Below are 111,655 nucleotides of genomic sequence, written 5' to 3'. Positions count from 1 at the left end.
AAACAGCAGAGAAATTAAGGAAAATGGGCATTGAGAACATTGGTGGATTAGCTGAGCACTCTGTTCTTGAATTAAAGGGTGTTCTTGGAATCAATGGAGAGCGGCTGAAAAACAGGGCGAATGGAATCGATGACCGTCCTGTCGATCCTGATGCGGTTCATGAATTTAAAAGTATCGGGACATCTACAACCCTTCCTGAGGATACAACCGATGATACAGAGGTACAAAGCGTCATACGCAGGCTTTCGAATAAAGTGGAAGCACGGATGAAGAATAAAAAGGTTCTTGCAAGGAATGTACAGGTGATGATCCGCTACCATGACCGGAAAACAGTGACACGCAGTCGGCAATTGCAGGAATTCATCCATTCATCAGAAGATCTCTTTCAAGTGGCGATGCAGTTGTTCGATGATCACTGGAATCAGCAGCCTGTTCGTCTCCTGGGTGTTACTGCAAGCGATCTTGCGGAGAAATCAGAAGTTAGTCAGCAATTAGATCTATTTAATTTTGAACAATATGCCAGTAAAGAAAACTTGTATAAAACGATTGATGATCTAACGGAAAAATACGGAAAAAACCTTTTTCGAGACCTTAGTAATCCGACCAATCCTCAGGTGAATACAAGCTTTCAAAAGGATTTTCTCGACGATTTTAAAAAATGATTCCCAGGCATAGCCTTCTTTCTCTTTTCCATACTAAAAGAGAAGGGAGGCGTTTTTAAATGGGTAGAGATCGACAAGAGAAAAAATTGAAAAAATCCGGAAGAGTGGAGTCCGACCGTGATCAGCGCCTAAGTTATCCAGGTGCGACCGCGATGGAGGGGCCAGAAGCAGCTCGTAAACGCAGATAATCAAGGAGGCGGATTTTTATGGGTAGACGCATGGGACCGAAACAACAGGAACAACCGAATTTGCCTCTTGGGCCTAAACAAGCATACGGAGAACCGGCTCAAGGTTCTCATAAAGTGAAAAACAGACAACATTCACGTCAGAAGCAAAAATCTTCTCACGATATGTAAGATAGAAAAGGCAGCCATTTCAGCTGCCTTTTTTATTTATGATAACATCCAATAATCCCCACAGATTGATACTCATATTATCTAGGTTCCTGGACAAAATAATGGTTGAGGAGGTTGAGAATGATGCCAGAACGAATTGTCGCCGTTAGAAAAAACGGGCAAGGAAGCATTGTTGAAATGCAGCTGTCGTCAGGACAAGTGATCGATTATAAGCGAGCACATGAAATGGCGCGCAGTGGTGAACTGGAACACGTGAACCTCATTCGAGGTAAAGATGGAGAAGACCATCTGCGCAGTGAACCGGATGGCATTCAATCCAACAACTTGGACAACCTTCCATCTTTTTAAGAGAGAACCCAGGCAAAGCCTTGCGCTTGCCTGGGTTTTCTTTTGTTTTATTAAAGCTCCCTATTCTTGAAGGCTCAGTTTCGAGATGTTGGTGTGATTCTAGGGGCTTCGGGAAAAGGTTCGTCTTGCTCCATCGTCCAGACACTCGCGTCATAAGCAGAACAGCAACGGAATGAAAAACACATTCCGTTGCTGTTCTGCTTATGCCAGTCATGTCTACCAGGACGATTCCGCATTTGAACACTTTCCATGGGGCGGGCGGTGAGCCTCCTCAGGCTACGCCTTCCGGGGTCTCACCTGTCCCACACGTCCCATAAGAGTCTCACCGTTTCCCTCCCCCCCTTTACCTTATAAATGTCTCGAAACAACTCGAGATTAGAAACCTTATTTAAATGTAAAGGGGTAATGCGCTCTGGATCAGCCTTTTCGTACTTTGGAGGTGTTCTAATTATCCACTTCCCTCAACCATACAAGCTGATTTTTTAAGTAGTAGTTTCGAGTATCTTCTTTGGTAAGTGGGCGGAGGCTCATCGCGCTCCCGCGGAAAGCGAGTTATTCCCCGTAGCCCCATCCACTCAACAAACGTCTCGAAACTGAATCTTCCACAATCCTGCCATTATCTTCAATAGAAATAGTAAGCGTGATGATAAATAATGAAATATATACATATAAATATTTCAAAAAGTTATTGACTTCTTTTTTTATTGAGGTACACTAAAAATGAAATAAATGATGTATTTCATTACAAAACTTTTATTGGAGATGATGAAATGACTATCTTCGCAAACCGAGTCAATAAAACGTATCAGAGCGGAGAAGTGAAAGTTGAGGCACTGCGCCAGGCTTCATTAGAGGTACCAGATAAGAAAATCGTGACGATTCTCGGACCTTCAGGGTCAGGGAAATCAACATTATTAAATGTGATTGGGGGAATCGACCGTTACGATTCAGGATCAATCCAAGTAGGAGACACGGCCCTCGATCAACTGAAGGATCGCCAGCTCACGGATTACCGCCGGAAGTTCGTTGGCTTCATTTTTCAACAGTACAATTTAATACCGACACTGACCGTTGAAGAAAATGTGGAGGTCGGACGGGAATTGAGTCAGCAACCGCTTGATATGAAAGATATCTTAGAAAAGGTAGGGATGTGGGATAAGAAAGATAAATTCCCTTCTCAACTGAGCGGGGGTGAACAACAGCGTGTCGCAATCGCGAGAGCACTGATTAAGAACCCGCAGATTTTACTCTGTGATGAACCGACAGGAGCTCTGGATGAAGAAACGGGAAAAAATATTTTGAAGTTGTTGAAATTCGTTAATGAGCAGTATGGAACGACAGTTTTGATCATCACTCATAACCAGGGGATTGGCGAGATGGCTCATTCGGTTATCCGAATGAAAAGCGGTGAAATTGTGGATTCCTATGAAAACGAAAATCCTGTCCCTCCAGAGAAGGTGACCTGGTCATGATTTTAAAGAAATCTGTGTACCGCACTTTAAAGGAAAAGAAATTCCAATATGCCGGGGTGGCTGTTCTTCTTTTACTAGCAGTTATGCTTTATGTGTCCTTATCCATGGCCATCACGACTCTGGAATCAAGAAATGAAACATTTACGGAAGACTACAGACAGGAAAGCTTTCATTTTGTAGCTGGAGGGGATGTGACTGATGAACAGCTTTCTTTATGGGAAGATGAGTACAATGTCGTTTTAGAAAAACGGAATTATGCAGATTTTGAGATCGATGATTCGACATTACGTACATTCACGACTACTGACACAGTTAACATTCCTTACATCGCTGAAGGGAAAGCACCGTCGAACGATCAAGAACTGGCTATTTCCAAAGTGTTTGCTGAGAAACATCAATATCAGCTGGGTGATGTCATAACACTGGGTGATCGTGAGTTTGAAATTACAGGATTCGTTTACTTGCCTGATTACATTTATATGGTCGAACAAATGACGGATTTGTTAGCGGATGCTGAGAAATTCGGAGTCGCCGTCGTTTCCGGTTCCGATTTTTCAGAGGTGAATGGACAGACACAGATCTTAGGGTGGACAGATGATGGAGCTGTGCCCGAGGGGCTTAGGGAAGCGGTGAGTGCAGAAACGTCTCTTTTGCAATTTGTTCATTCAGAAGATAATCCACGCATTGGGTTTGTGGAAACAGAAATCCAAGGCGCTAAGAGCATGACGACAACATTGCCATTGTTCATTCTTGCTCTCTCTATTGCCATGGTGCTGATGCTCATGAAGCGACGGATGGAAATGCAGAGAAAAGAAATCGGCACGCTTATGGCCCTTGGGTATCGTAAGAAAGAATTGGTCCGTCATTATTTAGGTTATGCCTGGGTGATCGGATTAGCAGGCACAGTCGGTGGTTTAGCTGCAGGTGCTGGCCTGTCTGTACCGCTTTCGAACTTGTATGCGAACTATTTTAACTTACCTTCTCTATCCATGTTTGACTGGAATCCTTTCGTTCTTGTAATAGGATTTGTCCTTCCTTTATTGCTTTTGATCTTACTCACGACCTTCGTTATTAATCGGACATTGCGTACAGAACCGCTGACGCTTCTTAGACCGAAGGAGATGTCCAGTGGGAAAAAATCCTGGCTGGAAAAACTTCCGCTTTTGCAAAAAGGAGGTTTTATCCGCAGGTTCCGGTTGAGGTTACTGGTGAGAAATAAAGCGAGAAGTTTGTATATCTTTATTGGAGTGATGTTTTCAACCGTTTTATTATTGTTCGGGTTCATTACTTTTAATAGCATGGACCAGCTTGTAGAAACGACGTATAAGGATATTTTGAAATACGACTATGCGGTCCATTATCAATCATTAATGACGGAAGAAACGGATGAAGAACAAAGTCCTTTTACAATGAACGAACTTGGTGTTGTTGATGAAGATGTGAAAATCACGGCATACGGAATGGAAAAAGAGAATCGATATATTCAGTTAAGTGCTGACGGGGAAAGTCTTGAATCGCAAATATCTGAAGGAGCGATTATCAGTGCTCCTTTAGCTGCTGTACTTGGTGTGGGGGAAGGAGATGACATCAACCTCGAGAACTCATTGAACTCAGAGACGATGAGGGTGGAAGTCGCTGCCGTTGCTGACCTTTATATTGGGAATAACTTGTACCTTCCGCGTGTTGAATTGAATGACTTTCTAGGTTTCCCCGATGAAGGATATACAGGTACATGGCAGAAACAATCTCCAGAAAACAGAGGAAATATTTATATGGTAGAAGATAAACAGAAGGCTATAGACAGTTTTGAATCGACAACAGGAGCAACCAGAGCGTCTGTTGCCGGCATGGCTGTATTTGCTGTATTGATTGGTGTAATTGTTCTTACTTTGCTCACCAATTTAATCGTTGAGGAAAACTCACCTTCCATATCGTTGTTTAAAGTGATGGGCTATCATGACAAAGAAGTATCCAAACTTGTTTTAAGTGTGTACACTCCTATCGTTTTAATAGCCTATTTTGTGTCCATACCTCTGGCGAGTTTGAGTTTGGAGCAAACGATGAATACATTAGTTCAAGAGACTGGTTTTCTTATGCCGACAGATGTAACATGGTGGATGGTCGTGACAGGCTTCATTGTGATCATGCTTACGTATTGGCTCTCTCTTGGGCTATCGAAACGAAAGTTGAAGGATGTATCTTTACAGGAATCATTGAAAAAGCAACAAGACTAGAGAAAAAGGACAGCGGCCCGGCCCGCTGTCCTTTTTCGCGCGCAAGAAAGCCGAGACGCGCATAGAAAAAAGCGAGCGTAATGCTCGCTTGTTTTCTAACCAAAGAATTTCTTTAGCACCGCAAGACCAAGTTGGGATCCTGGATAACGGAAGTTTTGATCGAAACGGGTCGTTTGTTTTGTGATGCTTTTCTCGTGCGTAAAGGTATCAAAGCTTCGTCTGCCATGATAGCTGCCCATACCGCTCTCGCCAACGCCTCCAAATGGGAGGTGTGGATTGATGATATGGTAAAGGGTATCGTTGATGCATCCACCGCCGAATGAGATGGAGTTAAGGATGCGCTGCTGTTCGACTTCGTTTTCCCCGAAATAATAGAGGGCAAGTGGCTTAGGACGACTGTTGATTTTCTCAATCGCTTCATCAAGGTCATGGTAAGTCAGGACAGGAAGCACAGGTCCGAAGATCTCATCTTTCATAACCTGATCCTCCCAGGACACCTGGTCGAGAATGGTAGGCGCGATTTTGTGTTTGGATTCATCCAAAGAACCGCCAACCACGACCGTTCCCGAATCAAGGTAAGAAGACACGCGTTCGAAGTGCGTTTGGTTCACGATTTTGGTGTACTCTTCATTGTTCAAAGGATCCTCTCCGTAAAACTGGTGGATGTACTTTTTCATGGCACGGATTAAGTCTGCTTTCACCTCATGGTGCACATAAAGGTAATCAGGTGCAATACAAGTTTGACCTGCATTAGTGAATTTACCCCATACAATCCGTTTCGCTGCAAGGTCGATGTTCGCATCTTTGTGAACAATCGTCGGGCTCTTTCCTCCAAGTTCCAGTGTGACCGGGATGAGCTGTTTGCTCGCTTTCTCCATAACGATTTTACCGACAGGGACGCTCCCGGTGAAGAAGATATAGTCTAATGGTTGTTCAAGCAGCCCCTGGGTCACCTCTTTATCGCCTTCGATTACGGCAATATAGTGAGGAGGAAAGTACTGTTCAATCATTTTTTTCAACACCCATGAAACGGTAGGTGTTAGTTCGGATGGTTTGATGATGACCGTATTGCCTGCTGCAATTGCGCCGATTACCGGAGCAAGGGCTAGCTGGACAGGATAGTTCCAAGGGGCAATGACCAATACCGTGCCATAGGGTTCTTTTCGAATGAAGTTTTTTGAGCCTGTATGGGTAAGTGGGGTCTTCACTTTAGTCGGCTGCATCCATGTTTTCAACTGTTTCACATGATGATCGATCTCACTTTTCAAAAAGGCGATTTCAGATGCGTACGCTTCATATTCCGATTTGTTCATATCGAATTTCAATGCATTGAGAATCGGTTTCTCAAAGGTCGTCAACATCTTCTTCATTTTTAACAGCTGTTCTTTTCGGAAAGCATAGCTTTTTGTATGTCCTTCCTGGAACCATGATTTTTGTTGCTTGACCGTTGTGTACATACAGCTCCTCCTTCGTTAAGTACGTTTAATGGGATGTTGATAAAAATCGTATGCAATCGTGGTGTTTGGGAATAAATTCCGTGCTTCTTCCAGGAGCTCCTCCACGGAATCTCCCTGGTACCTTGAAGAGACGTGATTAAGAATCAGTTCCCCAACATTTGCGTTCTTTGCAAGGGTAGCGGCTTGTTTGACGGTGGAATGAAAATAATCATAAGCCATCTTTTCCTCATCTCCAGCAAATGTGGCTTCGTGGACGAGAACATCGCTATCTCTCAAGACCTCTTCAAGATGCGGAAGGTAGCGTGTGTCTCCCAATATGGCGACTTTACGTCCCTTTTTAGGCGGCCCGATGACATCTTTGCGTGTGATGATTCTTCCATCTTCCAGGACCGTCCGTGGTTGATTCTTGATTTTTTGATAAACAGGTCCTGGTTTGACCCCCAGCGCCTTCAGCTTTTCCGGCTGAAGTTCACCTAGCTGATCTTTTTCTTTAAGGATATATCCATAGCTTTCAAGTCCATGTTCAAGTTTGACGGCTTCAACGACAAACTGTTCGTCTTCGAAGAGTTCTCCTTCTTCCACTTCTTCAATGTAAAGGGGGTAGCGAAGGTGCGTTCCGCTCAATTCGAGACTGATATCAATGTAATCTTTTAACCCGCGCGGCCCGTAAACGGTTACAGGTGTTTCACCACCTTGGAATGAACGGCTGCTCAATAAGCCTGGCAGTCCGTAAATGTGATCCCCGTGAAGGTGAGTGATAAAAATCACTTCAATTCGTCGCGGTCGTATGTTTGTATTCAATATTTGCTGTTGTGTGCCTTCTCCACAGTCAAAAACCCAAGTCGTTCCTCGCTCTTCAAGAAGGCGGAGGACAAGGGAGGAGACATTTCTTTCTTTTGATGGGACACCAGATCCCGTACCTAAAAAAAATAGTTCCATTGCCAACACTCTCCTACACTTATCATGATACCACCAGAAGGGGGAGAACACACTTGAAAAGCCATAAAAAAAACTGCCGGATGTTTTTCCGGCAGTCCACAATTGTTCACCAAGCACGAGTGTATTGTCTAGGTCCTTCTAAGGAGTAGCCAAGTTCATCTGCTGCTTCTTTTGGCCAGTAAGGATTTCTCAGGAGCGCGCGCGCCAGGAAAACCAAGTCGGCCCGGTCATTTTGCAAGATTTCTTCTGCCTGGTTGCCACTTGTAATCAGACCAACGGCACCCGTGTCGATGCCGGCTCCCTTTTTGATTTGTTCAGCATACGTGACCTGGTATCCGGGGTAGGGATCAATTGCTGCAGGCACGACACCACCTGAGCTTACGTCGATGAGGTCCACACCCTGAGACTTCATCTCACGGGCAAAATAGATAAAGTCGTCCATCGTGTTTCCATCTTCATGGTATTCTTCTCCAGAGACTCTGACAAACAGAGGTCCCTCCCATTCTTGTTTAACGGCTTCAATCACTTCACGCAGGAAACGATACCGGCTTTCACGGGTGCCTCCATATTCATCGTTCCGCTTGTTCGTAAGAGGGGAGAGGAATTGATTGATTAAATACCCGTGGGCTCCGTGAAGTTCAATTACATCAAATCCCGCTTTTTTAGACCGGCGAGCTCCCTTACGGAAAGCTTCCACTGTACGTTTAATGTCTTCTTTTGTCATTTCTATCGGGACCTTCATGGATGAACTGAAAGCTTCAGCACTAGGGGCGAAAATTTCATCCCTTAAGTTGGCCTTTCTTCCGGCGTGAGCCAGTTGAATACCCGCTTTAGCTCCGTGACGGTGAATGCCTTCATTGATTTTTTGTAAACCTTCGATATGTTCGTCGCTCCAGATGCCAAGGTCTTCATGGGAAATACGGCCTTCAGGTAGAACGGCAGTGGCTTCTGTAATGATTAACCCAACTTGTCCAGCCGCACGGCTTTCGTAATGGGCAAGATGAAAAGGCTGAGCGTAACCGTCCTGGTTGTCTGACGAATACATACACATGGGAGACATGACGATCCGGTTTTTTAACGTGACGTTCTTTACTGTATAGGGTTCAAATAATTTATGTTTCAACGATGGTCCTCCTCCGAGTTACGGAAAAATTGTTTCAATTCTTTGATCGAATACCGGTTGCCACGCCATTCGATTCCCCCACGAATCCATGTCAGGATGAGTGCTCTTGCAAGCATGAAAACAAACAGGATTGCAAAGATCGGCAGGCCGAATATCATCCACCATGGATAGTTTGTGAAAGAACGGGTGGTTAAACCATATAAACAAAATAACAAAAGGATGTTGATTGCGCTAATGATTTGAACGGCGGGACTCCCGATAAAGACGAAAATAAAGGGAAGTACCTGGGAAAACAGGACACCGAAAAGGGCAAACAAGGAGAGGGAAATAGAATAATTCAATCCAGCAAATGCATTCTTTTCGAAACCCTTAAGTGCAGACTTGAAATCAGGATACCATTCGACTGAGAGAAGGTGCTTGGCCGTTACAAGCTTTTGTCTGAAGCCAGCTGCCTTAATCTTCTGTCCTATGGCAAGGTCATCATCAGGTCGGAAACGCACCACCTCATGGGTCCCGATTTTTTGATAACATGATTTGGTCATCATTTGGAAAGCTCCGATCCCCATTCCACCTTTAGGTTTCTTCTGGTTCGCCGTCCATGGTCGTTTTAAATAACCGAAACCGAACAAAAAGTAGGAAATCAAGCCGCGTAACGCAAAAGAGCGGGCTTTTAGATCCGGTGCTGCTGTGAGGTGATCCAGTTTTTCTGCTTTCATGAATGTTATTGCTCTAGCGAGGGTCTGCTCTTGAAATTGAATGTCTGCGTCTGTAAAAAGCAAATAAGCGCCAGTGGCAAGCTCGGCGCCTGTTTTTAGAGCGTGATTTTTCCCAAGCCATCCTTCTGGGAGGTGGCGGATATGAACGGCTCGGACATCAGGGTACAACGCAGATGCTTCATCGATGAGCGCACCTGTTTGATCACAGGAGCGGTCGTTCACAGCTATAATTTCGAACATGACCCCTTCCTGTTTTGTCAGTGTATGGATCGTCTTGTGAATTGAATCTTCTTCGTCTTTAGCCGCAATAATTACAGAAATAAGCTCTGTCGTTTGAGAAGGATGGGTATGTTCGAGTTTTGGAATTTTTCTCATTCCTATAAGGAAGTCCATCAGCAGAAACATCCATACAAAAAGGAACCCAGCAAACACCCAGAACATATTAACGGTTTCTCCGTTTTCGATAAAAGTCACGATATTCGATGGCCTGATGAGGGACATCAGTGAAAATTCCATTTACACCCAGGCTGTAACACTTCTTCATCATGGAAGGGCGGTTGACCGTATAGATGCGGAGTTCGAGATTTTCTTTGTGGCAGCGTTTGACGAGCCTCTTATCCAAAAGACGGTGTTTTACATGGAGTGCGTCACACCCCTCGGACTTGGCATACTGAGGGAGGTTACGCATCTTCGTCGATGTCAGGAATGCGGTCTGAACCGATGGGTTGATTTCTTTCATGCGTGTGAGGGAGTCAACATTGAAGCTGGAAATAACGGTCCGCTCAAGAACGTGATAACGTTTCAGGGATTCATAGACAATCCGTTCAATGTTTTTATAGGCAATGACGTTCGTTTTCAGTTCGACATTTAAGAACATAGGCTGGTCACGAAACCAGCGAAGAAACTCGTCCAGTGTTACAATATAAGTGTCAGAAAATTTAGGAGAAAACCAGCTTCCTGCATCAAGCAGGCGCAGCTGAGCATATGTATAGTCTTGTACGAACCCTGTTCCGTTGGTAGTACGTCTCAGGTTCTCATCATGGATGAGGACGGGGATTTGGTCTTTTGTAAGCTGCACATCGGTCTCGATGCCGTCAGCTCCGGCTGCACGCGCCAACTCAAACGCGGGCATCGTATTTTCCGGAGCCAGCTTACTTGCTCCTCTATGAGCGTAGATATGGGTTTTCATCGTGACGTTCACCTCTTCCAGGTAGCTTATGAGTTTGATTGTGTTTGATAATTCAGGAAAAGTCAATAAGGAGTGAGACCCCATGACCGTTTGGCAGACGAAAGAGCAGTTGACGGATCTACTATGTTCCCTTGTAGAGTACCCTAGTATAACGAACAGCAATGAGGAAATCGCAATCATCGAATACTTATATTATATTTTAGAAGATCGCGATTATTATAAAAAACGGCCCAGCCACCTCAACTTGCACCCGCTGGACGATGGGCGTCAATTACTGACAGCCTTAGTGAAAAAAGACGAATCCAAGGAAACGCTCGTCTTGATTTCCCATGTGGATGTCGTGGGAATCGAAGATTATGGATCCTATCAGAACCTTGCTTTTTATCCACGTGAGCTCACACAGGAGCTACATAAGAATATCGAAGACCTGCCGAAAGAAGCTGCCCGTGATCTGGAGTCAGGGAATTGGCTGTTCGGACGTGGAACGATGGATATGAAGGCAGGACTTACCGTTCATTTATCCCTTTTGGAAAAAGCGATGGCTGGAGAGTTTGACGGGAATCTGCTTCTCGTCGCTGTTCCTGATGAAGAAGTGAATTCGGAAGGAATGCTGGCTGCTCTTCCTGCTCTTGCAGACATTCGTGATAAAGAGGGCCTCGTCTATAAAGCCGCTTTGAACGGCGAGCCGATGTTCAGCAAATATCCTGGTGATCCTGCTTATTACTTGTACACGGGTTCTATCGGAAAGACGCTGCCTGGCTTTTTGTGCTATGGAAAAGAAACACATGCTGGTGAACCATTTGGAGGTTTGAACGCCAACCTGATGGTCAGTTACCTGGCGCAGGAAATGGAGCTGAATGAAGCCTTTATTGAAAAGGTCGGCGGAGAGCGGACCCCGCCTCCACTCAGTCTGATGCAGCGCGATTTGAAATTTGAGTATTCGGTGCAGACACCTCAGGCAGCGGTCGCGATGTACAATGTCCTGTATATGAAGCAGTCCATTGCTGAACTGAATGAAAAGCTTCTGCAGGCAGCCCAGCGAGCGAAGGCGAAAATCATCAATCATTACCATCATCAGGCCTCCTTTTATTTGGAAGGTACCCAGACATCTGCTTTCCATCCGGATATCACGATCCTGACCTATGATCAGTTATACAAGGAAGCGGTCGCACGTTACGGAAAAATGGAAGTGGACCGCCGTCAAAACCGGTTAGTCAATTTGAGAGACCAGGGTGATCGTGATTTTTCAACCACACTGGTCCAGAGTCTGGCATCCTTATGTAAAGATATCAGTCCGATGATCGTCCTTTTTTACAGTCCACCCTTTTATCCAGCTGTGTCCTCGAATGATGATCCTTTCATTCAGCATGGGGCCAAGGTTGCTATTGATTATGCGAAGGAAAAGTTTGAAGAAGATCTTGAAGTGGTGGAGTATTTTACAGGGTTGAGCGATTTGAGTTTTATCGGTCCGACATCTTCCACCTCATCCCTGTCAGATTTGACGAAGCAGATGCCGATTCGCGGAAATGGTTTTGAATGGCCGTCAGAAGTGATGGAATCGATCACAATGCCGATCATCAACATCGGACCATTAGGTAGAGATCCCCATCAGTGGACCGAACGACTGGAATTATCATACAGCTTTGAAAAACTGCCACAGATTTTGACACAGGTCATTCATGAGTTCTTTAAGAAGGGCCGGGGATGAAAGGATCGATGAGCAAATTTTTCTAAAGGGTCGGTGGTAGAGTGGGGGTTATTTTTGTGACAGGGTTATCTGGTGTTGGTAAAACCAGTGTCCTGCAAAGGCTGCATCATGAAGGGTACTACGTGGTGGATACTGATAACCATGGTTTCACAAAAAAAGTCGCTTCAGGAGAAGGGGAGGAAATCGTGTGGGATGAAGAAAAAATCTCCCATCTTATCGAAACAAGAAGGCACATTCACTTAATCCTTTCCGGGTGTTATTCGAATCAAGGGACGTTCTATAAATCTTTTGATTATGTCGTTCTTCTTGAAGCGCCTTTAAATGTCATGCTTGATCGTGTGAATAAAAGAAAGACAAATCCTTACGGAAACCATCCAGATGAGAGAAAGGCAATCATAGAAAGTTATACTCATGTGCTGCCAAAACTGCGAGCAGGTGCAGATGTGGTGATTGATACTTCATATGTAGGGATTAATGAAACGGCCGATCGTCTTAAAAGTTTAATGATCCTGGCTCATCAGGTCAGGATATAGGTAATAAAAAAGCGTCCGGAAATCATATCCGGACGCTTTTTTTATGATGGATTACCCATTGTATTCGAATCCTGCTCCAGGACCGATTGGTGCACCGGTCAGCATCCAAATCAACAGCATCAATGTCCATATGGCAAAGAATGCAATGGAATAAGGAAGCATGGTAGAAATCAATGTACCAATACCGACCTTCTTATCATACTTCTGTGCAAACGCAATGACGATTGCGAAATACGGCATCAATGGGGAAATGATGTTCGTTGTTGAGTCGGCGATCCGGTAAGCGAGTGTCGTAAGCTCCGGAGAGTAACCGAGCTGCATCATCAACGGTACGAATACGGGAGCCATAATCGCCCATTTTGCTGACGAGCTTCCGATAAACAGGTTGATGAAACCAGCTACGAACATGAAAGCAATGATGAGACCGATGCCTGTGAAACCGATCGAATCCAAGAACTCGGCACCGCTGACAGCAATGACTTTTCCTAGATTCGTATGGTTGAAGTAGGCAACGAATTGACCAGCCGTGAAGGCAAGGACAATGTAAATTCCCATGCTTGCCATCGTGTCGGACATTTGATTGGCTACGTCTTTATCATTCTTAATTTCGTTAGTGATCTTCCCGTATACATAACCAGGAACGAAGAACATAATCAGAATAACCGGCACTAAGCTATGGAAAAATGGAGATGCTAAGAAATCATCAGGGTTACGCAGTGGCCCCCAGGATGGTACGACGAGCAGGGAAAGCAACCCGATGGTCACGATAAACGCGATCAGAGCGCCGATCATCCCTTTTTTCTCGAGTGGAGAAAGGTAATTGACTTCTTCTTTCACGCCACCTTTGTATTCTCCTAGACGCGGTTCGACAATCTTGTCTGTCACTAGTGTACCTACAATTGTGAGAACGAAAACAGATACAATCATGAAGTAATAGTTCATCGTATAAAGGATGGTATCCGCATACGCAGGATCAATTGTCGCTGCTGCTTGAATCGTCAAATCACCAAGCAATGGGTCCAACGACGTAAGGAGCAAGTTGGCACTGAAACCAGCCGAAACACCGGCAAATGCTGCGGCAAGACCCGCGAGTGGGTGACGGCCAAGACCAGCAAATAGAACGGCTCCGAGTGGTGTCAAAACAACATAACCCGCATCAGCAGCCATACTGGACATGATACCACCGAAGACTAGCGCTGCTGTCATCAATGAACGTGGTACGGATGTAACGAGTCCACGAAGCATCGCACTGATCAGCCCTGAGCGTTCAGCTATTCCGATACCAAGCATCGTAACAAGAACGGTACCGAGCGGCGCGAAGCCTACGAAGTTTTCTACCATGCTTTCGAACATGTATTGAATGCCGTCACTGGAAAGCAAGTTGACGACTTGTAACGTTTCGCCAGTCGCTGGGTCTTCAACTTCCACGTTCAACGTGGAGAAGATCCAGGAAGCGGCGACAACCATGAGTGCAAATATTGCGAACAATGTGACAGGGTGAGGCAATTTGTTCCCGACACGCTCAATCCAGTCGAGTATGCGCATTGTCAACCCTTTCTTTTCTTGTTGTTCCATGATCTTCCTCCTTATTGACCTTTACATTTCTTTAAAATTTACAATGACGCGTTAAAGTATAATGAAAAGTAATTTTTATTTGAAGTCTTTTGGAAAAAGTCCCACTAGAAAAAGAATTATGAATAATGAGACGTTCGTAATCTTTGTCATATAGGAGGAAAAGATCTGACAATCATGCTACAATGTAGAAAAGTGAATGATCATTCAGTATGGAGGAAGTGTTATGAAGACATTGAAGGATACCATTACACAATTCACATTGCCGACCCCTTATGCGGTCGGGGATGTTCACGTTTATTTGGTGAAAGGTGACCGGCTGTCCCTGGTTGATGCAGGTGTGAAGACGGAAGAGTGCTGGAAAGCCTTAGTTAATCAGTTAAAGGAAGCGGGCTACCAGCCGGAAGATATTGAACAGGTGATTTTGACTCACCATCACCCGGATCATATGGGGCTTGTGGAACGCTTACCGGACGTGAATACCATCGCCGGCCACACGAAATTGAAGCCATGGCTTGAGCGTGACGAAGCCTACTTCTCTCATTATGAGGAATTTTTCAAAGGCATGTACAAGGAATCTGGAGTGCCTGAGCGCTTTTTTCCATTGTTAAAAGGATTGAGGAAAACGTTGAAGTGGACGTCAGAAGGAAAGCTTACACATGAATTGATCGAAGGTGACCGGGTGCCTGGTCATGAAGAATGGGTGACGATTGAAACGCCCGGTCACGCCCAGAGCCATTTGTCCTTTTATAGAGAAGGCGACGGGGCGTTGATCGGTGGAGACCACCTGCTGTCCCATATTTCTTCGAACCCTTTACTTGAGCCACCTCACAACAAAGGAGAGGCGCGCCCAAGACCTTTGCTTGATTATCGCCATTCTATGGAAAAGTTGTTGCAGTGGGAAATCAGTACAGTTTATCCAGGGCACGGGAAAATTTTCAATCATGCTCACGAGCTGATTCCCGAACGTTTGAAAAAACAGGAACAGCGGGCAGAGAAGGTGCTTCTGATGTTTAGCGAGGGCCCATTACGTGCATATGACGTATGCAAGCGTCTCTTTCCGAAACACATCGAGAATCAATTCGGTTTGACGATGTCTGAAACAATCGGACAACTGGACTACTTAGAGAGCGTAGGAAAGCTTAAGATTTCTTACGTAGACGGAGAGAAATTCTATCAAGCAAATAGGTGATTTGGATGAATGAACGAGTAAAAGGAAAGAAAGTATTGATCACGGGAGCCTCAAGCGGAATTGGCGAATTTCTCGCGATACACGTCGCGCAGGAAGGCGGCACGCCGATTCTTGTGGCACGGACCGCCCACAAATTGGAAATCATCGCCGAGAAGATTGAAGAGGCCTTTGGTGTCAAATGTCCATGGTACCCTGCGGATTTATCAAATGATGCAGAATGGAAAGATACGATTGACCGGATTTGCTATGAACATGGATCCATTGATGGGCTGATCAACAATGCGGGAATCGCCGTGTTCGATCATGTAGCAGAGTCGAATTGGCAGGATATTGAGCGTATGCTCTCGGTTAATGTGAAGTCCTTGTTCCGTGCCACGCATCAGCTGCTCCCTCATTTGGTCCAGCATGGAGAGGGACACATCATCAACATAGCATCACAGGCAGGCAAAATTGCCACACCTAAATCAGCGGTCTATGCAGCGACTAAACATGCAGTCTTAGGGTTTACGAATGCTTTAAGGATGGAAGTTGAGCCATTAGGTCTCTATGTTACTTCCGTTAATCTAGGACCTGTGAGGACCAATTTCTTTCAACAAGCGGACCCGAGCGGAAAGTATGAGAAGTCGGTCGATAAGATTATGCTTGATCCGAACCGTGTAGCAAGGACTGTCGTCCACCATTTATTCACGAAACAGCGGGAAATCAATATGCCTTCCTGGATGGACTCCGGAAGCAAAGTCTACTCCCTCGCACCAGTCGCGATGGAAAAACTCATGCAAAAACAGTTCAACAAAAAATAACGGCCCCCAACCAAAAACCTCTTCCCACTCAGGGAAGAGGTTTTTGGTTGAGTGATGTGGGAAAATCTGTATGACCTGGCACACCAATATATGTAAAACCTGTTCAGACAGGAAATGGTAGAAGGAATTGCCACTTGCAAATGCGAACATATATTCGCATAATGAGGATATACTAGGTAAAGGAGGTGGAGGCGACATGGGGCATCCGAGCATCGATTATGGGAGGTATCCGGACAGGGGGATTTTGTGTGTGGATATGAAGAGTTTCTATGCGAGCTGTGCGGCCATTGACCGCGGGCTTGATCCGCTCACAGTCCCGCTTGCTGTAGTTGCGGATACGAACCGGAAGGGGAGTGTCGTATTGGCAGCGACCCCGGCAATGAAAAAGAAATATGGGATCCGCACAGGTAGCCGCCTGTTCGAAATTCCTTCCGCACCGGAAATTGTCATCGTCTCCGCGCAAATGAGAAAATACTTGGAAGTGTCTACTCAAGTGACGAACCTTTTTCACAAATTCGTCCCGAAAGAAAAGATCCATACGTACAGCGTCGATGAAAGCTTTTTAGAGGTAGGAGATAATAAAGGGAAATTCGGTGTCCCCGAAGAAACGGCTCAAATGATCGTCGATGAATTAAAAGAAACGTTCCACCTGGATGCAGCGATCGGCATTGGCCCAAACATGTTGCTTTCTAAACTCTGTCTCGATCTTGAAGCAAAAAAGAAAGGCATCGCCCGCTGGACGTTTGATGACTTTCAAGAGAAGTTATGGCCGGTCGCTCCCTTGTCGGAAATGTGGGGCATTGGCCCGCGGCTTGAGCATCGGTTGAATCGTATGGGCATCTGGTCTGTCGGGCAATTGGCGAAGTTTCCGCTCGATCGTCTGGAAAAAACGTTTGGTGTGATGGGAAACCAGCTGTACTACCACGCGAATGGTATCGACTTGTCCGACCCCGGAGCTCCGATTATTCACGGTCAGGTGAGCTATGGGAAAAGTCAGATTCTCCTTCGCGATTACCAGGATCCTGAAGAAGTAAAGTACGTCATCCTCGAGATGTGTGAAGAAGTCGCTCGACGTGCAAGGAAAAAAGGCCATGCAGGGAGAACGGTTTCTCTTGGGATCGGCTATAGCAAAAGTGAAGGGGCGGGTGGCTTTCATCGCTCTGTATCTATTGAACATCCGACGAGCATTACGATGGATATTTATCACGCCTGTCTCACCCTGTTCCAACGCTTTTATAATGGCGGAGTCGTCCGCCGCATCTCCGTGACTCTTGGAAACATTACAGAAGATGCCAATGTCCAACTGGACTTGTTTGATGACGGCCGCGATAAAAAAAGGGACCTCGGCTATGCGATGGATGAGATTCGCGAGCGTTACGGACAGGATATGCTTCTCCGGGCAGTGTCCTGGACAAATGCAGGAACCGCCCGCCACCGCAGTCGTCTGGTCGGTGGACACTATGCAGAATAAACATAACCGTTGCCTCTGAAGCTGAGTTTTCTTACAATAGAAGAAACAGGAGGGATGAACGATGAAACTACGCATCACAGAAGAGGCGAAGCAGCAGCTAGAACACATTCAGGATCCCGAGCGTCCACTCATCCGTCTTTTTTATGACACCGAAGGATGTGGATGCGGCGTGAATGGACTGCCGACCATTCGTTTGGAAAAAGAAGAACGCCCTACAGATCTCAAAGTAGAAAATGATGATTATTCCGTCATTATCGATGATCAGCAAGCCACTTTTTTCAAAAAAGAAATGAAGCTTGATTTCATGAGAGGCACGTTCCGCCTTTCCAGCCCGGATGGCATCCTGAATCCGATCATCCCGATCAAAGACGTGAAAGAAGGGGCGACCGTATGAGTAAGAAAAAGCCGCAACCCGGTTCTCTTGGCGACCAGCTTAATGCTGATGTTTTATCAAAGCTGAAATCCAAAAAGACAGAGCTGAAACAGCAGGCCGACGAACGTGAAGAACAGGAAAAGCAGCGCCGCATCGAAGAGCGTAAGCGAGCAGAAGCAAACAAAAGCTTTGAGGAACTGTTAAATGAAAGTGATCTCAACTGGAAATCCTTCAAAAAATAAGCACTCCGCTATGGAGTGCTTATTTTTTGAAGGATTTTTTGAGTTAAGTCGTTATTTGTTTCGCATCGGAAGTTATTCCTTTTGGTTAGGAAGCTATCAATAATATTCTTTCGGAAAAATTGAAACATTCGGACCATATCAATCGTATAGAAAAGCAGGAGGGAACAAAATGATCGATTTTTTCCTTGTATTCTTCATTGGAACGATAGGTGTAACGATCGCTGCCATCGGGTGTGTTCTTGCGATTGTGCGTAACATTCGATCAACCGGCGAGGAGGAGCGGATTCAACATTTGGAGAAAGAAGTGGAAGCATTAAAGGAGAGTGAACGAGGTGAGGTGTAAGGCATGCGGACGCAGTTGGTCATTTGGAAGAGCACTGCTTTCATCGATGAAAGTCAGCGGCAAGAAAGAATGTCCGCATTGCGGAGAGGAACATTATTCTACGAAACGGTCCTATCATCGTTCAGGGATATTAGCGGTTTCGGCATTTTTTGTGTTTATGTTATTAGTAGAAACGTTCCAAATGCGACTGACGTCAGCCTTGTTTTTCGCTGTCTTCCTTTTATTAATCGTCCTATTTGTCCAACCGCTTATGATCCACTTATCGGATGAGGAAGTCTTGCATAAGGAGTGAGGGTCTGTTGAAAGATTTGTTTTCTCTACTTATGGACAAAAAACAAAGAAAATCAAGCGCTATTCAAAAGAGTTCATTAAAATCCAGGACCATAAAAAAATGGGCATGAAAATATCTGATAAACGAAGGAACCAAAAACTCTATGGTTTGCCACTCATTCGGGTCATGTTGGAAGAATACGAGGAGAAAGGTCGATTTTTAACCTTGAAGCAATCATTTCAACGCTGCATACGACAAATCAGTCTCGCAGCGAGAGGTTTCAGAGGGTGATGTTTTGAATTATAAATATAGCAACACAGAATTATGGAGAAAAAAAGCGCGGGGTTCGTTGGTTAACATTTTCACAGGGGTATTACCGGTAGGACTTTCTCTGTATTTAAACGGCCGTGTCGATTCATTTATCGTTTTCGCATCAGGTATAATCTTTCTATTAGGTACGTGGCAAATGATCCACTATTACAAAATGCCTGAGCGAGATTATGTGCGCTTGGAAGATGATATCCTCGAGATCCGGGTGGGCATTGCAGATCCGAATACTCGTCTGGCAGATGAAGACATTGAGCGTATCCAGCAAATGGATGATGTCATTTCCATAAAATCAGACAAAGGTGAGGAAGAGAATATTTACTTAGAAAACTTATCCGATCAGGATGCAGAATCTCTTTTAGATGAACTTAAACATCAATACGGAAACCGCATGCACACCAGCGACCAGCCGGCATGATCTACCGTCATTTGAAGGAGGGACTAGGACTAACCTTATTGCTAAAAGAAGAGAGGAAGAGAAAAGTGAGCCAAACGACAGAACATAACAGTAAAGCATGGGACAAGAAAGTGGAAGACGGGGTACGTTACACCCAAAGCGAAACCCCTGAAACAATCGAAAAAGCTCGTTGCGGCGAGTGGTCCATCGGTGTGACCGCAGATCGTCAGGTGCCAAGAGATTGGTTTCCTGAATCGATAAAAGGCATAAAGATTCTCTGCCTCGCATCCGGAGGTGGCCAGCAAGGACCGGTCCTCGCTGCCGCAGGTGCTGATGTCACGGTTTTTGATTTGTCAGAGAAACAATTGCAACAAGACGTGGAGGTAGCTCAACGGGAAGGGCTCGATTTGAAAACCGTTAAAGGTGATATGACAGATTTATCAGCATTTGCTGATGAAACCTTCGACCTCATTGTTCACCCTGTGGCCAACGTATTCATCGAAAATGTTCGCCCTGTCTGGAAGGAAGCGGCACGTGTTTTGAAGGATAAAGGAACACTCATTTCAGGCTTTATGAATCCCGTCCTCTACTTGTTTGATGCAGAAAAAGAGGATGAAGGAAAGTTGGAAGTGGCACACAAGATTCCTTACTCCGCCCTTGAAGAGGAAGAAGTGAGGGAAGGCGAAACGCTTGAGTTCGGACACACACTGGAAGATCAGCTTCAGGGACAGACAGATGCAGGGTTTGTCATTGCAGGAATCTATGAAGATGATTTCGGTGGAGGAAGAACCATCGATCATCACATTAAAACAATGCTCGCGACAAGAGCTGTTAAATTAAAGATATAAGGAGCGGTTTATGGTTTCAACAATTATTACAGTGCTGTTTTCCTGTATAATCGTTGTCGTTGTACTTCGCACTGCCTATCGTATGTTTGTGAAAAAACAGTACCCGGATAACTCCTACACACCGTTCGATTATGTGAGCGGACAAACAGAAACACCTTTTCAAGAAGAAGAAAGAGAAGAGGAAGAAGAAAATGACAGAACAGGGCAGCGTTATGACTAACGCCTGCCCTGTTTTTTTAGACTTGAGTTATTAACGAATATGGCAGGCTTCTTGAAGACTCAGTTTCAAGTTAAAGGGGTTTCGTTGCTAAGTTAGGCGTCAGGGGTGTCTAGGAAGCAACTTGCTTTCCTGTGGGGGAGCGCCGGGCTTCCTCGGACTATGTCCTGAGGGATCTCGCCTATTTCCTTTCTCCCACGGGAGTCTCACAGCTTCCCAACCACCCCTTTGCCAAGCAGAAGTTCTCTTCACAAATCCTGACCTATAGTCATAAAGCGTTTATAACAAGCTTTTTCATTCATAATAGCGATAATATACATAATGCTCTACTTTCCTTACAAGATAAAAGCGTCCTTTTCCGGGCGTGGTTTCGAGATACTCATATAGCAAAGGGGCGGAGGGGAATGGCGAGACTCCCGCGGAAAGCGAGTCATTCCACGCAGCCCCCACCCACTCAACAAAAGTCTCGAAACTGAGTCTTCAAGAAAAGGGAGCTTTTTTAACATAAGAAACTTATTGAAAGAAGGAGTTTCTAGCATTTGGTGGAATACATATATCGATAGGAGGACGTATCATGAACCATTCACTAATCCGAGTAGGAACCATTTACTTACCCGTCCAGGAAGTTGATAGATCCGCAGTCTGGTATAAAGAAAAGCTTAGAGCATCCATCCATTATCAGGATGAGCAGAAAGCAATCATCAGCTTAGCGGACATCAGTATTTTCTTGGTAAAGTCATCACCGGAACAAACATCCAACTTTGTAGATGAGGATGGTAGCGATCGGTTTGCTATCACGTTTGAAGTGGATGGAAAAGAAGCTTTGAGGTCTTTACAGAAGGAATTAAAAGACAAAGGCGTCGAAGTGGGAGAAATCGAAGACAGGGGTCACCCTGGTTTGAATTTTGTATTTGAGGATGTAAACGGAAATCGTTTGGATGTCTGGAGTGAGTTAAGTCCTGATTATGGAGGATGATACTTGTTGGCTTGTGACAGGTAGGTGAATCCCCTTAAAATTTATAGATATCGTTGTTTTACAGGAGTGATCGTAATGATCCAGGCATTCGTTTTATTTCTACTAGCAGGAGTAGCTGAAATCGGAGGAGGGTATTTGATTTGGCTCGCCATCCGTGAAGGGAAGCCACTTTCCTGGGGGATTGCCGGAGGATTCACCCTTGCCTTGTACGGGGTGATCGCTACGTTTCAAAGCTTCCCATCCTTTGGTCGTGTATACGCCGCCTATGGCGGGGTGTTCATCATTCTTTCTGTGTTGTGGGGTTGGGGCGTGGACCGTAAGACCCCTGATTTTTATGACTGGATTGGTGCGGGGATCTGCCTTATAGGCGTATGTGTCATGTTATTTGCGCCAAGACAATAGGAGATGAGAACAGAATGTAGATTACCAAGGCTCATGAAGCAGAAAGTGGGCCGTAACGAATAGAATGAAGAAGTTAAACAAGCATTACAATACATGGGTTATCGTCCGAAAAGCTTCCTTGCAGCGTATGAAGAATATCAATACGCAGAGAGAAGTGCAGGGATATTGAAGGAAGCCCAGCCCTTACAACAATCTCTGCCAGTGGTTGTCATTAGCGCTAATCATCCTTCTGAACATTGGCGGGAGTATCAGCAGTTATTAGTAGAATTGACCCTGTGCACAGAGCGTGTTTTCGCTGATACCGGCCACTCTGTTCATTTAGAGAACCCGGGCCTCATCGTTGGTAAGTTCTTAAACTAATCCAACAAACTTCACGAAATAATCAGTTGCATAGTTAAGGGCGGTCTTCGAATCGTTCTTCTGGCTTCTGGAAGAACGTATGCTTGGTTTGGGAGGCGAACTCGATTTCTTCCATCGTCCGGCAATACACGGATTCGATATCTCCACTCAATTCCTTAGCATCCTTTTTCATCAAATCCAGTACGTGTACACTCTTGAACCAATCTCCTGTCTCCGCTTCTGCATGGACCCAATCCTCCCACACAATCTCAAGCCTAGGACTGTAAATTTTAGGACCGTTCTGCTTTCGTTTGCATGGGCTCACGGTCATTTCATGCACATGACCTGGAGGTGTTTCGTTGATATCATTGAACAGCTGCGGCCAATAATCCTTGCGCGAGCCGGTGTGTGCATGAGCGGAGCACCATTGGACGATTTGATCTAAGCGTGACCGAACACCATAAAGAAGCTCATAAAGAGATCTTCCGAGGAGAATGCGTTCATCCACGGCCGAAAAGTGGTGAACGGTTCCACCCACAAGGTTTATCTTTTGCTGGATGGGGGTCACATAAGGGAAAAGGATATGGTTCATGGAAAGCACATCTTGAAGCTTGAACATCACTTTATCCATAACGGTCGCCATATACAGGTGATTTCTTATGACCCGATTTTCGATATAATGCTGTTCATTGACGATCAGCGCTTTGGTCAGTTCTTCGCTGTTTCCATTTTTCCAATAGCGTTCCCAAACAGGCTTCATGAATTTGGAAACATTCAACGCATCTAATAGGTGGTAGAGAGGGCGGCCATGCTTCAAACTGGCATCATACAACAATAGTTGTGGATAGGCATCCTGAAAAATGAGCCAATTTCCACGTTCTAAGAAGACGAAAAAGTCTGTTCCTTCCTTTCCTGTTAAAAGCTTTGGCAGGTATTCACCCTTCAGGTCAGTCATGTTCCAGCCGGCGTTTCTAGATACGAGATGGGCGAGCAACGCCCAATGGATCTCGGGATGCTTTTGAAAAAAATGAAGGTACGCCATCGTACGTGTGACGTTATTCCGATTTTTCTCCTGAGTGATTCTTCTTATTTCCCTCACCAGCGTTTCTTCCTCCGTCGTCAATGAAGACGGTGTTGACTTCAATGCGGCCTTCAGGTCTTTTTTCAGCATGCGCCACTTGGATGAAAACATTTCCTTCTCACCTCCTACTCTGAATATATTTCTGAAACGATTGCAACATGATTAACTTAGTATTTGACCTCTATCCTTCTCTATGTAAAAAAAGGAAGGAATTTCAAAACAGGTAGCGAATTTTAAGAGAAGGAGGAGCGAGATGGGATTCAGAGAGGGATGAAAATGGTCGGTTCTTAACCTGGTTGGACAGTCATTCGGATGAAGGGGTCTGTTAAAAAATCCATTTAGGAGGGAATCATATGGAGCAACGTGTGATGTGGAATCATATGGAGTCGGCTGGGGCGGAACATTTAACTTTGAGAACGTTCACCAACCACATGGAGGTACGAGGAACAGTATTGCTTGTTGATCAGGGAGTGCCGCACCATCTTATTTATGAGTTGAAGCTCGGACTGGATTGGAAGACCAAAAAGGTGAAGGTTTATCAAAATCAGGAGACGGAACCTTTTGTTGTCCAGGCGGAAAATCAGGATAAATGGTGGATCAATGGAAAATACGATGAGAACCTGGATGGTGCGACGAATGTCGATTTGACCATTACCCCTTTTTCGAACACCTTGCCGATCAATCGTGTGACTTGGCATGTAGGAGAACGACGCACGTTCAAAATGGTTTTTATCGATGTATTAAGGAAAGAAGTATGTCCACTGCTCCAGGTATACACGTATCTAGGAGACAACGATGGCTATAGGATTTTTCAATACCGCTGTAGAGATTATGAGACCGCTCTAGTCATTGATGAACATGGTTGGGTCGTTGAATATCCTGGTGCCTTTGAACGCAGAGCACTGCTGACGACTGGAGGCCGGAGGATAGAAAAACAACCGCAGCCTTTACTAGCCAATGCACCATCAGTATCGGAAGGGATTTATTAAAAATCGTAAGGGTGTTCTTGTTTTTTAAAAAAATAAAACATGCCAACGGAAGCGTAATGAAGAGGAATTCTTCATTACGTTTTTTTCTGTGTGAAGTGATCCATGATAAAAGTTCAGGAAAATCGACTTGCACACAAAAAACGCCCAGTTTTCATAGGATAGGTTGATGACTTCTAAAAAGGAGGTTGGATGGATTGTATCGGAATCAATATGGATATACGTTTAACCCTTATGGGTATGATGGTTACTTTCGCGTCCAAAGTGACCAATCAATCGTGAAGGATATTGAAAAAGCGATTAACGGGGAGTACAGTGCGATTGCCTGCTATAATAAATTGGCTGATTTAGCTCCTACACAGCAGGCAAGACAGCAGATTTATGAGATTCGTCAGGATGAAATCCGTCACTACGAGGCTTTCACTAATATTTATAAGCAACTGACCGGAAAACAACCCTCCCCGAAAATCGACGCCCCTTGCTCGGAACAGTACAGGGAAGGGATAGATGCAGCGTTTATTGATGAACAAAAGACGGTGGACTTCTATCATGAAATAGAACGGAAAGCGCAGGATCTTTCCATCAAAGAAACGTTCCGCCAGGCGGCGGCTGATGAGCAGAACCATTCGGTATGGTTTCTTTATTTTCTTTCGTTTCCCAAAAAGGATCGTGCCCAGATCAGACAGCAGGATTATGGAGCAACAGGTGCTCTGAATGCTTCTTCGTTAACATTCCAAGACATGTTGACTTATGCCATCCAGGATGAATACCTTGCCCAGGCCCGGTATGATGCTATCAGGAGGGAGTTTGGAGATATCCAGACATTCGTCCGTATCCAGGAAGCGGAGAAACGGCACATCACTGCCCTGAATACACTTTTTACAAGGTATCAATTTCCTATACCCTCCGATAATGCCAGTCAATATGTAATCATTCCTGACAGTGTCAAAGCGGCATATGCTGCTGGTGTGCAGGGGGAAATCGAAAACATCTCGATGTATGAGAAGTTCTTATTGTATGATTTGCCAGAGGATGCGAGAACTGTTTTTACACAGTTAAGGAATGCATCATTGAATCACCTCGCGGCCTTCCGTAGAGGTCTTGCACGTTTTGAAAATTCATAAGAGCTGCATGACAGCTCTCTTTACATAAGTCTTTGAACCCATCAGAAGTTGAAGGAAACACATGCCTGTGGAATGCGGGAAAATCATCTGTTTGTGTACACGAATCGAAATCGACTATTGATGTAGAACAGTATTACAATTAGAATAATATGTAAGCGCTTAATAATAAAGTTAAAGGGAGAGGGTATCCGATGCATGTTCCATTGATATTGACAGAGTTTCTAGACAGAGCGGTACAGTTATATGGAGAGAAACCGGCAATCATTGATGATGATTGGACTTTGACTTACCGGGAATTGAACGCTCGCGTCAACCAGTTATCAAGAGGGCTTGAATCCTTGGGAGTAAAGAAAGGGGACAAGGTTGCTTATCTAGCTCCGAATTCGACGGAGATGCTGGAAGGGTTCTATGGTGTCTTTCAACTGGGGGCGGTGATGACTCCGTTAAATACAAGATTGAAACCGGCAGATTATCGGTTCATTTTAGAGCACAGTGAAAGTAAAGTGCTTCTTGTGGATCATACTCTCCTTCCGCTGGTACAAGAGGTTGTACAGGATCTTCCTTCTATAGAAAAAGTGATAGTTCATGGGGATTCTTCCAGTGAAGGGTATGAGTCGTGGCTGTCCCAGTTTTCATCCGATCGTTTTGAACGAGAGCATGTAGAAGAGACAGACATCGCCTCCTTACTCTATACGAGCGGAACGACGGGAAATCCTAAGGGAGTATTGTTAAGTCATCGCTCCAACTATCTCCATGCCTTATCATCCATGCATCACCTAAGGGTTACGGATCAGGATACTCTCCTTCATGTCCTGCCTATGTTCCATGTGAACGGCTGGGGATCTCCTTTTTATTATACGGCGAATGGTGCAACACAAGTGATGCTTCGAAAAACAGACCCTGAACTGATCCTGGATAAAGTAGAGGAGCACCAAGTTTCCGTGCTACATATGGCGCCAACTGTGTTAAACATGGTGATTGGCGCTTACGAAGAGAAGCGGCCATCCATTGATCAGGAAGTAAGAGTCGTGATCGCTGGTTCTGCTCCGCCGCCGGCGTTTGTACGTAAAGTGGAGGAAGATTTGAAATGGAAATTCATTCAGGTGTATGGCATGACGGAAATCTCACCGCTCATTACTACATCGGAACTTCGGTCGATGGACATTGATCGGCCAGCGGAAGAACGTTACCGGTTGAAAGCAAAGGCTGGTTACAGCATGATCGGCAGCCAGGTGAAGGTCGTAGATGAGTTGGGAGATGAAGTTCCGAGCGATGGAATATCCATTGGGGAAATCGTAACAAAATCAAACAACGTGATGGAAGGGTATTATAAAAACGTGGAAGCGACAAATGAGACGATAAGGGATGGATGGCTTCATACGGGAGATATGGCAGTGGTTGATGAGGGAGGGAATATTGAAATCGTCGATCGTAAAAAAGATGTGATCATAAGCGGAGGAGAAAACATATCTTCCATCGAAGTGGAGGCGGCCTTATATGAACACCCTTCCATACTTGAAGCTGCTGTTGTAGCTGTGCCAGATGAAAAGTGGGGCGAGGTACCCCGTGCGGTAGTTGTGGTGAAAGAGGGGGAAATCCTCTCTGAAGAAGAAGTGATTCTATTTTGCCGGGAGAAGTTGGCGCATTTTAAAGCACCCAAAAACGTTTCGTTTATTGAAGAATTACCAAAGACTGCATCTGGAAAGATCCAGAAAGTCATCATTCGCAAGAAGTTTTGGAAAGACCAGAATCGAATGATCAATTAAAGAATGATTCATTAGCCTAAAGCTGCTGCTTTAGGCTTTTCTTGTTATGAACAGCTTCTGTTGTTAGCATAATCGAATTCAGCAGATGGTGGGCTCGGCATAAGCCCTTTTTCTGGAAAAGAGCCTCGTTCTCTGCTTAAATATTCATTGGTAACAAGACGAGGTTTACTTGTTGACATACATACCACGCAGGGTATAAAATGATCGTAGTTCAAGACAAAGGAGGAACATCATGTCATTCGTGTTGATCGTAGCGTTAATCGTAGGGACGGGGCTCTTCATTCTTCATAGATACTTGCCGGCTTCCCATGTTAAAAAGATGGATATGTCCGAAGTAACGTCTGAAGATGGCATGGTCGTTCCCGTTGATACGAGAGATTATCAAACGTCATCTCAGGATAAATTGGCGCACGCTGTTTGTCTTCCACTGGCTTATTTAGAAAGACATCATCAAGATATACCACAGCGACCGATTTTGCTCATTTGTTCAGATGAAGTTGAAAAGAATTTGGCAGCAAGACTACTGAAGAGAAAAGGGTATGAAGTGATTGGTTATACCATTCCAACTCAGCACCAGGAGTGCCGAGCGATGCCGTGTATGATTGAAAAATAAGAGGTGAAACAAATGGAAGCTATTCTCCCATGGGTAATCGGATTGTTACTCGGTTGGTTCATCATTAAAAAGCTGTTACCAGCCCAAGGTGTTCAAAATATAACTGTCCAGGAAGCAAAAGAGCGCTTGAAAGAAAAAAATGTGCAATGGGTCGATGTCCGGACACCCGCAGAATACCGGACAAATCATAAAAAACCGTTTAAAAATATACCTCTCTCCGATCTTTCAAAACGAACAGGGGAGTTGGACCGTAATAAGGAAGTCGTTTTAATCTGCCAAAGCGGAATGAGAAGTGCGAACGCAGCGAGAGTATTGAAAAAGAAAGGTTTCGAAAACATCACCAATGTACGAGGCGGGATGAGTGCTTGGGGCTGAGAAACACCCTCTAAAAAGACCAGGGGAAAGCTGGTCTTTTTTTTATTTTTCTGAAACGTTTTCTTGAGGCTTATCGTACATGCAGGTAATGGGGTGATGATATGTTTTGGCTTTATATTATACTCGGTACTGTTGCCGGTATTGGCGTTTTTCTGTTTTTTAACTGGTTGATGGGGTATCGTAAAGGCCATATACAAATGGATTTTGATGAACGTTATATGAATCATCAAGCGTATATTGAAGCAATTAGTGAAGAATTAAGGGATAGAGGATATAAAGACGTCCATTATAAGGGGGACCATGTTTTTCTTGTGGACGGAAAAGCTTATGTATTCTTTGAAAGGAATGTTCCTATGGGAGGCGTTCCTTTACAGCGGACGATACTGAAACCTCAAAAATAATGAGGATTGACCAGCTCCTGTAAGGGGCTGGCTTTTTCCGTTTTTTAGCTTGGATAAGAGAGCTTTTTTACCCGCAAACTAATCAAAAAAGAAAGGGGGCTTCCCTTGAAAAAAATCATCCTGTATCTTTCACTTTTTCTCATTGTTTTTCACTTGAGTGTTGTAAGCGTTTACGCAAAAAACCATACCAGAAATTATTATGAACAGCAGGGGACGGCGATTTGGGATGTTCCGATTTCATCAAAGTATATCGCCATTACTTTTGATGATGGTCCAAGTTCTGAGTACACGCCTGAAATTCTGAATATTTTACGGGAGTACAACGCAAAAGCCACCTTTTTTGTAGTTGGATCAAGAGCTCAGGAGAATCCCTCGATCATCAAGTCGATGGTGAAAAGTGGTCACGAGCTTGCTAACCACAGCTTTCATCACCCTGACTTTACAGGGATCACTAAAGAAGAGCTGATTCATGAAATGGACAATACAGCAGAAGTTCTTGAGAGTTTGACAGGAGCTCCTCCGAGGTTGTTTCGTCCACCAGGAGGTGTGTATAACGACATTATTGTCAATACAGCCAATGAGGAAGGGTATATGGTTGTTATGTGGTCCTGGCATCAAGATACGAGAGACTGGAAAAGGCCTGGTGTCCACAATATCGTAAAAACCGTATTAAACAACACGAGGAATGGAGACATTGTTCTTTTTCATGATTTTGGTGGCGATCGTTCGCAGACGATTGAAGCATTAAAGCAGATTCTCCCTAAATTGAAAAAGGAAGGGTATCAATTCGTAACTGTCTCAGAATTACTTCAAAAACATTCCAAATACAATCTCCTCCATGGAGTCAACGGAGTAGAATGATCCCTTGATCTAAAAGATGGGGATCTTTTTTGTTTTTTTTAATAAAAAACACGATGGGGCTACCTTTCAAGGCAACTTAAGAAAATTCCATTCATACCCTATGTTAAGAAACCTGACATTTATAGTTGTGTAAATATTGCGACTTTGATACAATGCTTAATAACATAAAATGTTATAAAATCTAACATAAGGGGAGTTAAGAGAATGGATGCAACTTTTTTAATGAACAATCTTTGGATCATCGTCTGTACGATCCTCGTTTTATTGATGCAGGGAGGATTTATACTACTGGAAGCCGGGTCGACACGAATGAAAAACGCGGGTCATATTGCAGGGAAGACGGTTTTTACTATAGGTATCGTTTCTGTGGTATTCTGGGCATTAGGATATGGCCTGATTTATGGTGAGGGAAATGGATTTATTGGCTTCTCTAATTTCTTTTACGGTGATGCAACGACGATGGGAGAAGGTCTTGCGGGATCCACAGACTTTTTATTCCAGCTGGCGTTTGCAGCCATTGCGATGACGATTGCTTTCGGTGGATTTGCTGAAAGAGCAAAACTTGTCGCCTACGTAATTTTCGCTATTTTATTTTCTATTCTCGTTTATCCGGTGATTGCTCACTGGATTTGGGGCGGCGGCTGGTTAGGTGAACACGGGAAGCAGGATTTCGCCGGTTCAACGGTTGTCCACTTGACAGGTGCTATGGCAGCTTTAGCGGCAACGATTATTTTGAAACCCCGAATCGGGAAATACAACAAAGATGGTTCTTCCAATGAAATTGCCGGCCATAACCAAGTGTTTACAGCATTAGGTGTCCTCCTCTTGTGGGTCGGCTGGTTCGGATTTAATGCAGGAAGTACATTCGGCGTAGCAGATGCATTCTTTGGTTATGTCGCTCTTAACACCCAATTGGCAGCAGGTGCTGGAGCCATCGGTGCGATGCTGATGGTTTGGGCCGTCACAGGAAAAGCAGATGTACCGACAACCCTGAATGGTGCTCTTGCCGGTCTTGTAGCAATTACAGCTTCGTGTGCTTTCGTTGAACCTTGGGCAGCGGTATTAATTGGATTGATCGGTGGAGGAATCGTATTCTTCAGCATGCGTTTCTTTGATAAAAGGAAAATTGATGACCCGATCTTCGCTCTCTCTGTTCATGGTGTCGTCGGTGTATGGGGAACGCTTTCGAACGGTCTGTTTGCAACACCAGAGCTTGCTTCTGTAGGTCGCCCCGGCCTGTTTTACGGTGGTGGATTCGAGCAACTTTGGGTACAGACGCTCGGAGTTGTAAGTAGTGGGTTGTATGCGTTTCTCGTTTCTTTCATCATTCTGAAAATCATGGATAAGGCGATGGGTGGACTTCGTGTATCTGAAGAGGAAGAAATCATGGGGCTCGATTTAAGTGAGCACGGCGGTTATGGTTATCCAGAGAATTTAACGCCTCCTCAAAAGACGAAATCAGGAGCATAAAGACGTAATGAAAAAGGATGGAATGGATGTTTAAGACATATGAAGAAATCAGAGAATGGCGGGAAGAGATGATTGAATCTGTAAGCGGTGATCATTTGCAGTTGAATGCTTTTCACGACCAATTGATTCATCATACTTTCCATCTGGCAAAAGAAAAGGTTGAACGTGAGCAGGGGCCTCCTCCTGCTCCTTTTGCATTTTTTTTGATGGGAAGTGCCGGAAGATATGAGCAGTCGTTATGGAGTGATCAGGATCACGGAATTATTTTTGATGGGGATGAGAAGCACCAGGACTATTATTTATTGCTGGGGAAAGAAATCAGAGAAGGGATGGCTGTCGTCGGCTATGAGAGGTGCGAGGGGAACGTGATGGCTTCCAATCCATTGTGGTGTCAATCCATGGAATTGTTCACGGTGCAGATTACAGAGTGGTTGAAAGAGGCTGAGTGGCAGGCACTGCGCCATTTCCTTATTTTCTTTGACTCTAGAGTGTTGGTGGGGGAACGAGATCTGCTGTTTCAAGTCAAAAAGGCATCTTTTGCGGTGATCGATGAAGAACCGGCGCTTTTGACTAGGTTGCTGGATAATGTCAATTACGTAAAAAAGGGTGTAGGAGTTTTCGGGCAGCTGCTACCGGATTACAGTGGTGAGAAAAAGGGGCATTTCAATCTGAAACAGACGGTCTATTTTCCTTACATTAATGCTTTAAGAATTCTTTCGCTTTTTCATCATGTTACTAGTTCTTCAACATTATCAAGATTTGAAGCGCTGCGTTCTCTTTATCCCACACTTTCTGACTATGAGAATGATTTCCGGCAATTCCTGCAGCAAAGATTGAAACTGAAAAAAGATGCGGGGGATTATCAACATGTCCACGTGATCAAAGTAGAACAGTTATTGAAAGAGGAAAAACAGCAATTGAAAAAGCAGGTCAAACGGGCTCAAAAACTCCATCAAATGGCGAAAACCATTATTAAAGAGGGTCAAAGATGAACCCTTTTGTACAGTTTGTTAAAGATTTGTCCGGTAAAATCGGCGGTGGATTTTCTTCATTGAATCAGAATGATCCGTCGAATATGGCTTATTTAAGGAACCTTGAGAGAGAGATGAAGAACGCAAACACTCTCGACCTTCCTTTTGATGATTTGAGTATTACGGTTTTCGATTTGGAAACGACCGGCTTTTATCCTTACAATGGTGATCAGATTTTGTCTATAGGGGCCGTGAAAGTTAAGGGGGATCAAATAATCGACAGCCAAACGTTTTACTCTCTGGTCGGAACTGATGCTGCGCCATCTAAGGAGATTGAAGAGTTGACGGGGATTACAAGCAGCATGATCGAAGACGCCCCACCACTTCGCGACGCTTTGAAGAGTTTCTATCAGTATGTGAAAGCGGATTTGCTTGTCGCTCATCATGCGAATCATGAAAAGCAATTCATGAATCATGCGACATGGATCGCTTTGAGAAAAAGGTTTCAGCATAGAATTGTCGACACAGCCTTTTTAACAAAGGTTCTTCCTAACCAGCAAGGGCTGACGACGTTAGATGAATGTTGTGAGCATTATGGGATTGATATAAAAAAACGACACCATGCGCTTTATGATAGTTTGGCAACCGCTGAATTATGGGTGGCTTGTATCAAACAATTAAAGGAAGAAGGATATACCAACTTGAATGAGATCTACACACGAATTGCTACAATGGAATGAGGAGACTGTTCCAAAAGGGACGTATGCATTTTGGTAGTCGAAACCAGTGGTACATCTGTGGTTAGCCATGTGTTGCACCGATGGTATTCATAGGATAGAAGAGAAGCGGAGCCCCTCTGGAGCTTCGTTTTCCTTTTTAGAAAAAGGAGAAACGGATACGGAAGTAGAATGACTACGATAGGGAAGCAGAAGGGAAAAGAGGAATGAAGATGAACGCAACTATAAAAGATGTAGCTAAGCAGGCGAACGTCTCCATCGCGACCGTTTCAAGAATCCTGAATCAGTCCTCCAAAGGCTACTCAGAGGAAACACGTCAGCAAGTGATGAAGGCTGTGGATGAACTAGGGTATCGACCAAACGCGCTTGCAAGAGGATTGATTAATAAGAAGACACAAACCATCGGAGTATTATTCCCGGAAATATCAGGGATGGTCACTTCCGAACTCCTGCATGGGATTGAAGAAGTGGCTCATCATCTTGGGCAGAGTGTGATTGTCTGCAACACGGCATCTCAAGGTGAAAAGACGTTGAAGTACCTCAACCTCCTTGATGAAAAGCGTGTGGAAGGAATGATATTCGCAAGCGAAGTCCTGACCGATGAGTACTACGAAGCTTTAAAGAAAATGAATGTTCCTACAGTGCTTGTTTCGACAAAGTCTGCGAAGTATTCTCTTCCTTACGTAAAAGTAGATGATCATGATGCTTCTTATGCAGCAACTTCCTATTTAATAAGAAAAGGGCATAAAGATATCGGGATGATCAGCGGTATGGAAGAGGATCCTATTGCGGGAAGCCCCCGTATCAGAGGGTTCAAAGCAGCTCTTGAAGATCATGGTCTTCGGAGTGATGCCGTAATTGATGCGCGTGGGTTTTCTTTTGAACATGGCAAAGTAGCTTTTCCTGAACTTATGCTTGAGCACCCGCTCTTGACAGCTCTTTTCGCAGCGAGTGATGAAATGGCGGTGGGGGCCCTTTCGTCCGCTTATGAGTGGAAACTTCGAGTCCCGGATGATCTTTCTATTATTGGTTATGACAATAGTAAAATAGCTGAAATGTCCATCCCTCCACTCACGACCATCGCCCAGCCGCTTAGAGAAATGGGAGAAAAAGCTGTGGAAATGTTGTCCGGAATGATGAAGTCAGGGACGAACCCTCAGAGCATCATCATGCCCCATCAAATAATCGAGCGACATACCGTTCGCGACCTTACTTAGGTCGCGGTTTTATTTTGGTGAGGTTAAACGTTTACTCGAAAACAGAACTTGCTAGGATCTTCTGATACAGTACTATTGTTTTAATTTTCAGAATTTAGTAGACAAGGTTTTTGTAACCGCTTACAATAAGTTTAGAGTAAACGTTTTCCTTGATTTCCAAAATTATAATAAAGGAGAATCCTCATGGCCAAATCCAAACAAGTGAAGAAGGGTCAATCTAACCTGCGCGTACCTGTTGCCGTTTTGTCAGCCATTGCTGTTTCGACATTCCTTACCACCTCCGTTTCTGCTCAGGATAGTTCATTTACTAGACAAGGTGCAGGCCCGATGTATTTTTCTACCTATGAACATCAGCATGATAAAAATACATACATGCCGGAAGACAGATTCAAAGCGAATATCGACTGGATGGCGGAAAACTTTAAATCCTATGGATACGACATGATTGCTACTGATGGATGGATTGAAGGCGCAACATTACTGAATAAGAATGGGTATGTCGTTTCTCATAACGATAACTGGATGTCCCGACCGTTGAATATGGAAACAGGAGAATTCGAAAACAAGGGATTGCTGCTTAACGGTGACTTTGAGCTTGGGAATGCAGAAGGATGGACCATTGAGACAGAGGCTTTTTCCGGGGTGGACGCGAATGATGCTTATGACGGACAAAAATTATATGTCTATCATCCAGATCCTTTTACAGCAAGAGTTTCACAGACAGTAGAAGGATTAGAAAATGGAAGTTACACAGTAGAGGCCCGGGTGAAGTTTCCTAATGATACGGACAATTATACCAATGGGACGAGCCGAGCTTTCATGAAGCTGAACGGTTTTAATGGGGACATGGAGAACGTATTACGTTTGGATGAAGGTTTGACCAATGAATACGATGAGCCCCGTTATGGTCTATTTACAATGGACGCAGATGTCGTGGACGGAAAGCTCACCATCGCCTTCGACATTGATGCATCCGGTGAGCACAGTTCGTTTCAGCTTGATGATGTGAAACTCTATAAATCAGGACAGAAAGACGAAGAAAGCTCTTTTCAATATCCTGCAGAAAAATATCCGAATGGCCATACGTGGAAGTTTTGGGGAGATTACATTAAACAGCGGGGCATGGACTTCGGCATTTATTATAACCCTTTGTGGGTGAGTCCGGAAGTCGTGGGAAATCCGGATCAATACATTGTCAAAGGCACGGAAAATAATCCGGACGGGCCTACCTATGTCGCTGAATTGATCGACCAGGGAGATCCGGATGACCCGACAGATGGGGACCGGTTCAATGGAGGACAGGGGAATGCGCGCGCGTTGTACTGGGTGAATGTAGAGCATCCAGATGCGGAGAAATATATCAAAGGATATATCGATTTCTTCAAGGAGCAGGGAGCGGACTTTCTGCGCGTCGATTTCCTCTCCTGGTATGAGGATGGAACAGACCCGAATATCGGTCGTGTTGGTAAAGCTCATGGAAGAGAACATTATGAAACCCAGTTAAAGTGGATGTCAGAAGCGGCGAAGGAAAATGAAATGTTCTTAAGCCTTGTCATGCCGCATTTGTACAATCATGGAGAACTTGAGCTTCAATATGGGGATATGATCCGCATCAATGAAGACTCATTCGGGGGTGGCTGGGATCATATTAGTGCCCGAAGACAGACATGGCAGGAAGGATGGTCTCAGTGGGCCAATTCTTTCCAGGGTTTTACCGGTTTTTCGGACATCAGCGGTCGATCCAGCATGATTTTGGATGGTGACTTTCTTAAGTTGAATACCTTCATCGGGGACCATTCAGAGCATGAAAAGAAGTCGACCCTCTCCCTCTATACCATGGCAGGATCACCGATCGCCATCGCAGACCAATTTGATACGATTGGTGACAACTATGAGTTTTACCAAAACTCGGAGTTGATTGAATTCAACAGACGAGGGTTCGCAGGCAAACCCATTTATTATACGGGAGATCATTATAGTCAAGATGGAAGCCGGGATAGTGAGAGGTGGGTCGGGCAGTTTCCGGACGGTTCATGGGCTGTCGCCTTGTTTAACAGAAGTGATGAAACACGTTCATATCAATTCGACTTTTATAAAGAAATAGGAGTGGAACGGGGGTTCGTCCGTGATGTCTGGAAACAGAAAGATTTAGGTATGCAGTCGGGTCATGCGGTGACGCTTGAACCACACGATAGTGTCGTTCTGAAAGTGACGCCTGAGAATACGGAGAAGGTATTTCAAGCAGAAACAGCCTCTTATTCGAAAGGAATCGTATTTTCGAAGGCGGAGGACAGTCATGAAGGGTTCGGTTATTTACAGGATGTAGGTCCGAACGATGAGCAGGTCACCTATGCGATCGATGCCAATGAAACCGGAGATTACATGATAGATTTGAAATATTTTGCCACTGGAGAGACAGAGGCCTTCGTTCAAGTGAGAAACGAAGAGGAGGGAAGTATGATCGATCGTGAATCGGTCATGCTCTCTCAAGCAGACGGGCATTGGGCGGACCAAACCGTGAAGATCAAATTAAATAAGGGGACGAATATCGTTCAAGTAGGGGCAGAGCAAGGGAACTTCAGTCTGGATTCTGTTTCCATCAGGAAAGCTGTTCCTCACAATGGGGTTGAAAAGCTGGATCTCTCTCAATGGACCAGAGGCAACATATCGAACACGCACCTGGAAGATGATCAAATGGTCTTCAAAGGGAACGAGGCCTATGTCTCAGAATCATGGCACTATCAAGCTGTGGAGAAAGGCTTTTATACGGTGAGCGCGGATGTGGATATTGAAGGGGACGCAGAAGGGATATGGTATGTCCGAGATGGGGAAAAGGTTCACAAGCGGACATTTAATCCGAATACAAAAAAAGTCACCATTCAAAATGTCGTTTCAAAAGGAGACAATGTTTTGAAAATAGGAGCTTCAATTGACGGGGCAGAGGGAAGTACTGTCCGCCTTTCAAACGTCAGATTGGAGAAAAGTGATAACCATAATGAACATTTTCGCATTCTGAAAAGGAACAAGGTGAAGCTCGAAGTGGAAAAAGAGGAAAAAACGGAAGGGATATCCTTACTGCATTTGGAAGATGTGGACACACCAAGAAAAATACATGCGGCTGACGGAAAATACGAACCTGTCGCAAAAGAAAGTGATTTGTGGAACACACCGGCGGCTTATTATTATGATAAAGAAAATAGACAACTGTGGGTAAACGTTCCGGAAGATGAAACGGAAAAAATTCAAATAAAGCTCGAATAAAAAAATCCAGAGGAAGATTCCTCTGGATTTTTTTCATTCGTTCGCTCCAGGTCCCTGCTTCGGTCGATTCTTGTTGGTGCGGTGTCCGACTTCTTCTTCAATCGGCAGACTTTCTTTCGGAGTTTTATTGTTCGTTTTCGCTGCGTTCATCTGTGACGTTCTTTTTCCCATCAACATCTACCTCCTCTTATGTACATAGTTTGTATATAATGAATAGAGGTGAAACGAGGAAATTTTTTCATCTGTGAAACCTTCCATCAGAAGTAACCGTAGGATAGATAGGGAGGAACCGCAAATGAGACAATGGTTGAAAAGTAAGCAGGAAGTGTTGAAACGACGAAGACAAAACACGGAAAGATCAAGTGTTTTTGACGTACTGTTTGAGCTGGTGCTCTGGTTACCTGAACTGATCATTCTCCCAATTCGAATGGTTATTTGGTTAATAAAAGGGATTGGAAGGCTAATCGGTCTTATTTCCGACCTCACTTAATAGAGCACTGTTAAAGATTGGTGGTCCATATCAGTGATTAAAGAGTATGACAGGATCTTTGTAGTATCCGGTTTAAGGCTTTTATGGAGTGGATAGGACCTGACGAGCATAGCTAAAGTCCATACGCCGCTGATCGAGGGGCCTGCGCACTTAAGATAGGAGTTTGGCCAATGTGATTAACGTGATTGATCATATAAACAGAAAAAATGAAAAAGGGGGAAGAGTATGCGTACAATTACATTAGCGAATGGAAATACGGTGGAAGTGGACTGTCTTAGTTGCGCTTTGACAAGCGGTAAAGTGGAACCGGAAGGTGGAGTCATTGCAGAAACAGAGCATTTCCATGCACACCAGGATGTCGCTTATCCGATTAGAGGGTTAGTTATTGTAGCTTCCAAAAGGCATATTAAGGGCCTTGATGAATTGACAGAAGAGGAACAACACGATTATATCACGTTCATCACGAAGATCAGAAAGGCACAAAGAGAAGTGTTAGGAATTGAGCATGTCTATTACTTTTACAACGAAGACACGACCCACCATTTTCATTTATGGATGGTGCCCCGATACGACTGGATGTATGAATTTGGACGTTCGGTGGAATCGGTCCGTCCTGTTTTGCTTCATGCGAGGAATAACGGCGGGGATCATGCAAAAGTGTTGGAAGGCATTCGCTTGTTAACGAAGGTGCTGAATGAGTAGGGTCATTTTCCTATTCTTTTGTGGTCTTCTTTTTTTAAACATACCGGCTCAAGCGTCCAGCCCATTTGTCATAAGCGAAGAGGGGGCAGCCGGTTATTATTATCAAGTTACCAAAAATGAGGATACATACACATGGTTGATTGAAGGGGATAACAGAATATTGACCATCATAGAAACAGAAGGAAATGAAAAAGACTTAGAGTCCTTCCGATTTGGTGTGGAAAATGTGCACAGCCATTTGTCTACCCTCTGGATGACGGGAGTATTTCTTGTCATAACCACCACTCTAACCTTTTATTTATTCAAAAAACAAAGGCATATGGTTAAGGAGTCGTTACCTGTCATCCTCCCTGCATTGTGTATTCCTATTTACATCTTGGTTTCGGCTTCCATCGAATTGAATCATGCATGGCATAAAACGGAGACATACTTTCAATTGCTTTTGACTTAGGAGGATGTCGGTATGTACAGGATCTCAATGGTGTTCTTGGCTTTTGTGATCTGTTTTGGGATCAGTGCAAGCCTGAATGTGTTATTGAAGACAACGAAAAAAAGAGATTGGGTGATATCAGCCCTGTTGAGTACCGCGTTAGCCTTGTTTATAGGCGGGTTTTTGGGAGGTTGAGGTAGATTTGGAATGGAGAATTGGGGATGGATCACGTCTGTGAAACTTAACGATCCTGCGATTTATTATTGGGGGGCTTGTATTAATTTTGAGCGGTTATGGTTTATGGACAGAGCATTTCCGGCTCCTGCCTATCATGCTGTTGATGTTAGGTTTTTTGTTGTTTGTTACAGGGATGGGTGAAATCGAAAAGGGCAATGGAGCTTATGCGATTCTTCCTTTCCTGACAGATACAGGGGTCTTTGTCTTTTTTTATACATAAAGGAAAGTCCCTCTGAAGAACAGAAGGACTTTTGTGCCAGGATGAAAGCTTTCGCAATCATTCATTTATTATTTCAGAAATGATCTCATAGGAGCGCAGACGTGCGTCGTGGTCGTAAATTTGTGAAATGACCATCATTTCATCAGCTTCGGTTTCCGCCTGGAAATTCTTCAATTGTTCTCTCACCGTCTCTTTACTTCCGATAATGGAAGCACCAAGTTGCTGTCTTAAGGCAGCTTTTTCCTGGGCTGTCCATACTTCGTCCATGTCATCAACCGGGGGCTGGAGCAAATGATTCGTATTTCGTACGAGATTCAGGAATTGTTGCTGCAGGGAAGTTGCCAACCTTTCTGCTTCTTCATCTGTATCTGCAGCGATCACATTGACGCCTACCATGACGTAGGGTTCATCAAGAGTTTTCGAAGGCTGGAAACTGGAACGGTACAAATTTAAAGCACCGCGTGTATTGTTCGGTGAAAAATGACTGGCAAAAGAGAAAGGCAGTCCAAGCTGTCCGGCAAGTTGTGCGCTGAAACCACTAGAACCGAGCAGCCAAACCGGAATGTCGAGTCCCTCTCCAGGAATCGCCCGGATATGGTGATCTCCGGCGAAATAGCCTCTTAACTCATCTAGCATCGCAGGAAACTCATTAGGATCAGAATCCAAATTTCTTCTTAGAGCCCGGGCTGTCATTCCGTCTGTTCCTGGAGCACGTCCGAGACCTAAATCCACACGTCCGGGAAACAGAGTTTCCAGTGTGCCGAATTGTTCTGCGACGACAAGCGGCGCGTGATTCGGAAGCATTACTCCGCCTGAGCCAACCCGGATGGAGTCCGTATTGTGCAGCACATGACTGATGGCAACAGAAGTTGCGGAACTTGCGATAAATAGCATGTTATGGTGTTCGGCCATCCAGTATCTTGTGAATCCCCATTTTTCAACATGTTGGGCAAGGTCAACCGTGTTTCGGAAAGAATCCGCCGGCGTCCCGCCTTCAATCACCGGGGCAAGGTCGAGGACCGAGAATTTCGTATTTGCTAATCCTTTTACAGACATAGGATAACCTCTTTTCTATTTCACTTATAATATATGGGCAAGAATGCCCCTTTCCTTCTTTAACAACATTTATCATATCAGCTGTATTTCGTGTCTCAAAATAATTTGTTTGCAACTTATTCCATATTCAGACGACTATTGTGAAAAGGAGGGAAACGATGAGGCTGTTGGTTATGCTCTGTTGTTTACTTTTCCCATATTTCTATTTATCAACAACGGCTTCTGCCACATCATGGGCCTATCCTTTTGTCGTCTATGATGGTTTCATTTATGTTGTTGAAGAAGAATCGGCAGAAGTGAAAGTGGAAGAGAGGATCGGCGAAGTGACCGCTTATTCGGATATGCAACAGTATGAAGGGAATTTCTCCAATGTTTTTGAAAAAGGGACGGACTATTATAAATTAGCCGGCCATCCCACAACAGAAATGATTGCTGTTGAGGAACGAAAGGGTGTTTATAGAATAGCAGAGAGGGAATCTGCTTACACTTACCGAAGTGAAAAGAAGGAAGCATCAGGTTCTTTCCTGGACAAAGGAGAGCCTGTGGAACAGGAGGATCTCGCACTCGGAACATATCTATTTGTGTGCTTCCTGATCTTCGTCGCTGGAACGATTTATCTGTTTCAACGGAAAGGGACGTGAGTGTGATGTCATTGTCCGTGTGCCTAATGGTGAACGGTTACCGATGTGAAAAGGTAAGTCGCTGATCTTTATCATGATTGCATGTTTTTAATGATATAATGAGTACAGAAAAACTTTTTAGAAACGGAACATCCATAGACAAGCTCCTCAACTTTTTCCTAGGAGGCTTTAGATGGACAATATTAAAGAGACGTTTCTTGAAGTCGTCCTCTCCATTCTCCCCATCACGATTGTCATCACTATCCTTCAATTCACTTTAGTCTGGCTCCCGTTGGACATGTTCTTACAATTCATCATCGGCGCAGGGATGGTCGGAGCCGGCTTGGTGTTGTTTTTGCTCGGGGTCAATATTGGGTTGTTGCCTATAGGGGAAATGATCGGTTCAGCCTTGTCTAAAACAAAAAGAGTCTGGCTGATCATTTTTTTCGGATTTCTGCTAGGTCTTGTCGTGACCATAGCAGAACCTGATGTCCGTGTACTTTCCTCTCAGGTAGATCAGGTCTCTGGTGGACAGATTCCGATGGACATTCTTATCCTTTCCGTAGCGATCGGGGTAGGAGTGTTTGTCGCTCTTGCCATGTTTCGAATCATCTTCAGTATCAACATGGTTTACTTACTTGCAGGAGGGTATGGCCTCGTCTTTCTCCTGGCGGCCTTTACACCAAGTGTTTTCGTCCCGATATCCTTTGATGCAGGTGGAGTCACCACGGGGCCTTTGACCGTACCATTCATTCTTTCACTCGGGGTCGGTGTGGCTTCGGTTATGCGTGGCAAAACTTCATCGGGTGATGGATTTGGACTTGTCGCTTTGGCATCGATCGGCCCGATTTTATCGGTTCTCCTTTTAGGGGTGATTTATGGGTGAACATTAAAATTTTCGATGGTTTCTGGCACGTCCTGTTTGATGTCGCTACAGCACTCATTCCACTATTCTTCTTATTTCTTCTCTTTCAACTTGTCTTTCTAAAACTTCCATGGAAAAAATTACAGGACATCCTTGTTGGTTTCTTTTTGACTTATGCAGGTCTGTCCTTGTTTTTGCAAGGGGTTCATATCGGTTTTATGCCCGTTGGAAGCATGATGGGAGAGAAACTTGGAACGATAGAACACACGTGGCTGCTTGTACCCATCGGTTTTGTTCTCGGCTTTGTGGCCATTTATGCAGAGCCTGCGGTCAGCGTGTTGACCCATCAGGTTGAAAAAGTCTCTGGAGGTTATATCCCTCATAAATTATTGCTCTATACCCTTTCATTCGGTGTCGGCATTTCCATCGCTCTATCCATGGTGCGTATTTTAATCGGAATCCCTATTTGGTATTTTGTGGTCCCTGGTTACCTGTTCGCTTTGATCATCGTTCGGTTTTCCAATAAAACGTTCACATCGGTCGCTTTTGATTCTGGTGGAGTAGCCACAGGTCCGATGACCGCCACTTTTATTCTGAGTCTATTCGTAGGCATCGCTTCTGTCACCGAAGGTCGCGATCCGCTCTTAGATGGGTTTGGAATGGTTGCTCTCGTAGCCTTGGCACCCATTATTTCAGTTCTTACACTAGGTGTGATCTACAGGAGAAAGGAGCAGGAACAGTATGACAAAGAAAACATACGGACAAAAGCTCATAGTAACGATCGTTAAAAAAGAAAAAGCCAAAAAAGTCGTACATGCCTCGACTCTTGCAGGTGCTCAGGGAGGGACGACTCTTTTTGGGAAAGGTTTCAGAATGGATGAAAAGAAGCGTTTTCTTGGCATACCTGTAGAAAGGGAGCGGGAAGTCATTTTAACTCTTGTCTCTCATTCTATTTATGATTCGGTCATGGATGCCATCATCCATGCAGCAAAACTGAACCGTCCGAGGCAGGGCATAGGATTTGTCATCGACACGAAAAATATTAGCGGCATCAATCATATGATTGGACTAGGACTTGAATCAGAACAAAATGCAAGTGAGGATGTGATGCAGGTGGAGAAGCAGAAACTTTCCTATGATCTCATTGTGACAATCGTCAATAAAGGAGATGCAGAAAAAGTCGTGGATGCATCTAAAGAAGCAGGAGCAGAGGGCGGTACCATCATCACAGGACGTGGAACAGGTATACATGAAAAGGCGAAGCTCTTTAATATATTAATCGAACCTGAAAAAGAAGTTGTGCTGACATTAATCGTGAAGGAAAAGTGTGATGGAGTCCTGCATGCGATTGAACGAGGAGCAAGACTCGATGAGCCGGGCAGAGGGATTGCTTTTGTGCTGGATGTCGAAAGGACGGTTGGGATCAATCATCTATTGAATCAACAGTGGAATGAAGAAATGAAAGAATGAAAGCAGCCCGCCCGGATGTCAAAGATCAAAGAATTCTTCCATATCTTTTTATTGTGGGCGTTAAAAAGGTCCCAGGAAACTTTTGTGACTTTTCAACATCCTCACAAAATAAACGTCACTTGGAAGGTAAGCCTTTTTCTTAATAGAAGGATTGATAGAGTTCGTTCCATAAAGGGGAGAGAGAACTTGAGGAAGTTTCTCGTTTGTATGTTTGGTGTGTTTGTCCTTCTTACCGGTTGCAGCTCAGAAAAAGATGAGCTGATGGATGAGATAGTGTCAGGGGTTGAAGGTCGTTATAGTGTGCTGGCATTTAATAGTGAAAAGGATTCTTTGGAAGCCTTCCAAAGCGAAATCAACCAAATGTTCAGCGATCCGGAAGTCTGGGAGAGCAGACTCTATTCTTTCAACGTTCTAAAGGAAGTACCGGAGGAACCTTATGATTATAAAAAACTTTTGAACATTGAGGAGCTGCCACAATTTATCGTATTAGATACCGAAGAGATTGTTTTCAGAACCCCCCATATTGAGGATTTGGAAAGGTTTCTGCTGGGTGAAGATCCATATTCCTCTCATGAGCATTGAAAAACGGAAGCTGAAGAGCTTCCGTTTTTTGTGCTTTTTAAAAAGGTTTCGTATGTTTAGGGTCGGCTGATTTTTTGGCAGCTCCCTGGTCATAATATATTTCTTCATAAGCTTTTTTGTCTTCATTGGCCATATTGACATGAGGCTGAGCTTTTCTTTTTCGGGCGAAGTAGAGGGAGAGAGCGATCAATACGATCGGAATTAATAGCAAGAGCCATAACATATTTCTTTCCTCCTCGATGTTTTTGGCTTATAGTACTCTATTCCCTTTTCATCCGCTTTCATGCTGTTATGACAAGAAATGCGTCTAAGGAACTGTTCCATGTAATAAACGAAATAAATCCTTCATATGAAATATAAGGAAACCGGTTTACTAAAAAACTAGGTTTAATTGTGAAAAAATTTAAAAAAACCATTGAAAACGGATACATTTGTCGATATAATCAAGCTAACCTACTAAATCAATTGATTTTTTTTAAACATTAACGAAACCGGTTTCGTTAGTGTAGGGGGAAGAGAAATTAGACAGGAATACGAAAGGAATGGTGAAAGTGAAAAAGAATTTATTCGTCGTTATGTTGTTAGTCTTATCGATGTTCCTTTATGCGTGTAGCAGTGGCGAGGAAGACTCGGCTTCAGGTGATGGTGAAGGCAAAGTCACCCTTGATTTCTGGGTTTTCGGTGCTACCAACTATGAAGATTTAGCGAAAGAATATGAAAAAGAGAATCCAAATGTCAAAATCAATATCAAAAACTCTGAGCTTGGCGATCACCACGATAGCTTGTTCACATCGATTTCAGCTGGAACAGGGGCTCCGGATTTGACGATGATCGAAGTCGATCAGTTGGACCGTTACCGCGAAGCGCAGGATCGCTTTGTTAACTTATACGACTTAGGTGCGGATGAGATCCAGGATCAATACTTAGATTGGAAATGGAAGATGGCTGAAAATGGAGAAGGAGATTTCTTGTTCGGCTTACCGACAGACATAGGTCCGAAAGCGATGTACTTCCACACAGAAGTATTTGAAGAAGCTGGACTACCGACAGATCCTGATAAAGTCAGTGAAATGATTTCCACTCCTGAACAATTTGCAGATGCAGCGACCACCGTTTTGGATAAAACAGGAAAACCAATGGTCGACAGTATGGAAATGGCATTCCGTGCAAACATGGATGCACTTGAAGTCAGCTACTTCAACCGTGATGGTGAACTATTGATCGGTGAAGCAGATAACGGAGTAAAAGAAGCGTATGACTATGCGGTTGAACTACATGATAAAGGTGTCGTAGGTTCATTCGAAATGTGGACACCGGAGTGGGCGAATGCCTTGAACCAAGGTGGATTTGCTGTAGAAATGGCACCGGCCTGGTTGAAAGGTTACATGACTGAAAACGCACCAGAAGGCGCAGGTAAATGGAGAGTTACGACACTTCCAACAGACTTCGCCGGAAACTGGGGAGGTTCTTATGTAGCGATTCCTTCTGAAACGAAACATAGTGAAGAAGCTTACAAATTCGCTAAATGGATGCTTTCTCCTGAGAACCAATTAGAATCCTTCGTAGAAAGTGGATTGTTCCCATCTGCTCCAGAAGTTTATGAAATGGAAGAATTCGTGAACAACTCTGATGAGTATTTCGGTGGACAGAACACAGCTGCTTACTTCGCAGAAGCGGCAAAAGATATTCCTGAAGTCTACAAAGGACCGAAATATGTAACCGTGAACAATGAAGTATTGACGGCTCTAAGAAACGTACAGGAAGGTGCAGACCCTGAAAAAGAATGGGAAGCAGCTGTCGAACGTATTGAAGGTTTAGTGAGTCGCTAAAGGTTTTAAGGGCTGGATGGCTTCCATCCGGCCCTCCTACATAAAGGAGGGAATAGAGTGGAGAACGTACAAAAACGTCAGCATGCCTCAAAAGTGAAATCCACTACCCAAATGTCTGAAAAGAAAAAAGATATGCTGTCTGGATATTTATATATTGCACCCTTTTTCATCATTTTTGGAATCATCGGTCTCTATCCAGCTATTTTCAGTATCGTATTGGCCTTTCAGGATTGGAATGGTCTCGGGGAGATGGACTTTGTTGGATTGAGGAATTTTGTGGTCGTCCTTCAGGATCCATTGTTTTGGAAATCTCTTTATAACACTGTCATCATCGGTTTAATGGGAACAGCTCCACAATTGATCGTAGGAATTATTTTGGCCTACTTCCTGAACATGGCCGTCATCCGTTTCACGAACTTTTTCCGTGTGACAATCTTTATGCCGTACATCACTTCCATGGTAGCCGTGGCTTTAGTGTTCGGTGTGTTTTTCAGTAGTAGTGAGACAGCTCTGGCTAACTATGTGATCGGTCTATTCGGAGTAGATCCTGTCAGCTGGAAAACGTCCGAGTGGGGAGCGAAAATCGCGATTTCCTTGATGGTTTTCTGGCGATGGGTCGGCTATAACACCATCATCTATCTAGCAGGTTTGCAAAGTATCCCGAAAGACTTGTATGAAGCAGCAACCATCGACGGTGCCGGCAAGGTTCAGCAGTTCTTTCATATTACCATTCCGATGCTGAAACCATTCATCATCCTGACGGTTTTCATGTCTACCGTAGGTGCCTTGCAATTGTTCGCGGAACCAGCGGTATTCCTGGGGTCTTCTGCTTTCAACCGTGATGAAGCCATGACGGTCGTTATGTATCTATATCGTGATGCCTTCAACTTAGGTTCATTCGGTACAGCATCAGCAACAGCTGTATTGTTACTCATTATCATTGTCGGTGCAGCAGCCTTGAATACGTGGTTGACTTCTGGTGTCGGTCGTAAGCAGAAAAGGAGGGCGTTTAAGAAATGAGAAAATCTAAAGGTTTGAAAAAAGGGACGCTTCCCGTTTACATCGTCTTATGGATCGCCTCCATCTTATCCATTTTTCCGTTCTATTGGATGTTCGTCATGGCGACCAGGCCGAGTGCCGCTTACAACTCCATTCCACCGACACTCCTGCCGGGTGACCAACTAGTCCAAAACTTCATGAAAGTCCTGGATACGATTCCATTCTTTCAGGCCATGTGGAATACGATCCTTTTATGTACCACGGTCACCATCGCGGTATTATTGATCAGTTCTCTGGCCGGGTTCGCCTTTGCAAAATTCGAGTTCCCAGGAAAAAACTTTTTCTTCATCCTGATTCTATTGACTATGGTTATCCCTCCTCAGTTGGGATTGATTCCACAGTTCTATCTGGTTTCTCAATTAGGATGGTTGGATACGTTGCTTGGGGCAGGCGTGCTGTTCTTACTGAATCCATTGGGCATCTTCTTAATGCGCCAATACATCAGCGAGTCTGTACCTGATGAGTTGATGGAAGCGGCGAAACTGGATGGTTGCTCGAACTTCAGAATTTTCCGTAGCATTGTTCTTCCGATCATCAAGCCGGCGTTTGCAACATTAGGAATCATCGTATTCACGCTTGTATGGGGAGAATTTTTATGGCAGTTTACCGTATTGCGTGACCCAGCATCCTATACATTGCAAGTAGCGCTTGCTTCATTGAACAACGCGTTCCGTGTTGACTTCGGCATGCTGCTTTCAGGTGTCTTCTGGGCAACCGTTCCATTGATCATCATTTTCCTGATTTTCAATCGCTGGTTCATTTCAAGTATTACAGAAGGGTCGATCAAGTAAATCTTATGCCAACCTCTATGAATTGTTGATACAATAGATGGTAATCACAGAGCGGCTAGCTTTTTAAGGAGAGAACAAGATATGGATTTAACAATACGTGACATAGCAAAAATGGCAGGTGTTTCTCCAGCCACTGTTTCTAAAATCATCAACAATTATGGAGGCATCAGTGAATCGACGCGGAAGAAAGTCTATAAAATTATCGAAGATACAAAATATCAACCTACATTTTCAGCCAAGTCTCTGGCTACGAAAAAATCGAATCTGATCGGTTTGATTTATGCCGGTAAGATTAATGTCGATTTTACCCACCCCTTTTTCAATGAAGTCGTCAATTCATTTAAAAGAGCCGTAGGGGCATTAGGGTATGACTTGCTGCTCTTCTCAAATGAGAAATTTTATAAAGGGGAAAGCAAGTACCTGGAAAGGTGTAAGCATTTCCATGTCGATGGATGCCTGGTCATCGCTGGTGATGAAATTGAAGAGGCCGTTCATGACATTGCGAAAAGTGAGATTCCCTGCATTGGGATTGACTTGAAGCTCGAGGGTCCGAGGTCCAGCTACATTATGACAGACAACGCAAAAATCGGTGCGAAAGTCGTGGAGTATCTTTATTTGAACAAAGTCCGCAAGATCGCGTACATCGGAGGGAAGCAGGATTCCCTCGTGTCAAGTATCCGGAACATCGGCTTTATTGATGCCATGAACCAATTCGGACTTCCAATCCATAAAGACTGGATCTATTACGGCGACTTTTTCGAAGAAAGTGGATATGAAGGAATGAAGGAAATTCTGAAAGGAGACCAGCTTCCGGACGCGGTGTTCGCAGCTTCCGATATGATGGCCCTAGGCGCATTGAAAGCCATCAAGGAAGAAGGATTGTCGGTTCCCGAAGATATCCAATTGGTCGGTTGCGATGATATCGAGGCCTGCCGTTACAGTGATCCACCACTGACGACTGTAAAGCAAGATAAACAAAAACTAGGAAAACTAGCGGCGTACATGCTGGAAGATTTGATCAAGGATGATCACGACATCCAGGATGTCAAAGTGGACCCGGAGCTGGTACCACGTGCATCTACGAAAGAACGCTAGACTCCTAAAGATTAACTGGAGGTAAAGGCAATGACAACGATTCAATTTCCTGACAAATTAAAATGGGGAGCAGCGACAGCTTCCTACCAGATTGAAGGAGCCGCAAAGGAAGGAGGACGCACACCATCCATTTGGGATGTGTTCTCCCATACCCCCGGCAATGTGAAGAACGGCGATCATGGCGATCACGCCTGCAACAGCTACCATATGTATAAAGAAGATGTCCAGCACTTGAAGGATCTAGGTGTCGACATGTATCGCTTTTCAATTTCATGGTCCCGTGTCATTCCTGAAGGGACAGGAGAACTGAACCCGGAAGGTGTCGAGTATTATCGAAACCTGATTCAGGAACTGATTGATAACGGAATTGAGCCGATGATTACACTTTATCACTGGGATCTTCCTCAAGTACTTCAGGAAAAAGGTGGCTGGGAAAACCGTGAAACGACTGAGGCATTCCTGGCTTATGCAAACGCGATGTTCCAGGAGTTCGGCGGTCAGGTGAAAAAGTGGCTGACGATCAACGAACCTTGGTGTGCATCCTTCTTATCAAACTATGAAGGTGTCCACGCTCCAGGAAAAACGAGTTTGCAAGCGGCTGTTGATGTTTCCCATCACTTGTTGCTCGCTCACGGGAAAGCGGTCCAATCGTTCCGCACGCTCGTTCCGGATGGAGAAATCGGATATGCCCCCAACATGGGTTGGCTTGAGCCATACAGCCCGAAACAAGATGATGTAGATGCGTGTAAACGCGGGATGATGTGGCAGAAGGAATGGTTTATGGATCCCGTGTTCAAAGGTACATATCCAGAAACTCTGGTGAATTTGTTTGCTGAGCACAATGCAAACTTGAACATGGAAGAGGGCGACCTTGAAATCATCTCCCAGCCAATCGATATGATGGGGATTAATTATTATTCAGGAAGTCTTGGCCGCTACAAGGAAGACGGCGGATTGTTCCAAGTCGAAGAAATCGCACTCGATGAACGCCGCACAGATATCGGCTGGCCGATTTATGGGGAAGGCTTTTACAAGACCCTTACAGATCTTCATCAGACATACGGGGATGTCCCTATTTACATCACGGAAAATGGCGCCTGCTATAACCATGAGGTAGCAGAAGATGGAAAAGTACACGACAAAGAACGTGTGGATTACCTTAAACAACACCTGACTGCTCTAAACCGCGCAATAGAAGCTGGCGTACCAATCGTCGGGTATATCGTGTGGTCACTTCTTGATAATTTCGAATGGGCAGAAGGTTATGAGAAAAGATTCGGAATCATTCATGTGAATTTCGAGACGTTCGAACGCACAAGAAAAGATAGTTACTATTGGTACAAGAACACGGTGGAAAATCACAGCTTTGAAAGATAAAATTTTTTGATCGATATGGAAACCGGTTTCGTAATCAACAGTTTAATAAGGAGGGAGTATTCCCTCCTTCCATTACTGGATGAAATCAGCCGCTACACTCTCCAACCGACAGTCTCGAAATTGGAACCTATCGTTGAATGATTAAGGTGTTCAGTCAAGAAAATCATCATAGAGGATAATCACACCTAGTTTTTAAATATCAAAGGAGGAGACAGATTGAAGAAAACCTTTTATTGTTTTATGGTGCTGTTTATCGTTTTAGGAAGTTTCACGTCTGTGCAGGCTGAAAAGTCAGACAGCAAAAAGGCTACTGGACAAGGATGGTATGAAACGGGACTGTTCGATGGATTAAACAACAAGAAAAATGAAAACGCCTCCATGAGTTATGAAGAGTATTCTGTTGTATTAAGTCATTGGTTTGGTGTGGATGAGGAAGAAGCTGTTCAAAAAACAAAAGAAGCAGCTGGCTCCGATATCAACCTTCGTTCTGCCATAAAGCAGGAGGAAGCGAAGAACGTTTTAACTGAATTTCTTCCTTATCAACTGGAAGAAAAACTGGGTGACTGGAACGATTCCAGTAAGCCGGTGAAACGTAAAGACGTCTTTCAATTAGTGAGTGGATTCGTAGATGCTTACTATCATGAAGAAGGAGAATACACAGGTCAGGACATCAAAGGCAATGGATGGATCAATGCCTCCGGTGTAACGATCTCAGATTCTACTTTCGGTGGTGATTTGATCATTGCCAACGGTGAGAATATCCTTCTGGAAAATGTAACCGTTTCCGGTACGGTTTATATTAACGAAAAGATTCAAAATGAAGTGTCTACAGTGGATACTGACTTGAACAAAGTTATCGTATACGATGCTGCAGACCAGGCTTCGGATTGGTCGCTAGTGTGGAACGATGAATTTTTAGCAAAAGAAATCGATTCAGACAAGTGGACGTATGACATCGGTAACTGGATTGTTGATGAAAATGGAGAGGGTGTCGCTGCTGGATGGGGTAACAATGAGAAAGAATATTATACCGATTCCAGTGAAAACTCCTATACCGAAGATGGCCACTTAGTCATCAAAGCGAAGAAGGAAGAAGAACCGGTTACAGATGAGTTTGGAAGCTATGATTATACATCTGCTAAACTGAAAACCAAAGGTCTCTTCAGTAAGAAGTACGGAAAATTCGAAGCGAAAATGAAACTTCCTGAAGGTCAAGGTTTCTGGCCGGCATTTTGGATGATGCCGGAGGATGATGTGTATGGACCGTGGCCGACTTCCGGAGAAATCGACATTATGGAAGCCGCTGGGGGCGACACGAGTAACATCGGAGGAACGATTCACTATGGTGAAGAATGGCCGAATAATACGTACACAGGTAAAGAGTATCACTTCCCTGAAGGAGAAGACTTTACCGACTATCATACGTATTCCGTCGAATGGGAACCAGGAGAGATTCGCTGGTACGTAGATGGAGAACTTTACCAAACCTTGAATGATTGGTTCAGTAAAGGGACAAATCAAGGGGAACAGTATGCGTACCCTGCACCATTTGATCAGGAATTCTACATGATCCTGAACCTTGCCGTCGGTGGATGGTACGGCGGTGATCCAGATGAAACGACAGAATTCCCAGGCAAAATGGAAGTCGACTATGTGCGAGTGTATGAATTGACAGGAAGAGATTACAGAGAACCGGTCGAACCTGTCGTGGAGGAGGAGACACTGCCGGAAGATGCCAAGCAGCCATTAGAAGATGGGAACTTCATTTATGATCAGAATTACGAAAAAGAGATAACTGTGGTAGATTCCCCAGAAAAAACGCTCGATCCAACTTATTGGAATTTCCTTAAGCTTCCTGATTTCCAAGGGCAAGGAAATCTGACCATTGAAGATGTAGATGGAGAAAATTTTGCGAAAACGGAAATTATAAATCCGGGAAATGCGCTGTGGTCTTTGCAGCAAATTCAAAAGCTTCCGGTTCTAAAAGGACACACGTACAAGGTGTCGTTTGATGCAAAATCCAATACGACCCGGAACATCATGACAAAAGTATCCGGTGGAGCCGAAAGAGGTTATGCGAATTACTCTGGTGAAAAAACGGTGGAATTGACCGAGAACCTTCAGTCTTATGACTACACATTTACGTTCAAACAGGATACAGATTTAGCCGCGCGTCTGGAATTCAATCTGGGTGGTAATGGTATAGCACCTGTATGGATTGGCAATGTGCGTGTGGAGGATATTACCGATCAAGTCGGAGAGGACACTTCGAAGCCGGCTCTCGGTGATGGCAATCTCATTTATAACGGTACTTTCGACCAGGGGGATATGACGCGTCTCAACTATTGGGAACTGTCCTCGCAAAATGGTGCGGATGCGAGTGTCGTTGTACCGGAGTCGACGCGAAAAGCTGAAATTACCGTTCAAGATTCCGGACAACAAACCGAAGACATCCTATTTACTCAAGGCGGCATTCCGCTTGCTGAGAATCAAGAATACGAATTGACCTTCGATGCGAAGGCATCAGAAGCAAGAAGCCTTCAACTAGAAGTGGTCAGTGAAGATGGTTCTGTCCAATACTTCAGTGAAGAAGCGGTTTCTTTGACGAAAGAAATGTCGAGTCATACGTTGGAATTCCAACTGCCTCAGGAGTTATCTGGTGAAGTCGGCCAGCTGAGATTTCTTTTAGGGGGAGAAGACGGGGATGTAACGTTAGATAACGTTCGTATGATTCAAACGTCAGTAACCGTTGCTCCGATCAATTTCCAAAATGGTGATTTTTCACAAGGAATGGAATCGTGGTCCAATTATATTCACTTTGATGCGAGTGCGAATATTGACGTTGTGGATGAAGAACTCAAAGTAGCGATTGAAAATGCGGGCAATGAAACATGGAGTGTTTTAGCCGAGCAGCCTGGTCTTGTTCTTAGCAAAGGGGGGACCTACACCTTATCTTTTGATGCTAGATCAACCATAGCTAGAGAAATCGAGGTGACGATCGAGAACGCGGCTTATACACGCTTCCTCAGTCAAAAGGTCTCTTTAACTGAAGACATGGAGCGTTATGAGTTTGAGTTTGAGATGGGTAAAGATGATGTCGCATCTTTGAAATTCTTAATGGGACAATTTGCAGATTCCCATGATATCTATATCGATAATGTAAATTTGGAAGCTAAATAATGGGGTAGACACGCTCTTTCTATAAGAGCGTGTCTATTTTTTTATAAAAAAATTGCCCAGACCAACACATTCCGCTTTACATAGGCTAATGAGAGGTAAAGGAAGGGGCGATCGGTTTGGATCGAGTCTATCATCATGGTCACGGCACCTATATCCCTGGGTATGGGTACCATCATGGCCACGGCACGTACATTCCCGGTTACGGATATCACCATGGTCAAGGGACATATTCTCCAGGTTACGGCTATGAACACGGGCACAGCACCTACTCGCCCGGCTATGGATATCATCAAGGACATGGGAGTTACAACCCGTGGTACGGAGGTTATCACCATAGTCATGGTGGCTTTCACTACTAAATGTATAGGAAAAAGGAACTTTCCATGCCGGGGAGTTCCTTTTTTATGAGCGCATGCATAAGATGCTTGTACATAGACTTTTGTGGAGGTCGATCTTATGAAGAAGATGTATCCTTTCTTAATCCTTTTAGGAATTTTTGCTTTGATCGGTTATATGGAGTCTCCCCGAATGAAACCAGAGGAGCCCTCCCATTATCCGATCAGTACGGAAGAAAGTGAAACAGAAGCTGTGGCACAGGGGGAACATGGTACCACTATGAATCTGGAGTTGGAACTCGTCTATGAGGGGACGAAGGTGGTGGATGGAACGAAAGTGGAAGCTTATCGAGAGTACGAAGTTTACAAAGATCGAGATGGAAAGGTCGTCAATAGAATACCAACTACGCACTATAATTATTTAAAATACGAGAATCAATGATAACACCTGCTCAGGGTGTTTTTTGTAGAGCTGCAAAACATGGGCAGGAGAATTATATAAAAAATGATCCAATCCCCTTTTCTTTTCGTATGCTTTGTGAAACGTGAAGAATCTCCTTTAAAAAGATATACTAAAGAGACCATGGCATAAAAAGGGGAATTTGAATGAGCAAACCGACGGACGATGAGCTTTACGAACAAATCCGTAATCAAGATAAAGCTGCTCTCGAAACCCTCTACAACCGATATGAGAAATTATTATATTCTTTTGCTTATCGAATGATGAAGGATCAGCAGGCCGCAGAAGAAGTGATGCAGGATGTTTTCATCAAGTTGTGGAGAGGCAAAGGAGCAGGTCATTATGTGAAGGAACGCGGCAAGTTCTCAAGCTGGCTGTTGACCATCACGAGAAATGCTTCCATCGACTTGATCAGAAAAAAGAAAGTCCAGGAAGTGGAATGGGATCAAAGAGATTCTGTGCATGAAGAAATGCCCGGTGTCGAGGAAGTCGTCACAGATAAAGAGGAACGCGATCAGTTGCGGAATGCCATCGACACATTACCGGACGAACAACAACGTATGATCTGCCTTTTTTATTTCCAGGGATTATCACAACGGGAAATCGCTGAGAAATGTGACATTCCCCTTGGTACAGTCAAAGGACGGGTCCGGCTCGCATTGAAAAAATTGCGCGAGCATTTGGATGAGAAAGGGGGGGACCACCGATGAATGACAAACAATGCGAGAATGTCCTTGATTATTTGAATGACCAGTTAACAGAAAGAGAGAAAAAAGAATTCGAACAGCATTTACGGGAGTGTCCCGACTGTCAGGAAGAAGTGCAGGAATTGGAGAACCTGATGGGAGACCTCCCTGCCTATATGAAAGAAGCGGCACCTCCCGCCGGTATGCGAGAACGTGTTTTGGATGGTGTCTTCAAGGATGAAGAAGAACAAACCTATGAAACAGAAGAAAGACAGCCCACCATGATTTCGCCTGAAAAGCTGAACAAGTGGAAGGTTTGGGCTGGTGCATTGGCCGCAGGTCTCCTCCTGTCTGTAGGTGGAAATATTTTTGCAGGACTGCAGCTTCAAGAGCTTTCTACACAAAATGAAGATCTTGAGTCGAACCTTTCCGATCTCCAAGTCGCTCTATCTGAACTCGAGGATCGTGAAAGTGAGAATGGAGATACGGTGACACCAACCGAGCGGACGCAGCTTGCCTCGACAGGTGAAGCAGGATCCGGAGTCGCGACCCTTGTTGATCGCAGCATCGGTTCTGAACTGCTTGTCCAAGTGGAAGAGTTGAGTCAACTTGAAGGGGACCAGGTCTATCAAGTGTGGCTGATTGAAGGGGAAAATCCTGAACCGGCCGGTGCTTTTACAACAGATGGGGAAGGTAACGGTGCGGTTACTTTCCGGATTGATGAAGAAAATCAGAAATCCTGGGATGCGATCGCCATCACCAAAGAACCACAACCGAATAACCAGCTTCCTGAAGGTGAAGTTGTTTTACAGGCGGAACTATAGGAAGGCATGGAAGGGGGCTCATGGAGCCGCCCTTCTTTAATTTCTAGAAAATTTCTTTATTTCGACAGCTCCGTTCGACAAGGATTGCCTCGCTCCCGGGAGTATAATGTTGCCATATTCATTAAGGGAGTAATGGAGGAAAGAAAATGGGGATTAGAAAACTTGTGTTCATACTTGCGATGTTGTTACTGGGATCATGTTTGATGGTAAAGCCGGCGGAGGCTGCTGAGAAGGAAGCCATTATTATTAACAAAAGTAATAATCAACTGGCTTTTTATGAAGGTGGAACCCTTCAGAAAGTGTTTCCTGTAGCAACAGGAAGAACGAGAGCTATGACGCCGGAAGGTAAGTTTTCTCTTGTCAATAAAGTGAAAAACAGGCCATGGTATAAAGAAGGCATCCCAGGTGGTGACCCCAGGAACCCTCTAGGTGCAAGATGGCTTGGCATAAAAGTCCCGGGTGACTGGGGGCATACCTCTGGAAATATGTACGGCATCCATGGAACGAATGCACCATCTTCCATCGGAACCTACGCCTCCAGTGGTTGTATTCGCATGTATAACGAAGATGTCATCTGGTTGTTTGAACGTGCGGATAAAAATATCCCTGTTTATATCACAAATTCCTCTTCCTCATTCACGGCATTAGCACAAAAATATGGAGTGGGAGTCAATAAAGCAGTTGCAGGCTACGAATTCTTTGATGAAACGTTAAGGTATGGAAGCAGAGGCGCTTCCGTGGTCATTCTTCAGAAGAAGCTCGGGATAACGGCTGATGGAAGTTTTGGTCCGCAGACCTTAAAAGCTGTGAAGAAGTTTCAAGCTTCAAAAGGGTTGGAAGCTGATGGAATCGTGGGGCCAAAGACAAGGAAAGCATTATTCAGTAAATAGGGGAAGAAGAACGTTTTATAATGTATGATCCACGATTTTTAGGAGCTAAACATTCCTTGGAGTATTTAGCTTCTTTCTTTATGTTGGAAAAAAAGTCCAGTGAATTGTAACTTTTTACATAATAGAAGCGTCCTATAAGCAAGAGAAGGATCATTTCATTACCCAATTATGAACAGAAGTAAAGGGGAGGATGAATGTGATAACGACAGATCGAACAGTGATGAAAGAGATACAGAAGAAAGATTTTGAAGAAGTCAAAGAGCTTTACTTAAGTCCAGTAGTCAGGAAGTACCTCGGAGGCCCGCGTGATGAGGCAAGCCTTCCTGCGCTTTTTGATGGCATCCAGAACTCAGATGGAAACTCTTTGTATTTAGTAGTCCGGGAGAAAGGCACTCGACATTTTATCGGTTTCGTTTCCCTTGATCCTCATCATGATGGAGAGAATATCGAGCTTTCCTATCAATTTCTGCCCCGTTGGTGGGGGAAAGGGTACGGCTCAGAAATTGTGAAAGAAGTCGCAGCTTATGCTTTTCATGAGCTCAACCTCCAAAAACTCACGGCAGAAACACAGATGGCCAATATTTTTTCCTGCAGGCTCTTAGAAAAAGCAGGGATGAAATTAGATAAGACGATTACTCGATTTGGTGAAACGCAATGCATTTATACTTTAATTCCAAGCGAACAGCGTTGAAAGTCCAGGGGGATGACTATTCATGTTAAGGGGGAGTCTAGTGAAAACGTATGTATATCGGGGCATCATTCGTATGTTCAATTCCAAAACGGTTGGCAGGTTTATACATAAATTAAGCCGTTCTTCCTTAAGCAGGCGGTTGATTCCTCTTTACGTGAAACTATTTGAAATTCCTACGGGAGAATTGAATAAACCATTGAAGGATTTCACCTCATTGGAGGAGTTTTTTATCAGAGAATTGAAAGAAGGCGCACGGCCCGTGAAGGGTTTGGAAGAGGAAATTGTAAGTCCTGTGGACGCCAGCGTGGAGCAGTTCGGTGAAGTACAGGATAAGATGATTCAAGTGAAAGGAATCTCTTATTCTATCCAAGACTTGCTGCGGAATCAGGAAATGATTACACGCTACAGGAATGGGTTGTTTCTGGTTTTGTATCTCAGCCCGAGCGACTATCACCGGATTCATTCTCCAGCTCAGGCCGTTGTTGAAAAACAGTTTGACCTTGGTGGGAAGTCTTCCCCTGTAAACAAATGGGGATTAACCATGGGTGAATCACCAATATCAACCAATTATCGTATCATTACAGAATTGAAGCTGGAGGAAGGGATGTACATGGCACTCATTAAAGTAGGTGCCATGTGGGTCAATACCATTGAATGGACCCACCCTCACTCCAGGCTGAGAAAAGGAGAAGAAGTCGGCTTTTTCAGTTTCGGTTCAACCGTGGTGCTTTTGTTTGAAAATGGAAAAGTGAAGTTTCAGCCGGATTTGAAAACACAACGTTCCGTCAAGGCTGGAGAACCATTGGCTGTAAAATCAAAAGGATAGGAAAGGCTTGTTTATTCTTCGCCTTGACCTTGATTGCTGAGTTCCAGCTTTAGTTTTTCCAACTCCACCTTTTTTTCCTCCAGTTCGAGTTTCTTCTTTTTTAAGTCGAAGTGGATGACAAAGCCTAAAAATAGGAAGGTTAAGCCAACAATGATGATAATAAATAAAAACAGGTCCATACCTATCCCCCTTGGATACAAAAGTTTTATCACGCGATTGTCCTCTAAACCTGCAAGGACACTACTCTCACTTGTTCTTTAAAGTTGGATGAAACGTATCTATCGATCACGATGATTCTTTATTTTACGCTGGGTGATTATTCTACAGAACTGGTGCGGTTGATGTTGGAAGAGCATTTATTAGAGAGTCAGGAAAGAGGAGACTGACACTTCACTTTAACATCGCCTGCTTGTAGAGCCAATAGAAAGGAAGAATGTTCCCACAAGAGAATGAAGTTTCTATATTAGTATGAAAGAAAAGACGGAGAGGAAAAGGCTTATGAAGGAGATCCTCATCAACTATATGAAAAAATATAGTGATCTGAGTGAAGCGGAATTGGATAAGATCGCTTCTGATGTCGTTATCGCTCCATTCAATAAAGGGACGGTGTTGTTGCAACAGGGTGAGATTCCTGAACAGTGTTTCTTTATTTTAAAAGGTTGTATCCGGAAGTTTGCTGTGAACGAATCAGGAAAAGAATCGACCGTAGATTTTTATACCGAAGAACAGAGTGTAACCATCTTCAATAAGCATGGATCAGATCAATCTTCCAAATATTCATTGGAATGCCTCGAAGATTGTGTCCTGGTCGTAGGTGATTTATCTGAAGAGCAGGTGGTGTACGACACCAATCCAGGTCTTGAAACGATGATTCTCAAAATGGTGGAGGGCGACATGGCTGAAATCCATGATCATTTTGCGGCATTCATTTCATCCACTCCAGAAGAGCGGTATCAATCCATTCTTGAAAACAGACCGGAATTGTTACAAAGGGTACCACAGCATCAGCTGGCCAGCTACCTGGGAATAACGCCTGAATCCCTGAGCCGCATCAAGAAGCGGTTAGGAAGCTCCCAAATATGAAGATCTGGAAGTGTGTAGATTCTGGATTCCTTTGATGAACAGCCAGATCCCGAATCCTAACTCGCCAATCATCATGGGAAGGCTTAAAATGATCTCCATGGTAGCTGTTATAGTTTCATATTGAGGAAGTCCATTGTACATGGAATGGATCAAAGTATAGCTTCCTCCCGCTATGATTAACAAAATACTCATCCATTTAGGAATAAAAGGAGCTTTTAGAGCCACAAAGCCCACTATGATCAAGTGAAATCCGAATACGATCAGTCCTATTGACCAGAATTTTTCAAAAAGAAGAAGGTTGGTCATCACGTGTTCCCCTGTACCTGAGTTGTCTAGAATAAACCGGCTTACAATCAACAGATGGAAGACAGCCGTGGCAAGGATGATCGTGTAGGAGAGACGGAGAACTCCTGCCAGTAATGCGTAAAGGGAATGAATAGGTTTCAAGACTTTATAAAGCGCCCAGGCTACGATGAGGTCTGTAAGAATAATAACGACCCAGCCGGCGATTTCCATATGAAATAAGGATAGTGAAGACCGCAGGAGGTCATGCGTTTTTGCTGCATCTTCGTAGATGACCAATGAGCTGTGCGCGTATCCATAGGAGAAGAAAGCAGCAATGGTCATCAGCATCAAATTTACTCCCGCTATTATTGCCGGTTTTGGTTGGAAATCTTCCTTTCTATTAGCTGTTTTCATTATAAACCTCCTTGTCTGTTTGATTTTATTTTATTCCAAGCTGCGAAACTCCACATTGACTTAAGTCAATACATTCAACAGAGTAGGCAGATATTGCCCTTCTGAATATTGATGATCATCTCAGTGGGAATGTTTGATACTCAGTCTTTTTATAAAATATTTATTGGTTTATGATGTATTGAATAGGTTCAATGGAGGATTCTGGCATCCGATGTAGAATGAGTTCGAATGGTGCAAAAGTAAAGGAAAGGGAGGTGAATGAATGGAACCGAAAATGATTGAACTGGAGGAAAAGAGAATGGTCGGTAAATCAATGCGGATGACCCTGGATGAAGACGCTACCCAGGAGCTTTGGAAAAGTTTTATGCCTCACCGGAAATCCATTTCGAATCATGTGGATGAAAAGCTTTACAACCTGAAAGTGTTTGATCAAGGATTTGATCCAAAACGATTTCACCCTTCCACCCCTTTCATAAAATGGGCGGCTGTGGAGGTTTTGTCACGAAATCATAAAGAAGTCGAAGGGATGGAAACCCTTGTTTTAAAGGGAGGGTTGTATGCCGTATTTTTGCATCAAGGTCCTGCCAATCGTTTCAATCAAACGTTACAGTACATATTTGAAGAGTGGCTGCCAGCTTCTGCCTATGAGTTGGATGACAGGGCGCATTTCGAACGCTTCACCATTGACTATCATCCAGCTGATCCTGAAGCTGTGGAGGAAGTATGGATTCCTGTTAAAGCGGTGCACGAATAAGTATGGAAGCATTGCTCTGCAATGATGATTAAATGAAGTGTCCTTTTGTGGATTTCGGTCATTTCAGTTGAAGTCTTCCTCTAAGGAGGCATGCATATGTAAGGATGAGGAGTCGTAGTATGGAATTTGTTACAGTGAAAGTTCTCTATATTGCTTTATTCATTCTAGTGATCCATACCATAGAAACCCTGGCTTATGCGGTGCGATTATCAGGGGCCAGGGTGGGATTGATCGCTTCCGCATTATCTCTGTTCAATTTGATGGTCATCGTTTCAAGGATGGCCAATATGATGCAGCAGCCGTTTACGGGAAGTTTGATTGACACAGCCCCTTCGGCAAATCCTCTTCCATTTGTTGAAAGTCAATATCGAGCCATCCTGGGAGCATCCACTGTAGGAACAATCATAGGCATGATTCTACTGCCAACCTTTGTGGCCTTGTTCTCTCGCTCCATCATTCGTTTATCAGAAAAGGGAGGATCGATTCCTTCTTTGTTTCGGATGATGTTTTCCATCGAATACATAAAGAGAGGGCTGCATCAAATCCATCTCCCAAAAAGGAGCTATTTGAAGGGCTTTTCTTTAGAACAGATCCCGAAGCGGTTGTTCTTCATCAATATGCTGGTCACATCGATTTATACTGTGGGTGTATTATCTGCCTTATATGCAGCTCTATTGGTACCGGAGAGAGCATCTACAGTGATCATGGCTTCCGGGTTGATTAACGGAATCGCGACCATTCTATTAGTCGTTTTCGTCGATCCTAAAATCTCTGTTATGGCAGACGATGTCATCAATAAAAAAGGAGATTACCGCAAACTGAAAAATGTATCGCTTATGATGATCACATCCAGATTGTTCGGAACGCTGCTGGCCCAACTCGTTTTCATTCCCGGTGCAAAATATATCGCCTGGTTTACAAAGTTCATTGTTTAACCGTAAAGGGGGAGTTTAGTGAGAGATATAAAGAAAATTCATATCATAGGTTCCGTTGCGAGCGGGAAAACGACACTCGCCAGAAAACTATCTAACGAATGGGAGCTTCCCTATTATGAGCTGGATAATGTGGTTTGGGAAAGGCATCAGACTGGAGATATACGGAGGACAGAGGAGGAGCGGGCTGAATATTTGAAACAGGTGGCTTGCTCGGAGGGGTGGATTGTGGAAGGCGTTCATAATGAATGGTGGGTGGAAGATAGCTTCCGTCATGCGGATGTTATCATTTTCCTTGATACCAACTATTCCGTCCGAACGTACCGCATCATTAAACGGTTCATTTTACAAAAATTACGGTTGGAGAAGGCCCATTATACCCCTACCTTTAGAATTTTTCTCAAAATGTTTAAATGGAATAAGTATTTTGAAGAGAATGGGAAGCCGCATTTTTTTCAAGAGTATCAGGAGTTCCAGGATAAGGTGATCAAGGTGAATACAGTCAGAGAGTTAAGAGATCATCTTTACTCCCCTTGACCCCAGAATTATGAGGAGATTGGTTCCATTCGAATCATAATTTAGTATAAAAGGTTAACTCCTTCGAGGTGTACAATAATCAGCTTCTAAAACCACTGTAACGTCTTTCCATACTTGTATGGATTCACACAATTCCAATTGGACATCTATACAATTCGGATTATTTGAAGAGGGCTGGATCAGACAATCTGCAAGTAACGTCTGACATGAAATTTGTGTTCCTTCCGGGGCGCAAAGGAGAATCTCACGAACGATGCAAAAAGGAACGACACATAAGCACTTCCCTGCAGAAGTCTGGAAACTGATGTATCCCTCAAAACGAATGCGGAGTTGTTGCAGGATGACCGCTTGCTGTGTTGGAAGAGTTATAGGGACGCTCTTTCTGCTGCCGACTTCACGGCATTGAACAGCATCTTCTAAGCTGAGCGGATTCCCGGTAGCGTCTGATAAATAACAGTTGTCCGTCATTTGGTCTGAGTTACACTCTAATTCCTGCCCTTTATCTCTTAAAGGGTATTCCAAGTCCAGACAATACCTTCCTTCTATGTCTGATAATGAATCACTCTTGACTTCAATGCTTGTTAGGGTATTGAAGACCTGTGTAAACGTTTTTCCGCTTCCTGTTGAAACAATCGTCCCGTTAATAGAGAGAGTGATGTCAGCGAAGGTGCCTTTGAATAGCGAAAGAGTCAGCCTGCCTGAAACATGATTTACATCCGTTTCCCATAATGTGGTAAATTCATCTGTTAGCTCTGAAAAATTCCCACAAATTTCATCGGTCGTTTTTCTTTGGGGGATTGGGAGGCAAATCGTTTTACGAAAAGAGAGAGGCAGAGTAACCCAATCATACACTTGTTGAACTTGCAGGCCGTGTTGTTCTCTCACATTCATACCATCTCTCCCCTTTCCTTTCTATATTTTCACGATTCTTGATTTCTGAAGTAGTGGGCATTGATACAATAAGTACCTGCACAGCTCTGCTCTCCCTCTCCAATGCAGGTAATCTGAATTTCGTTGAATTCCCGAACAGTGAAAGACCGCGTGTTTCCGTAAGCACTTTCTATGGCTAAAGGAACGATAAAGGACTGCTGGAGATTTCCATCTAAGAGAATGGTAACCAGTAATCCATCGCTGCATCCTTTGGCGTAATATACACTGACTGTCCCTGTGACTACAAGTTCAGACTCCCATACAGACTCCGGCTCCTCCCCGCAATCAATCGTGAAGTTTCCACAAAAATCATCAGAGTAGAACATGTCCCCGTTCTCCTCACACCAACATCTCACCATTTAAAGCCCTCCTTACACAGTCACTTTGTAGCATTTTATGTAGTGATCGAAGTTTTGATTGGGGATTTACATAGATTTTGAATCTTTCAGAAAGATATATTATGTGAAATAGATAAGCATGGACACGTGCAACTACCTTTTGAATATAGTAATAAAAAAGCTAAAAGGTGTGTTAATATGGCGTGTTGTTCCTATTGTGGATATGACGGAAGGTGCATCTGTGTAAGTACTGTGGAAAATGTTGAATCTTCCACTCTTACGAATATTGGACCAAAGTTGAATTCACAATTTAATGAGTTGAGAGTAGCAGAAAAAAATTCAATCGTAGAGTTGAAGTCTGTTTATGGATTAAGTGAATTAAGGGATATAACTGTAGGAACAGTGACGAATAATTCGGTCGAATACGTGATTACGACAGGAGCGGCTGGAGGGGATGTTTCCTATTTACAAAGCATTGAACGCGGGCGCTATTTAGCAGGTTTTGCAGCAGAAGCTGGAATCGGTGTTCGAACAGACAGTGTCCCTACCGGCGATCAGGTTATGAGGTGGGGGTTGTTTGACGATCAAAACGGGGCTTTCTTCGGAGTGGATAGTACTGGTATTTTTGTAGCCATCCGCAGGCAGAATCCGTCTCCTCCGCCAGTAGCTAATGACTTAATCATCTATCAAACGAATTGGAATATTGATCCGTTGGATGGTACAGGTCCGAGTGGGTTAACGTTGAATCTATCGGACGGAAACATCTTTCAAATTGTTTTTACTTGGTATGGGTATGGAGTCATTGAGTTTCGGGTAGTTGTCCAGGATCCGGACACTCTTGCCCAGGATGTAGTCACGGTGCACCGGTATAAACCTGTGATGGAAACAAGTTTTACGGATCCGAACCTGCCACTGCGGGGAGAGGCTGATAATGGAGGAACACCTGACAACCCTTTGGAACTCCTGGTATCGGGCAGGCAGTACAGCATCTTAGGTAATGTAAATCCTGAGTTTCGAATTACGGCGGCATCCAGAAATACCACCCCTGCAGTTGGTACACAGGCGCTGATCAGCTTTCGAAGAAAACCGATCTTCCCTGCCGGGTCGAATCGTACCAATTCGGTGAGCGTAAAGTTACAGAGCCTTGACCTCGCTCCTACAGCTCCCTTGTTTTATGAAGTGATTCTAGGTGGTACAGTGGCAGGTGCTTATGGAGCAGTTCCTGGAATTCCAGTCAATGAGACATCGTTAGAGGTGAATTTAACCCCCGGCATTCCTGTGGGAGGGATCAGTGTGTTTAAGGGGGTTGCTGCCGGTGGTGGAGGAAACCGTGTGCTTGCTTCAGCTGAACTTTTAGACTTGGAACTCGCAGGAACCGATCCCATCACCCTCGTCGTTGAAACGATATCCGGTTCAAACCAAATCCTATCTACTTTTTCCTTAAAAGAAGAATGGTAAAAAAAAGAGCCCTAAAGGCTCTTTTTTTATGGTCTTGCTGTTTGAATGGCGTTTACTACGACTTGCCCCAGAACTTGCGTATCGCCTACAGAAGAGAAAACATAAAGTTCCTGAAGGCTTTCCACATAAACCGTAACACTGTTGTCAGGATCTGCTGTGGCGATAATATTAGCTCCGGCACTGTCCGTACTTACGTTAGCAGAAGCACCACTTGCATTAAAATTAACTAACGTAACATATCCTGATGGACTTCCCGTCGTCTGTTGAAAAACAAGCACAGGCGTACCTGCAGCATCTTCCGTCGTGTTAAATGTATTACACGTAGTAACCGTCACAACTTGAGGTTCAGGACAACAACTCATAAACATCCTCCTTATTTATACTTCTTATTAGTAGATGTTAAAAAGGTCATTTTGGTATGGACTAGTGTCTTTTTTACTATATTGAATATTCATAGTCTCCTCGTTCTACTCCCTAGCTGAATCCTGGAAACTTTTCTAAATGTATTGCTGAAGATGACCTCCTAGTAGTAGAAAAATCATCGGTCGAAATGAACGGGAGTATACTTTCCGTGAGTGGTTTTCTTTTTTTTAGAAAAAATACGTTGATATGTCGGGGGTTTTGAGGTTTTTTAAAACTTTTTTTGTTTTTTTGTGATCCAAAATGCATCTCCTCTCGTTAGCTTAGTGAAATCAAAATTAAGAGGAGTGGTTGGAAATGAAAAAACAAATCAACTGGAAAAAGTCTTTAATCGCTTTGCCGATGTCTGCAGCACTTATGTTGCCGACAGCCACGGTTACATTCGCCGATGATCACGGGGATCACAAAAAAATGTCAGATGTAACAGTATCGACGCCGGCTGCTGATTTACGTGCAACACTTGATCAATCCCTTTCCGAACATGCCTACCTTGCCGTTGTAACGATGCAGAAAGGAATCGAGGGAGCTGAGGATTTTGATGCAGCGGCAGCAGCACTTGAAGGAAATACACAGGATTTGACCGCAGCGATTGCTTCCGTTTATGGAGACGAAGCAGGACAGAAGTTCGAATCGATGTGGTCTGAACATATCGGCTATTTTGTAGACTACGTGAAAGCGACAGCTGAAGAAGATGAAGCTGGACGTGAAGAAGCGTTGAGTAACTTGGATGACTATCGTGAAGATTTCTCCATGTTCCTGGAGACAGCAACTGGTGAGCGCTTAGAAGCGTCCTCTCTGGCTGAAGGTCTGCAAATGCACGTCAATCAGCTGATCGGTGCTTTTGACAACTATGAAGAAGGCGACTTTGATGAAGCCTATCAAAAACTACGTACGAGTATCGACCATATGTATGGAGTAGGAAAAGGTCTATCCACAGCAATTACGGACCAATTCCCTGATAAATTTGAAAACACGAATCCAGCGACTCCGGCGGCTGATCTTCGTGCAGACTTGAACCATCTGCTATCTGAGCACGCAGCCCTTGCCGTTCTTGCGATGCAAAAAGGCGGAGATGGTGCGGAAGACTTTGAAAATGCCGCAGCTGCGCTCAGCAATAATACCGAAGATCTGACAGCGGCTATCACTTCTGTTTATGGCGATGAAGCCGGACAACAGTTTGAAGACATGTGGTCTGAGCATATTGGTTACTTTGTTGACTATGTAGAAGCAACAGGGGCCGGAGATGAAGAAGCCAAAGAACAAGCACTGACGGCTCTGGATGGTTACCGTGCAGATTTCTCCGAGTTCCTTGATACTGCGACAGAAGGTGGATTAGAAGCAGAAGCGACTGCTGAAGGCCTTCAAATGCACGTAAACCAATTGACAGGATCTTTTGACAGCTATGTAGATGGTGACTTTGATGCGGCTTATGATCAGCTTCGTGAAGCGTATGCTCACATGTATGGTGTAGGTGAGGGACTATCTGGTGCCATCGTCGCGCAAAACCCGGACATGTTCGCTTCAGACATGCCTTCTGAAATGCCGGACACAGGTCTTGGTGGAACGGCAGATGAGGGATTGAACGCTTGGATGATCGCTTTCGCAAGTATGGCAGCCGTCCTATTCGCCGCAATGATCGGCGTACGCAAAAGCAAAAACAATGCTTAAACGGTAGTTTCTTGATTTACTAAATTTACCACACCAGGTCATACAGATATTTCCATTATCTGCGGGGGCTTTGTCATGGTCAACAAGGTTTCTGGTCTCTCACATGGATGATAATTTAACCTATTCACTTGCACAGGGGGAGGGTTAACAGGTATCTATTTTCATATAGATGCCTGTTTTTTTCGTCTGCAGTCTTCAAGGAAATCCAGGCCGATTTCTGAAAAAACTGATCTACTCCTGTGAATCATGATATGATGGTCGATAATCAATCTAACTTTCAGCAAAGATTAGAAATGTATCCATCCTGCATTAATTACCCTCTCATTACCAGCGACATTTGAAGGAGGTCCGCTAGATGCAATACATAGGCTTGGACTTATCGGGACCCAGTAACACGAAAGGCACCGTACTCGTTCATTTTCAGAAGCAGGGAGATAAGCTTCATTACGAACAACATGAAACACCTGTGAATGACCATGTTTTACTTACATACATAGAATCTTTAGCGAATAGAGATTCCGTCACGATAGGGATAGACGCTCCATTATCCTATGAAGACGGGGGAGGAGACAGGGAAAGCGACAGAGCCTTGAGAAGCTTTGTAACTGAGCTGGGTATGAAAGGGGCCTCCATCATGCCGCCGACGATGATGCGCATGGTGTACTTATCCTTGAGAGGGATCCGGATCACGAGAGAAATCGAACGCCTTTCCACGCCATATGAGATTCATCTCGTGGAAGTCCATCCTGGAGCCGCCCTGGGAGCAAGAATGGAAAATATCGATGATGTGCTTTACTACAAGCAGGACCACTCGATTCGTAAAAGAATAAGAACATGGTTCGATTCACAACAAATGCTGGGTGTACCGGAAAGAATGGCTGAAGAATCTCACACCATCGACGCTTGTGCAGCTGCTCTTGCGGCCTGGCACTGGCAGGATCCTGACCACGAACCCGCCTGGCTGTTCAGGGCATGCCCGCCTCTCCACCCTTATGAATTTTGTTGTTGATACCTTCAAATGGCGTAAATGAACACTCGCTCCCTGCAAGAGTGGGGGCCTTAAATGACTAGGAAGTTTTAAATAGGAAAGGAGACACAATCAACATGAAACCATTGAAAGAAAGAACATCCATTCGAAACGAAGAAAACACCGGTACAACATCCGGTTTATGTGAAGGATATATTCAAACCAATATGGTGACCCTCCCGAAAGCGTATGCCTTCGATTTTTTGTTGTTCTGCATGAGGAATCCGAAGCCTTGCCCCTTGGTCGAAGTAATGGAAGCGGGGCAGACCGAACCGAAAGTGGCGGAGGCGGATATCCGGACCGACCTGCCGCGTTACCGCATTTACCGTGATGGAAAGTTTTCAGAAGAAGTCCTGAACATCTCCGACGTATGGCAGGATGATTTCGTAACGTTTCTCATCGGCTGTAGTTTCACTTTTGAAAAAGCGCTCCTTGATGGAGGAATCCCTTTGTTCCACCAGCAGCAGAAAAAAGTCGTTCCTATGTTCGACACAACCATACCGCTCGAGCCTGCCGGAATTTTCAAAGGGAATATGGTCGTCAGTATGCGGGCGATCCCGAACGATTTAGTCGATCAGGCCCTTGCCATATCCGAACGATTTGAACAATCACACGGCAGTCCTGTTCATATCGGGGACCCGGAAGAAATCGGCATCAAGGATCTTGAGAATCCGGATTATGGAGAAGCCGTCGAATTCGACGCTGCAGAAGCGACGCCTGTTTTTTGGGCGTGCGGGGTGACCCCACAAAATGCGGCGCTTCAAGCGAAGCCACCAATTATGATTACCCATGCTCCGGGTCATATGTTAATTACCGATCAAATGGATCCGAATTATGATAATGGGTAACTCTTACCAAACGAGATTCCGAACTTGCAACAAAGCCCCTGTAGTGATAAGTTTTTCTTAACAAAACCTTTACAAAACAGGAGCGATACATATGGATACACAATCTCAGATGAAGCTTTTTACATTAAACTCCAATGAACCATTGGCTCAGGAAATTGCAGAGATCCTGGAAGTTCCCTTAGGGAAGAGTAAAGTCGTCCATTTCAGTGATGGAGAAGTGCAGATTAATATCGAAGAAAGTGTCCGCGGTGACGATATCTACCTGATTCAGTCCACCTCCCAGCCGGTCAATGAGCATGTGATGGAAACGTTGATCATGGTCGACGCCTTGAAACGCGCTTCCGCTAAAACGATCAATGTGGTCATTCCTTATTACGGGTATGCTCGCCAGGACCGCAAAGCCCGTGCCCGTGAACCGATCACAGCGAAATTGATTGCCAACCTTCTGGAGAAGGCAGGAGCTGACAGAGTCATCTCTTTGGACTTGCATGCCCCGCAGATCCAAGGTTTCTTCAACATTCCGGTTGATCAGCTGCAGGGAATCCCGATCCTGGGAGAGTACTTCAAAACGAAAGACATCGAAGACCTTGTTGTCGTCGCTCCTAATACAAGCGGTTTAAACCGTGTAAGAAAGATGGCGAACATCCTTGATGCCCCTCTTGCGTTCATCGATAAACGAAAGGCAGAACCCGGGGAACCAGAAGTCCGTGACGTCGTCGGAGAAGTGGAAGGCAAAAATGTCCTCATCGTCGATGATATGATGGATACAGCAGGCACCGTGACTGTAGCTGCCGATATTCTCCATGAAAATGGCGTCCATGATATCTATGCCTGCGGTACGCACGCGGTATTATCCGATCCGGCCGTCATTAAAATTGAGCAGTCTCCAATCAAAGAATTGGTCATCACGAATTCCATCTTCCAGCCGGAAGAAAAACAGATTGATAAAATGACCGTGCTTTCTGTTGCGCCTCTGCTCGCAGATGCGTTGCTGCGCGTCCAGCACGAGCATTCCGTGAGTGTCCTGTTCGATTAATTTTCAGTGTTCAAAAGCACCTCTTTCCGAAGAGGTGCTTTTTTTGTTTGAAAAATCATTATAGATCTATGAAAATACAGTTGCACATACAATACTGTATGACATATACTAAGTGTAGATAGTGTTTGTCGTACAGTATATAGAGGAGTGAAGATTTTGAGTCAACTACTGAACTCATTGCTGACCGAACAGCGGAGGGGGAATCTGACGTTGGCGGTCCTAAGTCAGCTGCGGACGCCGCAATATGGGTACTCTCTCGTAAAACGATTAGAAGATTCAGGCATCACCATTGACCAAAGTACGCTTTACCCTTTGCTTCGCCGGTTGGAAAAAAAAGACCTGGTCACGAGCAGCTGGGACACTTCAGAGTCCCGCCCCCGGAAGTATTATGTATTGAGTGATTATGGGGAAGATGTTTTTCAAACGTTGAAGGAAGAATGGAAAAAAGCGACGAATGAATTGTTCCGCTTATTGGAGGAGGAGAGCAATGAAATGGATTGATGTCTATTTACAGGAAGTTGAACGCCGGCTGCCAGAGAAGAACCGCGAAGACATCCTACTTGAGATCCGATCGACGATCGAGGATATGCTTCCTGAGAACCCTTCAGAGGAGGATGTCAAAGGGGTGCTTCAGGAGTTGGGCGATCCTGTAAAGCTTGCCCATGGGTACAGTGAGAAGCCGATGCATCTGATCGGTCCTCGTTATTATGATACCTATATCTCCCTTATAAAAATGATCCTGCCGATTGCGATTACGATTTCATTAATCACTCTCGTCGCGGAGAATATTCTTGGGACGGTGGAGGAAGGCAACGTGATTACGATGATCCTCGCCATTGTCGGTGAGGGCGTCTGGCGTGTGATTTCCGTCGGCATGCAAGTGTTTTTTTGGATCACGATCATTTTCGCCCTGATCGAACGAGTGGACATCGGCATAGAAGATGAAGAACGTAGGTCTCCACGTAAAATATGGACACCCGCAGATTTGAAAAAAGTCGCTCGTGCTCCGAGGAGACGTTCGATTTCCCAGTGGGAAGTTTATGGAGCATTTCTTTGGACAGCGATTTGGGGTACCGTGTACTTCCACGCTGATCAATTGTTAGGAATCTATGAAAACCAAGGAGAAGGACTGACATTCATTACCCCTGCTCTGAACCAGGATGTCCTTCTCAGCTATTGGCCCGGAGTCGTCCTGGTGATCGGGCTGGAAGTTGCATTGGCTCACTATAAGTTATTGAAGAGAGAATGGAGCAAGGGCATCATGTGGTTCAATACCATTCAGGAAGGCGTATCCATAGGGATATTCGTTTGGGTCATTACAGATGAAAAGCTGTTCGCTTCGTCATTCATCAACTATATTTCGGATCTTTTCCAATGGAATTCAGCTCAATTCGAGAGTGGGCTAACTTGGAGAATAGCCGCGATCTTCGTTATTTTTGCTGTATGGAACATCATAGATGGATTCATCAAATACAAAAGAGGCGTGAAGAAGACGAAATTGAACCATGAATTCGTAAAATGAGCGGAGTAAAAAGATGACCCGATTTGTTCAGGGTCATCTTTTTAATGTATTACCCAAAATATTCCTGTTGATGTTAAGGTAAAGGGAAACAGTTGGTTAAAGAGCAACAAAAATGTAGCAATCGTACCGGGCTAGGGATAGAGGGGGCAATGACCATGGAAAATAAGACAAAATGGGTAGTATCCACACTATGTACAATAACGATCCTTATGGGTATTTTCTTAGTAGGCACGCAGTCCTACTTCAATAGCAAAGAAATCGACAACGCTAGTAATCAATGTTATGACATCGGAGGGACTCCAGAAGTGGAAAGTAGTTTTTTGGCGATCAGCTACTCCTTTGAATGCCATACAGAGTAAGGTTCAAAATTTCATGTGATTGAATAGGATTGTACCTAAAAAAAGCAGCTCATGCACACCATGAGCTGCTTTTTTCTATGAAATGCAGGGACCAGTCCCCATGACATTATAGATTTATGGCTCACAGGTAATTAGGGTGCCTCAGCTGTCAAATGCTTTCACATTCTATAAATCCTTGCTTCGCTTCTATTTGACGAGTTGTACGAACATCTCTATAATTAATCCCTATGTGTTAAAAAAAGTCTCAGAACAAGAGGAGTATTCGTTTTCTGAACGTCTAAAGAACAAAGCCATTGTAAATTCGTCATAGATTTAAAAATACATTAACTATCACAGGTTAAAAAACCTAGGAGGAAAATAATGAACGAAAAAACGAATAGGAGAACGAGAATTGACTGGATCACATTCAGCATCAGTGGGGGCTTTCTCGTCTTATTTTTACTCTTGTCGCTCTTGAATAAAGACCTGATGGGAGAATGGATCTCAAGCTCGTTCGACTTTTCTGTTACATTCTTTGGTGCCTTTTGGCAGCTGCTGCTATTGGCTACATTCGTAGTTGGCGTTTCGCTGGCCTTGTCGAAATATGGAAAAGTGAAGTTAGGAAAATTGGACCGGCCGGAGAATAGCTGGTTCCGCTGGGTCTCTATGATCCTTTGCACATTGCTTGCGAGTGGAGGTGTTTTCTGGGCAGCCGGAGAACCGATCTACCATTTCTTAACGACTCCACCGCTATTCGCTGATGAGGGAGTGACAAGTGCAGAGGCCGTTGTCCCTGGTTTAGCCCAGAGCTTTTTCCACTGGGGCTTTACCGCATGGGCGTGTTTAGGTACTGTAGCTACGATTGTCCTCATGTATGCACACTATCATAAAGGGTATCCATTGAAGCCAAGGGCGATTTTGTATCCGATGGTCGGAGAAAAGATCTTTAATAAAAAAAGTGTCATCGGCGCTGCCGCGGATATTGTATCTGTCATTGCCGTAGCCGCTGGAACAATTGGACCGATCGGCTTCTTAGGGTTGCAAGTCGGTTATGCGCTCAATTATTTATTCAACATTCCTGATACGCTGTTCACGCAGTCACTCGTGATTATTTTCCTTGTGACAATCGCTGCGATTTCTGCTGCTTCCGGCGTGGATAAAGGGATTCAACTGCTGAGCCGTCTGAACGTCGGTTTTGCCGTCGTTCTAATGATCGGGATGCTCATCTTAGGACCGACCATGTTCATCATCGATTCATTCATCGCAGCGGAAGCCTTTCAAATTCAGAACTTCCTGCGTATGAGTCTTTATCGCGGTGACAGCGGCTGGCTTGGGTATTGGACCGTCTTTTTCTGGGGCTGGTTCCTCGGTTTTGGACCGGCGATGGCGATGTTCATCAGCCGGATTTCCAGAGGTCGTACCATCCGTGAGCTGATTCTTGCTGTAGCCATCATCGCTCCGATTGTAAGTAATTTCTGGTTTGCCGTTGTCGGAGGATCTGGTTTGTTTTACGAATTGGAATCACCTGGGGCAGTCTCAACGGCTTTGAATGAAACAGGCATGCCTGCCGCCGTGATGGCGATTATGGAGCAAGTACCATTCGGCATGGTCATGGCCGCTGGATTCTTAATCGTGACGATTATCTTCGTCGCGACAACGGCCGATTCGATGTCTTATTCCGTCGCAGTTACGATTACAGGTGATACTCACCCGCCACGTGTCCTTCGTGTGTTTTGGGCGCTGTTGTTCGGGGGAATCGCTGCAACCCTTCTCGGTATTGGGGAAAGCAGTATTCAAACGCTCCAAAACTTCATCGTCGTTACCGCTGTTCCGGTTTCCTTGCTATTGCTGCCACCTGTCTGGCTGGCACCGAAAGTTGCAAAACGGATGGCAGAGGAACAAGGACTGATTACGGAGAGTCATAGACCTGCATCTGTTGAAGAAAAAGAACGGAAAACATCTTAAATGTAATCAAGCCGCTATTCTATCTTTGAAAATCAATAGAATAGCGGCTTTTTATCTACATAACAACCTGAATCTTGTCGTACCTCATAAGATGGATGTTAATCAGTTGAAAAAATTTCAGCTGGATGTGAAGAGGTGTATGCGGAGTTCATACACATAAGATAACAAGAGGATACTAAAAAAAAAGGAAGTGACAAACCATCTGGAAATCGAACAGAAGATTATTCTTAACGCTTGGTTCCCTTGTTATTTTAGTACTTCCTATTCTAACCAACCAGCTGATGACATTCCGTTGGTTCCATGTTGTCGGGGATGAGGAAACTTGGATTGCTTTTTATGGTAGTTACCTTGGCGGGATCATTGGAGGGTTGATGACTCTGGCAGGTGTTTTGCTGACGTTTAATTTCCAAAATAGGAACAAACTACAGGAAGATGAAGTAAATGAACATAAAACGCTGCTTATGCTCTATCCAAAGTTTCTATTAATCAAATCAAATTTAAAGGATATCAGATACTCCTTGGAAAACAATCACCATATGATGGAGCAGGGGAACGAATGGAATCCTATGGAACGTGAAATGTTCAAGTGGAGAATAAACAGGTTAGCAGAAAAACTTAACTTTTTAGAAGAGATAGATTCAAGTAAGCTTCTTCCGGAAACGATTGTAAAGCTCCTGGAGCTGCATAGGGAATTAGAGAACATCTATGTGGCGGTTTCTGTATTAGAGGCGAATTTTGAAAGTGGGTTTCCATCTGAATCCTGGGAGGAATATTCCCATGGTGTGAAGGATGCTATGGACCACTTAGATACAACGATGAGGGACTTGAGTATTTAAGTGAGATTGAGGTCATCACCTGTCCTCAGTATGAGGTGAGTAGGTTTCCGCCTTTTCTTATTAGGGAAAATGGTTGTTATAAAACTTACTCAGGAGGAATCACCATGCCTAACGAAACCAAACAAACCTTCCATATCACAGACGCCAGCGACTTCAACCGCGTCTGCGTAGAAAACGATGGACTAGCTTTCCCGGAACTCAAAAAAATGATGGAAGACTACATACTAAGCCAAGCCACCATGGAGTTTAAAGAATGCTGGATTCAGGATCAGCAAGTGGAAGAAGGGGAAGTCAGAACCGTCCAGGTCAATTTTCTGGATACGAACTCCCATAACTTTATCCGCCTCTTTGGTTCGAAGAACAATGAAACCGATGAAGTATTGAATATGAAAGTGGATGCGATTGACTTGAATACGGAGAAAGTCGTCTATGAGCGTCAATTAGCATAAAACATGGAGAAGGCTGGCTTTTAAGCTAAGCCTTCTTTTTTTAATGAAGATGGTTAAGAGAGTCGCGCAGGATACTGAAGTGATGTATAAATATATTTATACATCAATCTATATTTACTAATTTGTATTATACATGCCTCCGTTCTACAATTAGAATCGTAAACCAATTCAAATCCTCAGGAGGAATGAAAAAATGAGTAAACATATACTAATGGTCGTTACGACGGCAGACAAGATGAATGACGAGTTGGACACAGGTCTTTGGCTTTCTGAATTCGGGGAAGCTTATGTAGAATTTGCAAAGAAAGGGTATGATATGACTATTGCAAGCCCGAAAGGTGGAAAAGCGCCTGTGGATGACCGCAGTCTGGAAGGTGGCGAAACGCCACAGGAAATTCTTGATACGGCCAAGCATTTGGAAAACACTGTGAAAATCGATGACGTAACCGATGTTTCCAAGTTTGATGCGATTTTCCTGCCGGGTGGTCATGGAACAATGTTCGATCTTCCGGACAACAAGAAACTGCATGAAATCATCCGTGAACTTTATGAAGCGGACAAAGTGGTGGCAGCGGTTTGTCATGGTCCGGCAGGTCTTGTTGGTGTGACACTTTCCGATGGTTCGCCAATCGTGAAAGGACAAACGGTTACGGCGTTCACAGATGAAGAGGAGCGTGCAACGACATTGGATGCACACATGCCTTTCCTATTGGAAACACGCTTGCGTGAGCTTGGCGCAGACTTCGTAGGTGCAGACAATTGGTCCGATCACGTGAAAGTTTCCGGTCACTTAATTACGGGCCAGAATCCTCAATCAACCATCAGCGTTGCCAAAGAAGTTATAAACAAGCTTGAAAAATAAAGGAATGCGGGGGCCTGTGAGTTTAACTTGCAGGTTCTTTCGTGCTAAAGGAGAAAAGTGATGATTACAATTAATGCCATTATTAAAGCGAAACAGGGACAGGAAGAAGCACTTCTTGCAGAAATGAAAAAAGCTGTTGAACCATCCCGATCAGAAGAAGGGTGTATCGAATATACCCTCCACCGTTCGTTAGACGATGACGGGACCTTTGTCTTTTATGAAACATGGGAAAATGAAGCGGCGTTGAAAGCTCATATTGATTCAGAGCATTATCAAGCTTATCGTGAGGCGACAGCCGAACTCACCGAATCGCGCACGGTTCATAAACTGCAGAAATTATAAAGGGAACATGAATCGATGATTGATTTTGAATGGTACCGTAGTTTCATCAGTATCTACAAGCATGGATCGGTATCCGCGGCTGCCAAAGCACGCTTCATGACCCAGCCGGCGATGAGTCAGCATTTGGCGGCATTGGAGTCAGAAGTCGGAGAACCGCTGTTTACACGGGCACCAAGAAAAATGGTTCCTACGGATAAAGGGAAGGAATTGTACACGAAGCTTGTGCCTCTTATTGAAAACCTGGAAAGCACAACACAGGAAATCAAACAGACATCTAACCATCCCTCAGAGATGCCGCTGCTCAAGCTGGGTTCACCGGTCGAGTTTTTTACAGGGAGAGTCCTTGAGAAGGTCCGTTCCCTGGATATCCGCTATCTTGTCCATTTCGGTACGGCGCCTACGCTTCTGAACCAGCTGATCAACGAAGAAGTCGATCTGATCATGACACCGCAGAAACAGACGGTCACAGGGATTGAATACACCCACTTGGAAGTAGAGACATTTGTCGTTGTGGCCCCGGTGAATATGAGGGTGGAGGAAGAGGTGGAGGATATCGAAGGCTGGCTCAAAGAGCAGGCCTGGCTGAGTTACGGCCTCGATCTTCCAATCATACGCCGGTATTGGCGGGAACATTTCAACAAACGCCCGGATGTGAAAGCGAAGCACATCATTCCTAACCTGCAGTCAATTCTGAAGGCGATTATAAGAGGTATGGGCATCAGTGTGCTGCCGTTATATTTGATTGAAGAAGCTGTAGAAGAAGGGAAAGTACAGATTCTTTTTCCTGAAACCTCTGTAAATAATGCTCTTTACGCCGCTTACCGCATCGATAAACGCGAAGAACCGAATATCAAGTCCATTGTCCAACAATGGAAAAAATAAGACCGTGGCTTCCCTGCTTTGGAGAAGACACGGTCTTTGTTTTATGAGTTGACGGTTGATCCTTTCACCTGCTTCACAAATTCTTTCATGATGGAAGGCAGGTCCGGCCATGCGTGACCGGAAATGAGGTTGTCATCAACATAATTCATTTCGTCCATGTATGTGGCACCGATACTCTCTACTTCAGGTCGGCATGCATGGTAGGCGGTCATCTTCCGGCCTTCTATGACGTCAGCGATCGTTGTCAACACAAGGCTTCCATGGCACATGACGGCAATCGGTTTTTCTGCGATGAAGAAATGGCTGACGATTCCCGGCAGGTCCTCGTGCATACGAATATGTTCAGGGGCGCGGCCGCCTGGAATGATCAGTGCATCATAATCGTTCGGATCGACTTGTTCGAAAGTCATGTTCGAATCAATCATATACCCTTTCTTCTCGGTGTATGTTTCCCAGTCTTCAAAATCGTGGATGACCGTATTCAATTTCTTCTTATGAGGTGCGGCGATATCGACATCAAATCCTTCTTCCAGGCAGCGGAAATAAGGGTAATACACTTCCAACGCTTCTACAGCATCTCCCGTGACAATCAACACTTTCTTTGCAGTCATCTTTCACCCTCCTAAAGTAGATTTACATTAAGGTTTAATACCCTTAATCTCTTCAGGGATAACCACATATTTCCTTCATACGGGCTTTTCTTTTCTCGATTTCCATGGACTTTCGAATAGGAAGTTTCCCTTAATGGAACTCTTTTTTTATTAAACCTGACAGCAGCAAGCACTTGCTGTCAGGTTTTCATGATAAAGTATGGATAGAATGAAACCGAGGGAGGGGAAGCCATGAGTTGGATACAATCGATGCAGGAAGCCATCGACTTCATGGAACAGCACTTATTGGAGGATCTCTCCATGGATGAGGTGACGAAGGCAGCCTATACCTCCCCCTATCACTTCCAGCGGATCTTCAGCCTTCTGACCGGTACGACAGTCGCAGAATATCTGCGAAGACGAAGGTTGACCCTCGCAGCACAGGAACTGAGAAAGGGAATTGGAAAATCATCGATGTCGCTTACAAGTATGGCTATGAAACTCCCGAGTCTTTTTCCAGGGCGTTCCGGAAGCAGCACGGCATATCACCTCGAGAAGCACGGAGTTACAGGGGAAAGATGACCGCATACAACCGCCTGGTCATCCAGGTGAATTTAAAAGGAGCTGATCCGATGGAGTATGAAGTAGTGGAAAAAGAAGCGTTTCATGTGGTTGGTATGAAAGAAGAGTTTTCCTGTCTGAACGGTGAGAATCTGAAAGGCATCCCTCAGATGTGGGGGAAAGTCAATGGAGATGGTACAGACCAGAAATTGTTGAAAGAAAACAATGGACCTGTAAAAGGGCTTCTGGGAATCTGTGTCGACAAAACGGCTGTAAAAGAGAACCACATCGACTACTGGATTGCCACTTCCCATGAAGGGGGAGAGGTCCAAGGTTTAGAGTCTTTGCATGTTCCAAAAGCAAAATGGGCGGTTTTCGGTGTGCATGGCGCTATGCCACACGCCATGCAGGAAACGTGGAAGAAGATCTATTCCGAATGGTTTCCATCCAGCGGCTATGAAAATGCCGGTGGCCCTGAGCTAGAAGTCTATCACGATGGTAATCCTAACAGTGAAGACTATTACTCGGAAATATGGATTCCAGTCAAATAGATCGGAGTAGCACAATCCTTTGTCGGATTGTGCTTTTTCTTATGGAATAAAGGATTTTATTGTAAAAATGCAGAAGATATCATGTATCCATGCTATCAAGGGCAGGGGATTCGTAAGGTCCTATTTTTTATTTCTTGCTGATTTCCTAATCTCGTGTTCGTCGCTCTCTGCAACGATTCCTGAGAACGTCATCATCCATTAGATGGAAAGTTTTGAAGAAAAGAAACAAAGCGAAGCAATCGTCATTGTTGATAAAGAGGACATACGGAAATTCCAAGCAGGCATCTGGGGCGCAGACGGGGAATCTTTAACGTCTGATATCCGTGACCCTAAGTATTCTTTTATGTTAGGAAAAAAATCATACCAATACCCTTTATACGATGAAGGAACGGAATCGTAAAAACATCCGAAGGATCATGAAAGGAAGGAAAAACCGTGAGCCTTTTTACAGGAGTCTATCAAATCAATGTGAGAGTAAAAGAAATTAAAAAAGCTGTGGAGTGGTATGAAGAAATCCTAGGTTTACGGGTGTTGAAGGATTACGGAAAAACAGTGGTTCTCGAGCATGAGGGAGGCGTCCCGGTTTGTTTGATCGAAAAGTCTACGCACACCGAGCTTCCGGACAACCTGGAGGGGACCCACCCTGTTTTCAGCATCTCTCCTACCAGCGTGGAAGCTTGCAGGAAAACCTTAGTGAAACGTGGTGTCGTTGTCTTAGAGGGCGGGAGTAAGGGGCATTTTAAATTCAAAGATTTAGATGGCAATCTATTAGAAGCCTATTTACCCGGTCTCTACCAGGAAGACCGATTCAAGTCCTATCGTTGAGGAGAGAGAAATATGGAAATCGGATATACCATCTGTTTCATCCAGCGGGACGGAAAATTGCTCGTGTTGAACAGAAACGCACCTCCCGTCCAGGGGTTGTGGAACGGTGTCGGAGGAAAAATTGAAGAAGGAGAGACCACGCTTTCTAGTGTGCAGCGTGAAGTGGCAGAGGAAACAGAACTTTATTTCGAAGCGCATCTATTCGAATATAAAGGGACCATTTCCTGGGCAATAGATGGCGGGAGAACAGGCGGGATGGAGGCGTATGTCGTTCGCCTCGATGATGATGCCTACTCAAAGCCAGTGGAGATGGATGAGGGTATTCTGGTCTGGAAAGACATTTCCTGGGTCCTTTCCGAAGACAATTACGGGGTCAGCCCGATGATCCCGTATTATCTACATACTGTTTTGAATGAAAAACAACCTTTCCATCATCATTTTACCGTCCATCAAGGTCAGATCATGGAATATGTGAAAAGGAAGGTGAGCATGCATGTTGATGTTCCGTGAGCTCAAACAGGAAGATTGGAAGAAGATCCATACCTATGCTTCGAAAGCAGAGGTCTCTCAATACCAGCCATGGGGGCCGAATACGGAAAAGGATACCCAGGACTATGTCCAGCACTTAGTCCACGAAATCAGGCAGCCGGAATCTCGTAAACACGCGTGGGCCATCCTGCACGAGGGGAATGAAAACCTCATTGGAGTTGCGGAACTGACGATTTTGGATGCTTTTCATCAGACTGGCGAAATGGCTTACATCCTACATCCGGATGAATGGGGCCGGGGCATAGGGACAGAAGTAGCGCAAAGATTGATCCGTGAAGGTTTCCAGTCGTTTCATCTAAAGCGTATTCAAGCGACTTGTCACCCTGATAACAAAGGATCGATACGGGTGTTGGAAAAGTGCGGCATGGAGATGGAAGGACGTTTGCGGGGCCATTTGAAAATGAAAGAAGGGCGCCGTGATTCTCTGCTATTCAGTGTGTTAAGTGATGGCTGAGTGGCGGGGAGCAGCAGCTGTCTGTATCAACGGACAGCATGAACTTTTGATGGTTCTCCAGGGCAAGCCGGAAGAAAAGAAAACATGGACCGTTCCATCAGGAGGTCTGTTTCATGGAGAGAGTATTGAACAATGCTGTGAGAGAGAAACTTTAGAAGAAACGGGCTACATCATTCACGTAAGGGAACGTTTGCAAACGAAAAGAGGAAGAATAGGAAAGACGGATATCCATGTCGAATACTTTTCCTGCACCGTGACGGGTGGAAAAATGCAAATCCAGGATCCTGACCATTTCATTCATGAGGTTCGCTGGGTTTCGCAAGATGATTTGATCGAATTGGCGCTCTCTTTTCCTGAAGATCAGCCCTTTTTAAATCAATGGCTGACAAAAAAGAAACAAGGAGTGGATGGTACATGAAGCTGCTTATCATCGGCGGGACGAAATTTCTGGGGAGGCACATCGTTGAATCAGCCTTAAGCGATAATCATGAGGTGACGATATTTCATAGAGGGAAGACAAACCCTGGATTGTTTGAAGAGGTGACAAATATTTACGGGGATCGGGAGAACCTTGAGGACCTGGAAAAACTGGCTGACCAAAATTGGGATGCGGTTATCGATACGTGTGGGTACAAACCATCTACGGTATCCAGGAGTCTGGACGTTCTTTCCGGCTTTACAAAGAAGTATGTGTTCATATCGACCATTTCGGTGTATCCGGATTTTACGGATGTTCCTGACCTGGAGGAAACAGCAGAACGGATGATCTTGACGAAAGAGGAATTGGAACAGGCGGAACGAAAAGAAACGTTTGATCCATCCTTATATGGACCTTTAAAGGCTCATTGTGAGCAGGAAGTCCAAACCAGGATGGAAGATAAGAGCATCATCATCCGACCGGGATTGATTGTAGGGCCTCATGATCCGACCGATCGCTTTACATACTGGCCTTCAAGAGTCGCTGCGGGAGGGGAAGTGCTCGCTCCTGGTCGGAAAGATCAACAGATTCAGTTCATTGATGCCAGGGATTTGGCAGAGTGGATTGTCCATCTGTCTAAAACAGAACACACAGGTATTTTCAATGCCAACGGTCCTGACAACAAGCTCACTATACAGAAGTTTTTAGAAACGTGTGCGTCCACACTGAATGAAGCGGTGACCTTTACTTGGATACCTGCACCGTTTTTGACGGAGGAAGGTATTCAGCCCTGGAAGGACCTTCCCGTCTGGATTCCGACTGATAAAGATTTCAGTCAGGATGCATCAAAGGCAATTCAGTGTGGATTGAAGTTCCGGCCCTTAAAAGAAACCATTCTGGACACGTATCACTGGGACCAGCACCGATCTAATGAGGATAGAGGTGCAGGCATTACAAGGGAGCAAGAATCTGATGTTTTGAAAAAGTGGCAGAGACTGCAGGAGAACTGAAACGATTCAATGGTCAACAATTTTGAATGATGCGAAAAATGGTTTTAAAGGTTTTGGAGGTTCATATGGAATGAAAAATGAAAAACAAAGTCAGCCGTTAAAAGGAAAAGTCGCCATTGTCACAGGCGTAAGTCGTGAACATGGGATTGGGACAAGTACGTGTTATAGACTCGCCGAAGCAGGGGCGGACCTCTTTTTCACTCATTACTGCCCTTATGATGAAGCCTATGGAGAAGGAGTAGAAAAACATTGGCCGGAAAATCTTGCGGCACAGCTGAATGAAATAGGGGTTCGAGCCGCTCATATGGAAGCGGATTTGAGGGACGAAGATCTGCCAAAGAAATTATTAGAAAAGGCAGTAGAAGAAGTTGGAGTGCCTTCGATACTCGTCCATAATGCTACATTCAGTGTGAATACGAACTACAAGGATTTGACTTCAGAGCTGCTGGATCATCACTATGAAATCAATAATAAAGGCCCGATTTTGTTAACTCAGGCTTTCGCGAATTTATTTGAGAAAACGTTCCAATCGGAAGGAGATGGAAGCATCGTCTTTTTAGTATCCGGAGGGCCGGATCCGAATAACCTGGCTTATATTGCGACTAAAGGGGCGTTGAAGGCGATCACTCCACCTTTAGCCACAGGACTTGCCCCCATCGGAATCAACGTGAATGCTGTCGACCCGGGCCCGACGGATACCGGCTGGATGGATCAGAAGACGAAGGAAGGCCTTCTGCCCTTATTCCCTAAAGGGCGCTTGGGAACGGCAGACGATGCTGCCAAGCTGATTCGTTTCCTTGTGAGCCCGGATGCTTCTTGGGTGACCGGGCAGGTCATCCATTCGGACGGCGGATTTTTAGGTCGATAATCATAAGAGGAGGACGATTCAAATGAAAAGCCCGATTCAAAACGAAGTAGGAGCCATTTTTGTCCCGGTCAAAGACATTGAGAAAGCTCGCGACTGGTACTGTGATCTGCTTGGTGTGCCGGCGGAAGATGATTTCCCAGGTGGTCACCTTTATGTTTTACCAATGAAACATGCAGGAGTTGTGTTGGATAGCAAGATTTATTCAGAAGAAGTGGTATATGGAACGCCTGCCTTTCATTTTAATACAGAAGACATTGAGGAAGCTTACTCGTATATGAAGGAAAAAGGCATCGATGTGGTCTCTGATATTCAATTCGGGCACTTTTTCAATTTTAAGGATCCTGATGGCAATCTATTGATGATCTGCAAATGCTAGGAGGGGAACGATGATTTTACATACAGAAGTGGCAGGGGACGGGGAGCCCCTCGTTTTTCTGCACACCGGCTTACAAACAGGAGAGACGGATTTTGAGAAGCAGCGCGAGTATTTTTCCTCCGAATACCAGGTGATTTCGCCTGATTTAAGAGGGCATGGGAAATCTTCTTCTGATGATTTGGATGATTATTTTAATCAGGCGGCTGACGATCTGGAAGAAACGTTCCGTGCCAAGGAAATTAAAAGCGCTCATATCGTTGGTAGTTCATTTGGAGCCTTGGCAGCGCTCTTTTTAGCCAAAAGATATCCTGGATTTGTTCGGACCCTGACTATCTCAGGAGTGACTCCGCTTAAACCGGGCAATTGGAAGACTATGAATGAAGAAGAATCCAAGTTCCGTATGAATCTTTTAAACGATGAAGAAGCCTGCGCTTACTTTGACTCCCTTCATGGACAAGGGTGGCAAAGGTTTATTCATATGGGGCAGGACGAAGACTGGTATCCTTTTGATGAAGTCCACTCCATACAGGCGCTCACCATGCCTGTCCTATATTTGATCGGGGAGGGGTTGGAACACGAGCTCAAAGGTGTGACTTTCTACAAAGAACAATCAGAATTCATGCATGCAGCCGTTCTTCCATTAGCTTCCCACTTGGTTCATACAGAGCAGCCTGATTTATACAATAAGACGTTGGAAGTGTTCCTTTCTAAATATGAATCCTAGTGGATAATACGGCATATAATGAAGAAAAACCGAACGTCGCCCGTTCGGTTTTTAAAGACTGATCATGCGATCCTTCTGATATTAATGGTACTAATATCTGTCATATGAGTGGATTGATCACTGTCATCGACCCACAAGAGAAAATCGTTGTTAAGGGCGAGTGAATCATCAGCAGAGGTGAACTGGATGAAGACTCCTGTCCCGATTGATCTTCCAGCCGAAAATACTTCAATGCGGTCTCCTGTACGAAGCATATCTCTCACCTCCTTTCACCATAGAGGGATAATCTATTCTATGAAAATGGGAAAAGAAAAGCTTGGACTTGTATGTACACTAATATATAAAAGGAAGGAGGCTATATGGATGAAGAGGTTTGCGGTGATGACAGATGTCCATGGAAATATCTACGCTCTACAAGCTGCCCTTCGTGATCTCAAAAAGCAGCATGTAGATTTTACGGTTTGTACAGGTGATCTGATCGGGATCGGTCCATTTTCCAATCAAGTGTGCGAAAGGTTATATGCATTAAAGGACACGATTATTGTCAGAGGGAATCATGATGAAGCTGTGCTTGCCCTGATGAATGAGGACCCTTATCCTGAAAGCAGGGCTGATGTGAAGGAGCATCATCAGTGGATCGCCGATCGTTTGTACAAGAGATATGCCAAGTGGATGGAAACGCTGCCAAGGAAGATCGTGAAAGAGGTAGAAGCACGTACGTTTCAGTTCACACACTATCCGATGGACACGAAAGCGAGTCTCCTGCCGATTAGTGAGGATCCCTTTGACCAGATCGGCCCACCGAATGGAGAAAACTTTTCACAGTTGGAGGAATTGGAAAGGGAAGCGATTGTATGCTTCGGTCATCACCATGATGGCCATCATTTTTCCATGAACGAGCAAGTATTCTTCAATCCCGGAGCTTTGGGTTGTAACAACGAACCTTTTGCACGTTATGCCATCATTGAAGTAGACGGCAGAGATGTGCGATACATCAAGCGTCATGTGCCTTATCCAATGGCTACATACGTAGAACAATTGAATCGTATCGACTTCCCGCGTAAGGAAGTGATTCTGAAGATTTTTCAAAAAAACAGGAGGACGCATCATGACACCACCGAAACACATCGTATCAGCAGCGACTATTATAACGAATGAAGAAAATGAAGTACTTCTAATTAAAGGACCGAAGCGTGGCTGGGAGATGCCTGGAGGTCAAGTGGAGGAAGGGGAATCCTTAAAAGAGGCGGCCATCAGAGAAACGAAAGAAGAGTGCGGATTGGAAGTGGAGCTTACAAAGTTTTGCGGTGTGTTCCAAAACGTCGATCGTTCCATCTGTAACACCCTTTTCTTAGGAAAAGCGGTCGGAGGAACGTTGAGAACGACAGATGAAGCTTTGGAAGTCGGTTTCTTTCCCCTTGATATAGCACGTAAGATGGTGACATGGGGAAACTTTTGGGAGAGGATTGAACTTTGTTTAGATGAAAGCCGCCAGCCATTTTTAGTGGATTTCTGATTTTCTACTGATAAGAAAAGGAACTTCCCAAGAGGAAGTTCCTTTTTATCTTTTACACCCATTTCACGACATCTTCGAAAGAACGACGTGATTTTTCAGGCTGCTCCTGAGAGCGGTACCCGAACGCACACATGACGGAAATACCGAAGCTTCCGTCCTCGAGTAGACCTTCGTTTTCCAGGAGTTCATTCATTTTCTCCATATTAAATCCTTCAATCGGGCAGGAGTCGATACCGATTTCAGCTGCCGCTGTCATCATGTTGGATAGAGCAATATACGTTTGCTTACCAGCCCAGTCATAAAGTGGACGATCGCCTTCAAGCAGTTTGAAGTCTTCTTTTTGGAATTCTTCGATCCGGCTCAAATATTTTTTCAGGTTATCATCGGGGATCTGTTTGACGTTCTTGAAGTGGTCCTGCAAGTATTCGGAATCATACTGGGTATCTTTCCTCGTCCTTGCGAGGAAAATGACGAAGTGACTGGCATCTGGCAGTTTGCCATACGCTCCCCAGGCCGTATCTTTGATCTTTTGTCGCAGTTCAGGATTCTGAACGACGACAAAGCGCCACGGCTCAAATCCGAACGAGCTCGGTGATAAGCGGCCGACTTCAAGGATGAAGTTAAAGTCATCTTCTGGAATGGTTTTATCCGGGTTGAATTGCTTGGTTGCATGCCGGAATTTGGCGGCTTCTAAAATTTCCTGCTTTCTGGTTTCTTTGTCACTCATCTTTTTACCCTCCTCTTTTTGTTTACAGAAGTAATATATCACAAGGGAGAGTTTTTACGTGTAGCAGATGCTCAGGATAAAACTCGAATATGCTACAATGAATCTAGCAAGAATGATACATAAAGAAGGTGTTAAAGTGGTCAATATGAAAGATGTAGCCAAGGAAGCCGGCGTCGGTTTAGGTACCGTATCCCGAGTCATTAATAAAAATGGTCCCGTTAAAGAATCTACACGATTGAAAGTAGAGCAAGCGATTGAAGCATTGAAGTATAAACCGAATGAGGTCGCCAGAAGTTTCAAGATGCAGCAAACGCATTCGATCGCTCTCATCGTCCCTTCCATCTGGCATCCTTTCTTTTCTAAATTCGCTTACCATACGGAGGAGAGGCTTTCCATGCATGGCTATAAGATGATCCTTTGCAATTCTCAGGATGATGTAGCGAAAGAAATCAACTATCTATCCATGTTGGAGAAGAATAAAATGGATGGTTTGATAGCCATTACCTACAGTCATGATCTGGATCAATACATCTCCAGCCAACTGCCTATAGTAAGTATTGATCGCCACTTTACAGAGGATGTGGCCTATGTAACGAGCGATAATGAAGAAGGAGGACGGCTGGCAGCTAGTAAGCTGATTGAAAAAGGGAGCGAAAAAATCGCTTTTCTTGGCAGTATCTCTCCCATTATGAATGAATCGATGAAGCGGAGGCGCGGATTCGAAGATCAAGCGAAAATGCTGCAACACCCCTTTCAGATTTTTGAATTGCAAGAACCGGTCCGTGATATTTATGAGAGTGTCCAACAGTTCATCGAAAAGTATCCGGACGTCGATGGCGTGTTTGCGATGAATGATAAGTGGGCGAGGATCACCATAGAGGTCCTGGAAGATATGGGGCGTTCTGTGCCTGAGGATGTTCAAGTCATCGGTTATGATGGTGTGACCGCCAGCAAAGATGATCAGCTGACCTTTTCAACCATCAAACAACCGGTATCACTGATGGCTGAAAAAGCTGTGGATACTTTAATTTCAATCATTACAGAACAACCAACGGATGAAAAAGTTGTTCTTCCTGTTCATTTTCACGACGGAAACAGCACAAGATAAAAAAGTTATTGACAAGACACCCTGAAAGCGATAACATGATTGTAGTAGCAAAAGCGATTTCTAGAGTCGCTTTTCTTTATAGTTAAAAGTGGAAACGTTTCCAATTATGACCTTTATTTTTTAACCAAAAGTGGAAACGTTTCCACTTTTGGTCATTACGAAATAGGAGTGAGGGGTATGGCTAAAGATGTAAAAATGGTGGCAAGACAGGTCTTAGAAGCCTTGGGCGGAAAAGAGAACATTTATAGAATGAGTCATTGTGCTACAAGATTGAGAGTGGAATTGCATAATGACCAGAAGTTGGACCCGGAAGCGTTTGATACCATTCCAGGGGTCAGTGGTTATTTCCATCAGAGTGGTCAGCACCAAGTGATCCTAGGTACTGGTTTTGTTAATAAAGTGTATGCTGAGTTATCAAATCAGGGAATTGCTGAAACACAAGAAGATAGGGAAGACGAAAAACGTGAAACAAATCGTACAAAGGCCCAACAACTGACGAAGACTTTTGCTGATATTTTTATTCCGGTCATCCCTGTCTTGATCGCCACAGGTTTACTGATGGGACTCCGAGGGTTGTTGATCAATGGATTTGGTATGGAATTATCCAACACGATTTTGGTGTTATCCCAAGTGCTTACAGATACCGCCTTTACGTTTATTCCTGTACTGGTGACCTGGTCCGCGATGAAGAAGTTCGGTGGTTCACCAGTCATCGGGATCGCTCTTGGTTTAATGTTGGTCGCCCCTCAATTGCCGGATAAGTGGGCGGTTTCTTTTGGAGAGGCGGAACCATTGTTGCTGCCGTTCTTCGGCTTTGATATTCCGATTACGGGAATGCAGAGTTCTATACTGCCTGCCGTCTTTATGGGGTGGCTCGCAGCAAGGATCGAGAAAAGTGCGAGAAAGTATATCCCTGAAGTATTGGACTTGATTTTAACTCCATTTGTTACCTTGTTATTTTCACTTGTTTTAGGATTGGTCATGGTTGGTCCTCTGATCTTAGGGATTGAAAATCTGATCACATCAGGAATCATGTATTTCTTTGAACTGCCGTTTGGACTTGGAGGTTTCATATATGGTGGGGCCATACAATTCCTGGCTATCACTGGTATGCACCATACCATTGTACCGATTACAGTCAAGATGGTCGCTGAAACCGGGTATGATTTAATTAATCCGATTGGTACAGCTGCTATAGCAGGACAGGCCGGAGCTGCCATCGCTGTCATTCTCAAGGTGAAAAACCGAATAAAACGCTCAAATATGTTCGGATCTGTCATTCCGGCCTTTTTGGGAATTACTGAACCGGTCATGTTTGCTATTAACCTGCCAAAAGTGAAACCGTTCTTCTTCGGTTGTCTGGGAGGAGCTGTTGGTGGCGGTTTAGCTTCCATATTAGGAATCGCAGCTGCGGGCACAGGTTCGACGATGCTCCCTGGACTGCTACTCTATATCGGAGATGGCTTTTTCCAATATATTCTCGTCATCCTCGTCTCGTTAGCGACCTCTTTTACTGTGACATTCCTGGCTTATAAAGAAAAGTCGACGGCACAGCAACCAGATTTGAATTACCAGGTCAATCATGGATAAACGATTGACTTGCATGTGAAAGAAAGGGACTTGCCTATGATTACAGCTATTGATTTTACGAATCGCCAAAATCGTTATTTACGATTGACGGATGTTTCCGAACAATATTTACGACACATAGAAAAGAAGGCTAAAGAGGACCCTTATTACCCTACCTACCATGTAGCTCCAAGGCATGGTTTGCTCAATGATCCGAACGGTCTATCTTATTACAAGGGAAGACATCATATTTTTTATCAGTGGTTTCCTCTAGGGCCTGTTCATGGATTGAAGCACTGGTATCATGTTTCCACGAAAGATTTTGTCCATTATGAGGATCACGGAATCGCTCTTTATCCCGATCATTGTTATGATTCTCATGGCTGCTATTCAGGATCTGGGGTGGTGGAAGGTGATTCTCTTCATCTCTTTTATACAGGGAATCATTTGACTGGTGACGGAGAGGTCGTCCAAAGCCAGGTTCATGCTGTGATGGATCCTGACAATTTCATTAGGAAAGCACAAGTCATAGCTAATGGCTCTCCTATAGCATTCACCCATAACTTCCGCGATCCTGTCGTTTTTGAAAGGGAAGGTTCCTATTACATGTTGGTCGGTGGTGAAATGATGACCAATGAAGGAGGACTCGCCTTATACAAAGGTGAATCGATGGATCAAATGACTTACGAAGGAACAGTGTCTACTCCATTAGGTAAGCTTGGTTACATGTGGGAATGTCCCAATTACTTTGAAGTGGAGGAACAAGGGATCTTCATTTTCTCCCCTCAAGGAGACTTGAAAACCGATAAGTACAATTTCAATAATGTATTCTCTGTCGCTTATATGATCGGGGAGCCGATGGATCTCGAACGCAGGCATTTTGAAGTTGAGGATTATATTGAACTTGATAAAGGGTTTGACTTTTACGCACCTCAAACATATGTCGATGATCAAGGCAGAAGAATTCTGATCGGTTGGCTTGGAAATTCAAAGAGTGAATATCCGACGGACCCTAACATGTGGGCCCATATGTTGACCATACCGAGGACACTCGAAGTGAAGGGCAATGAATTGATTCAAAGTCCTGTGGAAGAGCTGGTGAACCTCCGTAAAGATAAGGAGACCCTAAAGACTCTCCATAGACTTCATTCACAAGCTTTTGAAATGAGAATTATGGTTGAGGAAGTTTTTGAAATAACCTTTGAAAATGACAAAGGAGAGTGTGTAACCTTCTCGTCAAATGGAGAAGAGTATGAACTTGATCGGTCAAAAATGACTCATGTTTATGCAGAAAAGTTTGGGACAAAAAGGTATGCAAAAAGAAAATGCTTAACCAGCCACAGAGTTATGATTTACATTGATCGGTCCAGTATTGAAATATTCTGTGATGACGGGGCAACGGTTTTTACCAGTCGTATGTTCGTTAGCAATCTAGAAAAGGTCCGATCAGTTGGTGTGTCCGGTGATCTTTATCATTTGAGTTCTGCGGAATTTTTGGAATCAAACTAAAAAAAGGAAGACTGTTTCAAACAGTCTTCCTTTTTAGTATTAGGCTTGTTGGTAAGCTTTCTCTCCAGTGGGATGCAGCCTGTAATATAATGGATAGGCTCTGGTGTAGAAAATTTGAATCACGGGCCCAAGAAATAGCATCGGTGCAAGGGTGCCGAGTCCGACCGGGCCACCAATGGCTAAGGCAAGGCTTGTCATGATCACCGCTACCAACGTTTGACCTGTCTGAAGACTCAACTGAAACCTGGCACTTACCGCAAGGAACAACTGATCGACCGGAGCCCTCGGAAATTGAGGCAGGATATAGATCGCAACTCCTAATCCGATGAATCCGACTCCAGCAAGCAGTGTCAGTACTTGCAAAGCAAATGGGGCGGCGGACAAGTTGACCGGAGCAAACACAAATTCCAGCCAAAAGTCTAAAATCAAGCTTTCGAGGAACACAGGCACGACCGCCCTCGATTCAGGTAATGAGTTCATCAATTTGGCATTGATGAAGATGATGATCAGTTGAAAAGCTCCGTACCAAAATCCAACCGTATAACCGAAGTGATCGGACACTCCGATGAAGAACGAGGTCCAGAAACCGGCCCCGAGCGTCGCGTTGATGAGAAGGGCGACTCCGAAGAAATTGATGAACATACCGACAAGGTAAACCGTGGCACGATAAAGCATGACAAATGCCTCCTTTCCATAAAAAAAGTGGTCACGAGTAGAGGATTTCTCTAATTCGTGACCACATTTTATTAGCGATGATTTTATAGGTCAATCAAAAAATTCTGGAAAGAAAACCGAGTCCCGGCATGGAGGGTTTTCGACTTTTAAAAGACTTTCGTCGTCCAATCTTCGCAGTTCCATACATCCGTGACGATATCTTCATAAAATTCAGGTTCGTGGGAGATGAGCAGAACGCTTCCCTTGTATTCTTTCAACGCACGCTTCAGTTCAGCCTTAGCATCCACATCCAGGTGGTTCGTCGGCTCATCGAGTACGAGCAGGTTTGTTTCTTTGTTGATCAACTTGCAGAGGCGGACCTTCGCTTTTTCGCCACCGCTCAATACTTGGACTTTACTCTCGATATGTTTACGGGTCAGTCCGCATTTCGCAAGTGCCGCACGCACCTCGTATTGGGTGAAGTGACGGAACTCCTCCCATACTTCTTCGATACAAGTGTTGTCTCCAATCTCTTTCAACTCTTGTTCAAAGTAACCGATGTGTAGATGCTCGCCAAGCTCAACGGAGCCTGAAACCGGCTGAATCTCACCGAGTATACTTTTCAGTAAGGTCGTTTTACCGATGCCGTTCGCCCCTGACAAGGCGATTTTCTGTCCCCGTTCCATCGAAAGGTTAAGAGGCCTGGACAGCGGCTCATCATAACCGATCACGAGGTCTTTTGTTTCAAACAAATACTTCCCTGGAGTCCTGGCCTGCTTGAAGTTGAATTGCGGTTTCGGCTTTTCAGCATCGAGTTCGATGACGTCCATCTTATCCAGCTTCTTCTGACGGCTCATCGCCATTTTACTTGTCGCCGCATTCGCTTTGTTTCGGGCGACGAAATCCTTCAGGTTGGCAATTTCTTTCTGCTGCTTTTTATAAGCGGCCTCCAACTGTTGTTTCTTCATATCATAAACACGGAGGAATTCGTCATAGTCGCCAGGGTAGCGGGTCAGCTCCTGGTTTTCCATATGATAGATCAAATTGACGACACTGTTCAGGAACGGGATGTCGTGAGAAATGAGGATGAAGGCATTCTCATATTCCTGAAGGTACGTCCGCAGCCATTCGATATGTTCAACATCAAGGTAGTTGGTCGGCTCATCGAGAAGCAGAATCTCCGGTTTCTCCAGCAACAGCTTCGCAAGCAGTACTTTCGTACGCTGACCGCCACTGAGATCATGCACATCACGGTCAAGACCGATTTCGTTAAGGCCAAGTCCGTTTGCCACTTCCTCCACTTTGGCATCAATCGTGTAGAAATCATTATTCGTCAGCATATCCTGAAGCACGCCTGTCTCTTCCAGCAAGTCCTGAAGTTCATCCGGATCGACTTCGCCCATCTTGGCAAAAAGGTCGTTCATCTCCTGTTCCATGTCGAACAAGTATTGGAAAGCTGTCCGCAGAACATCGCGGATCGTCATGCCTTGTTTCAAATCGGCATGCTGGTCGAGGTAACCGATACGGATCCGCTTCGCCCACGTGACCTTCCCGGCATCCGGCTCGAGTTTTCCTGTAATGATATTCATGAACGTCGACTTGCCTTCACCGTTTGCTCCGATCAAGCCGATGTGTTCTCCTTTTAACAAACGAAAAGACACGTCATCGAAGATCGCGCGATCACCGAAGCCGTGGCTCAAGTTTTTCACTGTGAGTAAGCTCATTTTCGTTAACACCTTTTCTATCGTTAGATTCGTCCTTCTATATTATAAATGGGAATGAGGGGAAACGATAGGGGAAAAGTAGGAAGAGTTGAGAAAGGAGTGGGTAGGTTTGTCTTACGACTGCGTCATCATCGGTGGGGGGATTGCAGGTTTGCAGGCAGGAATCATGCTCGGAAGATATCAGCATAGGGTTTTGCTTATCGATAGTGGTAAAGGACGCTCGAATCTGTGCCGTAAGTATAATAATATCATCGGTTTTCCGGACGGGGTGAGTGGACCTGAGCTCCGTCATGCGGGTGTTACACAAGCGAAGTCCTTTGGGGTGGAAACGATGGAAAGTAAAGTCGTCGATGTTCATTCGAACTTCATCATTGAAACAGGTGAAGGGAAATCCATCGACACTCAGACCGTCTTGTTCGCTACAGGGATCGAAGAAAATTTCCCTTCCATACCTGGTATGAAAGAATGCTTAGGTTTATCTATTTATGTTTGTCCGGACTGTGATGGGTACGAAATCATCGGCCAGAAGACGGCTGTCATCGGGAGTGGAGAAACGGGAGCGGAGCTTGCTATTTCGCTTAAAGACTGGAGCGAGGAGATTATCTTCTTCAACCATGGCGGTGCCCCTGTATCGCTTGATATGCAGGGGAAGTTGAGAGACCGCCGAATCCTTGTCCAGCAAACGGAAGTGGACAGGTTCGTTCACAACGGAGGATTACTGGAAGCCATTGAAACAGCCGGCAACCATCGCTGGGATATGGATAAAGCTTTCCTTGCTTTCGGAGGGAATCGGGTTCAATCGGGTTTAGCAGTTAAACTTGGAGCGGAAGCCACCGATAAAGGCCACCTCGTTGTACATCCGAGAACGAAAATGACTAATATTGATGGCATTTGGGCTGCGGGGGATGTGGTGGATCACACACAATTTGTCACAACAGCCATGGGCGAAGGTGCTCAGGCGGCTGTCTGGATACACAAATGGCTGAAAGGGACAAGGTGATATCTTTGATTTCATATCATGGATATAGGATAATGATGGATATACAACTGAAGCTTCCTATTTTACTTCTGAATATATTGATCCACGCTCTGCCTACTTTTTTTCATGACTTAAATCCAAAACATTCAAAACCAAATTGAGTGCATAAGGAGAATCGAAACCTACATGTTTTTTGACGCTTTTGGGACGGATTCATTTTTATTATTAACGGCATTATTATTATTCAGCGGCGTGCTTGTAGCCAAATTTTCCAGCCGGTGGGGTATCCCGGCATTGATCCTTTTCATTATGGTCGGCATGGCTTTCGGCAGTGAAGGACTCGGAATCGTTTATTTCAGTGATGCCGGGACGGCTCAGGTTATCGGTGTATTTGCCCTCGTCATTATTTTGTTCGAAGGTGGTCTACATACGAAGTGGGGAACCGTGCGTTCTGTTGCTGTCCCTTCGCTGTCACTTGCTACCATTGGAGTGTTGATCACCTCTGTTATTGTCGGACTTGCCGCCTATTTCCTGTTCGAACTGAGTTGGCTGGAATCGTTCTTATTCGGTGCCATCGTTGGCTCCACCGACGCAGCGGCCGTTTTTGCAGCATTGAAAGAAAGAAACATCAAGGCGAAAATGGGGGCGACCTTAGAAGCGGAGTCCGGAACCAACGATCCGATGGCTGTCTTCTTGACATTATCACTTATTGAATTGATCACTTCAGAGCAATCATCGTTCTGGATGCTGATCCCGACGTTCTTTTTGCAGATGGGTCTTGGCCTGATCATTGGTCTAGCGTTAGGGAAATTAGCATCTCTTTCCATTAACCGCATCAAACTGGACTCCAGTGCCCTCTATCCAATTTTTTCTGTAGCGTTCGCACTAGCGACTTACAGCATCACTGCTTTTAGTGGAGGTAGTGGCTTCCTGGGGGTTTACGTAGCCGCATTGGTCATTGGAAATAGTGAACTGACGTACCGCTATTCGATTTTCCAGTTCAATGAGGGATTTGCCTGGATGGCGCAGATTCTGATGTTCGTCATCCTCGGTCTTTATGTATTCCCGAGTGAATTGTTCACACCTGGTATTATCGTCAACGGCATATTGCTATCGATCGTACTTATTTTGATCGCAAGACCGATCGCTGTTTTCTTATCGCTGTTCAAGATGAACTATTCAACGAAAGAAAAACTGTTCATCTCCTGGGCCGGCCTGCGCGGGGCTGTACCGATCGTACTCGCCACCTTTCCGATCGTGGAGGGACTTCAGAACAGCCAGGCTTTATTCAATCTCGTCTTCTTCGTTGTGCTGACCTCAGCACTCGTCCAAGGATCTACAATTTCGCTTGTTGCGAAAAAGATGAACCTGGTGGGACCGAAAAAAGACATCCCGCACCACAGCATTGAATTGATATCCATGGGGAAAGCCAAGGCAGAAATGATTCAATACCAGACCAATGCCGAATCGGCGGTTGTCGGCAAGAAACTCCATGAAGTCAGTTTTCCGAACCGCGCCAACATCAGTGCCATCATTCGGAATAATGAAGTCATTACTCCATACGGTGAAACAGAAATCAAAGCTGGTGATTTCCTGTACATTCTCGTAGAAGAAAAGTACAAGGAACAGCTCAAGAAAACGTTAGAGCAGCGTGTACAAAAAAGTGAACAGCTCATGAAAGAAAAAGACGCTTCCTCCTAAAGCGTCTTTTTCTATGGATAGATACCCTTCACTAAAGGCTGCTTTTCGTGAAGGGGTAGTTTCGAGATTGTTGTTGAGTGGGTAGGGGCTGCGGGGAATGACTTGCTTTCCGCGGGAGCGCGGTGCTCCCCCACAGGAAAGCGAGTTGCTTCCCAGCCACCCCTTTCGCTCAATACAGCAAACGTACCCCGGAAAACATCAAAAATGAGTCTTCTACACACCTTCAATATTGATGAATATGTGATAAATTTAAGTCTTTAGGACATATGTCCTTTCAGAAATTGCCGTCATCCTTTTAAATGGATTTCAGAACAGGAGGATGAACGATGAAAGGTGCTTTATTTTCACTACTCGGAGGCTTGTGCATCACGATGCAGGGCATCTTCAACGCGAGGATGAGTGACTCCATAGGCGGCTGGCATACCACTTCGATGGTCCATCTGGTCGCTTTCACGATATCCATTCTCGTTTATTTTTATGTCAGGGACGGAAAAGCGAAAAGCTTTAAACGAGTGCCCTTCCTTTATCTGATCGGAGGGACGTTCGGGGTTGTCGTCGTTTTTGCAGAATTGACGGCTATCAAAATGATCGGCCCGGCAAGTGCCATCGCCATTTTACTCGTGGCACAAATCGGTACAGCTTTTGTCATCGAATCGAAAGGCTGGTTCGGTGAGAACAAAATTCCTGTGACCAAAAGGCAGGGAATCGGAATCGCTATGATGCTCGTGGGTGTCATCCTTTTCCAACTGTAAAAGGAGCTCGTTTTTTATGAAAGAAAACAAAAAAATCAATCCGCATTCTTATATCGAGAGGTACGAGCTGGAACGGATTTTCCCTGAAGAATTTGTTCCGAAAATGAGCGTTTACACTTTCGCCAAAGGGGACGTTCTTTTCGCACCTGGGGAAACGTTGCATGACATGTACCTGCTCGTGGAGGGGAAGATCAAAATTTTCACCCTTACACCGGAAGGGAAGTCTTTGATCAACCGTTTCAAACGGCCGCTCGGCGTGATTGGGGATGTGGAATATGTTAAAGGGAACTCTGTGATCAACTCTGTCGAGGCGGTTTCTGATGGGGTGATGCTTGCTGCGTCCTTTGAGGATTTGAAGGATCTCGAAAGGAACCATCCGCCATTCATTCGTTTTTTACTGGAGACGGTGGCACACAAGTTTTATTCCGAATCCCAGGCGTCGAGCCTGCATATGCTCTATCCTGTCGAAGTGCGGCTGGCCAGTTATTTCCTATCCATCTCTTCAGATGGGGAAGGGACACTTTTTCATCAGGAGATGCGGACGGCGAATCTTACAGAGCTCGCCGAATGGGTGGGGACGAGTTACCGCCATTTGAACCGGGTGCTGAAGAAAATGGGTTCTGATGGGATTATTGAACGAGCGAATGGTTCGATTAAGATTAAAGATTTGGAAAAACTCCGGGAGCTTGCGAACGGAAACATTTATGAGTAAGGAGGGATCCCATGCTTGGTGTCATATTTTCAGTCGTAGCCGGCATTTTGATCAGTATGCAGAACGTGTTCAATGCACGTGTCAGTGAGAAAACAGGAGCCTGGGCGACGACAACACTCGTGCTCGGTTTAGGGCTTGTCTGTTCTCTACCCGTCTTCTATGCCATGGAAGAGAGGAGCTTGTTTGATTTCGGTGATGTGAACAAAATCTTTCTTTTCAGTGGCGTTTTCGGAGTAGGAATCGTGTTCTGCCTCATGCGCGGCGTAACACTGATCGGTCCGGCCTATGCGATTTCCATCGCCCTCATATCACAAATCGTCATCGCTTTTGTCATCAATACGGGAGGCTGGTTCGGCTTTGATGCATCGCCTCTATCTGTGACAAAGCTTGCAGGCATCGCTTTGTTGATCGGCGGGGTGCTCGTATATAAATTGGAAAAACCGCCGGTGGAAGAAGAACAAGAGGAAATAGAACAATTGAGAGCGTGACCTCCTATAGAGGATCACGCTCTTTTTTTCTTACATATTCTCCATCAGTTTCTTGGCAATCCGTTCATAATCATCCCGGTCGATGCCAGGGGCGAATTCTTCAGGCAGGTCATCGAGGTCAGGAATCGGTGCTCCTTTTGGCGTACCTTGGATGACCTTAAGGGGCTGTTCGTTTTCCGGGTTCGTCCCTTTCCATATCTTCCTGATCTCCCCGTAATCATAATCGCTCCATGTGTAGAGAATATTATCCAATCCCTGATCAAGGTAGGGGCGGGCATAATCGAACTTGGAGTTGTCGAGGTCAGGCACAGGGAGCATTTTTTTCACATCGACCCCTGTTGCGATCTCTAATGCTTTCGCATAAGCAAGGGCATGCGTACCCCCGCGGACAAGTAAGTAGCCGATCATTTCACGGGCAGTCGGGTGATCGGTCATTTCATAGACACGCATCTTATGGGTGCGTGCACCGAGTTCGAGGAAGAAGTTGTGCAAAAGGTCCAGCACCAGGTTGCCACTGGAAAATACGTTGTCCCCCGTCCAGGCTCGTCCCATCGAATCGCCTGGGAGGGCCGTTTGTGCTGTAGCGATGAATTGATAGGTATTTCTTTTGTTCAACCCATTTTGCAGGGGAGCGATATCGGGATCCCCGGTAAAAGTCACTCCGCGAGTAAGAAGGTTAATCGAATTGTTCACGAGTTCCACATGTCCGAATTCTTCAGCTGTGATACTTGCAACGAGATCATAGAATGGACGGTGCTTTTTCTTTTGGCGAAAAGCGAAGGACTGGAACATGTAGTTATTCAATGTGGACATTTCGCCGAACTTTCCGCCTAAAAGTTCCTGAACAGCAGCCGCCGCATTCGCGTCGCCGTGTTCAGGAATGGTCAGAGCAATCTGCATCCGGTCGAGTCGCTTAAACATAACATCCTCCTTTTACTTGTAGCGTTGATCAGGAAACACCCAGACAATCTGCTGGGTCCTCACGAAAAATGGAGTTCCGCTCACCTCGACGACGATATGATCCGGCATGACCGTCTTCAACCCGCCGCGTACAGATCCTTGCGTCGTCTGGACAACGACAGGTGAGCCCTGGATGGACAAGAGTGTCTGGTACACGTATGGATCGATGGCGGAATTCATAGACACGTTTTGAGAATTCATTTTTTCTGCTCCCTTCACAGGTAGTCTGATATAAAGATGTATATGTACAAACCTCTCATTTAGGCATCCAATCGCTGGGAAAAGAGGCGAAGGTTTGTGTATTCGCCCCTGTGGCTTTTGGTATATGAGCTAACTTGCGTATTTTCTACGGGCTGAGTGATAAGTATTTCTTTAGCACAAGGAGCGGCCAAATGTAGTTGTAGCTGTGATAGTAGATGTAAAAGTTTCCGGGGAGACCTGCCCCCGTCGGGTATTCATACGTCCAGTCCTTCTCCTCCAGTTTTCGAAGCACACAAGAGATTCCTTTTTCAATGACCGGTGTCCGTCTTTCATGCACATCCATCAAGGCATCCAGAGCCCAGGAGGTTTGTGAAAGGGTGCTCTCTCCTAAAGGAATGTAAATCTTCTCCTGGTCACCTTTACACGATTCTCCCCATCCACCGTCATCGTTCTGAATGTTCTCCAAAAATTGGACACCTCTTCTTATGGAGCGGTCGTCTTTGCTTACTCCCACGGCCCGCATTCCAGTAATAGCGGCCCAGGTCCCATAGATGTAGGTGACTCCCCAGCGGCCATACCATGATCCATCCCCTTCTTGATGGGAGCGCAGCCAGTTCAACGCTTTCTGAATGCGGGGATCGGTCAGAGGAAAACGAGCGTCTCTACCAAGAAAGTCGAGGGTCCGACCCGTCAAGTCCGCTGTGGAAGGGTCGATGCTTGCCGACTCGGACCCGTCTATAGGCACGAACTTCAAGAGAGGATTGGTCTTTCCTTTCTCGAAAGCCGGCCAGCCACCGTCATCATTTTGCATCGCGAGGACCCACTTTAAGCCTCTCGTGTAATGGCTCTGGAGAGAGGGATCTTTACGAAGCGTCCGCAAAGCAGCTGTGGAGTCATCGACATCCGGATGGATGGTATTGCTTTTGGAAAAACCCCATCCCCCTGGTTCGGTATGGTTGACAGCTACCATCCAGTCTCCGAATTTGGTTTGTTGATGTTTCAAAAGAAACTGTTCGGCTTTGTGTAAAGGGACACTTGATGAGGGATGAGCTTGAAGGGCATGACTAATCAGCGCCGTATCCCATATATCAGAAGGTGAATTTTGGATATGCAGGCCACATTCTGTCAGGCAGGCATGCTGCATGAGTCCCTGGATGGCTTTTTTGATGAGGGGGTCATGTTTTTGATACCCGCAACTCAATAGAGCATAGATCATATAAAAAGTGGAAGAGAAATAACTGTAGAGTGTTCCATCTGACTCGATGCGCTGTAGCATGTAGGTAAGCAGTCGTTGCCTTGAAAGCAGATAGAGTCGATGAGGAAGTCCGGTCAACGTTTTAACCGCATTCTGCACACTCGTTAACAAGGACCGGCTTGCCTCTGGAAGCAAGTCTTCCTCCTCTCTGAAAAAGCAGTCACTCATATCGGGAATCTGTTTATTTTTCAGAACAAAAGGTTGATCGGATAAGAGCAGAACGGGTGCCATGTGCACACGTGCGTAACTACTGAAATCATAAAAAGATAAAGGAGAAGATGGCGGAAGCAAAATGATGTGAACCGGCAAGTGGAATAGACTCGGCCATGGGTACTGCCCATGAATAGCCAATGTGATTTTGGTCATGGAATGAGCACGGTTCAAGCCTCCATGCTTCCGGATAAAATCCTTGGCTTTCCTAATCGCGAGGTCACCATTTGAATAGTATCCGGCATAGAGAAGAGCGAAAACCGCTTCGATGGTTGCAGAAAGGTTGCCTTCATCGTCTTCATATAGCTTCCAGTATCCCTCTTCGTTTTGAAGGGAAGAGAGCCGCTCACACAACTGTATGGTGAGCTCCTTTTCTTTCGAGAACGTTTGAAGCAGAAGAATCATATTGGCATCGGTCATCAGGCTGTTTTCAAAACAAAAATGAAAACACCCGTTATCCGTCTGGCGGGCTTGGATTTCAGTCTCCAGTTGTTCGATTGCATCCTTGATCCGTTCGTTCATAATGTTCACCCTCTTTGATTCCATCCTTCTGATTTATATGAACCAGATCACGGATTCAGAAGGAACTGTTTTTCCCATTAAAAAACGAGCTTCCTGAACAGGAAGCTCGTTTGTCATTATTTCAAGTTCTCGCGGATATACTTGATGATCTTTCTGATTTCATCTGGATGCGGACGGCCGAATGGACTTGTCTGTCTTTGCTGATAAAGGACACGTCCCTGCTCATCTGTCAGGAAGTAAGCAGGTTCCCCATGGGTTCCATGGTCTTCATAAGGCGCATGTTCGTCATGATAATGCACATGGTAGTTGGATAGAAACTCTAAATTCTCATCCATCAGAATAGGGAAGGTGAAGTCATGTTCACTTACCATTTTTTCCAGACTATCTTTGCTTTCGTGAGTAATCGCGGCGAATTTGATGTCATGTTCTTCGAAGTAACTCAACGTGTTCTGGAATTCGTCCAGCTCGCTCATGCAGACAGGGCACCATGAACCGCGGAAGTACACGAATAAGTACCAATGATTGTTTTCTTTTAGATCCTCAGAAAAATGGAACTCTTCTCCCTGGACGGAAGACAGTTTGAAGTCCGGTGCATGTTGATATAATTTAAAGCTCATGGAATGACACTCCCTTTTCATTTTTATCCTTCATACATCCCCATACCCTTATCCGGCGGAATGTAATTATTTTTTTCGACATTAAATGATAAGAGAGTGTTCATTTCTGCAAGTCGCTGTCTTTTTAAAGGAATTACACCTTGAGTATTGAAATCATTATAGTAGGTGAGTCCAATAGAGTTGCGGAAACTGTGGCAAAATACTTCTTCTTTATTCTTAAAAATGAATAAAACCATTCTCCATTCATGAAGTTGCATGGGTGAAAAAGGAAATAATACCCATATTTTGATATGATGGGGGAAGCTGGAAAGGAGGATGTTTGATGAAAAAGATTGTTTGGATCATTTTGTTCATCATTTGTGCAGGATGTCAGCAAGCAGGAAATGAAGAGTCATCGGTTACCACAAAAACCGAGGAGTTTGAAGCCGGCTCCTACACGATGCGAGGAATCCCGGGTAAAATCGCTTTCATTGATGCCCCATGGATCGAAGGTGAGGTACAAAAGTACATGTGGCATTTTTGGGGAAGTGAAGATGAATTGGACGGTCCCTTCAAAGTATCAGGCACACATATGGAAACAGGTGAAACCGTCACCGTTCTGGAAACTGCACAAGTCGCGGGGCCGGTAAATGGCGCCGATGCGTCTCTTCCATCGAATATGTCCTTGCCGGAAAGCGGTGATTGGAGACTGGAAACGAGTCTTGATGGTGAAGCGTTCGGGACGATCCTTGTGAATGTGAAGGAATAAAAGGAGGGATCCATGTGGAAACGGTTGGAGTCATGATTATGATCGCAATCGCTGTTGCTCTTGATTACTTTTGGTTCGATCGTGATCGGAAGCGGTGGGGCTGGATGAAAAATTGGACGCGCATGCAAAGAGGTTTATTTCTGGCCAGTTTTTTTGTAGCGGCGATGGTGATCTACATCGGCATGAGTCTGTAAGTTTGATAGAAAGGTATTCATATTATGAGAGTCTTATTAGAGGTACTGCGAATCGCTTTTCTATTTATTTTCGGAGGGACGCTGATTTGGGTTGTTCACGGTTCTTTCTATAACGTCCATCCTTTATCTGAAGAGTACCAATGGCTTGGCGCCATTGGAGTGTACGGGATTCTATTTGTGCTTTACAGAAATCGCTGGCAGTTTTCCGGTTGGTATAAGGGAAAAGGGAGAAAGAAGCTGCCCTTAAGTTTGACTAGAACCCTAGTGGCCGGGTCGATAATTCTGATCGCATCTCCATGGGTAATGGCTATGTTCAATTATTGAGGAGGAAAAAAGCATGAAACATAATAAAGTCATCGAGTTGAAGTCCACGGCGGAAATTAAAGCCGCTTATCCAGTCATGAAGGAATTGAGGTCCCATTTAAGTGAAGAGCAGTATATCGAATTGGTCCAAGAGGCGATGGACGTGGATCGCTATCATCTTTTCGCTTTATATGCAGATGAAGAAATCGTTGCTGTTACGGGGTTCAAAGAGATGACGACTCTGTATTACGGCCGATTTGTCTGGGTTTGTGATTTAGTGACATCTTCCACCCATCGTTCACAAGGTTACGGCGAAGAGCTGCTGACTTTCGTTGAAAACTGGGCAAAGGAACATGGTATGGAGAGTGTTGCCCTTTCTACCGGTGTCAGCAGGCTGAGGGCCCACCGCTTTTATGAAGGGAAAGTGGACTACGAACGGGTCAGTTATGTTTACAAGAAGGCCGTTCCGGATGTTCGGGACATTTGAAGAGTAAGCAAGTGGATCGCAGGTGGCGGCAGAGAGTCATAGAAAATGGAATGGGAATTTTCTTTTAGTGAGACTCGAGTATCAATTATTCATTATTATAGGACGTCGAACACATATGGGGAAAGCAGGTGCCGCTGTTGCTCATAGTCTTATGGCTGATTTTGTTCAGTACACCTGTACTTAAATAGCGCCGTGAAACATGGATCCTTGTTGCTTTTTTCTAAGCTGCTTTCTTTGTACTTCGGTTCGCATGTGAATGGTGGAGTCGTTTTAGCCTGTGCAAACCATCACGATATTTCCGTCCGGGTCCTGGATGTTGAAAAAAGAGAGATCATCTAATCTTTGAATATCACCCTTGATGGTGTATCCGAGCTGTTCGACGAAGCGGTAGGATGCATCGATATCATCCGTATGAAAATTAAAGAGTGGGTGAGGCGATGGTTCTACGTTTTCTGATCCTGCATCGAGGATGACGCCTGTATGTGTCGTCATCGGCAAATTGTAAACAGGGGGGTGAACAGTTTCCTCGCTATAAGATTCTCCGATCAAAGCACTATACCATCGGACCGAACGTTTGATGTCTGAGACAGGAATGAATGTCGTATTGAGTCGGTTGACAATAGGACTTTTCAAAAGCGTTCCCTCCTAGAACATTTATATTTCTACCATAACATGAAAGGGCGTCATTTTATGAAAAAGAATAACAGGGTGGAAGAAAAAGAAGCATTCACTCTCATAGGATACAGGGTGGTCTGTGATGGCGAAGATTATATTATGGAAATCCCGAAAGCAGCAGAAAAACTTCACCACCGTTTCCCGGAAGCAGACGTTCAAATAGGAGCATTTATCCCCGGAGAGTGTAAGGAAGAGAATGACGGGTATTGGATCGGCGTCCCTCAGAGTCCTGAAACGGCCGTTCCGGATGATATGGAGTCATTGCTCATAGAAAAGCAAACGTATGCGATCACTACATATGAAGGTTCAAACGATCGAATCCGAGAAGCTTATGAATCCCTGCACCACTGGATGGAATGGAAGGGGTATCCCCTGGAATTGACGGCCTGGCACGTGGAAGTCTATCATTCATGGCAGGATAAGGAAGAACTTCACATGGAACTATGGGAAACGGTAAGGACTTGACTCTGTGGTGCACCCCACGGTTTACTATAGAAAGTGGGAGGAAGCACGGTGTATAAAATCAGCGAATTTTCACAACTGACCGGACTCAGTAAAGAAACGCTCCGTTACTATGCAGAGGTCGGTCTGCTTGAGCCTGCGTACATTCATCCGGATAACCATTACCGGTATTATGATGATGGCAGTTATTTTTTAGCGCTCATGCTCGGGAAGCTGCGGGCGCTTGGGTTCACTATTCAGGAAATGAAAAAAGTGATGGATGATAAATCCTTTTTACAACTGGAACAACTGCTACTGGAAAAACGCAGCAAGATCCATAAGGAGATTCAAGATCTTCAGAGTAGACTTGCTGACATTGATGCCTTTTTAGAATCTGGCAGGGAGGAAGACGAATGATTCAATGGGAAAACGACAGAGTGATTGCCGCACCCATCGATGAAGTGTGGGAGCTTTTCAGAGACGACAATATCAAGCGGATCATGCCTAAAGTAGAAGAGCATGAACTGATAGAAAAAACGGAAACGGAAGTAGGGGCTAAACACAGACAGACGTACAGGGAAGGGAAGCGTCTGGAAACCTATACGGTCGAGACGCTTGCCTATGAAGAATCCCCTGAGCGCAAGCACAAAAAAATCGCGTTCGTCATCGGGAAAGCGTTTGAAGTGACGGCGTCTTTCCTTTTAGAGAAAGTGGATGAGGAACATACACGATTGACCTACGCTGGACAAAACAGAGGAGTGAACTTCGTCGGAAAAGCGATGATGAAACTGGCGAACAAAAAAGGGAATGAGCGTGTGGTCGAAGAATTTTTGGATCGTGTTGAAAAAGAAGCGACGCACTCGAATGTGTGAAAACCCGTCCATGGACGGGTTTTTTGTTTTGTAAACTCGACCATATGGAAAGGTGTACACGTATGATTTTCTCTCTCACCGCATAGAAATGTTTATAGTTTGGAGAGGGGGATGAGGTGTATGAGTCACACTCCATATGGATATGGATACCCGCATACAGGGACATTTAGAAGTGCTGAGCAAAACACCGAAGACATTTTAGAAGGAATCAGAAGAAAAGATTCTGCTATTCAGATCTTTCGTCAATTGGCCGATGTAGCTCCTGATGAGTCCTATAAAAACGAAATTCGTTACGCGCTGGAGAATGAGAAAAGGCACCTGGATCATTTTAAGAATTTATATACATCCTTCACTGGCGAGCAACCGGAATATGAAAGGGAAGAAGCGGATTTCCGAACCTTTGAAGAAGGGTTGAGAGTCAGCTATGATCATGGAGTGGAGGAATTTGAAAAGTACCAGAAAGCTTATTTGGAAAACCAGGGGAATCAGCTTGGAGATGTATTTTACAGGGCTTGTCATGATAAAGCCGTCACGACAAATAAAATCGTTGCTTTTTCAAGAGGGGAAGGCCGTATGGTCATTCGAGATTATGGAGGGCAGCCCTTCGTCCTCGATATCGAAGAAGCGACAACACAAAACCGTACATTCCGAACCGCTCTTTGGACCGGAGATCATCTGCAGGTAACCTTGATGAGTATTGGTGTCGGGGATGACATTGGATTGGAAGTCCATCCGGATGTGGATCAGTTTTTGCGAGTAGAACAAGGGCAGGGGCTCGTTCAGATGGGGGATAGCAAAGATCAGCTGAACTTCCAGCAGCAAGTGTCTGATGATTTTGCGATTATGGTTCCTGCAGGGAAATGGCATAACCTGACTAACACAGGTCAGCAGCCGTTAAAACTTTATTCGATTTATGCCCCGCCGGAACATCCTTTTGGTACGGTTCACAGAACGAAAGCAGACGCTATGGCTGCCGAGGAATAATAAAGCTCCATTCATGCACGTATAGGAGTAACAGGCCAAATCGAATAGATTTGGTCTTTTTCATGGTTTTTCCAGGTCAAAAAATATCTCTGCCGTAACTATAGGGAATCATTTCTTGATGAACGAAAAGGGTTTTTTGTATTACACGTGGAATAAGGTGGAGAGTTTAACGAAGGTCTGTTCCGAAGACTTGTAAGGGGTCTTCATTAATCGAAGGGGAGTGAGCCAGTGGTCTCAGCATGGATGGGAAGTATTTGTCTTTTCACGGTGTCCATTTTGTACGTGCTACTTGCTTTAGGTCTGTCTTATGGAGAGTTTGCCATGGGTGGAAAATATAAAAGGTTACCAAAACAGATGCGCATCGCCACCGCCCTATCCATATTGGTACAATGGACAGCCCTCTTGTTCCTCTTACAGATGGGGAATATCATTTACGTTGACTTTCTAGCCCCTATGGCAAAAGGAGTGTGCTACTCCTTCGCAGTTTATTTATTCTTCAATACGATCATGAATGCTTTTTCCATAAGTAAGAAGGAAAAGATGATCATGACACCCTTATCGTTTATCACAGCCATTTGTTTTCTGCTCACGGCTTTGAATGGTTGATAAGGCTGTTTGTTATTCATGGAAAATGAGATGAATGATAGATTCCAAACTTTCCTTTTCAAAGGGAGATTCATAGGTGAATTCCCCAGTATATAGATAGAAAAAAAGCAATGGTCCTGTCATACTAGGGATAGAGGGCGTTCTCATACGGAAGATGATTGCTTGCGTGTTCATTATAATCGCCTATGAACGGTTAGGGAGGGATTGTGTTGGTCTCCATTGTCATATGGACTGTGATTCTACTATTCATCATTCAACTGTGTCTGCTGGGAGGCCTGGTCCTTTCCAAGATCCATAGTTTGAAGGATGAACGATTGGTTTTAACCTACATAGAAACCTACGAAAAGCCATTCTTTCAATATTTGGAAAGGGAAACAGAGGAGTGTCCTGAGCTTCCAAGCGACATCCGCTACCGCGTCTTGCTTGTTGAACGGCTGTTGAATCGCTTTGTGGATCAGGCGAAGGGGCAGACCGATTATACGAGAGTTCGCGAAACAGCGCGGACGTATCTTTCGCATGCCTATCGTCTTTATTTGAAAAAAGGAAGCTGGTCCCAACGAGTGAACACCCTTCATTATATAGAAGATTTCGGCATGGTGGATATGAAAATCGAAGTTTGGGACTATTTTAAATGTCTCACGGTAATGGACGAAGAATACAGGCAGGCGGTGAGGGTGCTTGCTTCCTTTCAGGACGAGCGTATCATTCGATGGCTGCTGGAAAAGGAAACGGTCCCTCAACGTCTTGTTAAGCAAGTCCTGCGTCGTTTTGAAGAGGACCTCTTTCAACAGATGGTGAAGGTGGTGGAGGATGAACCAGGAAGAGTACCTGACCCTGTGCATCTGGCGATCGTTTCATTCTGTGGAGAAAAGGGATCGTTGGATTATCTTCCATTCGTTGAAGGGATGCTTCTATCCCCTTCAAAAGAAATACGTCTCAAAGCTCTCCGGAGTCTCATGGAATTGAAGGCCTGCACCGATCACCATCAGCTGGAGAAGTTCTACGAGTCAGACGTTTGGGAGGAGCGGATGTATGCAGCTAAAATAGCGGGGAGTCTGAAATTGGCATCTGCCCAGGATGCCTTGCTTAAACTGGCGGGAGACTCTCACTGGTGGGTAAGGTATTCGGCGTGCGAAGCGATGAAAAACCTTCCCGATGGAACCCGGCTGCTGGATTATACACATAAACATCATGAGGATAAATTCGCCCGTTCCATGGCAAGGCAGCATTTGACAGTGAAAGTAGGGGATACGATATGAATGTTGATCTGTTCTATACCACATTGGAAATGATGGGGTACCTCGTCATTATTTATATGATCGTCGTAGCCGTCGTCTACCTCGCTTTATTTTTGATCGCAAGTCCTAATATCAGGAAAGAGCGGGGGCTTCATAGAGAGGAACTCATTGAGGATACCGCCATCAATACAGATACATTTCCGGTCTCCGTCCTGGTGCCTGCTTATAATGAAGAGGTCGGTGTCGTCAGTACGGCCCGGTCGATGTTGGCCCTGAATTACCCTCAGTCCGAGGTGATCGTCATTGATGATGGTTCGAAGGATGAAACGGCCGAGCGTATGATTGATACGTTTGCCATGGAACGAATGGAACTCGCCGTCCGTCGTCATTTCAAAACCGAGGAAATCCTGGAAGGCTATCAATCGACGACCCATCCGAATCTCTACCTGTTGAGAAAAGAGAATGGGGGAAAAGCGGATGCCCTCAATGCAGGGGTCAATTTTTCCAAATATCCTTATTTCGCAGCGATCGATGGGGATTCGATTCTCGACCGTGATGCGCTGTTGAAGACGATGAAACCGATCATCGATTCGAACGGTGCCGTTGCAGCGACCGGCGGAACAGTGAGAATCGCTAATGGTTCCAAAATCATCAAAGGGGTGGTCGAACGGATCGGTTTACCGAAACAGCCGATGCTCCTGATGCAGATCGTGGAATATTTCCGCGCCTTTCTAATTGGCAGACTGGGACTTTCCAAACTGAACATCCTGTTGATTATCTCGGGGGCTTTTGGTGTTTTTGAAAAAAATCGAGTCATTAAAGCAGGAGGGTATGATTCCAATACCGTCGGGGAGGATATGGAACTCATTGTCCGCATCCATCGGTCGTTGAAAGATGAAAAGTCACGGCAGAGGATTGAGTATATCCAGGATCCCGTCTGCTGGACAGAAGCACCCTCTACATTTTCTTCCTTGAGAGCGCAGAGGAAGAGATGGCAGAAAGGGCTTGCGGAAACCCTTTGGAAACATAGAGAAATGATTTTCAATCCAAAATACAAGGGGATCGGCATGTTTTCGCTCCCTTATTATCTTTTCGTCGAACTATTGAGTGCGATTTTTGAAATGATCGGATACTTCATCATCATTTCCGGGATTTTCTTTTCATTTGTATCGATCGAAATAACCATCGTCGTCAGTTTGTTGACCGTCTTCTATGGTTCTATGATCTCCTCGCTCGCCGTTTTACTGGAGGAGTGGACCTATCATAAAAACCCTGATCCGAAAAGTGTCCTATTGTTATATGGGTGGGCTCTCTCCGAAAGCTTTTGGTATCGGCCACTCCTGGTATGGTGGAGGTGCGAAGGTTTATTCCTGTTTCTATCAAAAAGAAAGAGTTCCTGGGGGAATATGAACCGGAAGGGTTTATCACAGGACTATTAGGTAGCCTCCTTGGCCTTGAATCTTAAAATCCATCGTTCTATGAACAGATTTCTGAAGGAAATGACTTCAGACATGGAGAATCTATGGATAAGTAGAGGAGGTCATGTCGTGGAAGTCACAATTCTTGATTTACCCGCGTTTAAGGTCCGGGGACGTAAATGGGAAGGAAAGTATGAAGAAGTCCCTGTATTAAAAGAAGTGATTAAAAAGGTAGAGAACGAAAAAGAAGAAATAAAGCCTGTAGACCCTGAATTCCAGTGGGGTTTATCGATTCATACAGTTGAAGATGGTTTTGTCCATTTCAGCGGATTCGAGGTGGACCTAGGGCTCAGTCAGGCAGTGTATGAAGAAATGAGCGTACCGCCTTACACATATTTGAACGTCCATCACCCGAAAGGCAGAGACATCGGTGAAACCTACGCTGCCATTTACCAATGGTTTCGGGAAGGGAATGGGGAGCCCTACCTTGAACCTGGTACGAAATATTTTGATGGACTGCCGTTGAAATTCGAAAAGTATCCAATTGACCGGGATTTCGAGGACCCCCATTTTGATATTTACATTCCGATCAAAGCATAGAATAGAAAAAGAGCCCTCACGGGGCTCTTTTTTAATAGACTTTATCTCCATTGAAAATGGAATTTTTGACGATGACATAATCGACGTGGCGGATGCTGTCAAGATCCGTGCCGCCGGCGTAACTGATGGCCGATTGCAGGTCCTGTTCCATTTCCGTCAACGTATCCTGAAGGGCGCCTTTATGTTCCACGAACATTTTCTTGCCTTCAACGTTTTTCTTTTCCCCTTTTTGGAACTCAGAAGCGGAACCAAAGTATTCTTTGTAAAGCTTACCGTCTCGCTCTACTGTATCACCAGGGGACTCTTCGTGGCCTGCGAACAGAGAGCCGATCATGACCATCGTGGCTCCAAAACGGATGGATTTGGCGATGTCCCCGTGTGTACGGATGCCGCCATCAGCGATGACAGGCTTGCTTGCTGCTTTCGCGCACCACCTTAGGGCTGCCAACTGCCAGCCTCCTGTGCCGAAGCCGGTTTTAATCTTCGTGATACAAACTTTCCCTGGACCGATCCCGACTTTGGTGGCATCCGCACCAGCGTTTTCGAGTTCCCGGACGGCTTCCGGCGTTCCGACGTTACCGGCAATCACAAATGTTTCCGGCAGGTGCTGTTTAATGTGCTGAATCATATCAATGACCGCCGTGGAATGTCCGTGGGCGATATCAATCGTGATGTATTCCGGCACCAGTTCTTTCGTAGCCAACATCTGGACAAATTCGTATTCCTCAGGTTTCACACCGACACTGATGGAAGCGATCAATCCTTCGCTGTGCATTTTTTCTACAAAAGACAAACGAGTTTCAGGCTCAAAACGGTGCATCACATAGAAGTAACCTTCCTGTGCTAACTGAGCAGCAATCGTTTCATCAATGATCGTCTGCATGTTCGCGGGTACGACAGGCAGTTTGAATGTATGGTTGCCGAGTTTAACCGATGGGTCACAGGCCGAACGGCTGTTTACGACACATTTCGCGGGAATTAGTTGGATATCTTCGTAATCAAATACATTTTCCATGGATTTCACTCCTAAAACCGAATATTTAAAAGGTTAATTAAAATTATTGTTCGTACATTAGTAATTTACCTTATCTTTGTTCTGTTGTCAAAGGTTCATGGTAAAATGATGAAAAAAGGGGGAGAAAGTATGTTTGTACATAAGATCGATCATGAGCTGTCACTCAAACTTGCAGGTCCGGAAGATGCGGATGCGCTCTTTCATCTGACGGATGGATCCCGTGAGCATTTGCGTGAATGGCTGCCATGGCTGGATTCAACGAAAACTGTGGAAGACACGAAATCATTCATTCAATCAGGAAGGCAAGGCTTTTCAGAAAACAAAAGCATGACAACTATGGTACTCTATAATGGTGCCATTGCGGGTACGGCAGGTTTCAATGAAATCGACCACACGAACAGAATCGTGAAAATCGGTTATTGGCTCGGTCGGGAATTCCAAGGGAAAGGAATCATGACACGTGTGGCCCAGGCGTTGACGGACTATGCACTCTTGGAACTGAACATGAACCGAGTGGAAATCCGTGTAGCGGAAGGCAATGAAAAAAGCGCTGCGATTCCGAAGCGTCTTGGATTCAAGAAGGAAGGCACCATCAGGGGTGCGGAATGGCTGTACGACCATTATGTCGATCACACCATCTATGGAATCCTGGCGGAAGAATGGAAGAAGTAAATGGTTGGATTATAAATAAAGAGAAGTAGAGGGATAAAGATGGAAACGCAATACAATAGAAAAATCATACTCGTGACATTCATGATTGGGGCATTTTTTGCCGTTCTGAATGAGACGCTGCTCAATATTGCACTTACGGAGCTGATGGAGGTGTTCGGCCTCGATGCGCCTACGGTCCAATGGATGGCCACCGGGTTCATGCTCGTCATGGGTGTGTTGATGCCGGTCTCTGCGTTGCTGATCCAATGGTTCACAACAAGA

134 protein-coding genes (2 of these 134 running past the window's edge) are annotated in these 111,655 nt (G+C 44.7%); 108 read left to right on the top strand and 26 right to left on the bottom strand.

Features of this window, described 5'->3' with window-relative positions:
- The 6 genes from J0K78_RS04845 to J0K78_RS04820 all read left to right on the top strand — a co-directional run.
- A protein-coding gene (locus J0K78_RS04845) for a DNA polymerase IV (RefSeq protein WP_206945647.1) crosses the window boundary here: on the top strand, positions 1-662 show its 3' portion. The gene continues 586 nt to the left of window position 1, outside the view; only the last 662 of its 1,248 coding nucleotides appear in the window; the start codon falls outside the window, past its left edge; it ends in the stop codon at positions 660-662.
- A 59-nt stretch (positions 663-721) separates the two neighbouring features.
- Entirely contained in the window at positions 722-850 is a 129-nt protein-coding gene (locus tag J0K78_RS04840; protein WP_089651799.1) for a YpzI family protein, read from the top strand.
- Between the two features lie 18 nt (positions 851-868).
- A complete protein-coding gene (locus J0K78_RS04835; RefSeq protein WP_089651800.1) occupies positions 869-1,018 on the top strand; it encodes a small acid-soluble spore protein P in 150 nt (49 codons plus the stop codon).
- A 123-nt stretch (positions 1,019-1,141) separates the two neighbouring features.
- Positions 1,142-1,366 carry a DUF3892 domain-containing protein gene (locus tag J0K78_RS04830; RefSeq protein WP_089651888.1) on the top strand — a complete coding sequence of 75 codons (225 nt, stop codon included), beginning with the start codon at positions 1,142-1,144 and terminating at the stop codon, positions 1,364-1,366.
- A 770-nt stretch (positions 1,367-2,136) separates the two neighbouring features.
- A complete protein-coding gene (locus J0K78_RS04825; protein WP_206945646.1) occupies positions 2,137-2,838 on the top strand; it encodes an ABC transporter ATP-binding protein in 702 nt (233 codons plus the stop codon).
- Complete coding sequence (locus J0K78_RS04820) at positions 2,835-5,072, top strand: ABC transporter permease (RefSeq protein WP_206945645.1); 2,238 nt, start codon at positions 2,835-2,837, stop codon at positions 5,070-5,072. The genes J0K78_RS04825 and J0K78_RS04820 overlap by 4 nt, the downstream gene beginning before the upstream one ends.
- A gap of 95 nt (positions 5,073-5,167) precedes the next feature.
- Here the strand turns inward: J0K78_RS04820 and J0K78_RS04815 are convergent, their stop codons facing one another.
- The 5 genes from J0K78_RS04815 to J0K78_RS04795 form a co-directional block, all read right to left on the bottom strand.
- On the bottom strand, positions 5,168-6,529 hold the full coding sequence (locus J0K78_RS04815) for an aldehyde dehydrogenase (protein WP_206945644.1): 1,362 nt from the start codon (positions 6,527-6,529) through the stop codon (positions 5,168-5,170).
- Between the two features lie 15 nt (positions 6,530-6,544).
- The gene (gene rnz / locus J0K78_RS04810) at positions 6,545-7,468 is read right to left on the bottom strand and encodes a ribonuclease Z (RefSeq protein ID WP_206945643.1); all 924 of its coding nucleotides are present in this window, start codon (positions 7,466-7,468) and stop codon (positions 6,545-6,547) included.
- 106 nt (positions 7,469-7,574) lie between these two features.
- Positions 7,575-8,591, bottom strand: a complete 1,017-nt coding sequence (gene namA, locus J0K78_RS04805; protein ID WP_206945642.1) for an NADPH dehydrogenase NamA — start codon at positions 8,589-8,591, stop codon at positions 7,575-7,577.
- Positions 8,588-9,808: a glycosyltransferase family 2 protein gene (locus tag J0K78_RS04800; RefSeq protein ID WP_206945641.1), complete on the bottom strand. Its 1,221-nt coding sequence runs from the start codon at positions 9,806-9,808 to the stop codon at positions 8,588-8,590. Before J0K78_RS04800 ends, namA begins: the two co-directional genes overlap by 4 nt.
- Positions 9,750-10,496, bottom strand: a complete 747-nt coding sequence (locus J0K78_RS04795; RefSeq protein WP_206945640.1) for a glycerophosphodiester phosphodiesterase — start codon at positions 10,494-10,496, stop codon at positions 9,750-9,752. Before J0K78_RS04795 ends, J0K78_RS04800 begins: the two co-directional genes overlap by 59 nt.
- Before the next feature lie 82 nt (positions 10,497-10,578).
- Here J0K78_RS04795 and J0K78_RS04790 point away from each other — a divergent pair, with 82 nt between their 5' ends.
- Together J0K78_RS04790 and J0K78_RS04785 are read left to right on the top strand one after the other, a co-directional pair.
- Positions 10,579-12,204, top strand: coding sequence for a M20/M25/M40 family metallo-hydrolase (locus J0K78_RS04790; protein WP_206945639.1), 1,626 nt, complete (start codon positions 10,579-10,581; stop codon positions 12,202-12,204).
- A gap of 56 nt (positions 12,205-12,260) precedes the next feature.
- Positions 12,261-12,737 (top strand): RNase adapter RapZ, encoded by a 477-nt coding sequence (locus tag J0K78_RS04785; protein WP_206945638.1) that lies wholly within the window; start codon positions 12,261-12,263, stop codon positions 12,735-12,737.
- A 51-nt stretch (positions 12,738-12,788) separates the two neighbouring features.
- Here the strand turns inward: J0K78_RS04785 and J0K78_RS04780 are convergent, their stop codons facing one another.
- Positions 12,789-14,312, bottom strand: coding sequence for an AbgT family transporter (locus J0K78_RS04780; RefSeq protein ID WP_206945637.1), 1,524 nt, complete (start codon positions 14,310-14,312; stop codon positions 12,789-12,791).
- A gap of 223 nt (positions 14,313-14,535) precedes the next feature.
- On the opposite strand from J0K78_RS04780, the gene J0K78_RS04775 reads away from it, so the two are divergent.
- The 13 genes from J0K78_RS04775 to J0K78_RS04715 all read left to right on the top strand — a co-directional run bounded on the left by J0K78_RS04775 (position 14,536) and on the right by J0K78_RS04715 (position 22,528).
- Positions 14,536-15,501: an MBL fold metallo-hydrolase gene (locus J0K78_RS04775; protein WP_206945636.1), complete on the top strand. Its 966-nt coding sequence runs from the start codon at positions 14,536-14,538 to the stop codon at positions 15,499-15,501.
- Between the two features lie 5 nt (positions 15,502-15,506).
- A complete protein-coding gene (locus tag J0K78_RS04770; protein ID WP_206945635.1) occupies positions 15,507-16,301 on the top strand; it encodes an SDR family NAD(P)-dependent oxidoreductase in 795 nt (264 codons plus the stop codon).
- 196 nt (positions 16,302-16,497) lie between these two features.
- Positions 16,498-17,772 (top strand): Y-family DNA polymerase, encoded by a 1,275-nt coding sequence (locus J0K78_RS04765; protein ID WP_206945634.1) that lies wholly within the window; start codon positions 16,498-16,500, stop codon positions 17,770-17,772.
- 61 nt (positions 17,773-17,833) lie between these two features.
- Entirely contained in the window at positions 17,834-18,166 is a 333-nt protein-coding gene (locus J0K78_RS04760) for an iron-sulfur cluster biosynthesis family protein (RefSeq protein ID WP_160915644.1), read from the top strand.
- On the top strand, positions 18,163-18,387 hold the full coding sequence (locus J0K78_RS04755; RefSeq protein ID WP_160915646.1) for a YqkE family protein: 225 nt from the start codon (positions 18,163-18,165) through the stop codon (positions 18,385-18,387). The genes J0K78_RS04760 and J0K78_RS04755 overlap by 4 nt, the downstream gene beginning before the upstream one ends.
- Before the next feature lie 169 nt (positions 18,388-18,556).
- Positions 18,557-18,730 carry a hypothetical protein gene (locus J0K78_RS04750; RefSeq protein WP_206945633.1) on the top strand — a complete coding sequence of 58 codons (174 nt, stop codon included), beginning with the start codon at positions 18,557-18,559 and terminating at the stop codon, positions 18,728-18,730.
- Entirely contained in the window at positions 18,720-19,022 is a 303-nt protein-coding gene (locus J0K78_RS04745; RefSeq protein ID WP_206945632.1) for a TIGR04104 family putative zinc finger protein, read from the top strand. Before J0K78_RS04750 ends, J0K78_RS04745 begins: the two co-directional genes overlap by 11 nt.
- A 274-nt stretch (positions 19,023-19,296) precedes the next feature.
- A complete protein-coding gene (locus J0K78_RS04740) occupies positions 19,297-19,746 on the top strand; it encodes a hypothetical protein (RefSeq protein WP_206945631.1) in 450 nt (149 codons plus the stop codon).
- A 65-nt stretch (positions 19,747-19,811) separates the two neighbouring features.
- Positions 19,812-20,573, top strand: a complete 762-nt coding sequence (locus J0K78_RS04735) for a class I SAM-dependent methyltransferase (RefSeq protein ID WP_370551056.1) — start codon at positions 19,812-19,814, stop codon at positions 20,571-20,573.
- Between the two features lie 10 nt (positions 20,574-20,583).
- On the top strand, positions 20,584-20,793 hold the full coding sequence (locus tag J0K78_RS04730; protein WP_206945629.1) for a DUF3951 domain-containing protein: 210 nt from the start codon (positions 20,584-20,586) through the stop codon (positions 20,791-20,793).
- 571 nt (positions 20,794-21,364) lie between these two features.
- Positions 21,365-21,766, top strand: coding sequence for a VOC family protein (locus J0K78_RS04725; RefSeq protein WP_206945628.1), 402 nt, complete (start codon positions 21,365-21,367; stop codon positions 21,764-21,766).
- 75 nt (positions 21,767-21,841) lie between these two features.
- A complete protein-coding gene (locus J0K78_RS04720; RefSeq protein WP_160915660.1) occupies positions 21,842-22,168 on the top strand; it encodes a YnfA family protein in 327 nt (108 codons plus the stop codon).
- Between the two features lie 93 nt (positions 22,169-22,261).
- The gene (locus J0K78_RS04715; protein ID WP_206945627.1) at positions 22,262-22,528 is read left to right on the top strand and encodes a hypothetical protein; all 267 of its coding nucleotides are present in this window, start codon (positions 22,262-22,264) and stop codon (positions 22,526-22,528) included.
- 34 nt (positions 22,529-22,562) lie between these two features.
- Here J0K78_RS04715 and J0K78_RS04710 read toward each other — a convergent pair whose 3' ends face one another.
- Positions 22,563-23,699, bottom strand: coding sequence for a DUF2515 family protein (locus tag J0K78_RS04710; protein ID WP_206945626.1), 1,137 nt, complete (start codon positions 23,697-23,699; stop codon positions 22,563-22,565).
- Between the two features lie 242 nt (positions 23,700-23,941).
- On the opposite strand from J0K78_RS04710, the gene J0K78_RS04705 reads away from it, so the two are divergent.
- The 12 genes from J0K78_RS04705 (at position 23,942) to J0K78_RS04650 (ending at position 37,370) form a co-directional block, all read left to right on the top strand.
- Positions 23,942-24,577 carry a putative glycolipid-binding domain-containing protein gene (locus tag J0K78_RS04705; RefSeq protein ID WP_206945625.1) on the top strand — a complete coding sequence of 212 codons (636 nt, stop codon included), beginning with the start codon at positions 23,942-23,944 and terminating at the stop codon, positions 24,575-24,577.
- A 194-nt stretch (positions 24,578-24,771) separates the two neighbouring features.
- Positions 24,772-25,698, top strand: coding sequence for a ferritin family protein (locus J0K78_RS04700; RefSeq protein ID WP_206945624.1), 927 nt, complete (start codon positions 24,772-24,774; stop codon positions 25,696-25,698).
- Positions 25,699-25,889: 191 nt separating this feature from the next.
- On the top strand, positions 25,890-27,464 hold the full coding sequence (locus tag J0K78_RS04695) for a long-chain-fatty-acid--CoA ligase (RefSeq protein ID WP_206945623.1): 1,575 nt from the start codon (positions 25,890-25,892) through the stop codon (positions 27,462-27,464).
- Positions 27,465-27,696: 232 nt separating this feature from the next.
- On the top strand, positions 27,697-28,077 hold the full coding sequence (locus J0K78_RS04690) for a rhodanese-like domain-containing protein (RefSeq protein WP_206945622.1): 381 nt from the start codon (positions 27,697-27,699) through the stop codon (positions 28,075-28,077).
- A 12-nt stretch (positions 28,078-28,089) separates the two neighbouring features.
- Entirely contained in the window at positions 28,090-28,452 is a 363-nt protein-coding gene (locus J0K78_RS04685; protein ID WP_206945621.1) for a rhodanese-like domain-containing protein, read from the top strand.
- Positions 28,453-28,553: 101 nt separating this feature from the next.
- Positions 28,554-28,853 carry a hypothetical protein gene (locus J0K78_RS04680; RefSeq protein WP_206945620.1) on the top strand — a complete coding sequence of 100 codons (300 nt, stop codon included), beginning with the start codon at positions 28,554-28,556 and terminating at the stop codon, positions 28,851-28,853.
- A 105-nt stretch (positions 28,854-28,958) separates the two neighbouring features.
- On the top strand, positions 28,959-29,714 hold the full coding sequence (locus J0K78_RS04675) for a polysaccharide deacetylase family protein (RefSeq protein ID WP_206945619.1): 756 nt from the start codon (positions 28,959-28,961) through the stop codon (positions 29,712-29,714).
- A 204-nt stretch (positions 29,715-29,918) separates the two neighbouring features.
- Positions 29,919-31,184 (top strand): ammonium transporter, encoded by a 1,266-nt coding sequence (locus J0K78_RS04670; RefSeq protein ID WP_206945618.1) that lies wholly within the window; start codon positions 29,919-29,921, stop codon positions 31,182-31,184.
- Between the two features lie 26 nt (positions 31,185-31,210).
- Entirely contained in the window at positions 31,211-32,176 is a 966-nt protein-coding gene (locus J0K78_RS04665) for a DUF294 nucleotidyltransferase-like domain-containing protein (RefSeq protein ID WP_206945617.1), read from the top strand.
- A complete protein-coding gene (locus tag J0K78_RS04660) occupies positions 32,173-32,895 on the top strand; it encodes an exonuclease domain-containing protein (protein ID WP_206945616.1) in 723 nt (240 codons plus the stop codon). The genes J0K78_RS04665 and J0K78_RS04660 overlap by 4 nt, the downstream gene beginning before the upstream one ends.
- 209 nt (positions 32,896-33,104) lie before the next feature.
- Positions 33,105-34,109, top strand: a complete 1,005-nt coding sequence (locus J0K78_RS04655) for a LacI family DNA-binding transcriptional regulator (protein ID WP_206945615.1) — start codon at positions 33,105-33,107, stop codon at positions 34,107-34,109.
- Between the two features lie 183 nt (positions 34,110-34,292).
- Positions 34,293-37,370: a hypothetical protein gene (locus J0K78_RS04650; protein ID WP_206945614.1), complete on the top strand. Its 3,078-nt coding sequence runs from the start codon at positions 34,293-34,295 to the stop codon at positions 37,368-37,370.
- Positions 37,371-37,403: 33 nt separating this feature from the next.
- Here the strand turns inward: J0K78_RS04650 and J0K78_RS04645 are convergent, their stop codons facing one another.
- Entirely contained in the window at positions 37,404-37,541 is a 138-nt protein-coding gene (locus J0K78_RS04645; RefSeq protein ID WP_167356029.1) for a hypothetical protein, read from the bottom strand.
- A 124-nt stretch (positions 37,542-37,665) separates the two neighbouring features.
- On the opposite strand from J0K78_RS04645, the gene J0K78_RS04640 reads away from it, so the two are divergent.
- From J0K78_RS04640 to J0K78_RS04625, 4 genes are all read left to right on the top strand, one after another.
- The gene (locus tag J0K78_RS04640) at positions 37,666-37,860 is read left to right on the top strand and encodes a hypothetical protein (protein WP_206945613.1); all 195 of its coding nucleotides are present in this window, start codon (positions 37,666-37,668) and stop codon (positions 37,858-37,860) included.
- Between the two features lie 225 nt (positions 37,861-38,085).
- Positions 38,086-38,562, top strand: coding sequence for an HIT family protein (locus J0K78_RS04635; RefSeq protein WP_206945612.1), 477 nt, complete (start codon positions 38,086-38,088; stop codon positions 38,560-38,562).
- Positions 38,555-39,013, top strand: coding sequence for a hypothetical protein (locus tag J0K78_RS04630; RefSeq protein WP_206945611.1), 459 nt, complete (start codon positions 38,555-38,557; stop codon positions 39,011-39,013). The genes J0K78_RS04635 and J0K78_RS04630 overlap by 8 nt, the downstream gene beginning before the upstream one ends.
- 262 nt (positions 39,014-39,275) lie before the next feature.
- Positions 39,276-39,449 (top strand): hypothetical protein, encoded by a 174-nt coding sequence (locus J0K78_RS04625; RefSeq protein ID WP_206945610.1) that lies wholly within the window; start codon positions 39,276-39,278, stop codon positions 39,447-39,449.
- A 57-nt stretch (positions 39,450-39,506) separates the two neighbouring features.
- Here J0K78_RS04625 and J0K78_RS04620 read toward each other — a convergent pair whose 3' ends face one another.
- Positions 39,507-40,505 (bottom strand): LLM class flavin-dependent oxidoreductase, encoded by a 999-nt coding sequence (locus J0K78_RS04620; protein WP_206945609.1) that lies wholly within the window; start codon positions 40,503-40,505, stop codon positions 39,507-39,509.
- Positions 40,506-40,663: 158 nt separating this feature from the next.
- Between J0K78_RS04620 and J0K78_RS04615 the strand changes: the two genes are divergently transcribed.
- From J0K78_RS04615 to J0K78_RS04595, 5 genes are all read left to right on the top strand, one after another.
- Complete coding sequence (locus J0K78_RS04615; protein WP_206945608.1) at positions 40,664-41,146, top strand: hypothetical protein; 483 nt, start codon at positions 40,664-40,666, stop codon at positions 41,144-41,146.
- A gap of 172 nt (positions 41,147-41,318) precedes the next feature.
- On the top strand, positions 41,319-42,011 hold the full coding sequence (locus J0K78_RS04610) for a DUF1538 domain-containing protein (protein WP_206945607.1): 693 nt from the start codon (positions 41,319-41,321) through the stop codon (positions 42,009-42,011).
- The gene (locus J0K78_RS04605; protein ID WP_206945606.1) at positions 42,008-42,778 is read left to right on the top strand and encodes a DUF1538 domain-containing protein; all 771 of its coding nucleotides are present in this window, start codon (positions 42,008-42,010) and stop codon (positions 42,776-42,778) included. Before J0K78_RS04610 ends, J0K78_RS04605 begins: the two co-directional genes overlap by 4 nt.
- Positions 42,732-43,460, top strand: coding sequence for a P-II family nitrogen regulator (locus J0K78_RS04600; protein WP_206945605.1), 729 nt, complete (start codon positions 42,732-42,734; stop codon positions 43,458-43,460). Before J0K78_RS04605 ends, J0K78_RS04600 begins: the two co-directional genes overlap by 47 nt.
- A 186-nt stretch (positions 43,461-43,646) precedes the next feature.
- Entirely contained in the window at positions 43,647-44,042 is a 396-nt protein-coding gene (locus J0K78_RS04595; protein ID WP_206945604.1) for a hypothetical protein, read from the top strand.
- 37 nt (positions 44,043-44,079) lie between these two features.
- Here the strand turns inward: J0K78_RS04595 and J0K78_RS04590 are convergent, their stop codons facing one another.
- Positions 44,080-44,265, bottom strand: coding sequence for a hypothetical protein (locus J0K78_RS04590; RefSeq protein WP_206945603.1), 186 nt, complete (start codon positions 44,263-44,265; stop codon positions 44,080-44,082).
- A 319-nt stretch (positions 44,266-44,584) separates the two neighbouring features.
- On the opposite strand from J0K78_RS04590, the gene J0K78_RS04585 reads away from it, so the two are divergent.
- The 13 genes from J0K78_RS04585 (at position 44,585) to J0K78_RS04525 (ending at position 58,085) form a co-directional block, all read left to right on the top strand.
- Positions 44,585-45,871: an ABC transporter substrate-binding protein gene (locus J0K78_RS04585; protein ID WP_206945602.1), complete on the top strand. Its 1,287-nt coding sequence runs from the start codon at positions 44,585-44,587 to the stop codon at positions 45,869-45,871.
- A gap of 111 nt (positions 45,872-45,982) precedes the next feature.
- The gene (locus J0K78_RS04580; protein ID WP_206945914.1) at positions 45,983-46,891 is read left to right on the top strand and encodes a carbohydrate ABC transporter permease; all 909 of its coding nucleotides are present in this window, start codon (positions 45,983-45,985) and stop codon (positions 46,889-46,891) included.
- The gene (locus J0K78_RS04575; protein ID WP_206945601.1) at positions 46,888-47,721 is read left to right on the top strand and encodes a carbohydrate ABC transporter permease; all 834 of its coding nucleotides are present in this window, start codon (positions 46,888-46,890) and stop codon (positions 47,719-47,721) included. Before J0K78_RS04580 ends, J0K78_RS04575 begins: the two co-directional genes overlap by 4 nt.
- An 81-nt stretch (positions 47,722-47,802) precedes the next feature.
- Positions 47,803-48,816 carry a LacI family DNA-binding transcriptional regulator gene (locus tag J0K78_RS04570; RefSeq protein ID WP_160915704.1) on the top strand — a complete coding sequence of 338 codons (1,014 nt, stop codon included), beginning with the start codon at positions 47,803-47,805 and terminating at the stop codon, positions 48,814-48,816.
- A 30-nt stretch (positions 48,817-48,846) separates the two neighbouring features.
- On the top strand, positions 48,847-50,193 hold the full coding sequence (locus J0K78_RS04565; protein ID WP_206945600.1) for a GH1 family beta-glucosidase: 1,347 nt from the start codon (positions 48,847-48,849) through the stop codon (positions 50,191-50,193).
- A gap of 216 nt (positions 50,194-50,409) precedes the next feature.
- The gene (locus J0K78_RS04560) at positions 50,410-53,373 is read left to right on the top strand and encodes a carbohydrate binding domain-containing protein (RefSeq protein ID WP_242517693.1); all 2,964 of its coding nucleotides are present in this window, start codon (positions 50,410-50,412) and stop codon (positions 53,371-53,373) included.
- 116 nt (positions 53,374-53,489) lie between these two features.
- Entirely contained in the window at positions 53,490-53,732 is a 243-nt protein-coding gene (locus J0K78_RS04555; RefSeq protein ID WP_242517692.1) for a hypothetical protein, read from the top strand.
- Positions 53,733-53,829: 97 nt separating this feature from the next.
- Positions 53,830-54,150: a hypothetical protein gene (locus J0K78_RS04550; protein ID WP_206945599.1), complete on the top strand. Its 321-nt coding sequence runs from the start codon at positions 53,830-53,832 to the stop codon at positions 54,148-54,150.
- Between the two features lie 164 nt (positions 54,151-54,314).
- Entirely contained in the window at positions 54,315-54,878 is a 564-nt protein-coding gene (locus J0K78_RS04545) for an RNA polymerase sigma factor (RefSeq protein ID WP_206945598.1), read from the top strand.
- Entirely contained in the window at positions 54,875-55,678 is an 804-nt protein-coding gene (locus J0K78_RS04540; RefSeq protein WP_206945911.1) for an anti-sigma factor, read from the top strand. The genes J0K78_RS04545 and J0K78_RS04540 overlap by 4 nt, the downstream gene beginning before the upstream one ends.
- Before the next feature lie 146 nt (positions 55,679-55,824).
- Positions 55,825-56,568 (top strand): L,D-transpeptidase family protein, encoded by a 744-nt coding sequence (locus J0K78_RS04535; RefSeq protein WP_206945597.1) that lies wholly within the window; start codon positions 55,825-55,827, stop codon positions 56,566-56,568.
- A 190-nt stretch (positions 56,569-56,758) separates the two neighbouring features.
- Positions 56,759-57,259, top strand: a complete 501-nt coding sequence (locus J0K78_RS04530; protein WP_206945596.1) for a GNAT family N-acetyltransferase — start codon at positions 56,759-56,761, stop codon at positions 57,257-57,259.
- A gap of 40 nt (positions 57,260-57,299) precedes the next feature.
- Positions 57,300-58,085, top strand: a complete 786-nt coding sequence (locus J0K78_RS04525; protein WP_206945595.1) for a phosphatidylserine decarboxylase — start codon at positions 57,300-57,302, stop codon at positions 58,083-58,085.
- Between the two features lie 11 nt (positions 58,086-58,096).
- Here J0K78_RS04525 and J0K78_RS04520 read toward each other — a convergent pair whose 3' ends face one another.
- Complete coding sequence (locus tag J0K78_RS04520; RefSeq protein WP_206945594.1) at positions 58,097-58,264, bottom strand: hypothetical protein; 168 nt, start codon at positions 58,262-58,264, stop codon at positions 58,097-58,099.
- A gap of 319 nt (positions 58,265-58,583) precedes the next feature.
- On the opposite strand from J0K78_RS04520, the gene J0K78_RS04515 reads away from it, so the two are divergent.
- Positions 58,584-59,168, top strand: coding sequence for a Crp/Fnr family transcriptional regulator (locus J0K78_RS04515; protein ID WP_206945593.1), 585 nt, complete (start codon positions 58,584-58,586; stop codon positions 59,166-59,168).
- Here J0K78_RS04515 and J0K78_RS04510 read toward each other — a convergent pair.
- Positions 59,148-59,867: a DUF4386 domain-containing protein gene (locus J0K78_RS04510; RefSeq protein ID WP_206945592.1), complete on the bottom strand. Its 720-nt coding sequence runs from the start codon at positions 59,865-59,867 to the stop codon at positions 59,148-59,150. The genes J0K78_RS04515 and J0K78_RS04510 overlap by 21 nt on opposite strands.
- 262 nt (positions 59,868-60,129) lie before the next feature.
- Between J0K78_RS04510 and J0K78_RS04505 the strand changes: the two genes are divergently transcribed.
- The 3 genes from J0K78_RS04505 to J0K78_RS04495 all read left to right on the top strand — a co-directional run bounded on the left by J0K78_RS04505 (position 60,130) and on the right by J0K78_RS04495 (position 62,090).
- Positions 60,130-60,621: a GyrI-like domain-containing protein gene (locus tag J0K78_RS04505; protein ID WP_206945591.1), complete on the top strand. Its 492-nt coding sequence runs from the start codon at positions 60,130-60,132 to the stop codon at positions 60,619-60,621.
- Positions 60,622-60,740: 119 nt separating this feature from the next.
- Positions 60,741-61,556, top strand: coding sequence for a lipid II flippase Amj family protein (locus J0K78_RS04500; RefSeq protein ID WP_206945590.1), 816 nt, complete (start codon positions 60,741-60,743; stop codon positions 61,554-61,556).
- Positions 61,557-61,574: 18 nt separating this feature from the next.
- Entirely contained in the window at positions 61,575-62,090 is a 516-nt protein-coding gene (locus tag J0K78_RS04495) for a P-loop NTPase family protein (RefSeq protein WP_206945589.1), read from the top strand.
- A gap of 54 nt (positions 62,091-62,144) precedes the next feature.
- Here J0K78_RS04495 and J0K78_RS04490 read toward each other — a convergent pair whose 3' ends face one another.
- Positions 62,145-62,981, bottom strand: a complete 837-nt coding sequence (locus J0K78_RS04490; protein WP_206945588.1) for a BMQ_0737 family morphogenetic spore coat protein — start codon at positions 62,979-62,981, stop codon at positions 62,145-62,147.
- Between the two features lie 29 nt (positions 62,982-63,010).
- Positions 63,011-63,379, bottom strand: a complete 369-nt coding sequence (locus J0K78_RS04485) for a DUF3992 domain-containing protein (protein WP_206945587.1) — start codon at positions 63,377-63,379, stop codon at positions 63,011-63,013.
- Between the two features lie 177 nt (positions 63,380-63,556).
- Here J0K78_RS04485 and J0K78_RS04480 point away from each other — a divergent pair, with 177 nt between their 5' ends.
- Entirely contained in the window at positions 63,557-64,816 is a 1,260-nt protein-coding gene (locus J0K78_RS04480; RefSeq protein WP_206945586.1) for a hypothetical protein, read from the top strand.
- 26 nt (positions 64,817-64,842) lie between these two features.
- On the opposite strand, the gene J0K78_RS04475 is transcribed toward J0K78_RS04480, so the two are convergent.
- Positions 64,843-65,178, bottom strand: a complete 336-nt coding sequence (locus J0K78_RS04475) for an S-Ena type endospore appendage (protein ID WP_206945585.1) — start codon at positions 65,176-65,178, stop codon at positions 64,843-64,845.
- Between the two features lie 355 nt (positions 65,179-65,533).
- Between J0K78_RS04475 and J0K78_RS04470 the strand changes: the two genes are divergently transcribed.
- From J0K78_RS04470 to J0K78_RS04410, 13 genes are all read left to right on the top strand, one after another.
- Positions 65,534-66,904, top strand: coding sequence for a copper amine oxidase (locus J0K78_RS04470; RefSeq protein ID WP_242517691.1), 1,371 nt, complete (start codon positions 65,534-65,536; stop codon positions 66,902-66,904).
- 355 nt (positions 66,905-67,259) lie between these two features.
- Positions 67,260-67,913, top strand: a complete 654-nt coding sequence (locus J0K78_RS04465; RefSeq protein WP_206945584.1) for a DUF429 domain-containing protein — start codon at positions 67,260-67,262, stop codon at positions 67,911-67,913.
- A 95-nt stretch (positions 67,914-68,008) separates the two neighbouring features.
- Complete coding sequence (locus J0K78_RS04460; protein ID WP_206945583.1) at positions 68,009-68,779, top strand: putative hydro-lyase; 771 nt, start codon at positions 68,009-68,011, stop codon at positions 68,777-68,779.
- Positions 68,780-68,870: 91 nt separating this feature from the next.
- Positions 68,871-69,815, top strand: a complete 945-nt coding sequence (locus J0K78_RS04455; protein WP_206945582.1) for a ribose-phosphate diphosphokinase — start codon at positions 68,871-68,873, stop codon at positions 69,813-69,815.
- Positions 69,816-69,971: 156 nt separating this feature from the next.
- Positions 69,972-70,316, top strand: a complete 345-nt coding sequence (locus J0K78_RS04450; protein ID WP_206945581.1) for a PadR family transcriptional regulator — start codon at positions 69,972-69,974, stop codon at positions 70,314-70,316.
- On the top strand, positions 70,303-71,337 hold the full coding sequence (locus J0K78_RS04445; RefSeq protein WP_206945580.1) for an HAAS signaling domain-containing protein: 1,035 nt from the start codon (positions 70,303-70,305) through the stop codon (positions 71,335-71,337). The genes J0K78_RS04450 and J0K78_RS04445 overlap by 14 nt, the downstream gene beginning before the upstream one ends.
- A 155-nt stretch (positions 71,338-71,492) precedes the next feature.
- The gene (locus tag J0K78_RS04440; RefSeq protein ID WP_206945579.1) at positions 71,493-71,696 is read left to right on the top strand and encodes a hypothetical protein; all 204 of its coding nucleotides are present in this window, start codon (positions 71,493-71,495) and stop codon (positions 71,694-71,696) included.
- A 360-nt stretch (positions 71,697-72,056) separates the two neighbouring features.
- Positions 72,057-73,640: a BCCT family transporter gene (locus J0K78_RS04435; protein ID WP_206945578.1), complete on the top strand. Its 1,584-nt coding sequence runs from the start codon at positions 72,057-72,059 to the stop codon at positions 73,638-73,640.
- Positions 73,641-73,921: 281 nt separating this feature from the next.
- Positions 73,922-74,476: a hypothetical protein gene (locus tag J0K78_RS04430; RefSeq protein WP_206945577.1), complete on the top strand. Its 555-nt coding sequence runs from the start codon at positions 73,922-73,924 to the stop codon at positions 74,474-74,476.
- Between the two features lie 104 nt (positions 74,477-74,580).
- Positions 74,581-74,925 (top strand): hypothetical protein, encoded by a 345-nt coding sequence (locus J0K78_RS04425; protein WP_206945576.1) that lies wholly within the window; start codon positions 74,581-74,583, stop codon positions 74,923-74,925.
- Positions 74,926-75,118: 193 nt separating this feature from the next.
- Positions 75,119-75,787, top strand: coding sequence for a type 1 glutamine amidotransferase domain-containing protein (locus tag J0K78_RS04420; protein WP_206945575.1), 669 nt, complete (start codon positions 75,119-75,121; stop codon positions 75,785-75,787).
- A 60-nt stretch (positions 75,788-75,847) separates the two neighbouring features.
- Positions 75,848-76,129, top strand: coding sequence for a putative quinol monooxygenase (locus J0K78_RS04415; RefSeq protein WP_206945574.1), 282 nt, complete (start codon positions 75,848-75,850; stop codon positions 76,127-76,129).
- Between the two features lie 15 nt (positions 76,130-76,144).
- Positions 76,145-77,011, top strand: a complete 867-nt coding sequence (locus J0K78_RS04410) for a LysR family transcriptional regulator (protein WP_206945573.1) — start codon at positions 76,145-76,147, stop codon at positions 77,009-77,011.
- Positions 77,012-77,052: 41 nt separating this feature from the next.
- On the opposite strand, the gene J0K78_RS04405 is transcribed toward J0K78_RS04410, so the two are convergent.
- Positions 77,053-77,622 carry a DJ-1/PfpI family protein gene (locus J0K78_RS04405; RefSeq protein ID WP_206945572.1) on the bottom strand — a complete coding sequence of 190 codons (570 nt, stop codon included), beginning with the start codon at positions 77,620-77,622 and terminating at the stop codon, positions 77,053-77,055.
- A gap of 231 nt (positions 77,623-77,853) precedes the next feature.
- Between J0K78_RS04405 and J0K78_RS20245 the strand changes: the two genes are divergently transcribed.
- The 11 genes from J0K78_RS20245 (at position 77,854) to J0K78_RS04355 (ending at position 83,937) form a co-directional block, all read left to right on the top strand.
- The gene (locus tag J0K78_RS20245) at positions 77,854-78,183 is read left to right on the top strand and encodes a helix-turn-helix domain-containing protein (RefSeq protein WP_370551038.1); all 330 of its coding nucleotides are present in this window, start codon (positions 77,854-77,856) and stop codon (positions 78,181-78,183) included.
- Positions 78,069-78,713, top strand: coding sequence for a GyrI-like domain-containing protein (locus tag J0K78_RS04400; RefSeq protein WP_370551074.1), 645 nt, complete (start codon positions 78,069-78,071; stop codon positions 78,711-78,713). Before J0K78_RS20245 ends, J0K78_RS04400 begins: the two co-directional genes overlap by 115 nt.
- Before the next feature lie 202 nt (positions 78,714-78,915).
- Positions 78,916-79,113, top strand: a complete 198-nt coding sequence (locus tag J0K78_RS04395) for a hypothetical protein (RefSeq protein ID WP_206945571.1) — start codon at positions 78,916-78,918, stop codon at positions 79,111-79,113.
- A gap of 35 nt (positions 79,114-79,148) precedes the next feature.
- Positions 79,149-79,538 carry a VOC family protein gene (locus J0K78_RS04390; protein WP_206945570.1) on the top strand — a complete coding sequence of 130 codons (390 nt, stop codon included), beginning with the start codon at positions 79,149-79,151 and terminating at the stop codon, positions 79,536-79,538.
- A gap of 12 nt (positions 79,539-79,550) precedes the next feature.
- A complete protein-coding gene (locus tag J0K78_RS04385) occupies positions 79,551-80,048 on the top strand; it encodes an NUDIX hydrolase (protein ID WP_206945569.1) in 498 nt (165 codons plus the stop codon).
- Positions 80,032-80,541 carry a GNAT family N-acetyltransferase gene (locus J0K78_RS04380; protein ID WP_206945568.1) on the top strand — a complete coding sequence of 170 codons (510 nt, stop codon included), beginning with the start codon at positions 80,032-80,034 and terminating at the stop codon, positions 80,539-80,541. Before J0K78_RS04385 ends, J0K78_RS04380 begins: the two co-directional genes overlap by 17 nt.
- Positions 80,534-80,959 carry an NUDIX hydrolase gene (locus J0K78_RS04375; RefSeq protein ID WP_206945567.1) on the top strand — a complete coding sequence of 142 codons (426 nt, stop codon included), beginning with the start codon at positions 80,534-80,536 and terminating at the stop codon, positions 80,957-80,959. The genes J0K78_RS04380 and J0K78_RS04375 overlap by 8 nt, the downstream gene beginning before the upstream one ends.
- Positions 80,956-81,969, top strand: a complete 1,014-nt coding sequence (locus J0K78_RS04370; RefSeq protein ID WP_206945566.1) for an NAD-dependent epimerase/dehydratase family protein — start codon at positions 80,956-80,958, stop codon at positions 81,967-81,969. The genes J0K78_RS04375 and J0K78_RS04370 overlap by 4 nt, the downstream gene beginning before the upstream one ends.
- 70 nt (positions 81,970-82,039) lie before the next feature.
- Positions 82,040-82,837, top strand: a complete 798-nt coding sequence (locus J0K78_RS04365; RefSeq protein ID WP_206945565.1) for an SDR family oxidoreductase — start codon at positions 82,040-82,042, stop codon at positions 82,835-82,837.
- Between the two features lie 22 nt (positions 82,838-82,859).
- Positions 82,860-83,213: a VOC family protein gene (locus J0K78_RS04360; protein ID WP_206945564.1), complete on the top strand. Its 354-nt coding sequence runs from the start codon at positions 82,860-82,862 to the stop codon at positions 83,211-83,213.
- A 10-nt stretch (positions 83,214-83,223) separates the two neighbouring features.
- Positions 83,224-83,937, top strand: coding sequence for an alpha/beta fold hydrolase (locus tag J0K78_RS04355; protein WP_206945563.1), 714 nt, complete (start codon positions 83,224-83,226; stop codon positions 83,935-83,937).
- 62 nt (positions 83,938-83,999) lie between these two features.
- On the opposite strand, the gene J0K78_RS04350 is transcribed toward J0K78_RS04355, so the two are convergent.
- Positions 84,000-84,191 (bottom strand): hypothetical protein, encoded by a 192-nt coding sequence (locus J0K78_RS04350; RefSeq protein ID WP_206945562.1) that lies wholly within the window; start codon positions 84,189-84,191, stop codon positions 84,000-84,002.
- A 109-nt stretch (positions 84,192-84,300) separates the two neighbouring features.
- Between J0K78_RS04350 and J0K78_RS04345 the strand changes: the two genes are divergently transcribed.
- Positions 84,301-85,095: a metallophosphoesterase family protein gene (locus tag J0K78_RS04345; protein WP_206945561.1), complete on the top strand. Its 795-nt coding sequence runs from the start codon at positions 84,301-84,303 to the stop codon at positions 85,093-85,095.
- A complete protein-coding gene (locus tag J0K78_RS04340) occupies positions 85,046-85,453 on the top strand; it encodes an NUDIX hydrolase (RefSeq protein ID WP_160915769.1) in 408 nt (135 codons plus the stop codon). Before J0K78_RS04345 ends, J0K78_RS04340 begins: the two co-directional genes overlap by 50 nt.
- A gap of 52 nt (positions 85,454-85,505) precedes the next feature.
- On the opposite strand, the gene J0K78_RS04335 is transcribed toward J0K78_RS04340, so the two are convergent.
- On the bottom strand, positions 85,506-86,180 hold the full coding sequence (locus tag J0K78_RS04335; RefSeq protein ID WP_206945560.1) for an NAD(P)H-dependent oxidoreductase: 675 nt from the start codon (positions 86,178-86,180) through the stop codon (positions 85,506-85,508).
- Between the two features lie 145 nt (positions 86,181-86,325).
- Here J0K78_RS04335 and J0K78_RS04330 point away from each other — a divergent pair, with 145 nt between their 5' ends.
- From J0K78_RS04330 to J0K78_RS04320, 3 genes are all read left to right on the top strand, one after another.
- Positions 86,326-87,288, top strand: coding sequence for a LacI family DNA-binding transcriptional regulator (locus J0K78_RS04330; RefSeq protein ID WP_242517738.1), 963 nt, complete (start codon positions 86,326-86,328; stop codon positions 87,286-87,288).
- A 177-nt stretch (positions 87,289-87,465) separates the two neighbouring features.
- Positions 87,466-88,878, top strand: coding sequence for a PTS transporter subunit EIIC (locus J0K78_RS04325; protein ID WP_206945558.1), 1,413 nt, complete (start codon positions 87,466-87,468; stop codon positions 88,876-88,878).
- A gap of 36 nt (positions 88,879-88,914) precedes the next feature.
- Positions 88,915-90,366 carry a glycoside hydrolase family 32 protein gene (locus tag J0K78_RS04320; protein ID WP_206945557.1) on the top strand — a complete coding sequence of 484 codons (1,452 nt, stop codon included), beginning with the start codon at positions 88,915-88,917 and terminating at the stop codon, positions 90,364-90,366.
- A gap of 39 nt (positions 90,367-90,405) precedes the next feature.
- Here the strand turns inward: J0K78_RS04320 and J0K78_RS04315 are convergent, their stop codons facing one another.
- Both J0K78_RS04315 and J0K78_RS04310 read right to left on the bottom strand, forming a co-directional pair.
- On the bottom strand, positions 90,406-91,041 hold the full coding sequence (locus tag J0K78_RS04315; protein ID WP_206945556.1) for a YczE/YyaS/YitT family protein: 636 nt from the start codon (positions 91,039-91,041) through the stop codon (positions 90,406-90,408).
- Positions 91,042-91,187: 146 nt separating this feature from the next.
- The gene (locus J0K78_RS04310) at positions 91,188-92,744 is read right to left on the bottom strand and encodes an ABC-F family ATP-binding cassette domain-containing protein (RefSeq protein ID WP_160915775.1); all 1,557 of its coding nucleotides are present in this window, start codon (positions 92,742-92,744) and stop codon (positions 91,188-91,190) included.
- 109 nt (positions 92,745-92,853) lie between these two features.
- Between J0K78_RS04310 and J0K78_RS04305 the strand changes: the two genes are divergently transcribed.
- The 5 genes from J0K78_RS04305 (at position 92,854) to J0K78_RS04285 (ending at position 97,376) form a co-directional block, all read left to right on the top strand.
- Positions 92,854-93,744, top strand: a complete 891-nt coding sequence (locus J0K78_RS04305; protein ID WP_206945555.1) for an NAD(P)/FAD-dependent oxidoreductase — start codon at positions 92,854-92,856, stop codon at positions 93,742-93,744.
- A gap of 165 nt (positions 93,745-93,909) precedes the next feature.
- Positions 93,910-95,424 carry a potassium/proton antiporter gene (locus J0K78_RS04300; protein ID WP_206945554.1) on the top strand — a complete coding sequence of 505 codons (1,515 nt, stop codon included), beginning with the start codon at positions 93,910-93,912 and terminating at the stop codon, positions 95,422-95,424.
- A gap of 326 nt (positions 95,425-95,750) precedes the next feature.
- Complete coding sequence (locus J0K78_RS04295) at positions 95,751-96,176, top strand: DMT family transporter (protein WP_206945553.1); 426 nt, start codon at positions 95,751-95,753, stop codon at positions 96,174-96,176.
- A 16-nt stretch (positions 96,177-96,192) separates the two neighbouring features.
- Positions 96,193-96,888 carry a Crp/Fnr family transcriptional regulator gene (locus tag J0K78_RS04290; protein WP_206945552.1) on the top strand — a complete coding sequence of 232 codons (696 nt, stop codon included), beginning with the start codon at positions 96,193-96,195 and terminating at the stop codon, positions 96,886-96,888.
- Between the two features lie 11 nt (positions 96,889-96,899).
- Positions 96,900-97,376, top strand: a complete 477-nt coding sequence (locus J0K78_RS04285; protein ID WP_206945551.1) for a DMT family transporter — start codon at positions 96,900-96,902, stop codon at positions 97,374-97,376.
- Between the two features lie 30 nt (positions 97,377-97,406).
- On the opposite strand, the gene J0K78_RS04280 is transcribed toward J0K78_RS04285, so the two are convergent.
- The 4 genes from J0K78_RS04280 to J0K78_RS04265 all read right to left on the bottom strand — a co-directional run bounded on the left by J0K78_RS04280 (position 97,407) and on the right by J0K78_RS04265 (position 101,141).
- Positions 97,407-98,297 (bottom strand): manganese catalase family protein, encoded by an 891-nt coding sequence (locus tag J0K78_RS04280; protein ID WP_206945550.1) that lies wholly within the window; start codon positions 98,295-98,297, stop codon positions 97,407-97,409.
- Between the two features lie 12 nt (positions 98,298-98,309).
- Entirely contained in the window at positions 98,310-98,537 is a 228-nt protein-coding gene (locus J0K78_RS04275) for a YuzF family protein (protein ID WP_160915783.1), read from the bottom strand.
- Positions 98,538-98,682: 145 nt separating this feature from the next.
- Positions 98,683-100,524, bottom strand: coding sequence for a terpene cyclase/mutase family protein (locus J0K78_RS04270; protein ID WP_206945549.1), 1,842 nt, complete (start codon positions 100,522-100,524; stop codon positions 98,683-98,685).
- Positions 100,525-100,640: 116 nt separating this feature from the next.
- Positions 100,641-101,141, bottom strand: coding sequence for a peroxiredoxin family protein (locus J0K78_RS04265; protein WP_206945548.1), 501 nt, complete (start codon positions 101,139-101,141; stop codon positions 100,641-100,643).
- Between the two features lie 322 nt (positions 101,142-101,463).
- Between J0K78_RS04265 and J0K78_RS04260 the strand changes: the two genes are divergently transcribed.
- From J0K78_RS04260 to J0K78_RS04245, 4 genes are read left to right on the top strand one after another with little or no spacing between them, the layout of a single operon-like run.
- Positions 101,464-101,889: a DUF4871 domain-containing protein gene (locus J0K78_RS04260; RefSeq protein WP_206945547.1), complete on the top strand. Its 426-nt coding sequence runs from the start codon at positions 101,464-101,466 to the stop codon at positions 101,887-101,889.
- 14 nt (positions 101,890-101,903) lie between these two features.
- Positions 101,904-102,083 carry a hypothetical protein gene (locus J0K78_RS04255; RefSeq protein ID WP_206945546.1) on the top strand — a complete coding sequence of 60 codons (180 nt, stop codon included), beginning with the start codon at positions 101,904-101,906 and terminating at the stop codon, positions 102,081-102,083.
- A gap of 24 nt (positions 102,084-102,107) precedes the next feature.
- Positions 102,108-102,407, top strand: coding sequence for a hypothetical protein (locus J0K78_RS04250; protein ID WP_206945545.1), 300 nt, complete (start codon positions 102,108-102,110; stop codon positions 102,405-102,407).
- Positions 102,408-102,420: 13 nt separating this feature from the next.
- Positions 102,421-102,873, top strand: coding sequence for a GNAT family N-acetyltransferase (locus J0K78_RS04245; protein WP_206945544.1), 453 nt, complete (start codon positions 102,421-102,423; stop codon positions 102,871-102,873).
- Between the two features lie 270 nt (positions 102,874-103,143).
- Here J0K78_RS04245 and J0K78_RS04240 read toward each other — a convergent pair whose 3' ends face one another.
- A complete protein-coding gene (locus tag J0K78_RS04240; protein WP_206945543.1) occupies positions 103,144-103,506 on the bottom strand; it encodes a VOC family protein in 363 nt (120 codons plus the stop codon).
- Positions 103,507-103,563: 57 nt separating this feature from the next.
- Between J0K78_RS04240 and J0K78_RS04235 the strand changes: the two genes are divergently transcribed.
- The 8 genes from J0K78_RS04235 to J0K78_RS04200 all read left to right on the top strand — a co-directional run bounded on the left by J0K78_RS04235 (position 103,564) and on the right by J0K78_RS04200 (position 109,707).
- The gene (locus tag J0K78_RS04235; protein WP_206945542.1) at positions 103,564-104,013 is read left to right on the top strand and encodes a GyrI-like domain-containing protein; all 450 of its coding nucleotides are present in this window, start codon (positions 103,564-103,566) and stop codon (positions 104,011-104,013) included.
- A gap of 48 nt (positions 104,014-104,061) precedes the next feature.
- Entirely contained in the window at positions 104,062-104,406 is a 345-nt protein-coding gene (locus J0K78_RS04230) for a MerR family transcriptional regulator (RefSeq protein WP_206945541.1), read from the top strand.
- Positions 104,403-104,861 carry an SRPBCC family protein gene (locus J0K78_RS04225; RefSeq protein ID WP_206945540.1) on the top strand — a complete coding sequence of 153 codons (459 nt, stop codon included), beginning with the start codon at positions 104,403-104,405 and terminating at the stop codon, positions 104,859-104,861. The genes J0K78_RS04230 and J0K78_RS04225 overlap by 4 nt, the downstream gene beginning before the upstream one ends.
- Before the next feature lie 120 nt (positions 104,862-104,981).
- Positions 104,982-105,845 carry a cupin domain-containing protein gene (locus J0K78_RS04220; RefSeq protein WP_206945539.1) on the top strand — a complete coding sequence of 288 codons (864 nt, stop codon included), beginning with the start codon at positions 104,982-104,984 and terminating at the stop codon, positions 105,843-105,845.
- 228 nt (positions 105,846-106,073) lie between these two features.
- Positions 106,074-106,451, top strand: a complete 378-nt coding sequence (locus J0K78_RS04215; protein ID WP_206945538.1) for a hypothetical protein — start codon at positions 106,074-106,076, stop codon at positions 106,449-106,451.
- Between the two features lie 209 nt (positions 106,452-106,660).
- A complete protein-coding gene (locus J0K78_RS04210; protein WP_206945537.1) occupies positions 106,661-107,710 on the top strand; it encodes a HEAT repeat domain-containing protein in 1,050 nt (349 codons plus the stop codon).
- Positions 107,707-109,128 carry a glycosyltransferase family 2 protein gene (locus tag J0K78_RS04205; RefSeq protein ID WP_206945536.1) on the top strand — a complete coding sequence of 474 codons (1,422 nt, stop codon included), beginning with the start codon at positions 107,707-107,709 and terminating at the stop codon, positions 109,126-109,128. Before J0K78_RS04210 ends, J0K78_RS04205 begins: the two co-directional genes overlap by 4 nt.
- Before the next feature lie 108 nt (positions 109,129-109,236).
- Positions 109,237-109,707, top strand: coding sequence for a GyrI-like domain-containing protein (locus tag J0K78_RS04200; protein ID WP_370551025.1), 471 nt, complete (start codon positions 109,237-109,239; stop codon positions 109,705-109,707).
- 31 nt (positions 109,708-109,738) lie between these two features.
- Here J0K78_RS04200 and guaC read toward each other — a convergent pair whose 3' ends face one another.
- Entirely contained in the window at positions 109,739-110,722 is a 984-nt protein-coding gene (guaC, locus tag J0K78_RS04195) for a GMP reductase (protein WP_206945534.1), read from the bottom strand.
- A 129-nt stretch (positions 110,723-110,851) separates the two neighbouring features.
- On the opposite strand from guaC, the gene J0K78_RS04190 reads away from it, so the two are divergent.
- Entirely contained in the window at positions 110,852-111,394 is a 543-nt protein-coding gene (locus J0K78_RS04190; RefSeq protein ID WP_206945533.1) for a GNAT family N-acetyltransferase, read from the top strand.
- Between the two features lie 39 nt (positions 111,395-111,433).
- Positions 111,434-111,655: the 5' end (the start) of an MDR family MFS transporter gene (locus tag J0K78_RS04185; protein ID WP_206945532.1), read on the top strand. 1,212 nt of this gene lie beyond the right edge of the window; the window shows 222 of its 1,434 coding nt (coding positions 1-222); it begins with the start codon at positions 111,434-111,436; the stop codon falls past the right edge of the window.

It is taken from the genome of Halobacillus sp. GSS1 (assembly GCF_017307035.1).
Taxonomy (GTDB): Bacteria; Bacillota; Bacilli; order Bacillales; family Halobacillaceae; genus Halobacillus; species Halobacillus litoralis.
The sequence above is the reverse complement of the archived record's forward strand: the minus strand, read 5'-3'. Positions and strand labels throughout refer to the sequence as shown.

What these genes read in the sequence shown, in the direction of transcription:
- J0K78_RS04840 (WP_089651799.1), top strand. Translation starts at nt 722, where the DNA reads ATGGGTAGAGATCGACAAGAGAAAAAATTGAAAAAATCCGGAAGAGTG.
- J0K78_RS04835 (WP_089651800.1), top strand. Translation starts at nt 869, where the DNA reads ATGGGTAGACGCATGGGACCGAAACAACAGGAACAACCGAATTTGCCT.
- J0K78_RS04830 (WP_089651888.1), top strand. Translation starts at nt 1,142, where the DNA reads ATGCCAGAACGAATTGTCGCCGTTAGAAAAAACGGGCAAGGAAGCATT.
- J0K78_RS04825 (WP_206945646.1), top strand. Translation starts at nt 2,137, where the DNA reads ATGACTATCTTCGCAAACCGAGTCAATAAAACGTATCAGAGCGGAGAA.
- J0K78_RS04820 (WP_206945645.1), top strand. Translation starts at nt 2,835, where the DNA reads ATGATTTTAAAGAAATCTGTGTACCGCACTTTAAAGGAAAAGAAATTC.
- J0K78_RS04815 (WP_206945644.1), bottom strand. Translation starts at nt 6,529, where the DNA reads ATGTACACAACGGTCAAGCAACAAAAATCATGGTTCCAGGAAGGACAT.
- rnz (WP_206945643.1), bottom strand. Translation starts at nt 7,468, where the DNA reads ATGGAACTATTTTTTTTAGGTACGGGATCTGGTGTCCCATCAAAAGAA.
- J0K78_RS04800 (WP_206945641.1), bottom strand. Translation starts at nt 9,808, where the DNA reads ATGTCCCTCATCAGGCCATCGAATATCGTGACTTTTATCGAAAACGGA.
- J0K78_RS04795 (WP_206945640.1), bottom strand. Translation starts at nt 10,496, where the DNA reads ATGAAAACCCATATCTACGCTCATAGAGGAGCAAGTAAGCTGGCTCCG.
- J0K78_RS04790 (WP_206945639.1), top strand. Translation starts at nt 10,579, where the DNA reads ATGACCGTTTGGCAGACGAAAGAGCAGTTGACGGATCTACTATGTTCC.
- J0K78_RS04780 (WP_206945637.1), bottom strand. Translation starts at nt 14,312, where the DNA reads ATGGAACAACAAGAAAAGAAAGGGTTGACAATGCGCATACTCGACTGG.
- J0K78_RS04775 (WP_206945636.1), top strand. Translation starts at nt 14,536, where the DNA reads ATGAAGACATTGAAGGATACCATTACACAATTCACATTGCCGACCCCT.
- J0K78_RS04770 (WP_206945635.1), top strand. Translation starts at nt 15,507, where the DNA reads ATGAATGAACGAGTAAAAGGAAAGAAAGTATTGATCACGGGAGCCTCA.
- J0K78_RS04765 (WP_206945634.1), top strand. Translation starts at nt 16,498, where the DNA reads ATGGGGCATCCGAGCATCGATTATGGGAGGTATCCGGACAGGGGGATT.
- J0K78_RS04760 (WP_160915644.1), top strand. Translation starts at nt 17,834, where the DNA reads ATGAAACTACGCATCACAGAAGAGGCGAAGCAGCAGCTAGAACACATT.
- J0K78_RS04755 (WP_160915646.1), top strand. Translation starts at nt 18,163, where the DNA reads ATGAGTAAGAAAAAGCCGCAACCCGGTTCTCTTGGCGACCAGCTTAAT.
- J0K78_RS04750 (WP_206945633.1), top strand. Translation starts at nt 18,557, where the DNA reads ATGATCGATTTTTTCCTTGTATTCTTCATTGGAACGATAGGTGTAACG.
- J0K78_RS04730 (WP_206945629.1), top strand. Translation starts at nt 20,584, where the DNA reads ATGGTTTCAACAATTATTACAGTGCTGTTTTCCTGTATAATCGTTGTC.
- J0K78_RS04725 (WP_206945628.1), top strand. Translation starts at nt 21,365, where the DNA reads ATGAACCATTCACTAATCCGAGTAGGAACCATTTACTTACCCGTCCAG.
- J0K78_RS04720 (WP_160915660.1), top strand. Translation starts at nt 21,842, where the DNA reads ATGATCCAGGCATTCGTTTTATTTCTACTAGCAGGAGTAGCTGAAATC.
- J0K78_RS04715 (WP_206945627.1), top strand. Translation starts at nt 22,262, where the DNA reads ATGGGTTATCGTCCGAAAAGCTTCCTTGCAGCGTATGAAGAATATCAA.
- J0K78_RS04710 (WP_206945626.1), bottom strand. Translation starts at nt 23,699, where the DNA reads ATGTTTTCATCCAAGTGGCGCATGCTGAAAAAAGACCTGAAGGCCGCA.
- J0K78_RS04705 (WP_206945625.1), top strand. Translation starts at nt 23,942, where the DNA reads ATGGAGCAACGTGTGATGTGGAATCATATGGAGTCGGCTGGGGCGGAA.
- J0K78_RS04695 (WP_206945623.1), top strand. Translation starts at nt 25,890, where the DNA reads ATGCATGTTCCATTGATATTGACAGAGTTTCTAGACAGAGCGGTACAG.
- J0K78_RS04690 (WP_206945622.1), top strand. Translation starts at nt 27,697, where the DNA reads ATGTCATTCGTGTTGATCGTAGCGTTAATCGTAGGGACGGGGCTCTTC.
- J0K78_RS04685 (WP_206945621.1), top strand. Translation starts at nt 28,090, where the DNA reads ATGGAAGCTATTCTCCCATGGGTAATCGGATTGTTACTCGGTTGGTTC.
- J0K78_RS04680 (WP_206945620.1), top strand. Translation starts at nt 28,554, where the DNA reads ATGTTTTGGCTTTATATTATACTCGGTACTGTTGCCGGTATTGGCGTT.
- J0K78_RS04670 (WP_206945618.1), top strand. Translation starts at nt 29,919, where the DNA reads ATGGATGCAACTTTTTTAATGAACAATCTTTGGATCATCGTCTGTACG.
- J0K78_RS04665 (WP_206945617.1), top strand. Translation starts at nt 31,211, where the DNA reads ATGTTTAAGACATATGAAGAAATCAGAGAATGGCGGGAAGAGATGATT.
- J0K78_RS04660 (WP_206945616.1), top strand. Translation starts at nt 32,173, where the DNA reads ATGAACCCTTTTGTACAGTTTGTTAAAGATTTGTCCGGTAAAATCGGC.
- J0K78_RS04655 (WP_206945615.1), top strand. Translation starts at nt 33,105, where the DNA reads ATGAACGCAACTATAAAAGATGTAGCTAAGCAGGCGAACGTCTCCATC.
- J0K78_RS04650 (WP_206945614.1), top strand. Translation starts at nt 34,293, where the DNA reads ATGGCCAAATCCAAACAAGTGAAGAAGGGTCAATCTAACCTGCGCGTA.
- J0K78_RS04645 (WP_167356029.1), bottom strand. Translation starts at nt 37,541, where the DNA reads ATGGGAAAAAGAACGTCACAGATGAACGCAGCGAAAACGAACAATAAA.
- J0K78_RS04640 (WP_206945613.1), top strand. Translation starts at nt 37,666, where the DNA reads ATGAGACAATGGTTGAAAAGTAAGCAGGAAGTGTTGAAACGACGAAGA.
- J0K78_RS04635 (WP_206945612.1), top strand. Translation starts at nt 38,086, where the DNA reads ATGCGTACAATTACATTAGCGAATGGAAATACGGTGGAAGTGGACTGT.
- J0K78_RS04630 (WP_206945611.1), top strand. Translation starts at nt 38,555, where the DNA reads ATGAGTAGGGTCATTTTCCTATTCTTTTGTGGTCTTCTTTTTTTAAAC.
- J0K78_RS04620 (WP_206945609.1), bottom strand. Translation starts at nt 40,505, where the DNA reads ATGTCTGTAAAAGGATTAGCAAATACGAAATTCTCGGTCCTCGACCTT.
- J0K78_RS04615 (WP_206945608.1), top strand. Translation starts at nt 40,664, where the DNA reads ATGAGGCTGTTGGTTATGCTCTGTTGTTTACTTTTCCCATATTTCTAT.
- J0K78_RS04610 (WP_206945607.1), top strand. Translation starts at nt 41,319, where the DNA reads ATGGACAATATTAAAGAGACGTTTCTTGAAGTCGTCCTCTCCATTCTC.
- J0K78_RS04600 (WP_206945605.1), top strand. Translation starts at nt 42,732, where the DNA reads ATGACAAAGAAAACATACGGACAAAAGCTCATAGTAACGATCGTTAAA.
- J0K78_RS04590 (WP_206945603.1), bottom strand. Translation starts at nt 44,265, where the DNA reads ATGTTATGGCTCTTGCTATTAATTCCGATCGTATTGATCGCTCTCTCC.
- J0K78_RS04585 (WP_206945602.1), top strand. Translation starts at nt 44,585, where the DNA reads ATGGTGAAAGTGAAAAAGAATTTATTCGTCGTTATGTTGTTAGTCTTA.
- J0K78_RS04580 (WP_206945914.1), top strand. Translation starts at nt 45,983, where the DNA reads ATGTCTGAAAAGAAAAAAGATATGCTGTCTGGATATTTATATATTGCA.
- J0K78_RS04575 (WP_206945601.1), top strand. Translation starts at nt 46,888, where the DNA reads ATGAGAAAATCTAAAGGTTTGAAAAAAGGGACGCTTCCCGTTTACATC.
- J0K78_RS04570 (WP_160915704.1), top strand. Translation starts at nt 47,803, where the DNA reads ATGGATTTAACAATACGTGACATAGCAAAAATGGCAGGTGTTTCTCCA.
- J0K78_RS04565 (WP_206945600.1), top strand. Translation starts at nt 48,847, where the DNA reads ATGACAACGATTCAATTTCCTGACAAATTAAAATGGGGAGCAGCGACA.
- J0K78_RS04550 (WP_206945599.1), top strand. Translation starts at nt 53,830, where the DNA reads ATGAAGAAGATGTATCCTTTCTTAATCCTTTTAGGAATTTTTGCTTTG.
- J0K78_RS04545 (WP_206945598.1), top strand. Translation starts at nt 54,315, where the DNA reads ATGAGCAAACCGACGGACGATGAGCTTTACGAACAAATCCGTAATCAA.
- J0K78_RS04540 (WP_206945911.1), top strand. Translation starts at nt 54,875, where the DNA reads ATGAATGACAAACAATGCGAGAATGTCCTTGATTATTTGAATGACCAG.
- J0K78_RS04535 (WP_206945597.1), top strand. Translation starts at nt 55,825, where the DNA reads ATGGGGATTAGAAAACTTGTGTTCATACTTGCGATGTTGTTACTGGGA.
- J0K78_RS04530 (WP_206945596.1), top strand. Translation starts at nt 56,759, where the DNA reads ATGAATGTGATAACGACAGATCGAACAGTGATGAAAGAGATACAGAAG.
- J0K78_RS04520 (WP_206945594.1), bottom strand. Translation starts at nt 58,264, where the DNA reads ATGGACCTGTTTTTATTTATTATCATCATTGTTGGCTTAACCTTCCTA.
- J0K78_RS04515 (WP_206945593.1), top strand. Translation starts at nt 58,584, where the DNA reads ATGAAGGAGATCCTCATCAACTATATGAAAAAATATAGTGATCTGAGT.
- J0K78_RS04510 (WP_206945592.1), bottom strand. Translation starts at nt 59,867, where the DNA reads ATGAAAACAGCTAATAGAAAGGAAGATTTCCAACCAAAACCGGCAATA.
- J0K78_RS04505 (WP_206945591.1), top strand. Translation starts at nt 60,130, where the DNA reads ATGGAACCGAAAATGATTGAACTGGAGGAAAAGAGAATGGTCGGTAAA.
- J0K78_RS04500 (WP_206945590.1), top strand. Translation starts at nt 60,741, where the DNA reads ATGGAATTTGTTACAGTGAAAGTTCTCTATATTGCTTTATTCATTCTA.
- J0K78_RS04490 (WP_206945588.1), bottom strand. Translation starts at nt 62,981, where the DNA reads ATGAATGTGAGAGAACAACACGGCCTGCAAGTTCAACAAGTGTATGAT.
- J0K78_RS04485 (WP_206945587.1), bottom strand. Translation starts at nt 63,379, where the DNA reads ATGGTGAGATGTTGGTGTGAGGAGAACGGGGACATGTTCTACTCTGAT.
- J0K78_RS04480 (WP_206945586.1), top strand. Translation starts at nt 63,557, where the DNA reads ATGGCGTGTTGTTCCTATTGTGGATATGACGGAAGGTGCATCTGTGTA.
- J0K78_RS04475 (WP_206945585.1), bottom strand. Translation starts at nt 65,178, where the DNA reads ATGAGTTGTTGTCCTGAACCTCAAGTTGTGACGGTTACTACGTGTAAT.
- J0K78_RS04470 (WP_242517691.1), top strand. Translation starts at nt 65,534, where the DNA reads ATGAAAAAACAAATCAACTGGAAAAAGTCTTTAATCGCTTTGCCGATG.
- J0K78_RS04465 (WP_206945584.1), top strand. Translation starts at nt 67,260, where the DNA reads ATGCAATACATAGGCTTGGACTTATCGGGACCCAGTAACACGAAAGGC.
- J0K78_RS04460 (WP_206945583.1), top strand. Translation starts at nt 68,009, where the DNA reads ATGAAACCATTGAAAGAAAGAACATCCATTCGAAACGAAGAAAACACC.
- J0K78_RS04455 (WP_206945582.1), top strand. Translation starts at nt 68,871, where the DNA reads ATGGATACACAATCTCAGATGAAGCTTTTTACATTAAACTCCAATGAA.
- J0K78_RS04445 (WP_206945580.1), top strand. Translation starts at nt 70,303, where the DNA reads ATGAAATGGATTGATGTCTATTTACAGGAAGTTGAACGCCGGCTGCCA.
- J0K78_RS04440 (WP_206945579.1), top strand. Translation starts at nt 71,493, where the DNA reads ATGGAAAATAAGACAAAATGGGTAGTATCCACACTATGTACAATAACG.
- J0K78_RS04435 (WP_206945578.1), top strand. Translation starts at nt 72,057, where the DNA reads ATGAACGAAAAAACGAATAGGAGAACGAGAATTGACTGGATCACATTC.
- J0K78_RS04430 (WP_206945577.1), top strand. Translation starts at nt 73,922, where the DNA reads ATGACATTCCGTTGGTTCCATGTTGTCGGGGATGAGGAAACTTGGATT.
- J0K78_RS04425 (WP_206945576.1), top strand. Translation starts at nt 74,581, where the DNA reads ATGCCTAACGAAACCAAACAAACCTTCCATATCACAGACGCCAGCGAC.
- J0K78_RS04420 (WP_206945575.1), top strand. Translation starts at nt 75,119, where the DNA reads ATGAGTAAACATATACTAATGGTCGTTACGACGGCAGACAAGATGAAT.
- J0K78_RS04415 (WP_206945574.1), top strand. Translation starts at nt 75,848, where the DNA reads ATGATTACAATTAATGCCATTATTAAAGCGAAACAGGGACAGGAAGAA.
- J0K78_RS04410 (WP_206945573.1), top strand. Translation starts at nt 76,145, where the DNA reads ATGATTGATTTTGAATGGTACCGTAGTTTCATCAGTATCTACAAGCAT.
- J0K78_RS04405 (WP_206945572.1), bottom strand. Translation starts at nt 77,622, where the DNA reads ATGACTGCAAAGAAAGTGTTGATTGTCACGGGAGATGCTGTAGAAGCG.
- J0K78_RS20245 (WP_370551038.1), top strand. Translation starts at nt 77,854, where the DNA reads ATGAGTTGGATACAATCGATGCAGGAAGCCATCGACTTCATGGAACAG.
- J0K78_RS04395 (WP_206945571.1), top strand. Translation starts at nt 78,916, where the DNA reads ATGGAAAGTTTTGAAGAAAAGAAACAAAGCGAAGCAATCGTCATTGTT.
- J0K78_RS04385 (WP_206945569.1), top strand. Translation starts at nt 79,551, where the DNA reads ATGGAAATCGGATATACCATCTGTTTCATCCAGCGGGACGGAAAATTG.
- J0K78_RS04380 (WP_206945568.1), top strand. Translation starts at nt 80,032, where the DNA reads ATGTTGATGTTCCGTGAGCTCAAACAGGAAGATTGGAAGAAGATCCAT.
- J0K78_RS04375 (WP_206945567.1), top strand. Translation starts at nt 80,534, where the DNA reads ATGGCTGAGTGGCGGGGAGCAGCAGCTGTCTGTATCAACGGACAGCAT.
- J0K78_RS04370 (WP_206945566.1), top strand. Translation starts at nt 80,956, where the DNA reads ATGAAGCTGCTTATCATCGGCGGGACGAAATTTCTGGGGAGGCACATC.
- J0K78_RS04365 (WP_206945565.1), top strand. Translation starts at nt 82,040, where the DNA reads ATGAAAAATGAAAAACAAAGTCAGCCGTTAAAAGGAAAAGTCGCCATT.
- J0K78_RS04360 (WP_206945564.1), top strand. Translation starts at nt 82,860, where the DNA reads ATGAAAAGCCCGATTCAAAACGAAGTAGGAGCCATTTTTGTCCCGGTC.
- J0K78_RS04355 (WP_206945563.1), top strand. Translation starts at nt 83,224, where the DNA reads ATGATTTTACATACAGAAGTGGCAGGGGACGGGGAGCCCCTCGTTTTT.
- J0K78_RS04350 (WP_206945562.1), bottom strand. Translation starts at nt 84,191, where the DNA reads ATGCTTCGTACAGGAGACCGCATTGAAGTATTTTCGGCTGGAAGATCA.
- J0K78_RS04345 (WP_206945561.1), top strand. Translation starts at nt 84,301, where the DNA reads ATGAAGAGGTTTGCGGTGATGACAGATGTCCATGGAAATATCTACGCT.
- J0K78_RS04340 (WP_160915769.1), top strand. Translation starts at nt 85,046, where the DNA reads ATGACACCACCGAAACACATCGTATCAGCAGCGACTATTATAACGAAT.
- J0K78_RS04335 (WP_206945560.1), bottom strand. Translation starts at nt 86,180, where the DNA reads ATGAGTGACAAAGAAACCAGAAAGCAGGAAATTTTAGAAGCCGCCAAA.
- J0K78_RS04330 (WP_242517738.1), top strand. Translation starts at nt 86,326, where the DNA reads ATGAAAGATGTAGCCAAGGAAGCCGGCGTCGGTTTAGGTACCGTATCC.
- J0K78_RS04325 (WP_206945558.1), top strand. Translation starts at nt 87,466, where the DNA reads ATGGCTAAAGATGTAAAAATGGTGGCAAGACAGGTCTTAGAAGCCTTG.
- J0K78_RS04320 (WP_206945557.1), top strand. Translation starts at nt 88,915, where the DNA reads ATGATTACAGCTATTGATTTTACGAATCGCCAAAATCGTTATTTACGA.
- J0K78_RS04315 (WP_206945556.1), bottom strand. Translation starts at nt 91,041, where the DNA reads ATGCTTTATCGTGCCACGGTTTACCTTGTCGGTATGTTCATCAATTTC.
- J0K78_RS04310 (WP_160915775.1), bottom strand. Translation starts at nt 92,744, where the DNA reads ATGAGCTTACTCACAGTGAAAAACTTGAGCCACGGCTTCGGTGATCGC.
- J0K78_RS04300 (WP_206945554.1), top strand. Translation starts at nt 93,910, where the DNA reads ATGTTTTTTGACGCTTTTGGGACGGATTCATTTTTATTATTAACGGCA.
- J0K78_RS04295 (WP_206945553.1), top strand. Translation starts at nt 95,751, where the DNA reads ATGAAAGGTGCTTTATTTTCACTACTCGGAGGCTTGTGCATCACGATG.
- J0K78_RS04290 (WP_206945552.1), top strand. Translation starts at nt 96,193, where the DNA reads ATGAAAGAAAACAAAAAAATCAATCCGCATTCTTATATCGAGAGGTAC.
- J0K78_RS04285 (WP_206945551.1), top strand. Translation starts at nt 96,900, where the DNA reads ATGCTTGGTGTCATATTTTCAGTCGTAGCCGGCATTTTGATCAGTATG.
- J0K78_RS04280 (WP_206945550.1), bottom strand. Translation starts at nt 98,297, where the DNA reads ATGTTTAAGCGACTCGACCGGATGCAGATTGCTCTGACCATTCCTGAA.
- J0K78_RS04275 (WP_160915783.1), bottom strand. Translation starts at nt 98,537, where the DNA reads ATGAATTCTCAAAACGTGTCTATGAATTCCGCCATCGATCCATACGTG.
- J0K78_RS04270 (WP_206945549.1), bottom strand. Translation starts at nt 100,524, where the DNA reads ATGAACGAACGGATCAAGGATGCAATCGAACAACTGGAGACTGAAATC.
- J0K78_RS04265 (WP_206945548.1), bottom strand. Translation starts at nt 101,141, where the DNA reads ATGAGCTTTAAATTATATCAACATGCACCGGACTTCAAACTGTCTTCC.
- J0K78_RS04260 (WP_206945547.1), top strand. Translation starts at nt 101,464, where the DNA reads ATGAAAAAGATTGTTTGGATCATTTTGTTCATCATTTGTGCAGGATGT.
- J0K78_RS04250 (WP_206945545.1), top strand. Translation starts at nt 102,108, where the DNA reads ATGAGAGTCTTATTAGAGGTACTGCGAATCGCTTTTCTATTTATTTTC.
- J0K78_RS04245 (WP_206945544.1), top strand. Translation starts at nt 102,421, where the DNA reads ATGAAACATAATAAAGTCATCGAGTTGAAGTCCACGGCGGAAATTAAA.
- J0K78_RS04235 (WP_206945542.1), top strand. Translation starts at nt 103,564, where the DNA reads ATGAAAAAGAATAACAGGGTGGAAGAAAAAGAAGCATTCACTCTCATA.
- J0K78_RS04225 (WP_206945540.1), top strand. Translation starts at nt 104,403, where the DNA reads ATGATTCAATGGGAAAACGACAGAGTGATTGCCGCACCCATCGATGAA.
- J0K78_RS04220 (WP_206945539.1), top strand. Translation starts at nt 104,982, where the DNA reads ATGAGTCACACTCCATATGGATATGGATACCCGCATACAGGGACATTT.
- J0K78_RS04205 (WP_206945536.1), top strand. Translation starts at nt 107,707, where the DNA reads ATGAATGTTGATCTGTTCTATACCACATTGGAAATGATGGGGTACCTC.
- guaC (WP_206945534.1), bottom strand. Translation starts at nt 110,722, where the DNA reads ATGGAAAATGTATTTGATTACGAAGATATCCAACTAATTCCCGCGAAA.
- J0K78_RS04190 (WP_206945533.1), top strand. Translation starts at nt 110,852, where the DNA reads ATGTTTGTACATAAGATCGATCATGAGCTGTCACTCAAACTTGCAGGT.